Annotated in this window: 111 protein-coding genes and 2 pseudogenes (2 of these 113 only partly in view); 74 read left to right on the top strand and 39 right to left on the bottom strand. The window is 55.8% G+C overall.

Features of this window, described 5'->3' with window-relative positions:
• A protein-coding gene (gene mtnA, locus ACUTQ5_RS00295) for an S-methyl-5-thioribose-1-phosphate isomerase (RefSeq protein WP_445649616.1) crosses the window boundary here: on the bottom strand, positions 1 to 46 show its 5' end (the start). Its footprint begins 983 nt before the window's first position; 46 of the gene's 1,029 nt are visible here — the first part of the coding sequence; it begins with the start codon at positions 44 to 46; its stop codon lies off the left edge, out of view.
• Positions 47 to 189: 143 nt separating this feature from the next.
• Between mtnA and mtnK the strand changes: the two genes are divergently transcribed.
• A complete protein-coding gene (mtnK, locus tag ACUTQ5_RS00300; RefSeq protein WP_445649617.1) occupies positions 190 to 1,389 on the top strand; it encodes an S-methyl-5-thioribose kinase in 1,200 nt (399 codons plus the stop codon).
• An 85-nt stretch (positions 1,390 to 1,474) separates the two neighbouring features.
• Here the strand turns inward: mtnK and ACUTQ5_RS00305 are convergent, their stop codons facing one another.
• On the bottom strand, positions 1,475 to 1,627 hold the full coding sequence (locus ACUTQ5_RS00305) for a Hok/Gef family protein (protein WP_012005392.1): 153 nt from the start codon (positions 1,625 to 1,627) through the stop codon (positions 1,475 to 1,477).
• Positions 1,628 to 1,910: 283 nt separating this feature from the next.
• The gene (gene fadE, locus ACUTQ5_RS00310) at positions 1,911 to 4,367 is read right to left on the bottom strand and encodes an acyl-CoA dehydrogenase FadE (protein WP_445649618.1); all 2,457 of its coding nucleotides are present in this window, start codon (positions 4,365 to 4,367) and stop codon (positions 1,911 to 1,913) included.
• Between the two features lie 245 nt (positions 4,368 to 4,612).
• Here fadE and lpcA point away from each other — a divergent pair, with 245 nt between their 5' ends.
• Positions 4,613 to 5,194, top strand: coding sequence for a D-sedoheptulose 7-phosphate isomerase (gene lpcA, locus ACUTQ5_RS00315; protein ID WP_004949058.1), 582 nt, complete (start codon positions 4,613 to 4,615; stop codon positions 5,192 to 5,194).
• Positions 5,195 to 5,260: 66 nt separating this feature from the next.
• Entirely contained in the window at positions 5,261 to 6,067 is an 807-nt protein-coding gene (locus ACUTQ5_RS00320; RefSeq protein ID WP_445649619.1) for a class II glutamine amidotransferase, read from the top strand.
• Here the strand turns inward: ACUTQ5_RS00320 and dpaA are convergent.
• Positions 5,999 to 6,769: a peptidoglycan meso-diaminopimelic acid protein amidase gene (gene dpaA / locus ACUTQ5_RS00325; protein WP_445649620.1), complete on the bottom strand. Its 771-nt coding sequence runs from the start codon at positions 6,767 to 6,769 to the stop codon at positions 5,999 to 6,001. The two genes, ACUTQ5_RS00320 and dpaA, sit on opposite strands and share 69 nt — an antisense overlap.
• 484 nt (positions 6,770 to 7,253) lie before the next feature.
• Between dpaA and ACUTQ5_RS00330 the strand changes: the two genes are divergently transcribed.
• From ACUTQ5_RS00330 to nqrM, 8 genes are read left to right on the top strand one after another with little or no spacing between them, the layout of a single operon-like run.
• Positions 7,254 to 8,603, top strand: a complete 1,350-nt coding sequence (locus ACUTQ5_RS00330; RefSeq protein WP_445649621.1) for a Na(+)-translocating NADH-quinone reductase subunit A — start codon at positions 7,254 to 7,256, stop codon at positions 8,601 to 8,603.
• A gap of 3 nt (positions 8,604 to 8,606) precedes the next feature.
• Positions 8,607 to 9,848, top strand: coding sequence for an NADH:ubiquinone reductase (Na(+)-transporting) subunit B (locus ACUTQ5_RS00335; RefSeq protein WP_445649622.1), 1,242 nt, complete (start codon positions 8,607 to 8,609; stop codon positions 9,846 to 9,848).
• Positions 9,838 to 10,632 carry a Na(+)-translocating NADH-quinone reductase subunit C gene (locus ACUTQ5_RS00340; RefSeq protein WP_445649623.1) on the top strand — a complete coding sequence of 265 codons (795 nt, stop codon included), beginning with the start codon at positions 9,838 to 9,840 and terminating at the stop codon, positions 10,630 to 10,632. Before ACUTQ5_RS00335 ends, ACUTQ5_RS00340 begins: the two co-directional genes overlap by 11 nt.
• A complete protein-coding gene (locus ACUTQ5_RS00345; RefSeq protein ID WP_020825369.1) occupies positions 10,625 to 11,254 on the top strand; it encodes an NADH:ubiquinone reductase (Na(+)-transporting) subunit D in 630 nt (209 codons plus the stop codon). Before ACUTQ5_RS00340 ends, ACUTQ5_RS00345 begins: the two co-directional genes overlap by 8 nt.
• Positions 11,255 to 11,260: 6 nt before the next feature.
• On the top strand, positions 11,261 to 11,857 hold the full coding sequence (nqrE, locus tag ACUTQ5_RS00350; protein WP_445649624.1) for an NADH:ubiquinone reductase (Na(+)-transporting) subunit E: 597 nt from the start codon (positions 11,261 to 11,263) through the stop codon (positions 11,855 to 11,857).
• Between the two features lie 15 nt (positions 11,858 to 11,872).
• Entirely contained in the window at positions 11,873 to 13,096 is a 1,224-nt protein-coding gene (nqrF, locus tag ACUTQ5_RS00355; RefSeq protein WP_445649625.1) for an NADH:ubiquinone reductase (Na(+)-transporting) subunit F, read from the top strand.
• Positions 13,097 to 14,125, top strand: a complete 1,029-nt coding sequence (locus ACUTQ5_RS00360) for an FAD:protein FMN transferase (protein WP_445649626.1) — start codon at positions 13,097 to 13,099, stop codon at positions 14,123 to 14,125.
• Between the two features lie 10 nt (positions 14,126 to 14,135).
• Positions 14,136 to 14,363: a (Na+)-NQR maturation NqrM gene (gene nqrM / locus ACUTQ5_RS00365; protein WP_174353412.1), complete on the top strand. Its 228-nt coding sequence runs from the start codon at positions 14,136 to 14,138 to the stop codon at positions 14,361 to 14,363.
• Positions 14,364 to 14,560: 197 nt separating this feature from the next.
• Here the strand turns inward: nqrM and ACUTQ5_RS00370 are convergent, their stop codons facing one another.
• On the bottom strand, positions 14,561 to 15,445 hold the full coding sequence (locus ACUTQ5_RS00370; RefSeq protein ID WP_445649627.1) for a glycerophosphodiester phosphodiesterase family protein: 885 nt from the start codon (positions 15,443 to 15,445) through the stop codon (positions 14,561 to 14,563).
• A gap of 196 nt (positions 15,446 to 15,641) precedes the next feature.
• Here ACUTQ5_RS00370 and dinB point away from each other — a divergent pair, with 196 nt between their 5' ends.
• A complete protein-coding gene (dinB, locus tag ACUTQ5_RS00375) occupies positions 15,642 to 16,703 on the top strand; it encodes a DNA polymerase IV (protein ID WP_445649628.1) in 1,062 nt (353 codons plus the stop codon).
• A 200-nt stretch (positions 16,704 to 16,903) separates the two neighbouring features.
• Here dinB and pepD read toward each other — a convergent pair whose 3' ends face one another.
• Positions 16,904 to 18,364, bottom strand: a complete 1,461-nt coding sequence (gene pepD, locus ACUTQ5_RS00380) for a beta-Ala-His dipeptidase (RefSeq protein WP_445649629.1) — start codon at positions 18,362 to 18,364, stop codon at positions 16,904 to 16,906.
• Between the two features lie 324 nt (positions 18,365 to 18,688).
• Here pepD and gpt point away from each other — a divergent pair, with 324 nt between their 5' ends.
• The 6 genes from gpt to ACUTQ5_RS00410 all read left to right on the top strand — a co-directional run bounded on the left by gpt (position 18,689) and on the right by ACUTQ5_RS00410 (position 24,555).
• On the top strand, positions 18,689 to 19,147 hold the full coding sequence (gpt, locus tag ACUTQ5_RS00385; protein WP_037423424.1) for a xanthine phosphoribosyltransferase: 459 nt from the start codon (positions 18,689 to 18,691) through the stop codon (positions 19,145 to 19,147).
• Between the two features lie 178 nt (positions 19,148 to 19,325).
• Complete coding sequence (frsA, locus tag ACUTQ5_RS00390) at positions 19,326 to 20,573, top strand: esterase FrsA (RefSeq protein WP_445649630.1); 1,248 nt, start codon at positions 19,326 to 19,328, stop codon at positions 20,571 to 20,573.
• Between the two features lie 59 nt (positions 20,574 to 20,632).
• Positions 20,633 to 21,034: a sigma factor-binding protein Crl gene (crl, locus tag ACUTQ5_RS00395; protein ID WP_445649631.1), complete on the top strand. Its 402-nt coding sequence runs from the start codon at positions 20,633 to 20,635 to the stop codon at positions 21,032 to 21,034.
• A gap of 115 nt (positions 21,035 to 21,149) precedes the next feature.
• Positions 21,150 to 22,253 carry a glutamate 5-kinase gene (gene proB / locus ACUTQ5_RS00400; protein ID WP_445649632.1) on the top strand — a complete coding sequence of 368 codons (1,104 nt, stop codon included), beginning with the start codon at positions 21,150 to 21,152 and terminating at the stop codon, positions 22,251 to 22,253.
• 9 nt (positions 22,254 to 22,262) lie between these two features.
• Complete coding sequence (proA, locus tag ACUTQ5_RS00405; RefSeq protein WP_445649633.1) at positions 22,263 to 23,516, top strand: glutamate-5-semialdehyde dehydrogenase; 1,254 nt, start codon at positions 22,263 to 22,265, stop codon at positions 23,514 to 23,516.
• 397 nt (positions 23,517 to 23,913) lie between these two features.
• Complete coding sequence (locus tag ACUTQ5_RS00410; RefSeq protein WP_445649634.1) at positions 23,914 to 24,555, top strand: DsbA family protein; 642 nt, start codon at positions 23,914 to 23,916, stop codon at positions 24,553 to 24,555.
• 3 nt (positions 24,556 to 24,558) lie between these two features.
• On the opposite strand, the gene ACUTQ5_RS00415 is transcribed toward ACUTQ5_RS00410, so the two are convergent.
• Complete coding sequence (locus ACUTQ5_RS00415; protein ID WP_445649635.1) at positions 24,559 to 24,717, bottom strand: hypothetical protein; 159 nt, start codon at positions 24,715 to 24,717, stop codon at positions 24,559 to 24,561.
• Positions 24,718 to 25,043: 326 nt separating this feature from the next.
• Between ACUTQ5_RS00415 and feaR the strand changes: the two genes are divergently transcribed.
• A complete protein-coding gene (feaR, locus tag ACUTQ5_RS00420; protein WP_445649636.1) occupies positions 25,044 to 25,952 on the top strand; it encodes a transcriptional regulator FeaR in 909 nt (302 codons plus the stop codon).
• Positions 25,953 to 25,986: 34 nt separating this feature from the next.
• On the opposite strand, the gene ACUTQ5_RS00425 is transcribed toward feaR, so the two are convergent.
• The 3 genes from ACUTQ5_RS00425 to tehB form a co-directional block, all read right to left on the bottom strand.
• Positions 25,987 to 27,486, bottom strand: a complete 1,500-nt coding sequence (locus tag ACUTQ5_RS00425) for an aldehyde dehydrogenase family protein (RefSeq protein ID WP_445649637.1) — start codon at positions 27,484 to 27,486, stop codon at positions 25,987 to 25,989.
• Between the two features lie 144 nt (positions 27,487 to 27,630).
• The gene (gene leuE / locus ACUTQ5_RS00430; protein WP_261432306.1) at positions 27,631 to 28,269 is read right to left on the bottom strand and encodes a leucine efflux protein LeuE; all 639 of its coding nucleotides are present in this window, start codon (positions 28,267 to 28,269) and stop codon (positions 27,631 to 27,633) included.
• A gap of 153 nt (positions 28,270 to 28,422) precedes the next feature.
• Positions 28,423 to 29,283 carry an SAM-dependent methyltransferase TehB gene (gene tehB / locus ACUTQ5_RS00435; protein ID WP_445649638.1) on the bottom strand — a complete coding sequence of 287 codons (861 nt, stop codon included), beginning with the start codon at positions 29,281 to 29,283 and terminating at the stop codon, positions 28,423 to 28,425.
• A 220-nt stretch (positions 29,284 to 29,503) separates the two neighbouring features.
• On the opposite strand from tehB, the gene ACUTQ5_RS00440 reads away from it, so the two are divergent.
• The gene (locus ACUTQ5_RS00440; protein WP_445649639.1) at positions 29,504 to 30,607 is read left to right on the top strand and encodes a DUF1615 domain-containing protein; all 1,104 of its coding nucleotides are present in this window, start codon (positions 29,504 to 29,506) and stop codon (positions 30,605 to 30,607) included.
• A 164-nt stretch (positions 30,608 to 30,771) separates the two neighbouring features.
• Here ACUTQ5_RS00440 and ACUTQ5_RS00445 read toward each other — a convergent pair whose 3' ends face one another.
• Entirely contained in the window at positions 30,772 to 32,448 is a 1,677-nt protein-coding gene (locus ACUTQ5_RS00445) for an alpha-keto acid decarboxylase family protein (protein WP_445649640.1), read from the bottom strand.
• A gap of 801 nt (positions 32,449 to 33,249) precedes the next feature.
• Between ACUTQ5_RS00445 and pagP the strand changes: the two genes are divergently transcribed.
• The 3 genes from pagP to ACUTQ5_RS00460 all read left to right on the top strand — a co-directional run bounded on the left by pagP (position 33,250) and on the right by ACUTQ5_RS00460 (position 34,885).
• Positions 33,250 to 33,843: a lipid IV(A) palmitoyltransferase PagP gene (pagP, locus tag ACUTQ5_RS00450; RefSeq protein ID WP_445649641.1), complete on the top strand. Its 594-nt coding sequence runs from the start codon at positions 33,250 to 33,252 to the stop codon at positions 33,841 to 33,843.
• 235 nt (positions 33,844 to 34,078) lie between these two features.
• Positions 34,079 to 34,564: a DUF2501 domain-containing protein gene (locus ACUTQ5_RS00455; protein ID WP_445649642.1), complete on the top strand. Its 486-nt coding sequence runs from the start codon at positions 34,079 to 34,081 to the stop codon at positions 34,562 to 34,564.
• Positions 34,565 to 34,621: 57 nt separating this feature from the next.
• A complete protein-coding gene (locus ACUTQ5_RS00460; RefSeq protein ID WP_445649643.1) occupies positions 34,622 to 34,885 on the top strand; it encodes a putative hemolysin in 264 nt (87 codons plus the stop codon).
• Between the two features lie 9 nt (positions 34,886 to 34,894).
• Here ACUTQ5_RS00460 and ACUTQ5_RS00465 read toward each other — a convergent pair whose 3' ends face one another.
• A complete protein-coding gene (locus tag ACUTQ5_RS00465; protein ID WP_445649644.1) occupies positions 34,895 to 35,512 on the bottom strand; it encodes a hypothetical protein in 618 nt (205 codons plus the stop codon).
• A 105-nt stretch (positions 35,513 to 35,617) separates the two neighbouring features.
• Positions 35,618 to 36,307: a transporter gene (locus ACUTQ5_RS00470; RefSeq protein WP_445649645.1), complete on the bottom strand. Its 690-nt coding sequence runs from the start codon at positions 36,305 to 36,307 to the stop codon at positions 35,618 to 35,620.
• Between the two features lie 140 nt (positions 36,308 to 36,447).
• Here ACUTQ5_RS00470 and ACUTQ5_RS00475 point away from each other — a divergent pair, with 140 nt between their 5' ends.
• Together ACUTQ5_RS00475 and ACUTQ5_RS00480 are read left to right on the top strand one after the other, a co-directional pair.
• Positions 36,448 to 37,230 carry a DeoR/GlpR family DNA-binding transcription regulator gene (locus ACUTQ5_RS00475; protein WP_445649646.1) on the top strand — a complete coding sequence of 261 codons (783 nt, stop codon included), beginning with the start codon at positions 36,448 to 36,450 and terminating at the stop codon, positions 37,228 to 37,230.
• A gap of 1 nt (position 37,231) precedes the next feature.
• Positions 37,232 to 37,615 (top strand): VOC family protein, encoded by a 384-nt coding sequence (locus ACUTQ5_RS00480; RefSeq protein WP_445649647.1) that lies wholly within the window; start codon positions 37,232 to 37,234, stop codon positions 37,613 to 37,615.
• Here ACUTQ5_RS00480 and ACUTQ5_RS00485 read toward each other — a convergent pair whose 3' ends face one another.
• Positions 37,616 to 38,524 carry a LysR family transcriptional regulator gene (locus ACUTQ5_RS00485; protein WP_445649648.1) on the bottom strand — a complete coding sequence of 303 codons (909 nt, stop codon included), beginning with the start codon at positions 38,522 to 38,524 and terminating at the stop codon, positions 37,616 to 37,618. It abuts the gene before it with no gap.
• Between the two features lie 126 nt (positions 38,525 to 38,650).
• Here ACUTQ5_RS00485 and ACUTQ5_RS00490 point away from each other — a divergent pair, with 126 nt between their 5' ends.
• The 5 genes from ACUTQ5_RS00490 (at position 38,651) to ACUTQ5_RS00510 (ending at position 41,668) form a co-directional block, all read left to right on the top strand.
• Positions 38,651 to 39,532 carry a pirin family protein gene (locus ACUTQ5_RS00490; RefSeq protein WP_445649649.1) on the top strand — a complete coding sequence of 294 codons (882 nt, stop codon included), beginning with the start codon at positions 38,651 to 38,653 and terminating at the stop codon, positions 39,530 to 39,532.
• Between the two features lie 139 nt (positions 39,533 to 39,671).
• Entirely contained in the window at positions 39,672 to 40,298 is a 627-nt protein-coding gene (gene ycaC, locus ACUTQ5_RS00495; RefSeq protein WP_445649650.1) for an isochorismate family cysteine hydrolase YcaC, read from the top strand.
• 174 nt (positions 40,299 to 40,472) lie between these two features.
• The gene (locus ACUTQ5_RS00500; RefSeq protein ID WP_445649651.1) at positions 40,473 to 40,802 is read left to right on the top strand and encodes a hypothetical protein; all 330 of its coding nucleotides are present in this window, start codon (positions 40,473 to 40,475) and stop codon (positions 40,800 to 40,802) included.
• Between the two features lie 63 nt (positions 40,803 to 40,865).
• Positions 40,866 to 41,309: a thiol-disulfide oxidoreductase DCC family protein gene (locus tag ACUTQ5_RS00505; RefSeq protein WP_445649652.1), complete on the top strand. Its 444-nt coding sequence runs from the start codon at positions 40,866 to 40,868 to the stop codon at positions 41,307 to 41,309.
• A gap of 95 nt (positions 41,310 to 41,404) precedes the next feature.
• Complete coding sequence (locus ACUTQ5_RS00510; RefSeq protein ID WP_445649653.1) at positions 41,405 to 41,668, top strand: ABC transporter ATP-binding protein; 264 nt, start codon at positions 41,405 to 41,407, stop codon at positions 41,666 to 41,668.
• Here ACUTQ5_RS00510 and ACUTQ5_RS00515 read toward each other — a convergent pair.
• The 3 genes from ACUTQ5_RS00515 to ACUTQ5_RS00525 form a co-directional block, all read right to left on the bottom strand.
• On the bottom strand, positions 41,656 to 42,207 hold the full coding sequence (locus tag ACUTQ5_RS00515) for a GNAT family N-acetyltransferase (protein ID WP_445649654.1): 552 nt from the start codon (positions 42,205 to 42,207) through the stop codon (positions 41,656 to 41,658). The genes ACUTQ5_RS00510 and ACUTQ5_RS00515 overlap by 13 nt on opposite strands.
• A gap of 100 nt (positions 42,208 to 42,307) precedes the next feature.
• Complete coding sequence (locus tag ACUTQ5_RS00520; protein ID WP_445649655.1) at positions 42,308 to 43,063, bottom strand: DUF2076 domain-containing protein; 756 nt, start codon at positions 43,061 to 43,063, stop codon at positions 42,308 to 42,310.
• 126 nt (positions 43,064 to 43,189) lie between these two features.
• Positions 43,190 to 43,975, bottom strand: coding sequence for a helix-turn-helix transcriptional regulator (locus tag ACUTQ5_RS00525; protein ID WP_445649656.1), 786 nt, complete (start codon positions 43,973 to 43,975; stop codon positions 43,190 to 43,192).
• A gap of 117 nt (positions 43,976 to 44,092) precedes the next feature.
• Between ACUTQ5_RS00525 and ACUTQ5_RS00530 the strand changes: the two genes are divergently transcribed.
• Positions 44,093 to 44,863, top strand: a complete 771-nt coding sequence (locus ACUTQ5_RS00530; protein WP_445649657.1) for a class I SAM-dependent methyltransferase — start codon at positions 44,093 to 44,095, stop codon at positions 44,861 to 44,863.
• A gap of 98 nt (positions 44,864 to 44,961) precedes the next feature.
• On the opposite strand, the gene aqpZ is transcribed toward ACUTQ5_RS00530, so the two are convergent.
• On the bottom strand, positions 44,962 to 45,657 hold the full coding sequence (aqpZ, locus tag ACUTQ5_RS00535; protein WP_445649658.1) for an aquaporin Z: 696 nt from the start codon (positions 45,655 to 45,657) through the stop codon (positions 44,962 to 44,964).
• A gap of 448 nt (positions 45,658 to 46,105) precedes the next feature.
• On the opposite strand from aqpZ, the gene ACUTQ5_RS00540 reads away from it, so the two are divergent.
• Positions 46,106 to 47,470, top strand: a complete 1,365-nt coding sequence (locus tag ACUTQ5_RS00540; protein WP_445649659.1) for an esterase-like activity of phytase family protein — start codon at positions 46,106 to 46,108, stop codon at positions 47,468 to 47,470.
• A 36-nt stretch (positions 47,471 to 47,506) separates the two neighbouring features.
• On the opposite strand, the pseudogene ACUTQ5_RS00545 reads toward ACUTQ5_RS00540, so the two are convergent.
• Positions 47,507 to 47,924, bottom strand: a pseudogene (locus ACUTQ5_RS00545) (low temperature requirement protein A).
• A 309-nt stretch (positions 47,925 to 48,233) separates the two neighbouring features.
• Between ACUTQ5_RS00545 and ACUTQ5_RS00550 the strand changes: the two are divergent.
• Together ACUTQ5_RS00550 and ACUTQ5_RS00555 are read left to right on the top strand one after the other, a co-directional pair.
• Positions 48,234 to 48,518, top strand: coding sequence for a DUF1471 domain-containing protein (locus ACUTQ5_RS00550; RefSeq protein WP_445649660.1), 285 nt, complete (start codon positions 48,234 to 48,236; stop codon positions 48,516 to 48,518).
• A 244-nt stretch (positions 48,519 to 48,762) separates the two neighbouring features.
• Positions 48,763 to 49,320: a class I SAM-dependent methyltransferase gene (locus tag ACUTQ5_RS00555; RefSeq protein WP_445649661.1), complete on the top strand. Its 558-nt coding sequence runs from the start codon at positions 48,763 to 48,765 to the stop codon at positions 49,318 to 49,320.
• Here the strand turns inward: ACUTQ5_RS00555 and ACUTQ5_RS00560 are convergent, their stop codons facing one another.
• Entirely contained in the window at positions 49,321 to 49,782 is a 462-nt protein-coding gene (locus ACUTQ5_RS00560) for a GNAT family N-acetyltransferase (RefSeq protein WP_135315335.1), read from the bottom strand.
• Positions 49,783 to 49,998: 216 nt separating this feature from the next.
• On the opposite strand from ACUTQ5_RS00560, the gene ACUTQ5_RS00565 reads away from it, so the two are divergent.
• From ACUTQ5_RS00565 to aroL, 4 genes are all read left to right on the top strand, one after another.
• A complete protein-coding gene (locus tag ACUTQ5_RS00565) occupies positions 49,999 to 51,114 on the top strand; it encodes an ABC transporter substrate-binding protein (protein ID WP_445649662.1) in 1,116 nt (371 codons plus the stop codon).
• On the top strand, positions 51,107 to 53,230 hold the full coding sequence (locus tag ACUTQ5_RS00570) for a TonB-dependent siderophore receptor (RefSeq protein WP_445649663.1): 2,124 nt from the start codon (positions 51,107 to 51,109) through the stop codon (positions 53,228 to 53,230). The genes ACUTQ5_RS00565 and ACUTQ5_RS00570 overlap by 8 nt, the downstream gene beginning before the upstream one ends.
• An 89-nt stretch (positions 53,231 to 53,319) precedes the next feature.
• Positions 53,320 to 53,838: a GNAT family N-acetyltransferase gene (locus tag ACUTQ5_RS00575; protein WP_445649664.1), complete on the top strand. Its 519-nt coding sequence runs from the start codon at positions 53,320 to 53,322 to the stop codon at positions 53,836 to 53,838.
• 115 nt (positions 53,839 to 53,953) lie between these two features.
• Positions 53,954 to 54,478 (top strand): shikimate kinase AroL, encoded by a 525-nt coding sequence (gene aroL, locus ACUTQ5_RS00580; RefSeq protein WP_445649665.1) that lies wholly within the window; start codon positions 53,954 to 53,956, stop codon positions 54,476 to 54,478.
• A 30-nt stretch (positions 54,479 to 54,508) separates the two neighbouring features.
• On the opposite strand, the gene ACUTQ5_RS00585 is transcribed toward aroL, so the two are convergent.
• Positions 54,509 to 55,282 carry a helix-turn-helix domain-containing protein gene (locus tag ACUTQ5_RS00585; protein WP_445649666.1) on the bottom strand — a complete coding sequence of 258 codons (774 nt, stop codon included), beginning with the start codon at positions 55,280 to 55,282 and terminating at the stop codon, positions 54,509 to 54,511.
• Between the two features lie 102 nt (positions 55,283 to 55,384).
• Here ACUTQ5_RS00585 and ACUTQ5_RS00590 point away from each other — a divergent pair, with 102 nt between their 5' ends.
• The 7 genes from ACUTQ5_RS00590 (at position 55,385) to ppnP (ending at position 61,019) form a co-directional block, all read left to right on the top strand.
• The gene (locus ACUTQ5_RS00590; RefSeq protein WP_445650234.1) at positions 55,385 to 55,789 is read left to right on the top strand and encodes a nuclear transport factor 2 family protein; all 405 of its coding nucleotides are present in this window, start codon (positions 55,385 to 55,387) and stop codon (positions 55,787 to 55,789) included.
• 46 nt (positions 55,790 to 55,835) lie between these two features.
• Positions 55,836 to 56,036: a YaiA family protein gene (locus tag ACUTQ5_RS00595; protein ID WP_026142228.1), complete on the top strand. Its 201-nt coding sequence runs from the start codon at positions 55,836 to 55,838 to the stop codon at positions 56,034 to 56,036.
• Between the two features lie 303 nt (positions 56,037 to 56,339).
• Entirely contained in the window at positions 56,340 to 57,113 is a 774-nt protein-coding gene (locus ACUTQ5_RS00600) for an IclR family transcriptional regulator (RefSeq protein WP_445649667.1), read from the top strand.
• Between the two features lie 195 nt (positions 57,114 to 57,308).
• Entirely contained in the window at positions 57,309 to 58,874 is a 1,566-nt protein-coding gene (locus ACUTQ5_RS00605) for an OPT/YSL family transporter (protein ID WP_445649668.1), read from the top strand.
• A gap of 32 nt (positions 58,875 to 58,906) precedes the next feature.
• Positions 58,907 to 59,836: a DUF1177 domain-containing protein gene (locus ACUTQ5_RS00610; protein ID WP_445649669.1), complete on the top strand. Its 930-nt coding sequence runs from the start codon at positions 58,907 to 58,909 to the stop codon at positions 59,834 to 59,836.
• 4 nt (positions 59,837 to 59,840) lie between these two features.
• A complete protein-coding gene (locus ACUTQ5_RS00615; RefSeq protein ID WP_445649670.1) occupies positions 59,841 to 60,518 on the top strand; it encodes an AroM family protein in 678 nt (225 codons plus the stop codon).
• A gap of 210 nt (positions 60,519 to 60,728) precedes the next feature.
• Complete coding sequence (gene ppnP / locus ACUTQ5_RS00620) at positions 60,729 to 61,019, top strand: pyrimidine/purine nucleoside phosphorylase (protein ID WP_037426875.1); 291 nt, start codon at positions 60,729 to 60,731, stop codon at positions 61,017 to 61,019.
• A 183-nt stretch (positions 61,020 to 61,202) separates the two neighbouring features.
• On the opposite strand, the gene rdgC is transcribed toward ppnP, so the two are convergent.
• Entirely contained in the window at positions 61,203 to 62,114 is a 912-nt protein-coding gene (rdgC, locus tag ACUTQ5_RS00625; RefSeq protein ID WP_445649671.1) for a recombination-associated protein RdgC, read from the bottom strand.
• An 88-nt stretch (positions 62,115 to 62,202) separates the two neighbouring features.
• A complete protein-coding gene (locus ACUTQ5_RS00630) occupies positions 62,203 to 64,815 on the bottom strand; it encodes an ATP-binding protein (RefSeq protein ID WP_445649672.1) in 2,613 nt (870 codons plus the stop codon).
• Between the two features lie 141 nt (positions 64,816 to 64,956).
• Between ACUTQ5_RS00630 and ACUTQ5_RS00635 the strand changes: the two genes are divergently transcribed.
• The 6 genes from ACUTQ5_RS00635 (at position 64,957) to ACUTQ5_RS00660 (ending at position 71,174) form a co-directional block, all read left to right on the top strand.
• Positions 64,957 to 66,477, top strand: coding sequence for a sugar ABC transporter ATP-binding protein (locus ACUTQ5_RS00635; protein ID WP_445649673.1), 1,521 nt, complete (start codon positions 64,957 to 64,959; stop codon positions 66,475 to 66,477).
• Between the two features lie 28 nt (positions 66,478 to 66,505).
• A complete protein-coding gene (locus tag ACUTQ5_RS00640; RefSeq protein ID WP_174353344.1) occupies positions 66,506 to 67,495 on the top strand; it encodes an ABC transporter permease subunit in 990 nt (329 codons plus the stop codon).
• A gap of 100 nt (positions 67,496 to 67,595) precedes the next feature.
• Positions 67,596 to 68,540 (top strand): ABC transporter substrate-binding protein, encoded by a 945-nt coding sequence (locus tag ACUTQ5_RS00645; protein WP_135315348.1) that lies wholly within the window; start codon positions 67,596 to 67,598, stop codon positions 68,538 to 68,540.
• Positions 68,541 to 68,602: 62 nt separating this feature from the next.
• Complete coding sequence (locus tag ACUTQ5_RS00650) at positions 68,603 to 69,289, top strand: D-lyxose/D-mannose isomerase (RefSeq protein WP_445649674.1); 687 nt, start codon at positions 68,603 to 68,605, stop codon at positions 69,287 to 69,289.
• Positions 69,290 to 69,300: 11 nt separating this feature from the next.
• Entirely contained in the window at positions 69,301 to 70,161 is an 861-nt protein-coding gene (locus ACUTQ5_RS00655) for a ketose 1,6-bisphosphate aldolase (protein ID WP_012005474.1), read from the top strand.
• Positions 70,158 to 71,174 (top strand): carbohydrate kinase family protein, encoded by a 1,017-nt coding sequence (locus tag ACUTQ5_RS00660; protein ID WP_445649675.1) that lies wholly within the window; start codon positions 70,158 to 70,160, stop codon positions 71,172 to 71,174. Before ACUTQ5_RS00655 ends, ACUTQ5_RS00660 begins: the two co-directional genes overlap by 4 nt.
• Here ACUTQ5_RS00660 and ACUTQ5_RS00665 read toward each other — a convergent pair.
• Positions 71,149 to 71,889, bottom strand: coding sequence for a response regulator (locus ACUTQ5_RS00665; RefSeq protein WP_445649676.1), 741 nt, complete (start codon positions 71,887 to 71,889; stop codon positions 71,149 to 71,151). The genes ACUTQ5_RS00660 and ACUTQ5_RS00665 overlap by 26 nt on opposite strands.
• A gap of 202 nt (positions 71,890 to 72,091) precedes the next feature.
• Between ACUTQ5_RS00665 and mak the strand changes: the two genes are divergently transcribed.
• The 3 genes from mak (at position 72,092) to ACUTQ5_RS00680 (ending at position 73,719) form a co-directional block, all read left to right on the top strand.
• The gene (gene mak, locus ACUTQ5_RS00670; RefSeq protein WP_445649677.1) at positions 72,092 to 73,000 is read left to right on the top strand and encodes a fructokinase; all 909 of its coding nucleotides are present in this window, start codon (positions 72,092 to 72,094) and stop codon (positions 72,998 to 73,000) included.
• Positions 73,001 to 73,102: 102 nt separating this feature from the next.
• On the top strand, positions 73,103 to 73,336 hold the full coding sequence (locus tag ACUTQ5_RS00675) for a type II toxin-antitoxin system Phd/YefM family antitoxin (RefSeq protein ID WP_099062320.1): 234 nt from the start codon (positions 73,103 to 73,105) through the stop codon (positions 73,334 to 73,336).
• The gene (locus tag ACUTQ5_RS00680; RefSeq protein ID WP_409327016.1) at positions 73,333 to 73,719 is read left to right on the top strand and encodes a type II toxin-antitoxin system VapC family toxin; all 387 of its coding nucleotides are present in this window, start codon (positions 73,333 to 73,335) and stop codon (positions 73,717 to 73,719) included. Before ACUTQ5_RS00675 ends, ACUTQ5_RS00680 begins: the two co-directional genes overlap by 4 nt.
• A gap of 79 nt (positions 73,720 to 73,798) precedes the next feature.
• Here the strand turns inward: ACUTQ5_RS00680 and sbcC are convergent, their stop codons facing one another.
• Both sbcC and sbcD read right to left on the bottom strand, forming a co-directional pair.
• The gene (sbcC, locus tag ACUTQ5_RS00685; RefSeq protein WP_445649678.1) at positions 73,799 to 77,050 is read right to left on the bottom strand and encodes an exonuclease subunit SbcC; all 3,252 of its coding nucleotides are present in this window, start codon (positions 77,048 to 77,050) and stop codon (positions 73,799 to 73,801) included.
• A complete protein-coding gene (gene sbcD, locus ACUTQ5_RS00690; protein ID WP_445649679.1) occupies positions 77,047 to 78,279 on the bottom strand; it encodes an exonuclease subunit SbcD in 1,233 nt (410 codons plus the stop codon). The genes sbcC and sbcD overlap by 4 nt, the downstream gene beginning before the upstream one ends.
• A 201-nt stretch (positions 78,280 to 78,480) precedes the next feature.
• Here sbcD and phoB point away from each other — a divergent pair, with 201 nt between their 5' ends.
• The 6 genes and pseudogenes from phoB to proY all read left to right on the top strand — a co-directional run bounded on the left by phoB (position 78,481) and on the right by proY (position 85,200).
• A complete protein-coding gene (phoB, locus tag ACUTQ5_RS00695; protein WP_012005482.1) occupies positions 78,481 to 79,170 on the top strand; it encodes a phosphate response regulator transcription factor PhoB in 690 nt (229 codons plus the stop codon).
• 24 nt (positions 79,171 to 79,194) lie between these two features.
• Complete coding sequence (gene phoR, locus ACUTQ5_RS00700; protein WP_445649680.1) at positions 79,195 to 80,511, top strand: phosphate regulon sensor histidine kinase PhoR; 1,317 nt, start codon at positions 79,195 to 79,197, stop codon at positions 80,509 to 80,511.
• A gap of 16 nt (positions 80,512 to 80,527) precedes the next feature.
• Entirely contained in the window at positions 80,528 to 81,466 is a 939-nt protein-coding gene (locus tag ACUTQ5_RS00705) for a PstS family phosphate ABC transporter substrate-binding protein (protein WP_445649681.1), read from the top strand.
• A 301-nt stretch (positions 81,467 to 81,767) separates the two neighbouring features.
• A pseudogene (locus tag ACUTQ5_RS00710) lies at positions 81,768 to 81,956 on the top strand (5-methyltetrahydropteroyltriglutamate--homocysteine S-methyltransferase); the annotation flags it as partial.
• Between the two features lie 446 nt (positions 81,957 to 82,402).
• Positions 82,403 to 83,722: a branched-chain amino acid transport system II carrier protein gene (gene brnQ / locus ACUTQ5_RS00715; protein ID WP_445649682.1), complete on the top strand. Its 1,320-nt coding sequence runs from the start codon at positions 82,403 to 82,405 to the stop codon at positions 83,720 to 83,722.
• A gap of 71 nt (positions 83,723 to 83,793) precedes the next feature.
• Entirely contained in the window at positions 83,794 to 85,200 is a 1,407-nt protein-coding gene (gene proY, locus ACUTQ5_RS00720; protein WP_445649683.1) for a proline-specific permease ProY, read from the top strand.
• A gap of 33 nt (positions 85,201 to 85,233) precedes the next feature.
• On the opposite strand, the gene ACUTQ5_RS00725 is transcribed toward proY, so the two are convergent.
• Positions 85,234 to 85,497, bottom strand: a complete 264-nt coding sequence (locus tag ACUTQ5_RS00725) for a hypothetical protein (RefSeq protein ID WP_445649684.1) — start codon at positions 85,495 to 85,497, stop codon at positions 85,234 to 85,236.
• Positions 85,498 to 85,646: 149 nt separating this feature from the next.
• Entirely contained in the window at positions 85,647 to 86,894 is a 1,248-nt protein-coding gene (locus ACUTQ5_RS00730) for a mechanosensitive ion channel family protein (protein ID WP_445649685.1), read from the bottom strand.
• A gap of 248 nt (positions 86,895 to 87,142) precedes the next feature.
• Between ACUTQ5_RS00730 and malZ the strand changes: the two genes are divergently transcribed.
• A complete protein-coding gene (malZ, locus tag ACUTQ5_RS00735; RefSeq protein ID WP_445649686.1) occupies positions 87,143 to 88,966 on the top strand; it encodes a maltodextrin glucosidase in 1,824 nt (607 codons plus the stop codon).
• A gap of 65 nt (positions 88,967 to 89,031) precedes the next feature.
• Here the strand turns inward: malZ and ggt are convergent, their stop codons facing one another.
• From ggt to ACUTQ5_RS00750, 3 genes are all read right to left on the bottom strand, one after another.
• Positions 89,032 to 90,795, bottom strand: a complete 1,764-nt coding sequence (gene ggt / locus ACUTQ5_RS00740) for a gamma-glutamyltransferase (RefSeq protein ID WP_445649687.1) — start codon at positions 90,793 to 90,795, stop codon at positions 89,032 to 89,034.
• A 223-nt stretch (positions 90,796 to 91,018) separates the two neighbouring features.
• The gene (locus ACUTQ5_RS00745; RefSeq protein WP_020825459.1) at positions 91,019 to 91,621 is read right to left on the bottom strand and encodes a peroxiredoxin C; all 603 of its coding nucleotides are present in this window, start codon (positions 91,619 to 91,621) and stop codon (positions 91,019 to 91,021) included.
• A 229-nt stretch (positions 91,622 to 91,850) separates the two neighbouring features.
• Positions 91,851 to 92,432, bottom strand: a complete 582-nt coding sequence (locus tag ACUTQ5_RS00750) for an ACP phosphodiesterase (protein ID WP_445649688.1) — start codon at positions 92,430 to 92,432, stop codon at positions 91,851 to 91,853.
• 120 nt (positions 92,433 to 92,552) lie between these two features.
• On the opposite strand from ACUTQ5_RS00750, the gene queA reads away from it, so the two are divergent.
• From queA to secF, 5 genes are all read left to right on the top strand, one after another.
• Positions 92,553 to 93,623 carry a tRNA preQ1(34) S-adenosylmethionine ribosyltransferase-isomerase QueA gene (gene queA / locus ACUTQ5_RS00755; RefSeq protein WP_445649689.1) on the top strand — a complete coding sequence of 357 codons (1,071 nt, stop codon included), beginning with the start codon at positions 92,553 to 92,555 and terminating at the stop codon, positions 93,621 to 93,623.
• Positions 93,624 to 93,696: 73 nt separating this feature from the next.
• Positions 93,697 to 94,821, top strand: coding sequence for a tRNA guanosine(34) transglycosylase Tgt (tgt, locus tag ACUTQ5_RS00760; protein ID WP_012005502.1), 1,125 nt, complete (start codon positions 93,697 to 93,699; stop codon positions 94,819 to 94,821).
• Positions 94,822 to 94,854: 33 nt separating this feature from the next.
• The gene (yajC, locus tag ACUTQ5_RS00765) at positions 94,855 to 95,187 is read left to right on the top strand and encodes a preprotein translocase subunit YajC (protein ID WP_012005503.1); all 333 of its coding nucleotides are present in this window, start codon (positions 94,855 to 94,857) and stop codon (positions 95,185 to 95,187) included.
• Between the two features lie 25 nt (positions 95,188 to 95,212).
• On the top strand, positions 95,213 to 97,060 hold the full coding sequence (secD, locus tag ACUTQ5_RS00770; protein WP_445649690.1) for a protein translocase subunit SecD: 1,848 nt from the start codon (positions 95,213 to 95,215) through the stop codon (positions 97,058 to 97,060).
• Between the two features lie 10 nt (positions 97,061 to 97,070).
• Positions 97,071 to 98,039: a protein translocase subunit SecF gene (secF, locus tag ACUTQ5_RS00775; RefSeq protein WP_445649691.1), complete on the top strand. Its 969-nt coding sequence runs from the start codon at positions 97,071 to 97,073 to the stop codon at positions 98,037 to 98,039.
• A 65-nt stretch (positions 98,040 to 98,104) separates the two neighbouring features.
• Here the strand turns inward: secF and ACUTQ5_RS00780 are convergent, their stop codons facing one another.
• On the bottom strand, positions 98,105 to 98,665 hold the full coding sequence (locus ACUTQ5_RS00780) for a DUF3251 domain-containing protein (protein ID WP_445649692.1): 561 nt from the start codon (positions 98,663 to 98,665) through the stop codon (positions 98,105 to 98,107).
• A 187-nt stretch (positions 98,666 to 98,852) separates the two neighbouring features.
• On the opposite strand from ACUTQ5_RS00780, the gene nrdR reads away from it, so the two are divergent.
• The 6 genes from nrdR (at position 98,853) to pgpA (ending at position 102,981) form a co-directional block, all read left to right on the top strand.
• On the top strand, positions 98,853 to 99,302 hold the full coding sequence (nrdR, locus tag ACUTQ5_RS00785) for a transcriptional regulator NrdR (protein WP_004949256.1): 450 nt from the start codon (positions 98,853 to 98,855) through the stop codon (positions 99,300 to 99,302).
• Between the two features lie 10 nt (positions 99,303 to 99,312).
• A complete protein-coding gene (gene ribD / locus ACUTQ5_RS00790; RefSeq protein ID WP_445649693.1) occupies positions 99,313 to 100,422 on the top strand; it encodes a bifunctional diaminohydroxyphosphoribosylaminopyrimidine deaminase/5-amino-6-(5-phosphoribosylamino)uracil reductase RibD in 1,110 nt (369 codons plus the stop codon).
• A 119-nt stretch (positions 100,423 to 100,541) separates the two neighbouring features.
• Positions 100,542 to 101,012, top strand: a complete 471-nt coding sequence (ribH, locus tag ACUTQ5_RS00795) for a 6,7-dimethyl-8-ribityllumazine synthase (protein WP_037424293.1) — start codon at positions 100,542 to 100,544, stop codon at positions 101,010 to 101,012.
• 20 nt (positions 101,013 to 101,032) lie between these two features.
• Positions 101,033 to 101,449 carry a transcription antitermination factor NusB gene (gene nusB / locus ACUTQ5_RS00800; protein ID WP_012005514.1) on the top strand — a complete coding sequence of 139 codons (417 nt, stop codon included), beginning with the start codon at positions 101,033 to 101,035 and terminating at the stop codon, positions 101,447 to 101,449.
• Positions 101,450 to 101,501: 52 nt separating this feature from the next.
• The gene (gene thiL, locus ACUTQ5_RS00805) at positions 101,502 to 102,485 is read left to right on the top strand and encodes a thiamine-phosphate kinase (protein ID WP_445649694.1); all 984 of its coding nucleotides are present in this window, start codon (positions 101,502 to 101,504) and stop codon (positions 102,483 to 102,485) included.
• Position 102,486: 1 nt separating this feature from the next.
• Positions 102,487 to 102,981, top strand: a complete 495-nt coding sequence (gene pgpA, locus ACUTQ5_RS00810) for a phosphatidylglycerophosphatase A (protein WP_085115444.1) — start codon at positions 102,487 to 102,489, stop codon at positions 102,979 to 102,981.
• Positions 102,982 to 103,024: 43 nt separating this feature from the next.
• Here pgpA and ACUTQ5_RS00815 read toward each other — a convergent pair whose 3' ends face one another.
• The 4 genes from ACUTQ5_RS00815 to xseB form a co-directional block, all read right to left on the bottom strand.
• Complete coding sequence (locus ACUTQ5_RS00815; protein ID WP_445649695.1) at positions 103,025 to 103,999, bottom strand: aldo/keto reductase; 975 nt, start codon at positions 103,997 to 103,999, stop codon at positions 103,025 to 103,027.
• A 107-nt stretch (positions 104,000 to 104,106) separates the two neighbouring features.
• The gene (gene dxs / locus ACUTQ5_RS00820; protein ID WP_445649696.1) at positions 104,107 to 105,972 is read right to left on the bottom strand and encodes a 1-deoxy-D-xylulose-5-phosphate synthase; all 1,866 of its coding nucleotides are present in this window, start codon (positions 105,970 to 105,972) and stop codon (positions 104,107 to 104,109) included.
• A gap of 158 nt (positions 105,973 to 106,130) precedes the next feature.
• Complete coding sequence (gene ispA, locus ACUTQ5_RS00825) at positions 106,131 to 107,051, bottom strand: (2E,6E)-farnesyl diphosphate synthase (RefSeq protein WP_445649697.1); 921 nt, start codon at positions 107,049 to 107,051, stop codon at positions 106,131 to 106,133.
• Positions 107,052 to 107,056: 5 nt separating this feature from the next.
• Positions 107,057 to 107,320 carry an exodeoxyribonuclease VII small subunit gene (gene xseB, locus ACUTQ5_RS00830; protein ID WP_445649698.1) on the bottom strand — a complete coding sequence of 88 codons (264 nt, stop codon included), beginning with the start codon at positions 107,318 to 107,320 and terminating at the stop codon, positions 107,057 to 107,059.
• A 232-nt stretch (positions 107,321 to 107,552) separates the two neighbouring features.
• Between xseB and thiI the strand changes: the two genes are divergently transcribed.
• Positions 107,553 to 109,001 carry a tRNA uracil 4-sulfurtransferase ThiI gene (gene thiI, locus ACUTQ5_RS00835; protein WP_135315379.1) on the top strand — a complete coding sequence of 483 codons (1,449 nt, stop codon included), beginning with the start codon at positions 107,553 to 107,555 and terminating at the stop codon, positions 108,999 to 109,001.
• 34 nt (positions 109,002 to 109,035) lie between these two features.
• Here thiI and yajL read toward each other — a convergent pair whose 3' ends face one another.
• A complete protein-coding gene (yajL, locus tag ACUTQ5_RS00840) occupies positions 109,036 to 109,626 on the bottom strand; it encodes a protein deglycase YajL (protein WP_445649699.1) in 591 nt (196 codons plus the stop codon).
• Positions 109,589 to 110,500: a 2-dehydropantoate 2-reductase gene (panE, locus tag ACUTQ5_RS00845; protein WP_445649700.1), complete on the bottom strand. Its 912-nt coding sequence runs from the start codon at positions 110,498 to 110,500 to the stop codon at positions 109,589 to 109,591. The genes yajL and panE overlap by 38 nt, the downstream gene beginning before the upstream one ends.
• A 182-nt stretch (positions 110,501 to 110,682) precedes the next feature.
• Here panE and ACUTQ5_RS00850 point away from each other — a divergent pair, with 182 nt between their 5' ends.
• A complete protein-coding gene (locus tag ACUTQ5_RS00850; RefSeq protein WP_012005524.1) occupies positions 110,683 to 111,174 on the top strand; it encodes a YajQ family cyclic di-GMP-binding protein in 492 nt (163 codons plus the stop codon).
• Positions 111,175 to 111,387: 213 nt separating this feature from the next.
• Here ACUTQ5_RS00850 and ACUTQ5_RS00855 read toward each other — a convergent pair whose 3' ends face one another.
• Positions 111,388 to 112,274, bottom strand: partial view of an MFS transporter gene (locus tag ACUTQ5_RS00855; protein ID WP_445649701.1) — the 3' portion only. Its footprint extends 478 nt past the window's final position; only the last 887 of its 1,365 coding nucleotides appear in the window; its start codon lies beyond the right edge, outside the window — the gene reads right to left on this strand; the stop codon is at positions 111,388 to 111,390.

A 112,274-nucleotide genomic window follows, 5' to 3' on the forward strand; every position in this document is an offset into this window, starting at 1 on the left:
GTCGGTTGTCACTCAAGGTCAAACTGGTGGTGTTAAGCGCTTGCATCGGCGGTTAATTCCTTGTTGCGTAGTTATTGCATCTGGAAAGCTATTCTGCCAACATGACTTCCGGATGTATAGACGTCCAAATGCTTTTACGTCTAAAAATTATAATCGCTAGGTCAGTGAGAAAGATTAAAGGGGTTGGGGATGTCACATTATCGTACGTTTACTGCTGCTGATGCCGTTGAGTATGCCCGTCAATATGGGAAGTTGGCCGAGCCACAGGTGCTGGTAAGCGCTGACGAGATTGGTGACGGCAATTTGAATCTGGTGTTCAAGATCCGCGATCATGACGGCGTTAGTCGGGTGATCGTAAAGCAGGCGCTGCCGTATGTACGTTGCGTGGGCGAATCCTGGCCGCTAACGCTTGATCGGGCGCGTATTGAAGCGGAAACCCTGTTGATTCACGGCGGTTTTTGCCCAAGGCATACGGTAAAGGTCCTCCATCACGATGCCGAATTGGCGGTGATGGTGCAGGAAGATCTTTCTGATCACCACATCTGGCGCAGCGAATTGGTCAAGGGTCACTATTACCCGCTGGCTGCTGGGCAACTGGCAGAATATTTGGCGCAAACCCTGTTTCATACCTCCGATTTTTATCAGACGGCCCAGCAGAAAAAAGCGGAGGTCAGCCGCTTTAGCAACCCAGAGCTGTGCCAGATCACCGAAGATCTGTTCTTTACCGATCCCTATATCGACCATGAGCGCAATCAGTTCGAACCAGTGTTATTACCGCAGGTGCTTGAGCTGCGTAACGATGCAGCGCTGAAACTGGCGGTCGCCGGGCTGAAGCATCGCTTCCTGAGCAAGGCGGAAGCGCTGTTGCATGGGGACATTCATAGCGGTTCGGTTTTTGTTACAGATGGCAAGTTGAAGGCGATCGACGCCGAGTTCGGCTTCTATGGCCCGATCGGTTTTGACGTCGGCACCGCGCTGGGTAATTTGTTATTGAACTACTGCGGTCTACCGGGCCTGTTAGGGCCGCGCGACGCGGCTGCCGGGCGTGAGCAACGTCTGCAGGATGTGCGCGAACTGTGGTTGATTTTCGCCGATCGCTTCCTGGCATTATGCCACCAACAGACCCGCGAAGCGGCACTGGCGGTGCCGGGTTATGCCGAACAATTCCTGCAGCAGGTGTGGGCGGATACGGTAGGTTACTGTGGCAGCGAACTGATTCGCCGTACTATTGGTCTGGCACACGTGGCCGATCTGGACAGCATCAGTGACGCCGAAATGCGTGCCGAATGTCAGCGCCACGCATTGAGCCTCGGCCGAGCGCTGATCGTCAACGCTCCGCAGATCGAACATATCGATGCACTGCTGGCGCGTATTCGCCAAAACGGCTAGCAGCCTGACGGATACGGCGAGGAAGGGTGCTCATGGATCTGTCGTAACAACCAACAGGCGGGGCGAACCCCGCCGTTGGGTTGCCTTATCCTTCGGTTTCGTAAGCCAAAATGGCGGCAACCTCCGTGTCTCCCAGTGTGATGCGCAGTTCACATAGCGAACCGCGGGTGATCCACATCAGCGCTATCAGCGTTATGCAGATAATCATCAGCCTCAGAACGACCCGTTCTTGCTGTATTTTTGACCTCCTTATCCTTGCCTTGCGGCGGGGAAGAGGCTAACCTGACGTTGCTAAGCGTTCAGAGTGGCCTCGGGTTGATAATATCGACTCGGGGCCTTTCTCTTTCTATCCGTTACCAAGACTCCGGACAGAAAGATCCAGAGCACCCACCGGCAGTCTATCCGATAATCCCCAGGGTTAAATTAGCCGTTCTTATAAGGTTGCGGAGCGCTACGCAATTTTAAGCAGAAATAGAAAAGGGGCGATGATTATCGCCCCTCGGTAAGTCAGTTTATTGCAGTTACGCGGCTTCGGTGTGTTTCAGGCGTTTATCCTGCTTGAGCGACTTTTCCGGCTTACTGGCCGCCAGCGCATCCGGCTCGAAGTCATCCACGTTGATGGAACGCAGACGGCTTTCTTCGGCTTTCACCAGGATCTTCGCCTCATCGGCGTTGATCTTGCCTTCTTCCAGCGCACGTTGTGCCAGACGATCCAGTCGGGTGAATGGCAGGTTCTTGCCGGCCGCCTTGCACAGACGGTCGTGAATCGGTTCGGCGGCGATTACGTCAGCCAGTGCGGCTTCCAGCAGGCCAACCGGGTTATGCTCGCTGGGTGTCAGATACTGGCCACGGCCCAGACGGCTACGGGTAGCAGACGGCTGTTGGAGGATCTTGGCCAATTGGTGATCCAGACGGTCAGACGGTGCGGTATGGACACGGCCTAACGGGAAGACGACCAGGCGCATCACTCCGGCGATAAAGCGGTTCGGGAAGTTGCGCAGCAGGTCATCGAGCGCCTGTTCGGCCTGATGCAGGCTGTCCTGTACGGTCCAATGTACCAGCGGCAAATCTTCTTTCTGACGGCCTTCATCTTCAAAACGTTTCAGTGCCGCGGAAGCCAGGTACATTTGGCTGAGAATATCCCCCAGACGGGCGGAGATACGCTCACGGCGCTTGAGGCTACCACCCAGTACGCCCATGGAAACGTCTGACAACAGCGCCAGGTTAGCGCTCAGGCGGTTCAACTGCTGGTAGTAACGACGAGTCGCGTCTTTGGTTGGTGTGCTGCTGGTGCGACCGTTAGTCAGGCCCAGCCAGAAACTGCGCACCTTGTTGCTGCCCACGTGGCCCAGATGGCCGAACAGCAATTTGTCGTAGGCGTTCAGGTCGTTCTTCTGTGCTGCAGCCATTTCGTCCAGCACGTAAGGATGGCAGCGGATAGCTCCCTGACCGAAGATCATCATGGTACGAGTCAGGATATTGGCGCCTTCTACTGTGATGGCGATAGGCGCGCCCTGATAGGCACGGGCCAGGAAGTTGGATTTACCCAGCATGATGCCTTTACCGCCGGCGATATCCATTGCATCAATGATTGCCTGTTGGCCGCGATGGGTACAGTGGTATTTCACGATGGCCGACAGTACAGCCGGTTTCTCGCCCAGCATCAGGCCGCTGGTGATAAGCGTAGCTGCAGCGTCCATCACATAGGTGTTACCGGCGATACGCGCCAGTGGCTCTTCGATACCTTCCATCTTGCCGATCGACAGCTTGAACTGGCGGCGGATATGGGCGTATGCCCCAATCCCCAGCGCCATGGACTTCACGCTACCGGTCGAGTTGGAAGGCAGGGTGATGCCACGACCCACCGACAGACACTCAACCAACATACGCCAGCCCTGACCGGCCATTTTTGGCCCGCCGATGATGTAATCAATAGGCACGAACACGTCATTGCCGCGAGTCGGGCCGTTTTGGAACGGCACGTTCAGCGGGAAGTGGCGGTTACCGATTTCAACACCCGGCGTGCTGGTTGGGATCAGCGCACAGGTGATGCCCGGCGATTCGTTATCGCCAAGCAGGTGATTCGGGTCATACAATTTGAACGCCAGGCCCAGCACGGTCGCAACCGGCGCCAGCGTGATATAGCGTTTGTTCCAGGTCAGGCGCATGCCCAGTACCTGTTCGCCTTGCCACTCGCCCATGCAGACGGTGCCGACGTCCGGAATGGCTCCGGCATCGGAACCGGCTTCCGGGCTGGTCAGGGCGAAACAAGGGATCTCGTCGCCGCGCGCCAGGCCTGGCAGGTAATGGTTTTTCTGTTCGTCAGTACCGTAATGCTGCAGAAGTTCGCCCGGGCCAAGGGAGTTTGGCACGCCGACGGTGATGGCCAGAATGCCGGAGACGCCGGACAGTTTTTGCAGCACGCGCGCCTGAGCATAAGGAGAAAAGTCCAGGCCGCCGTATTCTTTCTTGATGATCATCGCGAAGAAGCGATGTTCTTTCAGGTACGCCCACAGTTCCGGGGGCAAATCGGCCAGCTCGTGGGTGATTTGGAAGTCGTTGGCCATGCGGCAGGCTTCTTCCACCGGGCCGTCGATGAACGCCTGTTCTTCGGCGCTCAACTGCGGTTTCGGGTAGTTATGCAGCTTGTTCCAGTCCGGTGTACCGCGGAACAGATCGCCTTCCCACCAGGTGGTCCCGGCTTCGATCGCTTCCTTTTCGGTGGTGGACATTGGCGGCATTACCTTGCGGAATGCGCGTAGTGCCGGGGCAGACAACATTGAACGGCGTAATGACGTGACGTTTAACGGCAGCAGGATAATCGCCAGCGGCAGCAGCACCCAGAAGCTCCACAGGCCGATAGCACCCATGGCGGCGGTGTATGCCAGAAGAATAAGGCTACTGAGGGTGAGGTTCACTCGGTGATAAAACACCACACCAATGAGTGCCAGCAAAACAACAATACTAAGAACCATCATAAGAAGCTCCAAAGTGGCAAGAGGTCTGACCTGTTGTGTGTATGTAATAGGTTTTAGTACAACCCCATATTTTTATCAATGCATTTACAGTTTAATTACAACTTAAGTCACAAACTGACCGCATCAATCATCAAAAACCTCATCGCTGCCTCAACCGGGCTGCTGTTTGACTGACAATGCTTCTCGGTTTTTCCCCGATCCGTTACACTGCGGGGCGGAAGATTGACGATAACAAGAGGTTCCTCATGTACCACGACCTTATTCGCAGTGAACTGAACGAAGCGGCCGATACCCTGGCGAAATTTATCAATGACGATGCCAATATTGACGCGATCCAACGCGCAGCCGTGCTGCTGGCTGATTCCTTTAAAGCCGGCGGGAAAGTCATCTCTTGCGGTAACGGTGGTTCCCACTGTGACGCGATGCACTTTGCCGAAGAGCTGACTGGCCGCTACCGTGAAAACCGTCCGGGTTATCCGGCGATTGCCATTTCCGACGTTAGCCACCTGTCTTGCGTCAGCAACGACTTTGGTTACGAGTATGTGTTTTCACGCTATGTGGAAGCGGTAGGTCGTGAAGGCGATGTATTGCTCGGCATTTCCACCTCGGGTAATTCCGGCAACATTATTAAAGCCATCGAAGCGGCGCGCGCCAAAGGGATGAAAGTGATTACTCTGACCGGCAAAGACGGCGGCAAAATGGCCGGTTCTGCCGATGTGGAAATCCGCGTACCGCACTTCGGTTACGCCGACCGCATTCAGGAAATTCATATCAAAGCGATCCACATCTTGATTCAGCTGATTGAAAAAGAGATGGTTAAGGCTTAATGGCTTTAGGGGGCGTTAAGCCCCCGCTAATCATGTATAGCGCGAGTGGTTAAGGAGTGGCAATCGATGTGTGAACTGCTCGGGATGAGCGCAAACGTACCGACCGATATTTGCTTTAGCTTTACCGGGCTGGTTCAGCGCGGTGGCCGTACCGGGCCACATAAAGATGGTTGGGGCATTACCTTCTACGAAGGGAACGGTTGCCGCACGTTTAAGGATCCCCAGCCGAGTTTTGACTCGCCGATTGCCCGTCTGGTGCAGGAATACCCGATCAAATCCTGTGCGGTGGTTTCGCATATCCGCCAGGCCAATCGCGGTGAAGTGGCGCTGGAAAATACCCATCCCTTCACCCGTGAATTGTGGGGCCGTAACTGGACCTACGCGCACAATGGCCAGTTGAAAGGCTACCGTCAGTTGGAAACCGGCACTTTCCGTCCGGTTGGGCAGACTGACAGCGAATACGCTTTCTGCTGGTTGCTGCATCAACTTTCCCTGAAATACCCGCGCACCCCGAGCCGTTGGCCTGCGGTTTTCCGGTATATCGCTTTGCTGGCGGATCAACTGCGTCAGAAGGGGGTATTCAATATGTTGCTGTCGGATGGGCGCTTCGTGATGGCTTATTGCTCGACCAACCTGTACTGGATCACGCGTCGCGCGCCGTTTGGCAAAGCCACGCTGCTCGATCAGGACGTAGAGATTGATTTTCAGCAGCAGACCACACCTAACGATGTGGTCACGGTAATGGCTACCCAGCCGCTGACGGCGAACGAAACCTGGCACAAGATTGCGCCAGGTGAATTCGCACTATTTCACTTCGGTGAGCGGCTTGGTCTGAGCGAAGGGATTGGTACTGACAACGGGAGCCGTGGTTGACGCGTACTGCGTCATCTGGCTGCTGCTCAGCACGGGTTGACCCAACACGTACTGGCCATTGGCTACGCTGACCATCGGCGGCTGGTGGTTTTTGACGAAGTAGTCATAGCCCGGCTTCAACTGGCGCCAGAAGGCGATATAGCTGGAGGAGCTGTGGCGTTTCAGGTTCTTGTCGGTCATGCGGAACGGATAGATGCTGATATCAATCCGACTCTGGCCGTGAGCAAACGCGGCTTCGACGTAGCGATAAATCTCATCCATATAGGCGTTGGTCATTGCATAACACCCAATAGATTTACATTCACCGTGGATCATCAGATAAGCACCGGAATAACCCTGTGATTTATCGTAATCATTCGGGAAGCCGATATTGATGGCACGATAATACTTGCTGTCGGGTTTCAGATGGCGCGCGTCGACGCTATAAAAGCCTTCTGGACTCTTAAAGTCACCTTCACGGCGTTTCGGGCCGAGGCCGCCGGAAAAATTACAGATTTGGAAAGAGTTCACTAGACGGAATTCGTTGCCCATTTTGGCATACAATTCCAGCGTGCGTTCCTCTTTGAAGATCTGAATATAAACCGGTGAACCCACTAATTGCTGCTTAACTACCGGAAGCTCGGGAACCTGCTCGCTGGCGCTGCAGGCCGTGATCATCGGCATAGAAAAAAGCATCGCAAACAACAACGCGATTTTGCTCATTATTATTCCTGCTTATATTTATCTGCTGGCTCAATGCACTTGGCCAACATGCCACTGATTATTGTTTTACGCTCTTAAAACACCGTCAGATTACCAGTGTGTTCTTTTTTAGCAATATGTGTTGTGTATAAAAAAACTACTAACCTCGATAAAAGTGAATCGACAGGCAGATTTTAACGATTAGTGGGGCGAAACAGCCGAAATTTAATTGTGTTTGCTTGACTCAGGTCACTGCCTGACGCAGAAAAATGTTGTGGAAAATGTTAATATTCCACCTCGAATTAGCGCGCAAAAAATGGACGCGGGAGTTAATCAACGGAATGTACACTACCCCATTTTGTCAGTGCGAAATATTTCACGTTGAGCGTGATGCCGTTGCGCTCAACCCAGAGGCTACCGAAGCGGCCTCATCATCCAGGCATCGTCAGCACCAGCCTCTGGGGCCGGTAAGACGTGTGAAACTAACCAACATCGTATAAATCCTATGATTAAAATCAGAAAAGGGTTAGATCTGCCAATTGCCGGAGCCCCGGCTCAGGCGATTCAGGACGGCCCAATCATTCAGCATGTCGCCCTGCTTGGGGAAGATTACGTCGGAATGCGCCCGTCTATGCTGGTGCAGGAAGGCGAGAACGTTAAGAAAGGCCAGGTGCTGTTCGAAGATAAAAAGACCCCCGGGGTTTTCTTCACCGCTCCTGCCAGCGGCCGCATTCTTTCGATCAACCGCGGTGAACGGCGAGTCTTGCAGTCGGTGGTCATCGCCGTTGAAAACGGCGGCGATGAACAACTTGAGTTTGCTCATTATCCGGTTGCCGAACTGGCCATGCTGCCGCGGGAACAGGTCGAAAGCGAATTACTCGCCAGTGGCCTGTGGACTGCGCTGCGTACCCGCCCATTCAGCAAAACGCCGGCACCGGGCACCACTCCACGTGCCATCTTCGTTACCGCGATGGACAGCCAGCCTCTGGCTGCCGATCCGCAGGTGATCATCGCCGAGCAGTTGGCGGCGTTCAACGCCGGGCTGGCGGTATTGGCCCGCATGACCGACGGCAAGGTGCACGTTTGCCACGCCGCTGGCGTGAACCTGGGCAAACAGCCCGATGCCCAGGTGGTCTATAACGAATTTGCCGGCCCACATCCAGCAGGCCTGGTAGGCACTCATATTCATTTCCTCGAGCCGGTCAGTTTGAAAAAAACCGTCTGGCATATCGGCTATCAGGATGTGATCGCCATCGGCACCTTGTTTACCACCGGCAAGCTCGATACCCGCCGGGTGGTGGCACTGGCCGGGCCGCAGGTGGAACAGCCGGTATTGCTGCGCACCCGCTTGGGCGCCAGTATCGACGAACTGACCGCCGGGCGTCTGAAAGCCGGTGAGAACCGGGTGATTTCCGGTTCGGTGCTGAGCGGCACCCACGTTGACGGGCCGAACGCTTACCTCGGCCGTTTCCATTCGCTGGTTTCCGTACTGCAGGAAGGGCGCGATAAAGAGTTATTTGGTTGGATCGTGCCATCACCGAATAAATTTACCATCACCCGCACCACGCTGGGCCACTTCCTGAAGAACAAACTGTTTGCCTTCTCGACCACCACCAACGGCGGTGAGCGTGCAATGGTGCCGATTGGCAACTACGAGCGGGTGATGCCGCTGGATATCCTGCCGACCCTGCTGCTGCGCGATCTGCTGGCGGGTGACAGCGATAGCGCACAGGCGTTGGGCTGTCTGGAACTGGATGAGGAAGATCTGGCGCTGTGCACCTTCGTTTGCCCCGGCAAGTATGAATACGCTCCGGTGCTGCGCGATGTGCTGACCAAGATTGAGCAGGAAGGATAACCGATGGGCCTGAAGAACTTTTTTGAAAAAATCGAGCATCACTTCACACCGGGCGGCAAGCTGGAAAAGTGGTACCCGCTGTATGAAGCGACGAGCGCGGTGTTCTATACCCCTGGTTCGGTGACGCGCGGGGCTTCGCACGTACGTGATGCCATCGATCTGAAACGGATGATGATCCTGGTGTGGCTGGCGGTATTCCCGGCGATGTTCTGGGGGATGTACAACGTCGGCCAACAGGCCATTCCGGCATTGCACCACCTTTACAGTGGCGATCAACTGCAGCAGGTGCTGGCGGGGGATTGGCACTATCGGTTGGCGCAATGGTTGGGGGCCTCACTGGCGGCGGACGCGGGCTGGATCAGCAAAATGGTGCTGGGCGCCTGCTATTTCCTGCCGATTTACGCCGTGGTGTTCCTGGTCGGTGGTTTCTGGGAAGTGTTGTTCGCCGTCATTCGCAAGCATGAGGTTAACGAAGGCTTCTTCGTTACCTCAATCCTGTTTGCACTGATTGTGCCACCAACGCTGCCGCTGTGGCAGACCGCGTTGGGTATCACCTTTGGCGTAGTGGTGGCGAAAGAGATATTCGGTGGTACCGGACGCAACTTCCTCAACCCGGCTTTGGCGGGGCGAGCGTTCCTGTTCTTTGCTTATCCGGCACAGATTTCCGGTGACCTGGTGTGGACCTCCGCCGACGGTTTCTCCGGTGCGACGCCGCTGGCACAGTGGAGCGCGGGCGGGGCACATAGCCTGAGCAACGTGGCTACCGGCCATTCCATCAGTTGGATGGATGCGTTTCTCGGCAATATTCCCGGCTCGGTAGGTGAAGTCTCCACGCTGATGATCCTGCTCGGTGGGGCGATAATCCTGTTTGGCCGCGTAGCTTCCTGGCGCATTGTCGCCGGGGTGATGCTCGGCATGATGGCGACCGCCTTCCTGTTCAACAGTATCGGTTCAACCACCAACCCGCTGTTTGCCATGCCCTGGTACTGGCACCTGGTGTTGGGCGGTTTCGCCTTCGGTATGATCTTTATGGCTACCGATCCGGTTTCCGCCTCGTTCACCAACAAGGGGAAGTGGTGGTACGGCATTCTGATTGGCGTGATGTGCGTGCTGATCCGGGTGGTCAACCCGGCCTATCCGGAAGGCATGATGCTGGCGATCCTGTTCGCCAACCTGTTCGCGCCGCTGTTCGATTACCTGGTGGTGCAGGCCAACATCAAGCGGAGAAAAGCCCGTGGCGAATGAATCTAAAAACGACAGTATCGGTAAAACACTGCTGGTGGTACTGCTGCTGTGCCTGGTGTGTTCTGTGGTGGTGGCGGGTTCCGCCGTCGGCCTGAAGTCCAAACAGCAGGAACAGAAGCTGCTCGACAAACAGCGCAATATTCTCGACGTGGCCGGTTTGCTGCAGCCGAAAATGGAAGGCGAGCAGGTCAAGGCGCTGTTCACCCAACGTATCGAACCGCACCTGCTGGACTTGAACAGCGGTGAGTTTGTCACCGGCAAGGCGACGGCGTTTGATCTGGCTGCGGCGCTGCGTGATGACGCCAAAAGCGTAGCGCTACCGGCGGCTGACGATCCTGCCGGCATCAAGCGCCGCAGCAACCAGGCGGAAATCTACCTTGTGCGGGACGACAGCGGTGCGGTCAACAAAATCGTACTGCCGGTCTACGGTACCGGCCTGTGGTCGATGATGTACGCCTTTGTGGCGCTGGATAGCGACGGCAATACGGTGAAGGGCATCACTTACTACCAGCAGGGGGAAACTCCGGGGCTGGGCGGTGAGGTCGAAAATGCCAGCTGGCGCCAGCAGTGGATCGGTAAAAAGCTGTTTGATGACAGCGGCAAACCGGCGATCCGCGTGGTGAAAGGCGGGGCACGTCAGGGGGATGAACATGGGGTGGATGGCTTGTCCGGAGCCACGCTGACCTCCAACGGCGTGCAGCATACTTTTGACTTCTGGTTGGGCGAGCACGGCTTTGGCCCGTTCCTGCAAAAAGTTCGTGAAGGAGCGCTGAAAAATGGCTGATTCCAAAGAGATTAAACGGGTCCTTTTAGGACCGCTGTTCGACAACAACCCGATTGCTTTGCAGGTGCTGGGTGTCTGTTCCGCGCTGGCGGTGACCACCAAGCTGGAAACGGCGGTGGTGATGACCATCGCGGTGACGCTGGTTACTGCGTTCTCCAGCTTCTTTATTTCGCTGATCCGTCACCATATCCCGAACAGCGTGCGCATCATTGTGCAGATGGCGATTATCGCCTCGTTGGTGATTGTGGTCGATCAGTTGCTGCGCGCCTATGCGTTCGAGATCTCCAAGCAACTGTCGGTGTTTGTCGGCCTGATCATCACCAACTGTATCGTGATGGGGCGCGCCGAGGCGTACGCCATGAAGTCACCGCCGATCGAGAGCTTTATGGACGGTATCGGTAACGGCTTGGGCTACGGGGTGATCTTGGTGTTGGTCGGTTTCCTGCGTGAGCTGTTCGGTTCCGGCAAGCTGTTTGGCATTCCGGTATTGGAAACGGTGCAGAACGGCGGCTGGTATCAACCGAACGGCCTGTTCCTGCTGGCACCGAGCGCGTTCTTTATCATCGGCCTGCTGATTTGGGCGCTACGCACCCTGAAACCAGCGCAGATCGAAAAGGAGTAATGGCCGATGGAACATTATATCAGCCTGTTTGTACGCGCGGTGTTCGTTGAGAACATGGCGTTGGCGTTCTTCCTGGGGATGTGTACCTTCCTGGCGGTATCGAAGAAAGTATCGACTGCCTTTGGTTTGGGCATCGCGGTGACCTTGGTACTCGGGATCTCCGTGCCGGTGAACAACCTTGTCTACAACCTGGTCCTGCGCGACGGTGCGCTGGTGGAAGGCGTTGATCTGAGCTTCCTCAACTTCATTACCTTTATCGGCGTAATTGCGGCGCTGGTGCAGATTCTGGAGATGATCCTCGATCGCTTCTTCCCGTCGCTGTACAACGCACTCGGCATTTTCCTGCCGCTGATCACCGTGAACTGCGCCATCTTTGGCGGCGTCTCCTTCATGGTGCAACGTGACTACAACTTTGCCGAATCGGTGGTGTACGGCTTCGGCTCCGGCACCGGCTGGATGTTGGCGATTGTCGCAATGGCGGGGATCCGGGAAAAACTCAAGTATGCCAATGTCCCCGCAGGGTTGCGTGGCCTGGGCATTACCTTTATCACCACCGGGCTGATGGCGTTGGGCTTTATGTCCTTCTCCGGTGTTCAGTTGTAAAGGCGGGAAGAATTTATGGAAATTATTTTAGGTGTCGCGATGTTTACCGGCATCGTTATGGTGCTGGTGTTGCTTATCCTGTTTGCCAAATCCAAGCTGGTGAACACCGGTGACATTGCGGTGGAAGTAAACGGCGATTTGGACAAGAGCTTTACCGCTCCGGCGGGTGACAAGCTGCTGAATATGCTGTCCAGCCAGGGGATCTTCGTTTCGTCCGCCTGCGGCGGCGGTGGTTCTTGCGGCCAATGCCGGGTGGTGATCAAAGAGGGCGGTGGCGATATTCTGCCGACCGAACTGTCACACATCAACAAACGTGAAGCGAAAGAGGGCTGCCGCCTGGCTTGCCAGGTTAACGTGAAGCAGAACCTGAAAATCGAGCTGCCGGAAGAGATCTTTGGTGTGAAGAAGTGGGAATGCGAGGTTATCTCCAATGATAACAAAGCCACTTTTATCAAAGAGCTCAAGTTGAAAATCCCTGACGGGGAAGACGTGCCGTTCCGCGCCGGTGGTTTTATCCAGATCGAAGCGCCGGTACACGACATCAGCTATGCCGATTTTGACGTGCCGGACGAATACCGTGGTGACTGGGACAAGTTCAACCTGTTCCGTTACCGCTCGGTAGTGGATGAAACCACGGTGCGCGCCTACTCGATGGCCAACTATCCGGACGAAAAGGGCATTATTATGCTCAACGTGCGTATTGCCACGCCGCCGCCGCGCGATCCTGACGTGCCGCCGGGCATCATGTCCTCTTATATCTGGTCGTTAAAAGCCGGTGACAAGGTGACGATCTCCGGGCCGTTCGGCGAGTTCTTTGCCAAGGATACCGACGCGGAAATGATCTTCATCGGCGGCGGTGCCGGTATGGCACCGATGCGTTCGCACATCTTTGACCAGCTCAACCGCCTGAAGTCGAAGCGTAAAATCACCTTCTGGTACGGTGCGCGTTCACTGCGTGAAATGTTCTATGAGGACGATTTCAATCGGTTGCAGGAAGAGAACGAGAACTTCACCTGGCATGTAGCGCTCTCCGATCCGCAGCCTGAGGATAACTGGACGGGTTACACCGGCTTTATCCATAATGTTCTGTTAGAGAACTATCTGCGGAACCACCCGGCGCCGGAAGACTGCGAGTTTTACATGTGTGGTCCACCAATGATGAACGCTGCGGTGATCAAGATGCTGAAAGACCTGGGTGTCGAAGACGAAAATATCATGCTTGATGACTTTGGTGGCTAAATGCGCGCATGGGCAATGAAGGGGTTAATGACGACGGTGGCGCTCAGCGCCACCCTGTTATTGACCGGCTGCGGGCCGGAGCAGGTCAATCTCGATGGCAAAACCATGGGGACTTCTTATTCTGTCCGTTACGTCACCGGTGACGACACGCCGACTGCCGCCAAAATTCAGGCGGAGATCGACAAACGGCTGGAATTGGTGAATGACCAGATGTCCACCTACCGGCCAGGCTCTGAACTGAGCCGCTTCAACGCCAGCCGCGTGATAGATAAACCCTTCCCGGTATCGGCAGCGACCACCGAGGTGGTGCTGGAAGCACTGCGCATTAACCGCGTCACCGACGGCGCGCTGGACGTGACCGTCGGGCCGCTGGTTAATCTGTGGGGCTTCGGCCCGGAAGGGCGACTGGGCAAGGTGCCGAGCGCTGCCGAACTGGAGCGCCGCCGCGCCTGGACCGGTATCGACAAGCTGTCGGTGCAGGGCAACGCATTGGTAAAGAGCATCCCTGAGCTGTATGTCGATCTCTCTTCGATTGCCAAGGGCTACGGGGTGGATGTGATTGCCCAGTATCTGCAATCGCAGCAGATTAAGAACTACATGGTGGATATTGGCGGCGAAGTCCGTACTCGCGGCCACAATGGTGAGAAAAAACCGTGGCGTATCGCCATTGAACGGCCGACGGCCGGCATGGAGCAGAAGGCGCAACTGGTGATCCAGCCGGGCGAGATGTCGATCGCCACTTCGGGGGATTATCGCAACTACTTCGAACAGGGCGGCGTGCGTTATTCGCATACCATAGATCCGGTTACCGGCAAGCCGATCCATCACCATCTGGTATCGGTGACGGTGCTGAGCCCGACCTGTATGGCTGCCGACGGTCTGTCGACCGGGTTGAACGTATTGGGGCCGGAGCGTGGCATGGCGTTGGCGAACCTGATGGGGATCCCGGTGTTTATGATTGTGAAAACTGCCAAAGGTTTTGAAGAGCGCTACTCCGAGGCGTTCAAACCCTATTTGAACAAGAGCTAGTGAGGTCGCTATGTTGACAGTATTTGTCGCCAGCTTCGTGCTGTTTCTGCTGATTGTCGGCGGGATGTCGCTGGGTTACGTGTTCAAGCGTAAAAGCCTGCAGGGCAGCTGCGGCGGCATTACGGCGTTGGGGATGGATAAAGTCTGTGACTGTCCTGAACCCTGCGATGCGCGGAAAAAGCGTCTGGAAAAAGAGGCGTTGCGCCAGAAACAGTTGGAAAAACACCGGATCATCTGAATAACAGGGGCGCATGCAGCGCCCCTTAGGTTGCTGACAAAGCAGGAAAAAGCGTGGTTTTTCCTGCTTTGTGGTGAGCAGCCGAAAATCAATAAATTGATTTTCCTGATTTTTATTTATCGGCCTCTACTCGCTCTGGGCAGGAATGAGGTTTGTCATCAGTCTGAGGGGCGCATGCAGCGCCCCTTTTTTATCGGTTATTTTGCCTTAACAAAGCTCTTTGCTTCGGCCGGTGAGTTGACCATCACCCCGTCCACGCCTAACGCCACCGCCTGCTGGTATTCCGCCGGTGAGTTGATGCCGAACAGAATGATGTGCGCTGGCCCTTGTGAGCGGAAGCAGTCGATCGATTCTTTATCCCAGGTCAGAAACGCCTTGGAGCGCCCTTCACCCAGGGTAAATTTCTCCACCACTTCCACTTCACGCTTTAGTTCCAGCCCATACCAGCGCGGTTGCTGATGGCTTGGTTTCAGCTCACACAGGTGCGATAGGCTGATATTCGCCAGCAGGTCGCGGGTTTTATCGCGGGTTTCAAAACGCTTAATTGCCAGTGGCAGCGCTTGCAGATATTTGGTATCGGTGGAGTACACGCGGGTGCGGTTCAGGCTGTTGGTTTTTTCCAGCGTTGCCAGCAGGGCTTTGCCGAACTGGGCCGGGTCTGCGTCTGGGGATTTGATATCCAGATAGAAGTTAACCTTGGGGAAGGCATTGAGGATCTCATCCAAACGAGGAATGCCAATGCCTTTCCCCCGGAACGGGTAGGTTTCACCTTTGGTGAATGACCAACCGGCATCAACTTTCGCCAGTTGTGCAGCGGTAAAAGCGGAGACCAGCCCCTGCTGATTGGTTAGCGCTTTCAGATCGGAAGGGCGGTAAAGCACGATCACACCGTCTTTGGATTCCTGCAGAGTGATCCAGATGGCGTCAGCGCCATTTTTCAGCGCGGTTTCAATCGCGACGCGGGTATTTTCAGGAGCGTCGGCAGTACCACCACGGTGAGCGATAATGGCGGGAGCTGCGGTAGCGGCAAGGGATATCAGGGATAGGGCTGAAGCTAACAAATAGACCGATAATGATTTCATGTAGGGCACCATCCTGTGCGTAGAGTTATTGTTATCAGTAACAGCGGTGGTTAATTTGCCATAGCGTACTATTGAAAAATTACGCTTTTTTAACAAATCGAAGATAATTGGGTGAAAGCCTGTTTTCACCGAGTCGAGCCGGGGCTTGAGCTTTCCATTTTTGACTGTATACTTATACAGTACTATTGGAGGCGCGATGCGTAAAATCATTCATGTCGATATGGACTGCTTCTTCGCAGCGGTAGAAATGCGCGACGATCCCAGCCTGCGCGATATTCCGTTGGCGATCGGCGGCAGTGCCGACCGGCGTGGGGTGATCAGCACCGCCAACTATCCTGCACGTCGCTATGGCGTACACAGTGCGATGTCGACGGCGATGGCACTCAAGCTTTGCCCGCACCTTAAGCTGTTGCCCGGCCGTATGGCGGCGTATAAGGAAGCTTCGCAGCATATCCGCGAAATATTCGCCCGTTACACCCCATTGATTGAACCACTGTCGCTGGATGAAGCCTATCTGGACGTGACGGACTGCAGCCAGTGCAACGGCTCGGCGACGTTGATCGCCGAGCAAATCCGCCAGACTATCTCCGACGAACTCAACCTCACCGCTTCTGCCGGTATCGCGCCGATCAAGTTCCTCGCCAAAATTGCCTCAGAGCTGAATAAACCGAACGGACAATACGTCATCACCCCGGCACAGGTGCCAGGTTTTTTACAGCAGTTACCGCTGAGTAAAATCCCCGGCGTGGGCAAAGTGACCGCCAAACGGCTGGAGGAAGTGGGGCTGATCACCTGCGCCGATGTACAGCAGTATGACCTGGCGGCGCTGTTAAAGCGCTTCGGCAAATTTGGCCGGGTACTATGGGAGCGTTGTCAGGGGATCGATCTGCGTGAAGTTTCGCCAGAGCGGTTGCGTAAATCGGTGGGGGTGGAGCGCACGCTGGCGGAAGATATCCATAACTGGGAAGACTGCGAAGCGCTGATCGTCGACAAACTCTATCCCGAGCTGGAACTGCGGTTGCGTAAGGTGAAACCGGATCTGCACATCGCCCGGCAAGGGGTAAAACTGAAGTTTCAGGATTTCCAGCAAACGACGCAGGAACACGTTTGGCCGGTACTGAATAAAGACGATTTGATCAACGTGGCGCGGCAGGTATGGCGTGAGCGGCGTGAAGGTCGCGGGGTGCGACTGGTCGGGTTGCACGTGACGTTACTGGATCCGCAACTGGAGCGGCAACTGTTGCTACCCTGGGAATAACAAAGGCGCAAATATTTGTGCCTCAGACTGATGACAAACCTCATTCCTGCCCAGAGCGAGTCGAGGCCGATAAATAAAAATCAGGAAAATCAATTTATTGATTTTCGGCTGTTCACCACAAAGCAGGAAAAACCACGCTTTTTCCTGCTTTGTCAGCAACCCAAGGCGCAAATATTTGCGCCTTGGGTTTATCTGGAATATTACGCGCGTTCCGGGATCGCTTTCAGCAGCGCCGTCAGCAGTTTCCAGTACAGGCCCACGCTTTCGATATGCACCTGTTCATCCGGCGAGTGTGGCCCGGTGATGGTTGGCCCAATCGATACCATATCCATGTTCGGGTACGGCTTTTTGAACAGACCGCATTCCAGACCGGCGTGGATCACCATGATGTTCGGCGTCTTGTTGAACAGATCCTGATAAATCTCGCGCACCAGATGCATCACCGGTGAGTCCGCGTCTGGCTGCCAGCCTGGGTAGCCGCCTTTTGGTGACACTTTGGCGTTGGCCAACTGTCCCAGAGCGGTCAGCATGCCGACCACGTAGTCTTTACCGCTGTCGATCAGCGAACGGATCAGACAGATGATTTCTGCTTCGCTGTCGCTGGTGGTGACCACGCCCACGTTCAGTGAGGTTTCCACTACGCCTTTCACCGCGTCGCTCATGCGGATCACACCGTTTGGCGTGCCATTGAGCAGCGCCACAAAACGTTGTTGGCTGTCGGCAGTCATCGCCTGAGAGGTGCTGGAGACAGGCTCCAACAGCACGGTGATGTTCTTCTCTTTGGCCGCCAGCTCATTTTGCAGGGTGGCCAGGAACACCTGACTCAGCGTTTTCAGCGCATCGGCTTTCTCGGCCGGCACGGCAACCACTGCAGAGGCTTCACGCGGAATAGCATTGCGCAGCGTACCGCCGTTCAGGTCCAGCAGGCGCAGGTTCAGCTCGGCGCTATGGTCGAACAGGAAGCGTGCCAGCAGTTTGTTGGCGTTGCCCAACCCGACGTGGATATCCGCGCCAGAGTGGCCGCCTTTCAGGCCTTTGATGGTCAGCTTCAGGGTCTGATAACCGGCAGGCACGGCTTCGCGCTGCAGTGGCAGGGTGGTGATGAAGTCAATCCCCCCGGCGCAACCCATGTAGATCTCACCTTCCTCTTCTGAGTCGGTGTTGATCAGGATATCCGCTTGCAGCCAGTTAGCCTGCAGACCAAATGCACCGTCCATACCGGCTTCTTCGGTCATGGTCAGCAGCACTTCCAGCGGGCCGTGTTCGACGCTGTCGTCGGCCAGCACAGCCAGTGCGGAGGCCATACCGATACCGTTGTCGGCACCCAGCGTGGTGCCACGCGCCTTGATCCACTCACCGTCGATGTACGGCTGAATCGGATCCTTGGTGAAGTCGTGCACGGTGTCGTTATTTTTCTGCGGCACCATGTCCAGGTGTGCTTGCAGGGCAACCGGCTTGCGGTTTTCCATCCCCTTGGTCGCGGGCTTGCGCAGCAGGATGTTGCCTACATGGTCACGCTCGGCGTGCAGGTGTTTCTCTTTGGCCCACTCGAGGATGTGCTGTGCCAGCGCTTCTTCATGATAAGAAGGATGCGGAATAGAGCAGATTTTGGCAAAAATATCCCACAGCGGCTGTGGCGAAAGTTGAGACAATTCAGACACTATAAGTCTCCTGTAACAGCATTCTCGGCAGTGCGGGAATGCCGCTCGGTTTGGGTTAGGGGCATCTGTGCGGTTTTGGCACGATCTCCAGAGAATATCACTTTATTCCGGGCGGTGCCCGTACCGTATTGCGCTGTTCAAGCGCTTGATCACACTCGTTTGGTTGGTTATTGCTCATTTATTTAGCATCAATCACCATATGAAATACTTATGAAATTCCAGGTACAACTGGTATTTGATGCGGTCAGTCTTTATAATCTCGCGCAACCTTTTTTCCCCTGATTACTGAGTAAGCCGCACCACTGCTGGCTGGGACACCATTCTATGAGCGAAAAATACGTTGTTACCTGGGACATGCTGCAAATGCAAGCTCGCAAACTGGCTCACCGCCTGCTGCCGGTTGAGCAATGGACTGGCATTATTGCCGTAAGCCGCGGCGGTCTGGTACCGGCTGCCTTATTGGCGCGTGAGCTGGGTATTCGCCATGTGGATACCGTCTGCATTTCCAGCTATGATCATGACAACCAACGCGAAATGAAAGTGCTCAAGCGCGCCGAAGGCGACGGTGAAGGCTTTATCGTTATCGACGATCTGGTGGATACCGGCGGCACCGCGAAAGCGATCCGTGAAATGTACCCGAAAGCGCATTTCGTCACTATTTTCGCCAAACCGGCAGGTCGCCCGCTGGTAGACGATTATGTAGTTGATATCCCACAGGATACCTGGATCGAACAGCCATGGGATATGGCGGTGACCTTCGTGCCACCGATCGGCGGTCGTTAAGTTTGCCACGCTGATTGATTAAAACGCCCGGCTGAGCCGGGCGTTTGCATTTCTGATTTCCGTCCCACAGATACACCTTCAAGTATGACGGGTTTATCGCGACAGAGTTAGGTACACTACCTCCAGTTGATTAGGCTGTTTGCGGCCTATTGCCAGATTTACGGAGGCTGTTGTTACCATGGCACAAGCCAACCTTTCTGAAACCCTGTTCAAACCCTCATTTAAACATCCTGAGACCTCAACTCTGGTACTGCGCGCGCGCAGTAAAGTCAGTGCCGATCTGCATTCCACGTTGGAGGGTAATACCGTCAGCAATTGGTACCGCATGCTCAACCCGCTGTTGTGGGCCTGGCGCGGTGTCGATCCGATAGAAATCAACGAAGTGCTGGCACGCATTGCCGTCGCTGATGTGGAACACACCAACGACAAATGGCTGGATACCGTGGTCGGTTACCGCAACGGCAACTGGATCTACGAATGGGTACACCAGGGCATGCTTTGGCAGCAGCGTGCCCTGGAACAGCAGGATCCGCTGATCGGTGGTCAGCATTGGCTCAATGCTGCCAACTTTTACAGCATTGCCGGCTACCCGCATCTGAAGGGCGATGAACTGGCCGAGCAGGCGGAGGCGTTGTCCAACCGGGCTTACGAAGAGGGCGCGTTGTTACTGCCGTACCAGTTGAAAGAACTGGAGTTTCGCATTGAAGGTGGCAGCAGCATTTCCGGCTTCCTGCATCTGCCGGAGAAGGGCGAAGCGCCGTTCCCGACGGTGTTGATGTGCGGCAGCCTGGATACCCTGCAGACCGACTATCACCGCCTGTTCCGCGATTATCTGGCACCGCAGGGCATCGCCATGCTGACTATTGATATGCCTTCCATCGGTTCTTCTTACAAGTGGAAGTTGACGCAGGATTCCAGCTTCCTGCATCAGCAGGTGCTGACCCAGTTAACCACAGTGCCCTGGATTGACCATCAGCGCGTCACCGCGTTTGGTTTCCGCTTTGGCGCCAATGTGGCGGTGCGTCTGGCCTATCTGGAGCCACAGCGGCTGCGTGGGGTGGCCTGTCTGGGACCGGTGGTGCATCGCCTGCTGTGCGACAGCAGCACCCAGAAGCACGTACCGGACATGTATATGGACGTGCTGGCCAGTCGGATGGGCATGGCCAACGCTTCGGATCATGTGTTGAAGGTCGAGTTGAACAGCTATTCGCTGAAAACCCAGGGGTTGTTGGGCCGTCGTTGCCCGACGCCGATGCTGGCCGGTTACTGGGAGCAGGATCCGCTCAGCCCGAAAGAAGAGTCGCAACTGATTGTTTCATCCTCGATGGACGGCAAACTGATCGCCATACCGCGCAAGCCAGTGTACAGCAGTTTCCACAAGGCGCTGCTGCAAATGTCCCATTGGATGAAAGATAAAATGCGTTAATTAGTTGCTAAATTTTAACAATTTGTTAAAAAGAGTGGTCTACATTGAGGAGCTTAAGAATGACGTTACCGAGTGGTCACCCTAAAAGCCGACTAATGAAACGTTTCGCCAGCTTGGGGCCGTATCTGCGAGAAGGGCAATGTGAGAACGACCGTTTTTTCTTTGATTGTTTAGCCGTCTGCGTCAATGTTAAGCCTTCTCCAGAACTGCGTGAGTTCTGGGGCTGGTGGATCGAACTGCATGCCGAAGATACGCGTTTCACCTACGCCTATCAGTTTGGCCTGTTTGATAAGAAAGGGCAGTGGACGCCGGAAAAGATTAAAGATACTGAAGTGAAAACCAAGCTGGAAACCACCCTGCGTGATTTCCATCGTCGTCTGGGCGAACTGCTGGCCACCATGGAACTGACGCTTGAACCCGCCGCTGATTTCAAAGAAAAACTGATTAAACTTTCCGCCTGACCCCGTTTGACCGCAAGTATTCTGCTGATTTCGCGTTGTGCCTGTTGGCATAACGCGTCTCTCCTGTTACAAAGTCCCTAGTATCATTCTTCTCATCTTATACGGCAGAAACACTATGAACGGCAGCCAGACACTGGTTGTGAAATTGGGCACCAGCGTGTTGACCGGCGGATCGCTGCGTCTTAACCGTGCCCATATTGTCGAACTGGTTCGCCAGTGCGCACAACAGCATGCAGCGGGTCACCGCATCGTTATCGTTACCTCCGGCGCGATTGCCGCCGGGCGCGAACATTTGGGTTACCCCGAACTCCCCGCCACCATCGCCTCCAAGCAGTTGCTGGCGGCGGTCGGGCAGAGCCGGTTGATCCAACTGTGGGAGCAACTGTTCTCCATTTATGGCATCCACGTCGGGCAGATGTTACTGACGCGTGCCGATCTGGAAGACCGCGAACGCTTCCTCAATGCGCGTGACACCATGACGGCGTTGCTGGACAACCGTATCGTGCCGGTGATCAATGAGAACGACGCGGTTGCGACCGCAGAAATCAAGGTTGGCGACAACGACAACCTGTCGGCATTGGCGGCGATCCTGGCCGGGGCCGATAAACTGTTGTTGCTGACCGATCAGCAGGGGCTGTACACCGCCGACCCACGTAACAACCCGCAGGCAGAACTGATCCGTGAAGTGCACGGCATCGACGACGCACTGCGCGCCATCGCCGGCGACAGCGTTTCCGGCCTGGGCACCGGCGGCATGGGCACCAAGCTGCAAGCCGCCGACGTGGCCTGCCGTGCCGGTATCGACGTGATCATCGCCGCCGGCAGCAAACCGGGCGTGGTGGCTGACGTGATTGAAGACAAACCGGTGGGCACCCGTTTCCACGCGCTGGAAACCCCGCTGGAAAACCGTAAACGCTGGATCTTCGGCGCACCCCCGGCCGGTGAGATCACCGTCGACGACGGTGCGGTGGACGCCATTATGGCGCGCGGCAGTTCACTGCTGCCGAAGGGCATTCGCGAAGTCAAAGGCGATTTCTCCCGTGGTGAAGTGATCCGCATCCGCAACCTGACGGGGCGCGATCTGGCGCACGGCGTTAGCCGTTATAACAGCGACGCGATGCGCATGATTGCCGGTCACCACTCGCAGGAAATCAGCGAAATTCTCGGTTATGAATACGGCCCGGTGGCAGTTCACCGCGACGATATGATTGTCAGCTAAGGAGTGAGCATGCTGGAGCAGATGGGGAAGGCCGCCAAGCAGGCCTCCTGGCAACTGGCGGTGCTGAGCACGGCGAAGAAAAACCAGGTTCTGTCGGTGATTGCCGACAGACTGGAAGCCGAAAGCGAAGTGATTTTACAGGCTAACGAACAGGACATGGAACAGGCACGCGCCAGCGGGATGACCGAAGCGCTGCTCGATCGCCTGTTGCTGACCCCGGCACGCCTGGCGGCGATAGCCAACGACGTGCGCCAGGTTTGCCGCCTGAATGACCCAGTCGGCCATGTATTGGACGGCAGCCTGCTGGACAGCGGGCTGAAGCTGGAACGCCGCCGGGTACCGCTCGGGGTAATTGGCGTGATTTATGAAGCACGGCCCAATGTCACCATCGACGTCGCCAGCCTGTGCCTGAAAACCGGCAACGCGGTGATCCTGCGCGGCGGCAAAGAAACCCACCACACCAATCAGGCGACGGTGAAGGTGATCCAGCAGGCGCTGGAACAGTGCGGCCTGCCGGCTGCGGCGGTACAGGCGATTGAAAGCCCGGATCGCGCATTGGTGAATGAACTGCTGCGGATGGATCGCTACGTCGACATGCTGATCCCACGCGGTGGCGCTGGCCTGCACAAGCTGTGCCGCGAACAATCTACCATCCCGGTGATCACCGGCGGTATCGGCGTTTGCCATACCTACGTGGATGACAGCGTTGATTTCGACAAAGCGCTGACGGTAATCGAGAACGCCAAAATCCAACGGCCAAGCGCCTGTAACTCGCTGGAGACGCTACTGGTGAACCGCAACATCGCCGCAGAGTTCTTACCTGCCTTGAGCACGCGAATGGCGGCGGTGGGAGTGACCCTGCACGTGGCAGAGAACGCCATGCCGCTGTTGCAAGACGGCCCGGCAACGGTGGTGGCGGTTGCAGCGGAAGATTACGATGACGAATGGCTGTCGTTGGATCTGAACGTGGCGCTGGTGGATGATATCGATCAGGCCATCGACCATATTCGCACCCACGGCACCAGCCACTCCGACGCGATCCTCACCCGTTCACTGAGCAGCGCCGAGCACTTCGTGCGCGCGGTGGACTCTAGCGCTGTGTACGTCAACGCCAGCACCCGCTTCACCGACGGCGGCCAGTTCGGCCTGGGCGCAGAAGTGGCCGTCAGCACCCAAAAACTGCACGCCCGCGGCCCGATGGGCCTGGACGCGCTGACCACCTACAAGTGGATCGGTTACGGTGATGATTTGGTTCGTAGCTAAGTTTTAGTTCGGGGCAGTAAAAATACAGGGGCGCAGTTCATTCGACTGTGCCCTTTTTGTATTTGGGGGATTGTAGCGTTTCACGGTGGTCGCTGGAACTTTGCCGATGCCAATCTGCAGTTGCATACCATCCATCATCTGGGAGCCGGCAATTTTATTCGCAGTGGCGACACCCTGCGGGCAAAGACGCTGTAAATACTGGTGCCGCTAAGCACCGTTCAACGCCTTTTTTTAAGCATAGAACCTGAGTCAGAGATCGCCACCGGATGCCTGGTCCACGCCTTTGATATGGGTCAATTCCACATAAGCATAAGGTAATAAAACCTGGCCTTGAACCGATAATTTGATTATAAACACCGGCGTTAGGGACAATGTTCTCATCTGAATTGGAGTATTTATGTTGGCTAAAATCAATCGGCTGCTTGCCGGTGCATTATTGGTGTTACTGCTTCCTGCCGTCGCTGGCGCAGCAGATTACCGTGCGGGCGAGCAATTCACCCGCCTGGATAAACCAGTCGCTTCCGCCCCTGCGGTGGTGGAGTTTTTCTCCTTTTATTGCGGCCCTTGCTATCAGTTTGCCGAGACTTACCATGTGGGCAGCACCGTCAGCCAGGCCTTGCCGGAGGGCACTAAACTGATCAAATACCACGTTGGCCTGATGGGTAAGCTGGGGAATGAGCTGACCGAAGCCTGGTCGGTGGCGATGGTGATGGGCATTGAGGACAAAATCGAAGGTATGCTATTCGACGAGTTGCAAAAGAAGCGTGCCATCAACAATGAACAGGATATTCAGCGGGTGTTTGCCGCTGCCGGTGTTGATGCCGCCAGCTATGAAAATGCGCGTCACAGCCTGCTGGTGAAGGGCATGATCGCCAAACAGAATGAAGCGGTCAAAGCGCTGGACGTGCGCGCCACGCCATCGTTTTATGTTTCCGGCAAGTACAAGATCGACAATGCCGGAATGGCGAGCCAAAGCGTGGACGGCTACGCCAAAGAGTACGCAGCCGTGGTCCGCTATTTATTGGATACCCAGCCCTAAGCGCTATTTTGCGGCAGGCAAATCCAGCGCGTGACGCAGTTCTTCACGCGCTGGCAGGTATTGCTGCTGGAAATCTTCTTGGTGTGAGAGCTGCTGGCTGATCACGCTGCCGGAGATTCGGCCCATCTCAATATCTGACGGGGCGTGAATACCGGCGACCACGCGGTTATCGCCGTATTGCCAGGCGCGCCATGATCTCGGCGCGCTTTTCCGGCACCATAGTGAACAAACACAGTGCCAGCGCAGATTTTTGTAATAATTTTATTAGTCATACCCATGGTGTGAAGGTGGCTGTCATCAAACCGAGCTCTATATTTGGCGAGTGTTGTGATGGTTACATGACGGAAAAGTGTCGATTTAATGACGCTGCCGATATTGCGAACGCAATCTGTGATCCCAGCGCCAGATCCCGGTTTCGGCATTGCTTGTATGTTATCGGGTTGTTATGTTGATTTTCTGTTCATCGCTGATGTTGGAAGGGGAAAAGCATGGCAATTTCCGCGCAGGTCAGGGAGGCCAGCTTCGAGGAGTGGTTGGCGAAAATCAATTCCGCCTGCGGCCGGTTTTGCGCCAGGACATTGGGGCCTGGTTTTAGCGGTGCTATGCAGGAGTTTCGCTCCCACGCGCTGCGCCTGAGCGTGGTGGATGCCGCCCAGACCCGGCTGTATCGTACCCAGCAGGAGATTGCCCGCAGCGACGGCTCGCACTTTTTCACGGTGTTTCAGCTACGTGGCAGCTCATTGATGGAGCAGGGCGATCGGCAGGCGGTGTTGTCTGCCGGTGACGTCACGCTAATCGACGCTTCGCGTACCAGCAGCTTTACCTTTCAACAAGACTCCCGCCAAATTTCATTGCTGATGCCGCGCAGCTATCTTGAGCAGTCTGCGTCAGATGTACAGTGCGTGCGGCGGCTTGATGCGCAAAGCAGCGTGGTGCGCCTTAGTCGGCAACTGGTGCTGGGGTGTATGCAGGACTCACAGATGAGCGCTCCAGAGAGTGAGGCGATCCTGAACGCGGTTGCGACGCTGTTGCGTCCGGCGCTGGTCGATCGCGTAGTGGGGGAAGAGAGCCCTCCGCGCAGCTTCAGCCGTACGCTGGCGTTTATCGATACGCATATTCAGTCGCCGCAGTTACGGCCGGAGTGGATCGCCGATGAGCTTGGCGTTTCGGTGCGCAGTCTGTATCGGATGTTTGCTCGTCAGGGGCTGGTGGTGGCGCAATATATCAAGCACCGCCGTCTGGATTTGTGCGCGCAGGCATTACGCAGCTCGCCGGAGCGACAGAAACTGGCCACTATCGGCTATGACTGGGGTTTTGCCGATCACAGCCACTTTTCCACCGCTTTCAAAAGCCGTTTTGGCGTTTCGCCGAGCGAATATCGCAAGCAATATCAGTAGCGCCGCAGGCGACGCTACTGATGATCCGGGTACTTTAGTATCTGATGCACACCGATTTGGATTCGGTATAGGCATCCAGCCAGTCCGGGCCAAAGTCACGGCCGCTGCCCGATTGTTTGAAGCCGCCAAAAGGCATGTTGGCATCGATCAACGTATGGGTATTGACCCACACTGTACCGGCCTGAATGCGTGGGGTATAAGCCATCGCCGCCTGCAGGCTGGTGGTCCATAGGCTGGCGGTCAGGCCGTAATCGGTGTCGTTGGCTTTGCTCAGCGCTTCTTCGGCGTCCGCCACCCGGATCAAATTGACCACCGGGCCAAACACTTCTTCGCGTGCCAGATTCAACTTATCATCCGGGTTTATCACCAGCGTCGGCGGAATATAGAACCCTTGCGAGTCCGGCCCGGCTGCGCCGCTGATCAGCTCCGCATGCTTGGATCTGGCGTCGTCCAGATAGGCTGCGACTTTATTACGGTGATCGCTGGAGACCAGCGGGTTGATCTGCGCGTTGGCATCCATGCCCGGCCCGACGGTCAGAGACTTCACCGCCTGCTCGAACCCGGCGACCAGGCTGTCGTAGACTGGTGCTTCAATATAAATCCGCGAACTGGCAGCGCACACCTGGCCCTGATTGAGGAAGCTGCCCGCCATCAGGCCTTCGATCACCTGTGGTAGATCGGCATCTTTCAGCACGATGGCCGGGTTCTTGCCGCCCAGTTCCAGCGTGACGCGGGTCAGGCGATCTGCCGCCGCCCGCGCGATGCCTTTACCCACCGGTGTGGAGCCGGTAAAGCTCACTTTGGCGATCAACGGGTGTTCGGTCAGTGCCTTGCCACAGCCGGTGCCTTTGCCGGTCACCACGTTAAATACGCCCGGCGGAATACCGGCTTCGGTGGCCAGTTCGGCCATGCGCAGCAGGGTGAGCGGGGTGGTTTCAGAGGGTTTGATGACGATAGAGCAACCCGCCGCCAACGCCGGCATCACCTTCCACATGCCGATCATCAGCGGGAAGTTCCATGGCACGATACCGGCTACCACGCCAATCGGCTCTTTACGGGTATACACCTGATATTTGGCACCCGGTGGCATCGGGATCGACACGTCCAGCGTCTGGCCGGTGATTTTGGTGGTCAGCCCGGCGGTGTAGCGCATCCAGTTCAGCGTGCAGCCGACCTCGAACATGCGGGCAATATTGATCGACTTACCCTGTTCCAGCGTTTCCAACTGGGCCAGCTCTTCGGTGTGTTGTTCAAGCAGGTCGGCATAGCGCAATAGAATGCGCTCGCGCTCGGCGGGTAAACGCTGGGCCCAGACTCCGGAGGTGAAAGCCTGATGGGCGGATTGCACAGCGCGCGCGACGTCCTGTGCATTGGCGTCGGCGGTGGAGGAGATTTGTTTTCCGTCAGCGGGGTTAAATACCGCCAACCGGTGTTCGGCACTGGACTCGCACCATTGGCCGTCGATATACAGCCCATGATGACGATCGAGAAAACGCGAAACGCTGTCCATCACTGCTAGGGTATTGTCAGGCATACGCCCTCCTGTCAGACAAAAAAGGTCGCTATCGTTAACCTTAAAAGCTTACAGCAGGTGGAGAAGCACGACTTTTGTCTGCCTGACAATCGGTTTGTCCTGCGTGACATAACGGCTGAGCGAGCCAGCCGTTAATCGACAGGATCAGGAGCTGAGGGTCGCCAGGCGGGTGGCGAAGCCGAGGAACAGCAGGCCAATCAGGCCATTGCCCAGTTTTGCCAGGCCTTTCTTGTGGTTAAAGAAGTGCGCCAGCATCGCGCCGGAAAAGATCAGCGTGGTCATATAGATAAAGCTGACCGATTCGAGGATCAATGCCAGAATGGTGAACGACAGGCCGGTGTGGGCATAGTTGAAGTCGATAAACTGCACGAAGAACGACACATAAAACAGGATCGCTTTCGGATTGGTCAGGCTGAGCGTCAGCGATTTGCGCAGAATGCTGTGGCTGCCTTCAATCTGTTGATGCTGCTCGGCATTTTTCTGAATAAAGGTGGCGTAAAGAATTTTGGCACCCAGGAACAGCAGGTAGATCGCGCCGAGAAAACGCACCAGGGTAAACAGAAACGGCGTGGTACGGATCAGCGAAGCCACGCCGATATAGGCGCAGAAAATCAAGATTGCATCACCGATAAACACGCCCAGCGCGGCGGTATAGCCGGCCCGCACACCGCGTGTTACGCCGGTTTTCAACACATACAACGTATTCGGGCCCGGCAGGATGATGATAAAAACCACCCCGGCCAGATAGGTCCAAAGATTCAGGACGCCAAAACTTTCTAACACAATAACCTCTCCATGCGCGGAACTGACAGCCAATAACACTGGCTACACCCGTAGCCGGGCGCGATCCTAACGCCGCAGGGGCGGGTTGGCAACGTAATAAACTTCATGTTGATTGCCATCTTTTGTCATCAGTCGCGCGCAGCCAGACAGGGGTTATGGCTTACGTGCCAGCAGCGTGGCGAAACGCAGTGAAATGCGATTACCGGCGGCATCGGTTTTGTGTAGTTGGCCAACGTCCTCGTTGTACTTAAGCACTTCCCAGCCGGCGTAGTAGTCTTTCAACTCACCCGGTTTAAAAGTGAATGGGAAGGGCAGGCTGCAAGGGTAATCCGGGGTATCCATCGCTGCGACGATCAGGTTGTAACCGCCGTTGACGGTGCTGTCCTGCATGTCTTTCACCAGTCGTGGGATCTGCGCCGGGTTGAGGAACATCAACACCACGGTAGAAAGGATAAAGTCGTATTCGCCGCCGAAGCTGTGGGTATTGAGATCCTGCACGCTGGCGCGAATGTGCGAAAGGCCTTCGCTGTCGATAATGTTGTTGAGGTTATCGATCGACGGGCCGTGTTTGTCCCATGCCGTGACGTCAAAGCCTTTCAGGTTGAGATAAAGCGAGTTACGTCCGCCGCCGCAGCCCAGATCCAGCGTTCTGCCGGGCGCGATCTGCTGGACGGCCTCAATCACTTCGGAGTGGGTACGCGTCAGTTGGTATTTCTTGTGATAGTAATCTTCCGGCGAGCAATAGAAAGCCAGTTGGCAGGTCATATCATCGGAGAATGAAACGATGCGGTGCCATTGCTGCGGCTCGATAAACGGCGGTTGGTTTTCGGGGCTGAACTGCCAGGTTTCGCTGGCCTCGCCCTGTTCGTTCATCAGTGCGAAGGTTAATGTTCCGCTCAGTAGCTTGAGCTTGGCCCAGGTACCGCTTTGGGTGTTGTGCTTTTGCTGGAAACTCTCTGGTAGTGTAGTGCTGTTCCACTCCGGCAGGGTTTTATAACAAAGCAGTTCGTTCATCAATCACTCCTTGGTTCTGCGTTGCCGCATGTGGCGGGCGAACAGAATTATTTTATATGTTGCATGTAAAATACATTTTTATCGGTGATTTGAACATGTCTGAGATCATCAAAGCAGATGTTCCTAGTGGCCGTACGAGAGGATTGGCATATTTAAACTGGATCACGGCCCCAGCCTGGGCTAACGTCAGTGCAGTTTATGCTGAAAGATCAGGGAAAAGATGCTAATTCGCCATTTTATCAAGCCATTGAGCCTGGGTGCACTGTTGGTGCTGGCCGGTTGTAGCACCAAAACCACGACCACTACGCCGGTGCAACGTCCGGCAGACGTCAAAGCCCAACTGGTGCGGTTAATGCCGGCCAACACCGCAGACCGCCAGGGGTGGGCCACCGATATCACCGCTGCCTTTGCCGCGCAGGGCATTGAACCCAGCGACCAGAACCTGTGTTCGGTGCTGGCTGTCACCGAGCAGGAGTCGACCTTCCAGGCTAACCCGCCGGTGCCGGGGCTGCCAAAAATCGCCTGGAAAGAGATCGACCGCCGCGCCGACCAGCTGCATATTCCCAACTTCCTGGTGCATACCGCCCTGATGATCAAATCACCGAGCGGCAAGAGCTACCGCGAGCGGCTCGATAAGGTGCGCACCGAAAAAGACCTGAGCGATATCTTTGATGACATGATTAATTCGGTGCCGATGGGGCAAAGGTTGTTTGGCAGCCTGAATCCGGTGCATACCGCCGGGCCGATGCAGGTGAGTATTGCCTTTGCCGAAGCCCATGCCAAAGGCTACCCGTACCCGATTGACGGCACCATCCGCCGCGAAGTGTTCAGCCGCCGTGGCGGTATGTATTTCGGTATCGCTCACCTGTTGGGCTACCCGGCCAACTACAGCCAGCCGATTTATCGCTTTGCCGACTTCAATGCTGGTTGGTACGCCAGCCGCAACGCGGCCTTCCAGAGCGCAGTCAGCCGGGCGACGGGTATTCCGCTGGCGCTGGACGGCGATTTGATTAACTACGGTACCGACAAGCCGGGCACCACCGAGCTGGCGGTGCGTACCCTCGGTAAACGGTTGGATATGAGTAACTCGTCGATTCGTCGGGCGTTGGAAAAGGGGGATTTGCCGGAGTTTGCCGACACCGACCTGTATGAGCGAGTCTATGCCCTGGCGGAGATATCCACCGGCAAGAAACTGCCACGGGAAATGCTGCCGGGCATTCAACTGGAAAGCCCGAAAATTACCCGTAAGTTGACCACCGCCTGGTTTGCCAAGCGGGTGGATGAGCGGCGCCAGCGTTGCATGACGCGCGCTTCGGCGGGTTAAACCTGTGGGGTGCTGATAAACGCAGGATGCCTTTGCCACCCGTGGCGCATGCGTTACGTCTGGGGGCAAGGCGGCACCACCCACTACTGCAAGCCTTGCAGCAGCAGGTGGTGCAGATTTTGGGAAAATCCGCCGTTCCCTGAGCAACGGCGGATCCGGACAGGTTAAGCGCGACGCGGGTTGGTCAGGCCAAAGTTAAAGTTATTGCAGCGGCTGCAGAACTCCTTCATCACCGGCGGTGTGTCCATCATCGGCACCTTTATTTCGATAAAGATCAATTGATCCTGTCGTGAGGCGTGCTCCAGCGCCAACTCCAGCTGTTGAGTGGTTTCTACCGCCACGCAATACGGTGTCGCCTGGGTGTTGAGCACCGCAGGCAGTTTGGCGTAGTCCCACGGCCCAATATCGTTGTACGACGAATTTTCGCCGAGAATGTAACGCTCAATAGTGTAACCGTCGTTATTAATCAGGAAGATAATCGGCTTTTGCTCGTAACGCAGCAGGGTTGAAACTTCCTGTGCGGTAAGCTGGAACGAGCCATCGCCAATAAACAGCAGGTGCCGACGTTCCGGTGCGGCCATCATGGTACCCAGCAGCGCCGGCAGGGTATAACCGATCGACCCCCAAATTGGCTGATTGACCACCTGGACGCCGTCAGGCATCCGCATGCCGCCAATCGCCGCGCCCGAGGTGCCGTTTTCTACCACCAGCACGTCATCGGCCCGAATAAAGCGTTGCAGGCGCTGCCATAAATAAGCTTGATCGATTGGGGTTTCGCTCGGTGTTGCCAGCCGATGGCGCGCTTCGGGTAGCGGGGCCGGGTGATGATCTGCCACGCCTTCACCCAATGCCAGCAGCGCCTGTAGCAGGTCTGCCGTCGCCACTGCCGGATAAGAAGTCTCGCCCAGCTTCACTGAAAACGGCTGAATATCGATTTGCGCGTCGGACAGGATGCGATGCGAGAAATAGCCGGTGGTAGAGTCCACCAGCCGTACGCCGAAGCTCAGCACGCAGTCGGCGTGTGCCATGTGTTCATAGAGTTCGGGGCGTGACAGATTACCGCTGTAGCCGCCCATCCAGCCCGGCGTGGTTTCCGGAATAATGCATTTGGCCGTCGGCATGTTGGTGAGCGGGATGGCGAATTTATGCGCCACGTCGATCACTAATTGCTGTAGCTGAAAGCGATCCACCATTTGGTCGACCAGAATAATCGGTTTTTTCGCCTGTTTGATTCGCGCCAGCAACGCCATTGCTGCCAGTTGCACATTATATTTGTCGCTGGCGGGCAATTGCGGTGGTGCCACAGCCTGAGTAATTTCAATTTCTACATCACAAATATCGGAAGGCAATTGCAAATAAACCGGTTTCTTTTCCGTCCAGGCGCGGGAAATAACGCGGGGGATTTCCACCGCCGCATTTTCCGGCGTAATTAATGCCTGGGCGACGGTGAATTGTTTAAAGCAGTTCATTACGTTATCAAAGTTGCCGTCCGCCAGCGTGTGGTGCAGCAGCAGGTGGTTTTTCATGGCATGCAGCGGCGGGGTGCCGGACAGACAGACCACCGGGGCCGATTCGGCGTAGGCGCCGGCAATGCCGGACAGTGCGGCCAGGTCACCGACGCCATAGGTAGTGATCAGTGCTCCGGCACCTTTTAGCCTTGCATAGCCGTCGGCCGCATACGAAGCATTGAGTTCATTACAATTGCCGATGAACTCCAGCTTGTCATCCTGTTCAATCAGTTCCAGCAGCGCCAGATTATAGTCGCCGGGTACGCCATAAATACGATCGATGTTGAGGGTGCGGAGCTGTTGCAGGATAAAAGCCCCGATAGTGATTTTCATGTATTTCTCCGGATTTCTTATCTTTCTTTTATCAGGCAGAGAACGGCAAAATTAATTGCCGGCGATGTTGTGTGGCTAATCATGAAATAAAGCTGGGCCCTGTAGGCTGGGCTGCGCTGGTTAGCTTTAACAATTATTTAAACTATCGGCTTGTTCAAGTTACGGCGGTTGTATCGGGGGCCAGTGGCTTGTATTCGGGGGTTTACGCTGTGCTGATGCTGCATGAATTGTGTGGATACTGCCGAGGGTATTTTTCATTGAATGTAACGGATATGTAAAATCTGGCTTGTGCAGCCAGATCATGGGGCACGGGTTACGCACCCGGTACTTTTGCCTGCTGATTAAATTACTCTCTGCCATACGCCTGTTATTGGTGGCTTGGGCTTCAATTGCAGCGATGTAACTGCATATTTACAGCGGCTCTGTGCGGCAGAGGCCTTAGTTTGGCAGGATCGCCGATAAAACGGCTTTTCAGTAGCGATTAAAAACGTGACCGCCGTTACATTTGTTTGCCGGAAGGGGGTAAACATTTCGCTACATCCAGAATAGAAAAGAAGTTTTACCCCAGGCCGCATAATTGCCAACACTTGCTGCCGTGGCGGTGCGATTGCGGAGTTTTCTGACAGACGCCGCCCTGGGGGAAGGGTAGCCTGAGCGCCCCAAATCGGCTCTCTCCCCTGATGGCGGCTAAACTTAACCAAGTGACAACAGGGAGCAGAAACAAGCTGGAAGAATAAGATACAGCTTGATCTTGGCGGGGTGATCGGTAAGAATCCCCGGCCTTATTTTTTACAGGAATCTATGATGTTTCTTAAACGGACAATTTTGGCTTGCACACTGGCGTTGCTATTTTCTGCACTACCTTCTTACGCTGAGGTTGGTGCAGAAAATAGCAACGCTATGCAGGTTGAAAAGCCGAGTCTGTGGCAGCGTTTCACCAGTAACGTGGCGGAAACCTGGAACAACTCTCCGAATAAAGATATCTATGTGCCAGCAATTACTTGGCATAACCGTCTGACTTACAGCCAGGAAAAAATCGACTCGTACAACGAGCGGCCGTGGGGCGGTGGCTATGGTATCTCGCGTTACGACAGTGACGGCGACTGGCATGGCCTCTATATGATGGTATTCAAGGATTCGTTCAATAAGTGGGAGCCGATCGGCGGTTACGCTTATGAGAAGATCTGGCGGCCGCTGGAGGACAAGGATTTCCGCCTTGGTCTGGGCTTTACCGCCAGCATCACCGCGCGTGATAACTGGAATTACATTCCTATTCCGGCACCGTTGCCGTTGGCCTCTATCGGCTACAAACAACTGACCTTCCAGGCCACCTATATTCCCGGTACCTACAATAACGGTAACGTGTTTTTTGGCTGGTTCCGTTGGCAGTTCTAATCACCGGCGGGTCGTTCGATTCGCCCCCCTGTTGCTGATTATTTAGCCAAAAATTTCCTGAATTCTGAAAAAATCGTGGCGTGGTCAGTTAAAAGGAACTTGTCGCCGGTTGTGGCGTCCGAACAATTGACCCAGCGCATTGCGCTTATTGCACCGGATAGACCTGCCTGATTTCCCTCGTCGCACAGGGCAATGGAAGCAGGCAGGAATGGCGAGATAACAGGAGTTTTACCCCATGAACACCAAACAACGTTTACTGTTGGCACTGACATTGACCACCGCTATGACCTGTGGCGCGGCTCAGGCAGCCGGACTGATGGATTCTCTCAGCAGTGCAGCCGGTGAACTGAGCAAGTCAGGCGGCAGCACTGGCGGCACTTCACTGTCCTCACTAACCAGCCTGTTGAACGGCGGTGACAAAGCGCTGAGTTCCAAAAGCATGACCAATGCCGCCGGCATCCTGCAGTACTGTGTGAAAAACAACGTTCTGTCAGGTAACAGCACTGAAGCGATACAGGACAAGTTGTTGAGCAAGCTGGGTATCAGCAGCCCTGAGAACGCCAAGAGCCAGGACTACCAGCAAGGGCTGGGCGGTCTGCTGCAAACCGGCGAAGGCAAGAGCCTGGATCTGAACAGCCTGGGTACCTCGCAAATTACCGAAAAAGTGAAGCAAAAGGCCTGCGATCTGGTGTTGAAGCAGGGCGCGTCATTCATTTCCTGATAATGTAAACGGCGGTTGCTTATGCACCGCCGTTTTTAATTTGTATAAGCTGAAAACATGAAAAAAATTCTGATGATCTCGCTGTTCGCAGGGATGGCGATGCTACAGGGTTGCACCATGAAATCCAACGATGCGCCACCCCCACCCAAGATGAAATCAATCGGCATGGCTAATCCGGCAGACGTTTATTGCACCGAGATTGGCGGCAAATTGAATGCCAAACAAAATGCCAACGGCCAGTATTCCACCTGTACCCTGCCTGATGGCCAGGAAATTGAAAGCTGGGAACTGTTCCGTCGTGACCACCCGGTGAAGAAATAAGCGCTCTGGTTAAAACTCACGATCGCTGATCGGCTGTAGCTGCACGCTGCCGTCCGTTTGCGGGGTTAGCGGCAGCCGCCAATTCTGCTGGCTGCTGAGGGTGAAAGGCCGGGAGCGGAAGTTACAGCCGCTTTTGATATTTCTGACCTTCAGGACATATTCGCCGGCCGGATTGGTTTTGAGATTGAAACTGCCGGCCGCGGGAATAAACACTTCTGCCAGCTGTTGCGGCTGGCCGGGCGTTTCCAGTTTAACCAATACCGGAAAATCGTTGTTTTGATTGTCCAGCGTCAGTTGCTGCAGGTGTCCGTTGGCCTGGTGTTCTGCCTGGTGCAGGAAACCGGCCGAGGTTGGCCAGGGTTGTCCTGCATTGTCATGCAGGGGGCCACCGCACTGTTCGCGTGCCTCGCGCAGCGGCATTTCACGCTGGATAGCCCGGTTGTAATCAGTGGGGATGACCGAGACAAACTCATCGTCATTTTGATGAGCACGCAGATAGCGCTTGGCGCTGAACACCCCAACGGCGATCAGCATAAAGAAGATAAAAATCGTCAGGCGACTCCTGAAAATCCCCCCAAACAGCCTGCCCGGCAATTGAAACAGCCACTTCACCACTTTTGACAGCATTTTTTTCCCTTAGCGCCCAAGCCGTTACGTTCTGCGGTAACGTTGCTTGCCTCAGTATAGCCAAAGCATTCAGGCTGAGGGGATCGTCTGTTGAAATACCTGCGTTTAACCGATCCCTTCTTCCAACAGCAACAGCAGTAAAAAACCGGCAAAAAACATCGCGGTAGCCAGCGGCGTATCTTTGCCTCCTTCATGCGCCTCAACCAGCAGTTCCTCCGTGACCAGATACAGCAGGGCAATCAGGCCAAAGGCCAGAAACGCCGTGAGCCAGAAGGCGCCCAGCGTGGCAATCGGCGCACCCAGCATGCCGCCGAGCGGCAGCAACAGGGCCAGACCGATCACCGCCAGCATGGCTCTTATCCGTCTGCCAAGAAAATCACGCAAATCGCCGACGATCGACAACCCGAGAAACAGCACTTCCAGCGTCAGTGCCAGGGTCAACAGCAGACCCGCTTTGGCACCGGCGGCAAAGGCGATACCCAGCACCAGTCCATCGATAAAAATGTCCACGCCGACGGCGGCGACAAAACCTGCCGGCCCCTGCGCACGTTCTCCCAGACGCCTGACCAACAGCATCAGCAACACGCCGACGATCCCACCAAGCAGTACCGGCCAAGGCGATTGCTGTTTGAGGTCGGGCAGAATTTCGGTGGCGGCGGCGGCAAACACAATACCGGCGGTAAAGTGGTGAATGATGCGCATAGTGGCAGCGCCAGGGCGGCGATAGAGTGCAACGGCGGCACCGATCGCGGTGGCGGCGGCGGGGAACAGCGTATAAAGCACGGCGGAGGTCATCAATATTCCTTTATCTGAGACGTAACACTTCAGTCAAAGTCTAGTCCAGGGCTGTCCATTTGCGATAAGGGATAAATGGGTTGTACGTTTATAAACGTTTATGTACATTCATGATCACTTATTCGCCTCTGAGAGACAGAATGTCCAAACTGCTCCCCAACCAGCGTCATGAAGCGATCCTGACCCTGCTACAGCAACAGGGGCAGGTGCTGGCGGCTGAAATGGCCGTGCGCCTGAACACCACCGAAGCCACCATTCGGCGCGATCTGCGCCAGTTGGCGGCTCAGAACCTGTGTAAGCGAATTTATGGCGGCGCACTGGCACCGACACCGGCAACCGGGCCGATTAGTACACGACTGCATTTGAGCGTTGATGAGAAACAGGCGCTGGCACTGGCTGCACTGACGCTGATCAAGCAGGGTCAGGTGATTTTCCTCGATGCCGGCAGCACCCACCTTTATCTGGCCGATCTGTTGCCCTCTGACCAACGGCTGACAGTGGTGACCAATTCGCTGAGTATCGCCGCCAAAATGCTGGCAAGGCCGGGGATCCGCACTATTTTAATTGGTGGTGAGCTGGATGCCGACATCGGTGGTTGCGTGGACGCCAAAGCGGTGCAGGAAATTGACGGCTTTCATTTCGATATCGCTTTTACCGGTATCTGCGCCTATGAGCCAGGCAGCGGTTTTTCGGCGCTGAATTATCAGGATGCTCAGTTCAAGAAACGCCTGCTGACGCGTTGCGGAAATGTGGTGGTGCTCTGTACCGGTGACAAATTGAATACCTATGCCCCTTACAGCTTCCTTCATGCCAGCCGCGTTGATTATTTGGTGACACCTCCCGGCAAGCACACACAGCTCGAACAGCAGGTGACCCACAGCGGTGGCAAGGTGTTGTACAGCGATTCATCAATTGGAGACTGAAATGAAAATAGCCCATGTTGCCCTGTGGACCCGTGATATTGATGCGCAGGTGGCGTTCTGGCAGCGTTACTTCAACGGCGTGGCCGGAGAATTATATGTCAGCAACAACCGTCCGGGTTTTGTTTCCCGTTTTGTCAGCCTGGCCAGCGGCCCAATGCTGGAGATCATGAGTTTGCCGGAGTTGCTGCCGGCGGAGCAGGCCAATGAACGAGTCGGCTGGGCGCATATTGCGCTGTCGCTAGTCGATCAGGGCCTGGTCGATCAACTGGCGCAGCGCGCGCAGCAGGAGGGGATCCTGCAAGCGCCGCCGCGCTGGACTGGCGATGGTTTTTACGAAGCGATCATCTGCGATCCGGACGGTAACGCCATAGAAATCACCGGTTGATCACTCTTCTTCGATAGTCGCGAACCGTTGCGCCAGATAGTCAAGCAGCAGCCGCACCGCCGGCAATAGCCCACGGCGTGACGGGTAAACCGCATGCACCACGCCGCCCTGTGGCTGCCAGCCGGGTAACAGTTGCACCAGCTCGCCACGCAACATGTCGTCGCGCATCATCATCGACGGCAATTGTACAATACCGGCACCGGCAATCGCCGCGGTACGCAACATCAGCATATCGTCGGTGACCAGCCGTGGCCGGTGTTCCCATTCCACTTTCACGCCGTCCGGCCCGGTCAACTGCCACAGATGCTGTGCACGCGCAGGTCCGAGATCGAGCGTGGGGTACTTATGCAGATCCTCCGGTCGTTGCACTGGGCCGAGGGTGCGTACCAATGCCGGGCTGGCGGCGATACACCAGGTGCGCTGCGCCAAGATCTTCAGTACCAGATCGCTGTCTTCCAGCGGCGGTGGCCGCACGCGGATCGCCAGATCCAGCCCTTCACCCACCACATCTACCCGGCGGTTGGTGGCGTCCAGGTGTACCGTGACTTGCGGGTAATCGGCCATAAAGGCCGCCACCATGCTGCCGACCTGAGTATGCAGGATCGCCACCGGGCAGGACATGCGCACCGTGCCGCAGGGTTCGGCGCGGGTTTGTTCGATTGCCTGTTGTGCCGCATCGGCTTCCACCAGCATCGCCTTGCAGTGTGCGTAGTAATTCAGCCCCACGTCGGTGACGGAAAAACGCCGCGTCGAGCGTTGGATAAGGCGCACGCCCAGACGTTCTTCCAACAGTGCCACGCGGCGGCTCAGTTTGGACTTGGGAATACCCAGCGCCCGACTGGCGGGGGCGAATCCCTGATGGTCGACCACGCTGGCGAAATAAAACAGATCGTTCAAATCAGTGAACATCGCCTGTCCTTATCGTTCCATATATAGAACGCTGAGTGTACATCTTGCCTACTACTGCAGCAAATGGCGTTGGATTAAACTTCTGGCATCAACCTAAGGTCGTGAGACCTGAAACAGGAGCCCAAGATGAAAAAGATCCTCGGTATTTACAACAGCCCTGAAGCCCATTGGGTCGGCAACGGCTTCCTGGTGAATTCGCTGTTCTCCTATAACGATCTGGGGGCGGAAATGAGCCCGTTCCTGCTGTTGGATCATGCGGCGCCAACCAAGTTTCGTTCTGCTTCCGGCACCCGTGGCGTTGGCCAGCACCCTCATCGTGGGTTTGAAACGGTGACCATCGTCTATCAGGGGGAAGTCGAGCATCGCGATTCCACCGGCAGCGGCGGGGTGATTGGCCCCGGCGACGTGCAGTGGATGACAGCCGCTTCGGGTATTTTGCATGAAGAGTTCCATTCACGGGATTTCTCGCGCAACGGCGGCACCATGGAAATGGTGCAGTTGTGGGTAAACCTGCCGGCCAAGGACAAAATGGCTGAGCCAGGTTACCAGACGCTGCTGAATGCGGATATCCCGGTGGTCTCACTGGCGGACGGCGCAGGGCAGGTTCGGGTGATTGCCGGTAGCTTCGGCGACGCAGCAGGCCCGGCACGCACTTTCAGCCCGCTCAATGTCTGGGACATGAAGCTAAACGCCGGTCACACCACCACGCTGACGGTGAAAGAAGGCCATACGCTGGCGCTGGTGATGCTGCACGGTGCCATTCATGTTAACGGCGAGGAAGTGGTGCGTGAAACCCAAATGGTCAGGTTTGACCGTGCGGGGGATTCAATCACTATCGAAGCCAATAATGACGTCAGCTTGCTGGTACTGAGCGGCGAGCCCATCGACGAACCAATCGTCGGCTACGGCCCGTTTGTGATGAACAGCGATGCGGAAATTCAGCAGGCTTTCCATGACTTCAACGGTGGCAAGTTTGGCAGCATGGTGGCAAAGCACGAAGCCGTCTAAGCTCAATCCACACCTCAGAACCGGATCTGGAAGCACAGTTCCGGATCCGGTTCTATACTTTAAGGCAATCTCTGCGCTCTGGCCTTATCGGCCAAGGGCAACTTTAGCCGCAATAATCAAAACCCCACAGGAGTAAACCATGACTGCAAATTATAAGCGCCTCGATAAGGATCAGGCCGCCGTATTGCTGGTGGATCATCAAGCAGGACTGCTTTCACTGGTACGAGATATCGATCCCGATCGTTTTAAAAACAACGTACTGGCATTGGGTGATTTAGCGAAGTATTTCAATCTGCCGACCATCCTGACCACCAGTTTTGAAGATGGCCCCAATGGCCCGCTGATGCCGGAGCTAAAAGCGCAATTCCCCGATGCGCCCTTTATCCCTCGTCCCGGACAGATCAATGCCTGGGACAACGATGACTTCGTCAAGGCAGTGAAAGCCACCGGTCGTAAGCAATTGATTATCGCCGGTGTAGTTACCGAAGTGTGCGTGGCCTTCCCGGCACTATCTGCTCTCAGTGAGGGTTTTGAGGTGTTTGTGGTCACCGATGCCTCCGGCACCTTTAATGAGTTGACCCGTCAATCGTCCTGGAGCCGTATGGAAGCGGAAGGCGCGCAGTTGATGACTTGGTTCGGGGTTGCCTGTGAACTGCACCGCGATTGGCGCAACGACGTCGAAGGGCTGGGTACCCTATTTGCGAACCATATCCCCGACTACCGCAACCTGATGACCAGTTACAATACGCTGACCAACGGCAAGTAATGTAATACAGGAAGCACACCTCGATTATTCTTTACATAATCCTTAATTTTTCATCACGTTAGAGGTGGTATGTAAGCAAAGATCATCTGAGGTGAAAAGGTCGCGAAAAGCGACTTTCTCATGGGCCGGGGGCGGAGTAGGTTAAATCCAACCCCGGCAAATGAGATCAATAACATGAAAAATACCGTCAAAGTACTGGCACTGCCTTTTCTGGCTGGCTTGACGCTGTTCAGCGTCAGTGCGCTTTCTGCTCCGGCTGATAAAAACGCCCCTCCACCGACTGAGCAAGGCTTTCGCTTGCAGCCGTTCCCTGGTGGGCCTATGCCCAAACCGGGTTTCTGCCACAGGGGGGAGCTATTCTGCGCGACTTCCGCTAGTGATAATCCGACTGAAACCATCAATAAGCTAACCTCGGTGATCCCGGCCAGTAGTGCCAAACATTATGAGGTGCGTATCTCCGTGGTAGCCTTGCCGGATAACCCACCGGTTCCGCCTGCGCCTTAAACGAGCCTGCTGGTACTGAGGGGGAATGCGCGTTAGTCTGGTGGCAACCCCTCAGGAGGCAGGATGAATCGGCCAGGACTCCCCCCTTATCTACAGCCCGGTGATCGGGCATTGTTATTCGATGGTGAATGTAATCTGTGCCACGGGCTGGTGCGATTTTTGATCCGTGCCGATCGGCAGGGCAAGATCCTGCTGGCCACGGTGCAATCCGAGGAAGGGCAGGCCATTCTGCGCTGGCTGGCGTTACCCACCGATCGTTTTGACTCCATTGTTTATCTGGAGCAGGGCCAGCATTGGCTGCGCTCGGCGGCCTTCTTTCAGGCACTGCAACAGTTTGGCAGGCCATTTCGCCTGCTGGCGCTGGCTCGCTTTCTGCCGTCACGGCTGGCGGAGGCGTTTTACAATGCGGTGGCGCGTAACCGCTATCGGCTGTTTGGCCGCAACGACGGAACTGCCTTGCCTGGGCTGGAGTTGCCGGAGCGCTATCTGCATCATCGTGGTGAATAAACCCGCTGAGCTTTACTCTTCTTTACCCTTTAATCGATTGAAATATCAGCATTCCGGCCCTATATAATGGAACGGTCAGCCAATAGGGAGAGAGTATGGGAATCAGTGAAGAAGAGCACATCCGCCGTTTAAGTCAGGAAAAGAATACGATGGGGAATACGGCGAAATGGGTAGCGATTGTCTCTGCCATTTACTTTACCCTGATGGTGTTTTACGGCCATCCGATCGGCGTACTGACCATGTCCGGGCTGATTTTTATCGTCTCCACCACCACCTGGCTGAAGAAACGCCAGAAGGTGAAGTCCTACCGCCGGAAACTGGCGAAAATTAACGATGAACCCCCGTCTCAGCAGCTCTGATAGGCGCTGCGCGTGATGCTGTATACCAGGCTTGGCCTATCGCCGGGTACGTCATCGAGGGTATCCACCAGACGCAAACCTGCTTTTTCCAGGACGCGGCGCGAGGCCAGATTCTTTTCACGAACAATCGCGGAAATTTCTGCCAGCCGCAGCTGTTCGAAACCATATTTCAGCGAGGCTTGCGCCAGTTCCGTAGCTAATCCACGGCCCCAAACCTGCGTATCAAAACGATAGCCCAGGTTCACCGTACGTTGGGCCCCCAGAGGCCGCCAGGAAATCCCGCCAAATCCAATAATCCACTCCGGCCGTTCATGCAGCGCAATCGCCCAGGAACCATAGCCGTGCTGCCGCCAGTTTTCGATCCTTTCTGACAGCGCCTGTTGTGCCAAGTGTTCACTGGCGACAGGTCCGGCGGGATTAAAGCGTTGAGTTTCCGGATCGCCAAAAATAGCGTAAAAGCGGGCAACATCGTCGGCCACCGGCGGACGCATCAGCATACGGGCGCTAACAAAAGGGCGGGTAGAGGGAATTTGTGGCATGGCTTCTCGTCACTTGCAGTTAATGGCAAGGGTTAACTGTAGACCAGGATGCGGGGAACAAGAAATAGTAAACCCCTCCCCGGGCGGAGAGGGGGCAGCATCAGATAAACGAATCGTCGTCGCCGTAGTCGTCATCAGAGAAGTCGGTATTATCGTCGTTTTGATAATCCGCGTTCTGGAAGCCATTGTCCTGATTGAGGAAGCGACTATCGCCACCGTTGAAGGTGTCGAGGTTGTTAGAGGCGTCGAAATTGCTCATCGCACTGTCATCCACCGGCGTTGCCGGGGGCTCATCGATAATGTTCACAATCTCTTGCGGTTGCGAATGACGGAACATGCCGGTCAGCATATCGGCCAATACCACCCCGCCTGCCACACCGGCTGCGGTTTGCAATGCCCCACCAAGGAACCCACCGGCACGTGAAGGTGCCGCCTGTGGTGGCTGGCTGTAAGCCGGTTGTTGCTGCTGTTGTGGAGCATAACCCGGTTGCGGCTGATTGTTCCAGGCCGCGTTATTCTGTTGTTGCGCCTGGAACTGCTCGCGCGGGCTTGGCGTGTTACGGTTACCGCCGCCGAACAGCCCGGCCAGAAAACCACCGCTGCTTGGCTGGCTGGCGTTATTTTGCTGCTGTTGGGCAAGTTGGCCTTCCAGATCTTTCACTCGCTGATCCAACTGTTTGAGCGCCGCTTCCTGAATGATCATCGCCTGCGCCATGTAATAGGGTGCGGAAGGCTGTTCACGGATGTGCTGGTTGATTTGCTGCTCTGCCTGGAGATCCCTTTGGCCCGTCTTGGTCTCGGCTTCTTTCAAGCGGCCAAACAGACCATCGATAAGACGTTGTTCTTCGGATTGCATAGGATTACCTCAAGGAGATGAATAACGTTACTGGATGAAGAATATCATCGGTGGCCACCACCCTAGCGCGTTTATATGAACCAATAAACAAATGGCAGGTAAACCTGTTTATGAATTTGTTACCAGTTACGGCAGAGGGATCAGCATCACCAGCTTCAACCCGCTATTTTCCGCCGGGTTAAACGTCAGTTGCCGATAGCGCAGCTGCCCCTGTTGCAAATGGGTAAACACACGCTCGCCTCCTTCTCTTGCCAGCACGTCCTGTTGTTTCCACCAGTGGTTAAAGGCCTCACTGTTGTGCGTCATGTTGCGTACGAAAGCGCGCATTTCTTCGGTGTTCTGATGGTGACTGGTTTCGGCCCGAAATTCGGCGACCACGCGTCGTGCACGGTTGTCCCAGTCGCTGACCAGGGTTTTGGCCAACGGGTGGAAAAACATAAAGTGCAGCAGATTGGGGGTAGCGGCCTGGCCCAGCCAACCGCTGAACAGGCTTTCCGCCTGCGGGTTCCAGGCAACGACTTTCCAGGTGATATCCAGCAGGTAGCAGGGCACCGTTACCTGGTGAACGCTTTGCAACACGGCGCTGTTTGCCGTTTCCTGATGATGCTCTTGTTCTGGATCGGCCACTCGCGCCAGGGTAAACAGGTAGTGACGTTCGGCTGCCCCCAGGCGTAGCGCTTTGGCAATGCGTGCCAGCGTATGGGGGGATATGGAAACTTCGCGCCCCTGTTCGATCCAGGTATACCAGGTGGCGCTGATACCGCTGATTTGGGCCAGCTCTTCACGGCGCAGGCCGCTGGTGCGACGGCGTGGGGCGCAGGGTAAACCCAGCATTTCCGGTGTGATGCGTTCCCGGTGTGCGCGCAGGAAGGCACCGAGGGCTTTAGGGCCGGATAAGGCTTCTGATTGCATAGACTGGTACCTCCTTATACTAGGATAACTGCTTATATTGTACCCGTATAATAAGCTGATTATAGTCATTAAAAGCCATCCGGCACAGGCGAAAGCCATACAATAAAGGGAGCAACTATGAGCATCGGCAATAGCCATAAAAGTGCGGTCGACCGTCAGTTTGGCGAGCAGGCCAGCGCCTATCTGACCAGTGCAGTGCATGCACAGGGAAAGGATTTACAGCGGCTGGCACGATTGTTGGAACCCGATACCAACGCCAAATTACTGGATCTGGGGTGTGGCGCGGGTCATGCCAGCTTTGCCGCGGCAGCCAAAGTGGCGCAGGTGGTGGCCTATGATTTATCGGCGCAGATGCTGGCAGTGGTAAGCCAGGCGGCGGCAGATAAAGGCTTCAACAACATTCAGGTGCAGCAGGGCGTGGCAGAATCGTTGCCGTTTGACGATGCCAGCTTTGATGTGGTGATCAGCCGTTACTCGGCGCACCACTGGCATGACGTGGGGCAGGCGCTGCGCGAAGTTCGGCGGGTATTGAAACCGGGTGGCAGGGCCATCTTTATGGATGTGGTTGCACCGGGGCATCCGCTGTTGGATATCTATCTGCAAACCGTAGAAGTACTGCGCGATACTTCACATGTGCGCAATTACACACCAGGTGAATGGCTGAGTCTGCTGACAGAGTCTGGATTGTTGGTTCGGGAGGTGACGTCGGATCGGCTTTATCTGGAGTTCAGCAGTTGGGTGGAGCGCATGCGTACACCAGAGCATTTCGTCACTGCGATTCGCGCGTTGCAACAGGGACTTTCTGAAGATGTGTTGCAGCATTTTGCCATCAAGCCGGACGGTTCATTCACCAGCGATATTATGATGTTTGAAGTTATCAGAGGTTAAATAATTCAGGGCAGCCGATATACCCTTCATTTTCCCGATAGCAATCGGAAATTCATGGGATATAGCGGCTGCCCTGACAGACTATTACCGGGCAGACATTATTTCTTGTCTTCCAGCAGGCAGCGATAAATCAGACCGCCAATAGCCCCACCTACTAATGGCACCAGCCAGAATACCCAAAGCTGTTGCAAAGCCCAGGTTCCCTGGAATATTGCCACGCCGGTACTGCGCGCTGGGTTAACGGAAGTATTGGTTACCGGAATACTGATCAGGTGAATCAGGGTTAACGTTAAACCAATGGCCAACGGAGCAAAGCCGGCAGGCGCACGTTTATCTGTTACACCATGAATCACGATCAGGAAGAATGCGGTCAGTACCAATTCAATAACGATAGCGGACTGCAGAGAATAGCCGCCCGGTGAGTGTTCACCGTAACCGTTGGAGGCAAAGCCGCCGCCGGTAGCGTCAAAACCTGCCTTGCCGCTGGCGATCAAATACAACACCGCTGCTGCAGCAATACCACCAATAACCTGAGCAATCACATAGGGGATCACGTCTTTAGCGGCGAAACGGCCACCGGCAAACAATCCCACGGTAATCGCCGGGTTAAAGTGCCCGCCGGAAATATGACCAACGGCATAAGCCATGGTGACCACGGTCAAACCAAAAGCGAGCGCGACACCAAGAAAACCAATACCCAGCTGTGGAAATGCTGCTGCTAATACTGCGCTACCACAACCACCGAACACCAACCAAAATGTGCCAAAAAATTCGGCAAAAAGTCGCTTTGACATAGACTCCATCCTACGGAAAATACTAACGGGCGTTAGCACTAAAAACTATAGAACACCTTTTTCAATTAATGCAGGTTTCTATCGGGATTATTCTTAATGCAGTTTGAGTAACGACAGGTATTAAATCCCCGCCAATTAACTTTGTCTATGCGAAAATGCCTATATTTTGAGGGTCAGAGCGCGTTTGCTGATTTTTTTATCGCTGTTATAAGAATTTACCCTAAGCTTAAGTGGTATAGGTATTTATGGCTAAAAATAGCTACGATTAAATTCGATTTATCATATGATTTTTCCATTGGGTTTATCAGAGTTAATTGTTAATTCCTATTTGATATATTTAATTTTTACGATAATTCATGGTATTAGGTCTGTCTGTCATCAAATCGTCATGCAGAACAAATACCTTAGCAAGCTGCCAACTTCACACCCTTAACTCTGAGCCATAACCATGAAAATAAAATCGGTTTCGCTGTTAATCAGTTCGTTGTTTCCTCTGTTCTCCTATGCTGCCACTGACGTTGAGGCAGCGCGCTATGTGGTCAGCTTTCCCGGTGGCGAACATGTGAGCTATCAAGGCGCATTCGCCAGGAATTTCCCACAGGGGTTGCCTGTAGGTATTGGTTCGGGCCTGGTATTCAATGGTCGTGAAGGCCAGGAACTGCTGTTGACCACCCTGACCGATCGTGGCCCTAACGCTGATGCACCAGCGGTTGGGGAACAGGAAGCAAAAATTTTCGCCAACCCGGAGTTCGTTCCGTTGTTGATGGATATCCGTGTCGGCGGCGGCAAAGCGGTTGCCGGCAATGCACGCCCGCTGCATGACCAGCAAGGGCCGATCAGCGGGTTGCCGCTGCCAGCGGGTCTGATTGGTTCCACCAACGAAGTGGCACTGAGCGATACGCTGAAAACCTTGCAGGGCGATCGGCGTGGGCTGGATACCGAAGGTATCACTGCGGACGGCAAGGGCGGTTACTGGCTGTGTGACGAATACGGCCCGTTCCTGATCCATATCGACAGCCAGGGCAAAATCCTCGCCAAATACGGCCCAACGCCGGAGCAGGGCGAGCAGGCGGTGGCGGGCGGGTTACCGAATATCATCAAGTGGCGTCAGCCGAATCGCGGTTTTGAAGGTATCACCCGGATGCCGGACGGACGGATTTTAGCGGCGGTACAGAGCACGCTCGACGTTGAGGGTAAAAGCAAGAACAAGGCGCAGTTCACCCGTCTGGTCAGTTTTGATCCCGCCAGCGCTAAAACGACGATGTACGGTTACCCGATCGATATCGACAGCTATAAAAAAGCCAAAGACGCCAAGGTCGGCGACATTGTGGCGGTCGATAACCAGCACATCCTGTTGGTTGAGCAGGGCAGTGATAAAGACAAGCAGATGATCAACAAGATCTACCTGGTTGATCTCAGCCAGGCAACTGACCTGACGGCTTTTGACGGCAAGGGCAAGGCGCTGGAATTTGACGATGCGAAAGATCTCGCTAAACGCGGCGTGAAGCTGGCACAGAAGCGCGAAGTGGTGGATCTGCGCAAATTGGGCTGGCAGCAGGAGAAAGTGGAAGGTTTGTCGTTGATTGACGATCGCACCTTAGCCGTCATCAACGATAATGATTTTGGCCTGCAGGCCAAGTTGGTGGACGCGCAGCCGAAGGCCAAGAAAATCGGCGATTATCAGTTGGATCAACAGGGCAAGCTGAGCCTGGATGGCAAAACCGTCTCGACCCGTATCGAATTGCAGCCGCTGGAAAAACCGGAGTCGCTCAGCGAACTCTGGGTATTGACGTTGCCGCAATCGCTGAAGTAAACACCAGGACAGGGGGCATGCCCCCTGTTTCCTTCCTTATATGATAGCGTCGCGGCTAGCCTGCGATGCTCTGCCACGCGAGATGCTTACCCATACCGCTACTGCCACCATAATCAACGTGGTCAGGTCATTCACCATCAATAAATCGGTGAGATAGGCAATCGGTGCCAGTGCCGTCCAGGACTCCATTTCGCTGAGGGTGGAGCCGGTGATCAGAATGGTGTCTCCCAGCGCGACGATCACAAACAGTTGGCAGCGTTCTGCCAGGTGATGGCCTTCAATCGTCCATTCGCTGCTGCGGTCGGAGCGGCCAAGCACCGGTCAGCGTCAGGTGATGCAGCAGATAATGGGAAAGTTGGGTAACGGCAAAAACGTAGATCAGAGCGAACAGCAGTTCCGAAAACGAAACCGAGGCACCATGGCCATCGCGTACACGTAGCAAGGTTTGTGACATAGAGAGCCCTTCCAAAATGATAACCTTCAGCAATAGCGTAGTTCAGCCGCCCGGATATGGATGATAAATCTTAAAAACGAGATTTTTATCTTTCTGTGACCAAACTGATTTTTCATTGTCATCTGTCGGGGGTATTGTTGGTCTCTCCTCTAGGAAAAATCTTCGACAAGACATATCCTCACTCGCCTTCTCCTTATTTTCGTCACAATGATTGATGTTCTTTACATTGCATTACGTCCATTTTCATTGCCTGGCCGATAATTAACTCCACTGATACGACAAAATAAACAAAAACACCTGGAGTTAATCATGAAACTATTAACTGGCATCGCAGCAGTTCTGTTGGCAGCCGCTTCGTTCTCTTCATTTGCAGCGCCGCTATCATCGGTAAAACAGGTCAGTACCGAGCAAACCAGTGGCCTGCAGAGCCTTGGCGTGGTATCGGTTTCCGGCGTCAGAGGTTCACCGTCTGATGCGGTTCACGCGCTTAAAGAAAAAGCTCAGGCGGATGGCGCCAGCCATCTGCGTATTATTGGGCTGGACACCCCGGGGGATTCCAGTAACTGGCGTGGTAATGCGGAAATCTACCGGTAATTATCAGGCAGTAAATTAAAATCGGTCACTTAAATAAGTGGCCGATAAAATAAACGGTTGTGGATAATAATCTGACCGGCAAGGCCGTTATTGGCTTACCCGATGATCATTATCGCAGCCGTTTTTTTTTGCCGGTTGTCAGTTGCATTTTATTACAACTGTGTCGGTGGTTTTAAGACTCATGTTAATGAATGCTTAAGGAATTGAGTTCAGATTGGTGGCTACTCAACCTAAGGAGGCCCCAATGTTAAATGCGACCCGGCTGCAACTGAAGAACCACTTTTCCTATCTCCAGCAGTTTATGGCTTCGCCACGCACCATTGGCACTTTGGCACCTTCTTCCCCCTGGCTGTGCCAGGCGATGCTCAATCAGATTGAATGGACAGGGGCACTGTCGATCGCGGAATTGGGTGCGGCGGATGGCGTCTTGACCAAGCGCATATTGGGACGCATGCGGGCCGATGCTTCGCTGGAGGCTTTTGAAATTCAATCAAACTTTGTCCATCAATTGCGGAAAATTGATGATCGTCGCCTGCAGGTGATGGATCGTTCGGCAGAACTGATGGCTCGCGATTACGACGTGGTGTTCTCCTGCCTGCCGCTACTGTCAATTCCGCTTAAAATCAGCATTCGTATTTTGCAGCAGGCGCAGCAATGCTTGCGTGTAAACAACGGGACATTGGTGTTGTTTCAGTACAGCCACCTGTCAGAAAAATTACTGTCCCGCTATTTCCATTGGAAGCGACTGCGGGTGGTGCGTAACTTCCCGCCGGCGTTGGTGTATATCTGCACGCCACGTTAACTAAAGCCTTTTTTCCATCACCACCACCTGGCCATCATATTGCTGCCGGCGTTCGATGGTTTGCCAGCCCCAGCCGGTATACAGCGACTCTGATTTGTCGGTAATCAGGTGCAATACGGGGTGGTTGCGCTGGCGTGCCAGTTGGACGATGGCGGCCTCCAGGCGCTGCGCAATGCCCTGACGGCGATGGTCAGGGTGAACAAACACCCCGGCCAGCCAGGGGGAAAGGTCCATCCGGTGATGATCGTCGCTCGGCCACAGGCTGGCCATGCCCAGCGGGCGTTCGTCCTCAATCATCAATAAGGTGGTGTAGTCTTCACTCGGTTGTGCACATTGGGCAAAGCGTTGACGCGTGCGTTCCAGAGTACCGCCGCGCTGCGAACCCCATTGGCCAAAGGCCCATGCGGCACAAACGTCGCTGAACTGTGGGCACTCGGTCAGTGGAATAATCTGTTGAGTCATCTCTGCACTTCCTTTTATTTGCCACTCTGGTTCAGCCGTCATCGGATTATCGACCGCTTTTTTAACTTAATAAAACCGTATTTATAGCGGTTTTGCACGCATCAGTGACGAAACTGCGTCATTCAGTGGATTTGACCCGCTCTTTGTCTGTTATGATTGAAAGTGCTAATGAGAGTGATTATCATGCGCGCATATTTTAGCTAATCCGGCTCACTGATGCGCAATTCCCTCATTTTTCTGCTGCTTTCCCTGCTGCTTGGCTTCTTTGGCGTTCAGGCAAAAATGGTCACTGACATTACGGGTCGTCAGGTTGAGGTGCCAGATAATCCGCAGCGTATCGTGCTGGGCGAGAGCCGCATGTTGTATACCCTGGCGCTGCTCGAGCCGGGAAACCCCACCCAACGTATCGTTGGGTGGCCGGAAGATATGGCGCGTTTCGATGCGCAAAGCTGGCAACTCTACACGCAGAAATTTCCGCAGATTAAAGCGATCCCCTCGATAAGCAAGGGTAATTTCCGCCAGGTAAATATTGAAAACCTGATCCGCTTGAAGCCGGACTTAGTGATCCTCGCGCGCTATGCGCGGGAAGAAGGTGACAGTGATTTATTGCTGAGTGCGTTGAGCAAGGCCGGAATTGCGGTGATCTACGTCGATTTACGGGTTGATCTGCTGCACAACACCGTGCCTAGCGTCCGCCTGTTGGGCGAAGTGCTTAACCGTCAGCAGCGCGCAGAGCAGTTCATTAACTTCTACCAACAGCATATGGCGGTGATCCAGCAGCGGCTGGCCGGTTATCAGGGACCTAAACCCAAGGTGATGTTGCACTTGCACCTCGGGCGGCGCGAAACCTGCTGCACCACGGCGGCACATGGCAACCTCGGTGATTTACTGGCCTTTGCCGGCGGCGATAATATTGCCAACGCCAGCATCAAAGGCGTCTACGGTGAGCTGAACCCGGAAACCATTCTGACCGCCAACCCCGACATCTATATCGCCACCGGCATGGCCGGGCCGCAGGGCAAGCATTTTTCCGATCTGCGCCTTGGGCCCCTGGTCACCCAGCAGGAGGCTGATGAGAGCTTTAGTCGGGTGATGCAAAAGCAGCCCATGCTCGCCAATCTGAAAGCAATAAAAAATCATCAGGCCTGGAGCCTCTGGCACAACTTTTATCTCAGCCCTTACCACGTGGTGGCGGTTGAGATGTTCGCCAAAACCTTCTATCCGGATCTGTTTGCAGACATCAACCCGCAGCAGACCTTTAAGCAGTTATATCAACAATTTTTGCCGTTACCTTTTTCAGGGACTTATTGGAGTCAGTTAAATAATGAATAACACCCAACGTGGCTGGTGGTGTGCGCTGCCTTTGGCGGCCTGTGCATCGGCACCGGCGATCGCTGCCGACAAAACCGCAGACAAGGGTGAAACCCTGGTGGTGGTCGGGCAAAAACAGACCGGCGGTGTGCAAAGCTATCAGCCGCTGACCAGTGTGACCGGCACCCGCACCGAAACCAGCCTGTTGAACGTGCCGCAGGCTATTGACGTGGTGCCGCAGCAGGTGATTAGCGATCAGGCGGTCAGCAGCCTGGATGAGGCGCTGTATAACGTCAGCGGCATCACCCAGGCGAATACGTTGGGGGGAACCCAGGACGCCGTGATGAAGCGTGGCTTTGGCGATAACCGCGACGGCTCAATTTTACGCGACGGCGTGCGCTCAGTGCAGGCGCGCAACTTTACCCCAACCACCGAACGGGTTGAGGTGCTGAAAGGCCCGGCCTCGATGTTATACGGTATGGGGGAACCGGGCGGGATGATCAATATGATCACCAAAAAGCCGCAGTTGCAGCAGCACACCCATGTGGAAGGCTGGGGCAGCAGCTTCAAGGGCGGTGGCGGCCAGTTGGACGTTACCGGGCCGCTGGGGACTTCAGGTTTTGCCTATCGGATGATTGTCGACCACGACGAGACCGACTACTGGCGCAACTTTGGCCGCAACCGTCAGACGGTGATCGCACCGTCGCTGATGTGGTATGGCGAGAGCACCACGGTGCGCGTTGCCTACGAGCATATGGAGTATTTGGTGCCCTTCGATCGGGGTACCATCATTGATTCACGTACCGGCAAACCGGTGAATACGCCGCGCGATCGTCGTTTCGACGAAAGCTATAACGCCACGCGTGGCGATCAGGACAGCGTTACCCTGCAGGTTGATCAAGTGTTGAACGAGAGTTGGAAAAGCTCGCTGACCTACGCTTACAGCCGCAACAGCTACAGCGATAACCAGGCACGTGCGCTGGCTCTGGATCCTGAAACTGGCGTACTGACGCGCCAGGCCGACTCCACCGCCCATGCCGTCAGCCATGCCAACGCGGTACAGCTGACGCTTAACGGTGATGTCGACTGGGGCAGCATCAACCACCAGATGTTGTTCGGCTTTGATTTTGAAGATAATCGCACCTACCGCGGCGATATGATCCGCGGCAAGAAGAACAGCGATTTCAATATCTACAATCCTGTTTATGGCCAGATGCCTACCTCGAACGCCGTCAGCGCCAAAGACAGCGATCAGCGTGAAAACCTCACCAGCTACGGCTGGTTTATGCAGGACTCCGTACAGCTGACCGATAAATGGCTGGTGATGGGCGGGCTGCGTTACGATGCCTTTGACGTGTTTGCCGGCAAAGGGCGACCGTTTGTGACCAATACCGACAGCTCTGACGGCAAACTGGTGCCCCGCACCGGGGTGGTCTACAAGCTGACGCCGTATGTGTCGCTGTACAGCAGCTATACCGAGTCTTTCAAACCGAACTCTTCTATCGCCAGCCAGATTGGTTCGCTACCGCCGGAACAGGGCAAGGCCTGGGAAGTGGGCAGCAAGGTTGAATTACCCAACGGTGTCACCGGTACCCTGGCCTTGTTCGATATCACCAAACGCAACGTGATGGTCAGCGAACTTGTGAATGGCGAAACCGTGACCCGCACCGCCGGGCGCGTGCGCTCGCAGGGTGTGGAGCTGGATGTCGCGGGCAATATTACCGACTCGCTGAGCCTGATCGGTTCTTATGCCTATACCGATGCGCGGGTGGTGGATGATCCTGACAACAAGGGCAAGGAAATGACCAACGTGGCTCGCCACACGGCTTCACTGTTCCTGACGCAGGATTTGGGTTCCCCAGGGCTATACAGCGGAGACAACGTGCGCATGGGGGCCGGTGCACGTTATGTGGGCCGCCGCCCTGGCGATGCTGCCAACAGTTTTAATCTCGATAACTACACCGTCGTCGATGCCTTCGCCGCTTACACCATGCCGGTCAATGGCTATCGGGTGAAATGGCAGTTGAACGTGAAGAATCTGTTCGACAAAACCTATTACCCTTCCAGCGGCGGTAATTTGCGTGTGGCGGTGGGGGAACCACGTGAAGTGGTGCTGCGTGCCAGCGTCGACTTCTAATTTGGCGGGCCGATAAACCAGTTCGGCGGCGGGTATCTGCCGTCGGATAAATCTGGTTAAATAGCCGGCCTGTTGTTAAGGAGAATCCGATGAGCCTGAAGATCCGTTTGGCGCAACTGCAGGATATTGCTCAACTGATCGCCGTCGAACGGTCGGCTGCGCAGTTATTTCATCAACAACCGGCTTGGGCTTTTATTGCCGAAGGCCCGGTGATGGATGCACGGCAGCATACTGATTTTATTCAGCAGCGGCAGGAATGGCTGGCGGAAAGCACCGTAGGTGAGGTGGTCGGGTTTATCGCGGTGACGGCGCAACAGCAGGATTGGCATATCGCCGAACTTTCGGTTGCCGCCAACTGGCAACGTCAGGGCATTGGACGTCGGTTGATTGCCGAGGTCGCAGCACAAGCCAGGTTGAAGGGCGCGCAGCGCCTGACGCTGACCACCTTTATCGAGGTGCCCTGGAATGCTCCCTATTACCAACGGCTGGGGTTCCGGCCAATAGCCCCTGAGCGGCTCAGTGCATCATTGAGCTCTCGGTTGGCGCAAGAGGTGGCGGACGGCTTCACCGTCGGCAGTCGCTGTGCCATGGAATTTACACTATCGTAAATATTGAAATACAAGATGATGGCGGTATGATGCAGCAACCACGCCATCGCAGGATCAGCACGCCGGGTTTTGGCGAGCAAATGCACTCAAGTCACCGTATAAGGGACAACCCGTAATGACACAAACCATTTTCATGGTAGGCGCGCGCGGAGCCGGTAAAACCACGGTGGGCAGCGCACTGGCGCTGGCGCTGGGCTATCAATTCATCGATACCGATCTGTTTATGCAGCAGACCACGCAGATGAGCGTGGCGGAAATGGTCGAACAAGAAGGTTGGCTGGGATTTCGTCGCCGTGAAAGCATTGCTCTGCAAACGGTCACTCAACCGTCAACTGTAGTTGCCACTGGCGGTGGTGCGATCCTGGCGGAAGAGAACCGCCGCTATATGCGTCAGCACGGCAAGGTCATTTACCTGCGTTCACCCGCTGAAGTATTGGCACAGCGGCTGGAAGAGTACCCGCAAGACACACAGCGCCCTACGCTGACCGGCCGTCCGATTGCCGAAGAAATGCTGGAGGTGCTGGCCGCGCGTGAAGCGCTGTATCAGGAGGCCGCGCACTACGTGATGGACGGCACCGATGGTCCGCAACAGGTGGTGGAGCAGATCTTCGCCGCCCTGCAACTGGAAACGGTAAAATAAGACCTCAGTGAGTTTTCTCTTGGGGCACCGTCAATTGCGCTTGACGGCGGCCTCGTTTTTCTCTCGAAAATGAGTTTCGCGCTGAACAAAATACAATCCCGGTGTAGTGCCAAAACGCTGGCGGAAAGCGGCAATGTAGGCGCTGACATTGTCATAACCGCAGTCGCCGGCAATCTGATTGACGGCTTCACCGCGAGATAGCGGCTCCAGCGAACGGATCACCCGGGCTTGCTGACGCCAGCGGGCGAACGTCATGCCGGTTTCGTTGATAAAACGCCGGCTCAGGGTGCGTATGCTCAACCCTGCCCAGGCGGCCCACTCACTCTGTGTTCGGTTATCAGCTGGTTCGTTCAGCAGCGCACGCGCAATTTTCAACAACCGTGCATCCTGCGGTAGCGGCAGTTGCAGCGGTGTATTTTCCTGCATGCGTACCTCATCCCGTAATACCTGTAATAGCCGCCGTTGTTGCGCGTTCAGCCTTTGGCCTGCGAATTGTGCAAGGCGTTCCACCAACGCTTGAATCAACCCAGAGGCGGTGCTGAGGTGTGGTTGTTCCGGTAGCCCGCTACAGTAAGGTTCCGGCAGATACAAACTCCAGCCTGCAACGTTACCGCACGCCAGCGCCTGATGAGCGCAATGGGGTGGCAGCCAGCCGATACTGCCGGCGGTCATTGCCCATTGTTGCTCCTGAGTTTCCAGCGCGATCATGCCGTGGGTTAATAAATAAAGCTGTCCGCTGGTGTGTTGATGCCAGGGTGTTAAGTGTTTTTTCTCATGCCAAAGTCGTGCGCTTTGCAGGATCATCAGGATTGGCCGTTTTGCGGTATATAAAGTCCATGTGCGGTTATTATGCCATTCCCTGTCTGATTTATGCTCTGCTCATCATTCAATTTTTGGAGAAAAATGATGAGCCTGAAAACCCCAACTGCCATTGTGCTCGAGGCCCTGCAGCGGGTCGTCGCGGCACCACAACACCAGCCGCTGCTGATTGCTGAGTTTTTCAGTGAAGATTACCTCCAGCAGGTAGACGGCAACATGCTGGATTATGCCCATTTTATGCAGCATATGGCGTTACTGAAACAACTCACCCGCAGCATGATGCTGGAGATCGTCGCTGTGGCCGGGCAGGGGGATTCGGTACTGACCCACCATCTGGTTCGGGTGGAAAAACGTGACGGAGGCCGTAGCCTGGTTAAGGTGTTGGCCCATTTCACCGTGCGTGACGGCAAGATCTGCGCCTGCGATGAGCTGACGCAACTGCTGGAAGGCGAACACGGCGATCGCGATCTGGGGTCGCGCGTGTCGGTATAAATACCGCTGCTATACTTAACCCTGTGGAATCAAACGGGAGATCAGCATGCGTGAAAATAACCGACCTGGCTATCCGAGAACCGCCCGAGTGGTCGCCGTTGACCGGGGCGATCCAAGCTTGCATATGCACCGTTTTGAGGTGCGTACCGATGACATTGAGCCGAATACGCTACTCAGTGAGCATCCTACCGAGCAGGAAGCGCTCGATGCCAAGCATCGTTACGAAGATCCGGCGCTGGAAGATTAAATTGTATCCCTCTGAAACCGGCGTCAGGCCGGTTTCTTTATTTATTCCGCTTACTGCTTTAATTACCTCACGCGATAACGATAAATTAGCATGACATGCTGATTTATACCCCCGTGGTCGAATAACCAAGTGGTAATAGGCTTATTTTATCCGCGTTCGCCTTTGCATTTAATTTAGCAAAGCATCATCCGCTGCTATTAATGGTCGGGATAAAAAATAAACTGCTTGACGATAAGTTGTACGAGTTTTAGTTTCTAATTATCAAACATGAACTGAGTTCCATATAGTGGAACAAGGCGTGCGATGACAACTCTGGAAAATGCTGCTGCGGTATTAAAGTTATTTTCACAACAGCGAATGATGCACGGCCAGGCTGGTATTTCATTCAATGATGTAGTGAGTCAATTGGCGCTGCCAAAAAGCACCGCCTCGCGTCTGTTACAGACCATGGAAAATGAGGGCATGCTGGAGCGCGATCCTGACAGCAAGCTGTATAAAATCGGTCGTTTGCTGTTATCGGTCTCCAGTCACTATTTATCGACGCCGTTGGTCGACAGCGTGGCGGCCAGTATGGTGCAGCTCAGCCAACAGACTAACTGCACGGGTTATGTTTCGGTGCTGGAGGCGCAGGAAATTATGGTGATGCGCATGTTCCCCGGTCGCCATTTCCTCCAGGTGGTGACGCCGGCGGGCAGTCGCTTACCGGTGGCGGAAACCTCGGTAGGCCGGGCGATACTGGCGCGTGACAGTGATGAGCAGGTGATAGCGCTTTTTGCCGCAGGCTACCGTGCGGCTTCACCCAACGCTCCGCAAACGCTGGAAGCCTTGTTGAGTAAGCTGGCACAGATTCGCCAGCAGGGCTGGTCTCTGGCACGTAACGAGACGCTGCAGGGCATCAGTTCGCTGGCGACATCGGTGACCAACAAACACCGCAATGAGACGGTCGGTCTGTGCTTGTCTTTTCCTACGCAGGTGGAAGAACAGCCATTTTCACCCGGTGTGCTGGAAGCATTAATGACAGTATCCCGGCAATTGGCGGATAAACTTGGTGATGATTATTGGCAAAAGATCAAATAACACACCGCAACAATCTGCCAGTAACTGATAATTAAAGAAAACCAACACCAGGGAATTTCTTAATTATCTATCTTGGGTTTATGGGCAATAAATACTTAACGGCACTCACAGTTCCAATATTCGGAACTGTGAGTGCTGCCTCATGCCGAAATTAACGTTGCCAGACGCCAGGGAAGATTCAGAGAAATTAAAACTATGAAACCAAATAGCAGCATAAATCCTTTGAAAGATATCGGTGCTCTGCTGGTGATGGTGCTGCTGTCCATCGTCGGCGCGATTATCGGCGTGCAGCTGATCACCACGCTGGGCGTGACGCCCAACACGTCGATTATTGGCGCGTTGCTCGCCATGTTGTTGGCACGCATTCCACTGCAAATGTTCCAGCGCTACCGTTCGGTACATACGCAAAACCTGGCGCAAACGGTGATCTCTTCCGCCACCTTTGGCGCTGCCAACTCGCTGCTGATGCCAATTGCCGTGCCTTATGTGATGGGACAACCGCAGCTGATCCTGCCGATGTTTTGCGGGGTGGCGGCCGCGATGTTGCTCGACGCCTACCTGCTGTATCGCATGTTCGACACCAAAATCTTTCCTGCGGCCAATGCCTGGCCACCGGGCGTCGCGGCGGCGGAAGCCATTAAGGCCGGTGACCGGGGCGGTAAACAAGCCTGGCTGCTGGTGGTAGGGGTAGCGGTCGGTGTCGCCGGTTCGATGCTTAAAATCCCGATGGCGGCGTTCGGCACCGCGTTTATCGGCAATATCTGGGCATTGGGCATGTTTGGTGTCGGCCTGTTGTTGCGAGCCTACGCTGAACCCATGGCAGGCTTTGATATCAATGCACATTTCATTCCTCATGGAGTGATGGTGGGGGCTGGGCTGGTGGCGTTGATCCAGGTGGTTCAGGTGATCCGCAGCAAGCGTGCGGATACCGGGGGTTATAGCCAGGCCGACAGCGAAGTGCGCAAAGCGCTGGGATTAGGCGCAGTGGGATATATCGTCATTGCCGCACTGCTGGCGTTGGCCGGTGGGCTGTACAGCGAGATGTCGCTGGGCATGCTGGTGCTGTTTGTGATTTACGCCGCGTTTGCTGCCTTTGTGCATGAACTGATCGTCGGCATCGCCGCGATGCACTCCGGCTGGTTCCCGGCCTTTGCGGTGGCGCTGATTACGTTGATTATCGGCATCCTGATTGGTTTCCCACCGCTGGCGCTGTGCGTGCTGACCGGGTTTACCGCGGCTACTGGCCCGGCGTTTGCCGATATGGGCTTTGATCTGAAAGCCGGTTTCATTCTGCGCGGCTACGGCAAAGATCTGCAACAGGAGCTGTTGGGACGCCGCATTCAGTTATTTGCCGCGCTGATCGCCTTTGTCATCGCTATCCCGGTGGCGTACTTCGCTTATACCAGCTACTTCCTGCAGGATCTGATCCCGCCGGTGGCACGAGTGTACGCCAAAACCATCGAGGCGGGGGCTCAGCCGGGCATTGCCTATAGCCTGCTTTTCTGGGCGGTCCCCGGTGCCGTCGTGCAGTTGATTGGCGGACCCAAGCGTCAGCTCGGCGTGCTGTTGGCCACCGGTCTGTTGATCAACAACGCGTTGGCAGGTTGGGCGGTGATCGTCGGTATCGCACTGCGCATCCTGATTATTCGCCGTTGGGGTGACAAGGGGCGCACGCCGATGGAGATCATGGCGGCCGGTTTTATCGCCGGTGACGCGCTGTACAGCTTTTTCAATTCCATTTTTTCCAGCAAAGGGAAATAACCCATCCGGTTAAATTGTGAGGTCAGCCGATTATGAGTTTGCAACAAACGCTGCAGGCTTTTGAATTAATTGATAATGCTTATGTGAACGGTCAGCAGGTGGTCGATTTGTTCACGTCCTATCCCGGCATTCGCGCCAGCACGCTGCGTGCTAGTGGGCCGAAGGGGGCGACCGACTTCGTGCGCATTGAGATCCCCGGCAGCAATGGTAAAAGTCAGGGTGGGAATGCACCGACTTTGGGTATTATCGGCCGCTTGGGCGGTATTGGTGCGCGACCAACGCGTATTGGCCTGGTGTCCGACGGTGACGGGGCGATAGCCGCAATTGCCAGTGCGCTGAAGCTGGCGGAAATGCAGCGCAAGGGCGATGTGTTGGCGGGCGATGTGATCATCACCACCCACATTTGTCCTGATGCGCCAACCCGTCCGCACGACCCGGTCGACTTTATGGATTCACCGATCGACGACGTGACGATGAACGATAATGAAGTGGTGCCAGAGGCCGAGGCGATTTTGTCCATCGATACCACCAAGGGCAACCGCATCATCAACCACAAAGGCTATGCGTTGTCACCGACGGTGAAAGAAGGTTACATCCTGCGGGTGGCGGAAGATCTGCTGCGGATTATGGAGATGACCAGCGGCCGCCCGGCAGTGACCTTCCCGATCACCACCCAGGACATTACGCCGTACGGCAATGGGGTACACCATTTGAACAGTATTCTGCAGCCCTCCACCGCAACGTCTGCGCCGGTGGTCGGTGTGGCAATCTGCACCGAGTCAGTAGTACCGGGTTGCGGTACCGGCGCCAGCCATGAAGTGGATATTGCACTAACCGTCAAGTTTGCGGTGGAAGTGGCGAAAGAGTTTGGGCGCGGTACCTGTCATTTTTATCAGGCCGATGAATACGCGCAGTTGCTGGCGCTGTACGGCAGCCTGAGTCACCTGCAAAAAAGGAAATAACCGCATGAATGCCTCATTTGCCACGCTGACTATCGGTCAGGCACCGCGCAGCGACATTATGCCGTTGCTGTCTGCCTATCTGCCTGCGGAGCAGGTGAGGCATGTCGGGCTGCTGGACGGGCTGAATGCCAGCCAGATTGATGAGCGTTATACACCGCAGGCCGGAGAGAAGGTGTTGGTTTCACGCCTGCAGGACGGCACACAGGTGAGATTAGCGGCCTCGCGGGTCGAGCTGGGGTTGCAGCAGAAAATCAATGCGCTGGAAGCGGAGGGCTGTGAGGTGATCCTGCTGTTGTGCACTGGGGAGTTTGGCCAGTTGCATGCACAACAGGCGCTGTTATTGGAGCCGGACCGCATTATTCCACCGCTGATTTCTGCCATTGTCAGCCAACATCGGGTCGGCATTGTGGTGCCGGTGGCGGAGCAAATCAGCCAGCAGGCAAGCAAGTGGCAGTTGCTGGCGACGCCACCCTGTTTTGCCGTCGCCAGCCCTTATTTGGCGGATGACGCGGTGCTGGAGTTGGCCGCATGTGAGTTACAGCGGCAGGGGGCGCAGGTGGTGGTACTCGATTGCATTGGTTATCACCGGCAGCATCGTGATTTCCTGCAGGCACGGCTTGAAATACCGGTGCTGTTGTCCAATGCGCTAGTGGCCAAGCTGGCCGCTGAGCTAATTGATTGATTAAAAAGCCAATAAAATCTCATGTGGCGGTCTGTCGGGGGCGGCGTTGCGTTCTTTTGGGCGTGGACCCAGAACGGCAGGCTGAAGGTCAACCGCTCGGCAGCGTTTTACTCTGCGCCACGATCGCATTTCGCGAGAAAAACCAGTGACAGATCAACCGCAATCCCCCAATATGGATTTCCCATAAAGTTGATTACGCGGGTGACAGTTATGCTGAAAGTGAACGAGTATTTTGCTGGAAAAGTGAAGTCTATCGGTTTTGATAGTAGCAGCATCGGTCTTACCAGCGTCGGTGTTATGGAAGAGGGTGAATACACCTTCAGCACTGCCCAGCCGGAAGAAATGACCGTGATTACCGGAGCGTTGAAAGTGTTGCTGCCGGGCTCGCCGGACTGGCAGGTGTTTACGCCAGGGGAGAAATTCTTCGTACCGGCCCACAGTGAGTTCAACCTGCAAGTGGCCGACGCGACCGCCTATCTGTGCCGTTATTTAAGTAAGTAATCATACCCTTCTTACTTGAAGCTGCAGCGTTGTTGGCCGCGTGCGCTCACCCCAGTCACTTACTTGAGTAAGCTCCTGGGGATTCTCACACTTGCCGCCTAGCTGCAACTCCAATTAATTTGGGTATGTTGTTTGTTTTGCAAAAGCTGCGCATGTAGAGCAAAGGCGCAGCAATTTTCAGGTTTAGCGCTGAGTTTCGCCACCCAGAGCTTCGATGGTGTTCTTGATTAACGCCGCCAGCTCGCTGGTCATCAGGATAAAGTCGGCGTCAAAACGCTGGGCGAAGTCGTCACGATCGATATCGTCGTTCTGCTCGCGCAGCGTATCGGCGAACTTCAAACGCTTCAGCGAGCCGTCGTCTGCCAGCACCAATTGAATGCGCTCCTGCCAGTCCACAGCCAGCTTGGTCACCAGCTTGCCGGCTTCGATATGTACCGCAATCTCATCGCTGATCAGGTTCTGTTTCTTGCAACGGATCACGCCGCCGTCTTCCAGAATCGCTTTCAGCTCCGCTTCGTCCTGAATGATAAAGCCGGCAGGCAGTTCGCCGGAACGCACCCACTCGGTCAGCGTCAGTTCGATCGGGCTTTCCATGGTCAAGGGCACTACCGGCAGTGAACCCAGACTTTTGCGCAGCAGCGCCAGAGTGTCTTCCGCGCGTTTGGCGCTGGCGGCATCAACCATAATCAGGTCGTTAACCGTGTCGATCCACATAAAAGTCTGATTAAAGCGGCTGAAGGCGCGTGGCAACAGGCTGTGCAGCACTTCGTCTTTTAGCGCGTCTTTCTCGGTTTTCTTCAGCTTGCGGTGCTGTTCACCCTCCAGGCGTTCAATCTTGGCCTGCAACTCTTGTTTGATGACCGGCGACGGCAGGATCTTTTCTTCCTTGCGCGCGCAAATAACGATCTGGCCGTTAACCGCGTGTGTCAGTGACTCGCTGTGGGAACCCATTGGAGAAACCCAGCCGGTTTTCGCCATGTCCTGGCTGCCGCACGGGGTGAAAGCAAAAGCGCTGAGTTGTTTTTCCATTTCATCCGCGTTTAACGCCACTTCGCGGCTCAAACGGTAAACCATCAAATTCTTAAACCACAGCATAATGTTATCCCTGGCTGGGCGTGCATCTGGCACGCTTATTCATCAAAAGCAGGGCGGCATAATAACGAATCAGGGGCGAAAAATCGCCTCATTCCCTCCGAATTGCGTCAGCGGCCGCGTTTGAGCGGCGTGCCCGTTGCAGTGCCAACGCCAGTTGCCGCTGGCTGAAAGGCTTGCGCAGCAGTTCCACATTGGGCAGCGTGTCTTCGTGGTGGCGACGTATATCCTGGCCGCTGATCAGCAGCGCGGTAAGGCGCGGATTAATCTCTCGGGCCAGCCCAATCACCTGCACGCCGTCCAGTTCGCCCGGCAGCATTAGGTCACTTATCAGCACCCCAATATCTGGCGTCAGGCGCAGTAGTGCCAATGCCTCATTGCTGTCTGCGCAGTCCAGCGTCAGGTAGCCGAGCTGGTGCAGGTGTTCGCACAGCGTATGACGCACGTCGTTTTCATCTTCCAGCACCAACACCAGGCTGTCGGTGCCGTCGCTTTCTTCGAGTTGTGGGGGCTCTGCTTGTGCGATTGCCTGTGCCGGGGCGCGCGGCAACTGCAGACGCACCAGAGTGCCTTCGCCCGGTGCGGTTTCAATCTGCACCCGGCCGCCTGACTGGCGAACAAAGCCGTAGACCATCGACAGCCCCAACCCGCTGCCGCTGCCCACCGCCTTGGTGGTGAAGAAAGGTTCGAACACCTGCGCTTTCACTTCCTCCGACATGCCGCAGCCGGTGTCGATTACCTCCAGCGCCACCATGTCCTGTTTTTTGCCACCGCTGCGCACCACGCGTTGGTTGTAGATGCGGATCCTAACCACGCCGCTGCGGCCTTCCATGGCATCCCGGGCGTTGACCACCAGATTGATCAGCGCGTTTTCCAACTGATTGGCATCGACCCACGCCGGCCAGCCGGGCCGCTGAGTCTCAATGCTTAGCGACAACGTCGTGGGCAGTGAATGACGCAGCAACTCCTGCAAGTTTTCTACCAGCGTCTGTAGCGTGATGGCCTGCGGATGCAACGCCTGTTTACGCGAAAATGCCAGCAACCGCTGGGTAAGCTGTGCACCGCGTTCGGCGGCCTTCAGCGCCCGGGCAATGCGCTGTTCGGTTTGGGCGTCCTGGGTCTGTTGGGTAGTCAGTTCCAGGCTGCCGATAATCACCGCCAGCAGGTTGTTAAAATCATGCGCCAGGCCGCCGGTGAGTTGACCGACCGCCTTCATTTTCTGGCTGTGCAGCAGAGCTTCTTCCAGCGCCTTACGCTCTGTGCGCTCCAGCACCACGTTAACTACGCCGCGATTGGGCACCGGGCTGAAGCGCAGTTCGACGGTGCGGCCGTCGCTCAGGCGCAGTTCCTGCGGCTGCGGCAGTTCACTGGACAGGTTGGCCAGCACCGCTTCCCAGCGCTGACCCACCGGGGGCGTCACGTGTTGCAGTAATTCGCGGTAGTGTTGGCCACGGTGCAACTGGTGTTCATTTAGCCCCAGCAGCAGCGGATATTGCGGGTTCCATACCACCAGTTGACCGTCGTTATCAAACAGTGCAAAGCCGTCGCGCATCGCCAGAAAGGTGGTTTCCAGTTGAGTGCTTTTCTCTTTCAACAGGCGAGAGGTTTGTTCCAGCGAGGCGGTGTTGCGCGCAAAGACGTTGAATGCCCGCGCCAACTCGCCCAGTTCGTCACGGCGTTGCAATGCCGGTACGCTGACCTCACGCTCACCCCGTGCCAATCGCGTCATGGCACCGGCGATTGCCGTCAGGTTCGATCCGAGATTGCGGTAGATATACCACCCGGCGAAACCGGTAATCACCAGTGCCAGCAGGGCGAACAGGCCGATAAACCAGCTGATGGAGCTGAGTTCACGATGGGTCTGATGGGTGCGCAGTTCCGATTCGTCCGCCACCTTCTGCACGTAGAGATTAATGTCGTCATTGAGCATCGCCACCAAGGCTTTGATATGGTAGGTGTAATAGGCCAGTGCCAGATCGCTTTGCTCCAGCTCCAGCGTTTCGGGCAGCAGGCGTTGCTCGCTGTCGCGAAACTGGCGTATTTTCTCGTCGAGCAGTGCATCCGGGCTATGTTGTGGCCAGTAGGCCATCACGCTGTCGAGTTGCTGGGCGGCGGCCTTGGGCGTCGGGGTTTGAATAGCGATTGCCAGCAGCCGGTCGATCTGGCTCAGCAGCGGCTGCGAGGGCGGGCTCAGATTATTACGCTGATTGAGACTGGCGATATGCCGCAGCGTGCTCTGCGCCTGATACAGCCCACTGAGCAGGATATTGCGTTGCAGATGCCGGGCGTGACCGAGATCCAGCATGCGGGTCACGCTGGTTTCCAACGCGTTGCTGCGGCTAATGATGCGTTGAACCAGCTCCGGCTCGCTATGTGCCAGCGGAGCGGCCGCCAGTCGGCCCAGAGAGGCCTGCAGCGCCAACTGGGTTTGCTTGAGCCGGGCTGACTCGCTCTGATATTCCAGAGCGCCTACCACCTGCGATAGCCGAATGGCAGCGGTCGCCACATTCGAGGTATCCCGGCTCAGCGCCATGCTGCCGTTCATCTCATTTAGTGTTTGCGCCTGAACTTGTTCCTGCAGCTTGCCCGCATGGTTAAAACCGACGATCGCCACACCGCTGACCATCAGCGTCACCGCCACCACCAACAGGTTGAACATCAGCAGGCGCCCACGTGCACCGGCAAGGAAAGGCAGTCTGCGCATTGGATCCCCCGTAACTGATTGTCCGCATTATAAATCCCCGTCCCATTAACAATATGACAAAGATGAACGGCCGCTGACATTTTGCATTTATTTATGCGTGGTTTACTGCACTCAGTCCGAACCGCAACCCGAGGTATGACGATGAGCGCGACCCCGATCCTGGAAATGCACAACATCGCCAAGAGTTTTGGTCAGTTTTACGCGCTGAAGGGCGTCAACCTGACGGTTTATAGCGGCGAGATCCACGCGCTGATGGGTGAAAACGGCGCGGGTAAAAGCACCTTAATGAAAATATTGGCCGGCGCTTATATCGCCAGCAGCGGGGAAATTTTTATCGATGGGCAGCCGTTTGCCATTAAAGGGCCAAAAGATGCCCTGGCGGCGGGTATCACGCTGATTTACCAGGAAATGAATCTGGCACCGAATCTGACGGTGGCGGAGAACATTTTTCTGGGCAGCGAGATCCAGCGCGGCGGCTTGGTGAAACGCCAGCAGATGTTGCTGGAAGCCCAGAAGGTCATCGATCGTTTGGGCGCGCAGTTCAGCGCCGGCGATCGGGTGATGAAATTAACCATCGCCGAACAGCAGCAGGTGGAAATCGCCCGGGCGCTGCACCGCAATAGCCGCATTCTGGTGATGGACGAACCGACGGCGGCGCTTTCTTCGCGTGAGACGCATCGGCTGTTTGAGTTAATCAAGCGTCTGCGTGATGAGGGGATGGCGATAATTTACATCAGCCACCGCATGGCGGAAGTCTACGAGCTGTCGGATCGCGTTAGCGTGCTGCGCGACGGCCAGTACGTCGGCAGCCTGATGCGCGACAAACTGTCTGCCGGCGAATTGGTGCGCATGATGGTGGGTCGCCCACTGAGCGATTTGTTCAACAAGGAACAGGGTATTGCGGTGGGGGAGCCGCGCCTGACGCTGCATGGCCTGACCGATGGCAAGAAAGTAAAACCGGTCAGCCTGCAGGTGCGTGCTGGAGAGATCGTCGGCCTCGCCGGGCTGGTGGGTGCCGGCCGTTCCGAACTGGCGCAGCTGATTTTCGGCGTGCGCAAGTCCAGCGGCGGTACGGTAGAAATTGACGGTAAGCCAGTCAATATCCATTCACCGCGTGATGCCATTGCGCTGGGCATTGGTTTTCTCACCGAAAACCGCAAAGAGCAGGGCCTGTTTCTCGATCTGGCAGCGCATGAAAATATCGTTATGGCGACGCTGGAGCGCGACGGACGTTATGGCCTGCTTAATCGGCGCAAGGCGCAGCGCATTTCCAGCGACGCCATCGGCCTGCTGAACATCCGCGTGCCGCACGCTCAGGTGCGGGCCGGTGGGCTGTCCGGCGGCAACCAACAGAAGCTGCTGATTTCACGTTGGGTGGCGATCGGCCCACGCATTCTGATCCTCGATGAGCCGACACGCGGCGTTGACGTCGGCGCCAAAAGCGAAATTTACCGCATTATGAGCCAGATGGCGCAGCAGGGAGTGGCGATCCTGATGATCTCCAGTGAACTGCCCGAGGTGGTTGGCATGAGTGACCGGGTTTATGTGATGCACGAAGGCAGTATTGCCGGGGAACTGAGCGGCGGAGAGATCAGCCAGGAGAGCATCATGACGCTGGCCACCGGCGTCGAACCCGTCCTGGAGGCGGCTAGCCATGAATAATTCTATCCCTACGCTCAAGGAGCCTGTCATGACTTCGAACCCGCTGCCACCCGCCGCAAAAAATCCCACGCTGAAACGGGCGTTATTGGGCGATATGATGCAAACCGTCGGCATCTTGCCGATATTGATCCTGATCGTCGCCGTTTTCGGTTTTGTCGCACCCAATTTCTTTACCGACGCCAACCTGCTGAATATTGCCCGGCAGGCGTCGATTAATATTGTGCTGGCGGCGGGGATGACATTCATCATCCTGACCGGCGGTATCGATCTTTCTGTCGGCTCGATGCTGGGCACCACGGCGGTGGTGGCGATGGCGGTTTCACTGATGCCGGGCCTGTCCGGGCTGTCGATCCCGCTGGCGCTGCTGGCCGGTTTGGGCATGGGGCTGTTTAACGGTTTTCTGGTGGCCTACGCCGGTTTGCCACCCTTTATTGTCACGCTGGGTACCTATACCGCACTGCGCGGCGCGGCTTATCTGTTGGCCGACGGTACGACTATCATCAATTCCGATATCAGTTTCGAATGGATCGGCAATTCGTATCTGGGGCCGATCCCCTGGCTGGTGATTATCGCTTTTGCCGTAATTGCACTGTGCTGGTTCATTCTGCGCCGCACTACGCTGGGAGTTCATATTTACGCCGTGGGCGGCAACATGCAGGCGGCACGCCTGACCGGAATCAAAGTTGGCGCGGTGCTGCTGTTCGTCTATGGCATGAGCGGTTTGCTGTCAGGGCTGGGGGGAATAATGAGTGCCTCACGGTTGTACAGCGCCAACGGCAACCTCGGCATGGGCTATGAGCTGGATGCGATTGCTGCTGTGATCCTCGGCGGCACCAGCTTTGTCGGCGGCATTGGCACCATTACCGGCACGCTGGTGGGGGCATTGATTATCGCCACCCTGAACAACGGCATGACCCTGATGGGCGTTTCTTATTTCTGGCAGTTGGTGATCAAAGGGGCGGTGATCATCATAGCTGTGCTTATCGACAAGTACCGCACCCGCAATTACCAGCACTAACTTACTCGTCGTCTTTCAAGCTGCGGCGTGAGTGATAAAGAAAGGTTGGTGCCCACCGGGGCAGGTTTTTCGTAGATCGGAAAATAATGAGGAAAACACTATGCGTTTCAAGCCATTGATTACCGCTTTGCTGGTTACTGCCGCGCTCGGCAGTGCCTCGTTGGTGCAGGCAAAAGAGTTAAAATCGATTGGGGTGACGGTGGGCGATTTGGCCAACCCGTTCTTTGTCCAGATCACCAAGGGTGCAGAAATGAAGGCGCGCGAGTTGGCCGGAGATAAGGTCAACGTGACGCTGGTGTCGAGCGGTTACGATCTCGGCCAGCAGGTGGCGCAGATCGACAACTTTATCGCTGCCAAGGTCGATATGATCATCCTGAACGCCGCAGATTCCAAGGGGATCGGCCCGGCGGTAAAACGCGCCAAGGATGCCGGTATCGTGGTGGTGGCGGTTGACGTGGCGGCCGAAGGCGCCGATGCCACCATCACCTCGGATAACACCCAGGCCGGTGCCATGGCCTGTAAATACATCAGCGATCGCCTGAAAGAGAAGGGCAACGTGGTAATCATCAACGGGCCACCGGTGTCCGCCGTGCAAAACCGGGTCGAAGGCTGCATGACCGAACTGAAGAAACACCCGGAGATCAAGCTGCTGTCCTATAACCAAAACGCCAAGGGCAGCCGTGAAGGTGGGCTGGAGGTCATGACTGCGCTGTTGGCGGCTAATCCGAAGATCGACGGCGTATTTGCAATTAACGATCCTACGGCGATCGGCGCCGATCTGGCTGCCAAACAGGCACAGCGCAGCGAGTTCTTTATCGTTGGCGTGGATGGATCGCCGGATGGGGAAGAGGCGCTCAAGCGTGGCGGAAAATCGCTGTTTGTCGCGACGCCGGCACAGGATCCTCAGGTTATGGCGGCCAAGGCGGTCGAGATCGGTTACGACATTCTGCAGGGTAAACCTGCGCCAACCGCTCCGGTGTTGATCCCGGTAACCATGATCGATAAAAACAATATCGGCAGCTACAAAGGCTGGACGGTGAAATAACCTGCTATCGGTGGGGCCTGCCAGACTGGGCCCCTCATTTCCTTACCGTTTCCGGAGGCACCATGAACCGTTCCGCCGTGAACCAAATCCTGCAGCAAACCCAGCACTTTTTTGCCCGTTTCGACGTCCAGCTTCCGCCCTTCGCCCATTTTAGCCCCTCGGCCTGGCAGCAGCTCGATCGTCAGTCGTGGCAGGAGGTGTTTGACCTGAAACTGGGTTGGGATGTCACGGCCTTCGGCGATGATGACTTCGCCCGCAAGGGGCTAACGCTATTTACCCTGCACAACGGTTCACCCGGCGGTAAACCCTATGCCAAAAGCTATGCGGAGAAAATCATGCATTGCCGCGAAGCTCAGGTGACGCCGATGCATTTCCACTGGCGCAAGCGGGAAGACATTATCAATCGTGGCGGAGGCAACCTGATTGTTGAACTGCACAACGCAGACCCTCGGGAAGGGCTGGCCGAGACTCGCGTTACCGTGACGCTGGATGGCTGCCGACAGACCCACGCCGCCGGTTCGCGTTTGCGCCTGGCGCCGGGAGAAAGCATCTGCCTCACGCCGGGTATCTATCACAGTTTCTGGGGCGAAGAGGGCTTCGGAGACGTTTTGGTAGGGGAAGTCTCGACGGTAAACGATGACGACAACGACAACCGTTTCCTGCAGCGGCTCAGCCGCTATAGCCAGATTGAAGAGGACCAGCCACCACAGTGGTTGCTGTGTCACGAATACTTGCGCTTTATCGCTTAAGGAGAACCAGAATGGCATTGATTTCATTGGCGCAGGGCTTGGCGCAGGCTCGTCAGCACGGCTATGCGCTGGGCGCATTCAACGTGCTCGACAGCCACTTTCTACGTGCGTTGTTCGCTGCGGCGCAGGCGGCGCGATCGCCGTTTATTATCAATATTGCAGAAGTGCACTTTAAGTACGTCTCGCTGGAATCCCTGGTGGCGGCGATTAAAAGCGAAGTGGCGCAGCACGATATCCCGGTGGTGTTGAATCTGGATCATGGTCTGCATTTCGAGGCGGTGGTGCAGGCGCTGCGGCTGGGATTCAGTTCCGTGATGTTCGACGGCTCCGGCTTGAGCTACGAAGAAAACGTGCGTCAGACGCAGGAAGTGGTACGCATGTGCCACGCGGTCGGCGTATCGGTTGAGGCTGAACTGGGCGCGGTCGGCGGTGACGAAGGCGGCGCGCTGTACGGCGAGGCCGACAGCAATAAATTTACCGACCCGCAGCGGGCGCGCGAATTTGTCGAATTGACCGGCATTGATGCGTTGGCGGTGGCGATTGGCAATGCGCACGGCAAATATAAAGGCGAGCCGAAGCTCGATTTTGAACGGCTGGCGGCTATCCAGCAGCAGGCGGGGATCCCGCTGGTGTTGCACGGCGGTTCCGGCATTAGCGATGCCGATTTCAAACGCGCGATCGGGCTGGGCATTCACAAAATCAATTTCTATACCGGCATGTCGCAGGCGGCACTGGGGGCGGTGGAGCAGCGAATAACGCAGCGCCACGCGATTTACGATGAATTTGCCGAAGTGCTGCTGGCGGTAGAGCAGTCGATCAGCGAAGTGGTGCAACAGCAAATGCATATTTTCGGCAGCGCCGGGCGGTTGTGATGATCCGGCGTGGCATTGTTTCGGCCGGTAACATGCTGGTGGATCATGTGCATCAAATTGCGCACTGGCCGCAGCCGGGCTGGCTGGTAGAGATTGAACATAGCCAGCGTGCTACCGGCGGCGCACCGCTCAATGTACTGCTGACGCTGGCACGCATGGAGACCGGATTACCGCTGGCGGCGCTCGGGTTGATCGGCTGCGACGCCGACGGTGACTATATCCTGCAGATGCTCGCGCAGCACCGGGTCGACAGTGGCCTGGTCAGACGTAGCGAAACGGCGATGACCGCCATGTCGCAGGTGATGACCGAGCCGGGCGGCCAACGGACGTTCTTTCACGCGCCGGGGGCCAACCGGCAGTTGGATCTGGCCGATTTTAACGCACTGCACACTGAGCATAAAATTTTCCATCTGGGTTATCTGCTGTTGCTCGACAGTCTGGATAGCCCGGACGAAGAGTTTGGCACCCGCAGCGCCCGGTTGCTAGCGCAAATGCAGCAGCGTGGTTATCAGACTTCATTGGATTTAGTGTCGCGTCAGGGCGATCCGCGCTATCGGCCGCTGGTACTACCAACGCTGCGCTGGCTGGATTATCTGGTGATCAACGAGCTGGAGGCCGGTGAATTTACCGGGCTGGCATTGCGTGCGGCCAGTGGCGCGGTGCAGCCACAGTTGATGGCCCAGGCCGCAGAACAGCTATTGCTGGCCGGTGTGCGGTGGCGAGTGGTGATCCACTGCCCGGAAGGGGCATACGGACTGGAGCAAGGCGGGGAAGGGCGCTGGCAGCCGTCGTGGTGCGTCAGTGAAACCGAAATCGTCGGCAGCGTCGGTGCCGGGGATGCCTTCTGTGCCGGGGTGTTGTACGCCAGTCATGAAAGCTGGCCTTTGGCAGAGACGCTGCAATTGGCGCATGCCTGTGCGCGGTTCAATTTACTGTGCGCCAACGCGATCGATGGCGCACGCCCCTTGTCGGAACTGCAGGATTATATCAGGCGGCAGCCACCGGTTGGCTGACGTCGGCGGCGAAAACATAGCCCAGCCCACGAATGGTGCGGATCAACTCGGGCTGATGGGGGTTGATCTCGATCTTGCGTCGCAGCCGCATGATCAACACGTCGATAGTGCGATCGAACACCTCCAGCGTTTCGCTGTGGGTCAGTTCAAGCAGGCGATCGCGGGTCAGTACTTTGCGCGCATGCTGTACCAGCGCCAGCAGCAGGCCGTATTCGCCCTGGGTCAGATCGACCGGTTGTCGCTGTGGGTTGTGCAAGGTGCAGCGGACAGTATCCAGGCACCAGCCGTTGAACTGCCAGCCTTCGGGTTTGTGCTGACTGGCGGTGGCCGGTTCCAGCGCCAGCGCACCGGTACGGCGTAGCACCGCCTTGGCGCGGGCGACCACCACGCGTGGATTAAAGGGTTTGGCAATGTAGTCGTCGGCCCCCATCTCCAGACCGACCACCACGTCGGACTCGGAGCCCAGGCCGGTCAGCATCACCACCGGCAGATCCGGGCGCAGACGGTGGATCTGCTGCAACACCAGTAGGCCATTGGTGTCCGGCAGGATCAGATCAAGCAGCACCAGAGCAATATCCGGCTGCTGGTTGAGTAACGTTAACGCCTCGCTGCCCCGGTGGCAGGCATGCACGGTAAACACGTGCTCATTGAGGACGTCGCAGAGCAGGTCACAAATGGCAGGGTCGTCGTCGACGATCAATACGGCAGGTTTCATCGCTGCTCTCCGGATTTTAGGATGCGGAAAATGTTATCAACAAGTTAACTGCAGTGTACCCGATGACTAATTAATAAGCGGTAGCCGGTGTGAGTCTGATGCGGAAATTGCCATCACCGTCACACTCGGCGCTGATTGAGTGATCCCGGCAACTGAATATATTAGGCTGTGGCAACGTTGTTGTGCATTGAGGAGAAAAATCGTGCGCATTGGTATCGACCTGGGTGGCACTAAAATTGAAGTGATCGCGTTGGCCAATGATGGGCAGGAACTGTTCCGCCATCGCATCGCTACGCCGCGTCATGACTATCAGCAAACGCTGGATGCGATTACCGGTCTGGTGAAATTGGCAGAAGAAAATACCGGCCAGCAAGGCTCGGTCGGCGTCGGCATTCCCGGCACGCTGTCGCCCTATACCGGGCTGGTCAAAAACGCCAACTCGGTGTGGCTCAACGGCCAACCGATGGATAAAGACCTGTCAGCGATGCTGGCGCGCGAAGTGCGTATTGCCAACGATGCCAACTGCCTGGCAGTGTCGGAAGCCACCGATGGTGCTGCGGCCGGCAAGCAAACCGTGTTTGCGGTGATTATCGGTACCGGTTGTGGCGCCGGGGTGGCGATCAACGGCCAGGCGCACTCGGGCGGCAACGGCATCTCTGGCGAGTGGGGGCATAACCCGCTACCGTGGCTGGATGATGACGAGTTGCGTTTTCGGGCAGAGGTTCCCTGTTACTGCGGTAAGCAGGGGTGCATTGAAACCTTTATCTCCGGTACCGGCTTTGCTATCGACTATGCTCGCCTGAGCGGTAATCCGCTAAAAGGTCATGAAATCATGACGTTGGTAGCACAAGGCGATGCCCTGGCAGAGCAGGTCATCAGTCGTTACGAGCTGCGGCTGGCAAAATCACTGGCGCATGTGATCAATATTTTTGATCCGGACGTCGTAGTGCTGGGCGGAGGAATGAGCAATGTGGATCGTCTGTATCAGCACGTACCGCAGTTGGTGAAATCCTGGGTATTCGGTGGCGAATGCGAAACCCCGATCCGCAAGGCGGTCCACGGTGACTCCAGCGGCGTGCGCGGCGCGGCCTGGCTGTGGCCACAGCTGTAACTGTTACAAAAAAGCGCGGGCCTGCTCGCGCTTTAATCAATTCCCTGTACAAAATCTGGACTTCCCTCTATGCTTTAGCTAACTTAGCTAAGGAGATCGCGTATGCCTATTCAGGCCAATATGCACGAAGCAAAATCCAACCTGAGCCAACTGGCGGATAAAGCCGCACAGGGAGAGACCGTGATTATAGCGAAAGCAGGGAAGCCGTATGTTCAGCTTATGGCCATCAAGGGGCAAACCCGCAAGCCGGGTGCTGCCAAGGGAAAATTCACCGTACCGGACAATTTTAATGATGGCGATGCAGACATCACTGCGCTGTTTGAGGGCGACGAGTGAAACGTTTGCTGCTGGATACTCATGCGTTGTTGTGGTGGCTGATAGATGACTCCAGCCTGGGGATTAACGCCAGAAGGCAGATCGCCGATCCCGGCAATGTGGTGTATGTCAGCGCAGCCAGCATTTGGGAGATTTCGATTAAGCGGGCACTGGGTAAGCTAATACTGCCGGAAGACATCTTTGAGGTGATTGAGGCCGAAGATTTTCTGCCTTTACCGATGGCGGCCTTCCACGGTCAGCAGGCGGGCCAGTTGCCGCCGCATCATCAGGATCCTTTTGATCGCATGTTGATCGCCCAGGCGCAGGCCGAAGGGTTGACGTTAATTTCCGCCGATGCCGCTTTCCCGCAGTACGGCATCCGGGTGTTTGACGCCCGGCGCTAAAGCGGGTTAATCCTCGGGTTCACTACGCACCGGCTCTTTTTCGCCGGTGCTGCACCCCTGTTTCTCTGTTAGTGTCGTGTTATTCCAGCCTGAACTGCGGCTCCAGCCGGCTGATGCCGAGCCCGTTGACCTTTTTCACCTTAATTTGTACCGGGATCCGCTCTTTCATGGCCTCAACGTGGCTGATCACGCCAATGGTTTTCCCGGAGGCGTTCAGGCTGTCGAGCGCGTCCAATGCGGTATCCAGAGTTTCCGCATCCAGCGTGCCAAAGCCTTCGTCGAGGAACAGCGAGTCGATACTGGTCTTGTGGCTGACCAGATCGGACAGCGCCAGTGCCAGCGCCAGGCTCACCAGGAAGCTTTCACCGCCGGACAGGGTGCGGGTGTCGCGCAGCGCGTCCGCCTGCCAGGTATCTACCACCTGTAGCTCCAGCGCATCGCTGGTTTTACGTTGCAACAAATAGCGTCCGTGCAGCCGTCCCAGTTGGTTGTTTGCCAGATACACCAGATGATCGAGCGTCAGACCCTGGGCAAACTTACGGAATTTATCCCCTTCTTTGGAGCCGATAAGCTGATTGAGATAGCTCCAGTCGTCGTACTGGCTCTGGCTCTGGCTGATTTGCTCAAACAGCGACTGCTGATTGATGCGGCGGGCAGCATCGCTTTCCAACTGATTGCGTACTTCGCCCTGGCGTAGCTGCAAGGTTTTTAATTGCTGTGCCAGCGCTGCCAGACTCTGGCTCAGGATCTGGGGATCGGTCTGGTTCTCATCCAGCTCTTTAGGACGCTGTTGCAGATGCTGCTTCAGACTTTCTATGGTCTGTGTCAACAGGGCGCTGGCCTCTACCTGACGCTGTTGCAACTGCTCTTTGCGCTGCTGCAGTTGTCGGCGCTGGTCGTCATCCAATAATGCGGCAATGAAGGCGGTTTCATCGCTGAATTCACTGACGGCCAGCGTTTGCAGCCACTCTTGTTCCGCTTGCTGCAACCGCTCGGTCTGTTGCAGCAGTTGCTGCTGTAGCCCGACAAGCTGGCCGCTCAGCCGGTCGCGTTGTTCCTGGGCTTTTTGCCATTGTTCGGCCGCTTGCTGGCTGGCCAGCTCACAGGCCGTCTGGCGGGCGCGCAACTGTTCGCGCACCTGAGTAATTTGCTGTTCACCAAACAGTGCCTGCCGCTGCGCACGTTGCTCGCCCAGGGCTTGTTCACCTTCCTGCCACTGTTGCTGCAGGCGTTGCTGTTGCAACTGGGCCTCTGCGTGGCTTTTCTCCAGCAGGATGTAACGCTCGTCCAGCCGCGCTTTCTCTTGTTGCGCCTGCTGCTGTTGTGTTTGCAGTGCGGCTAATTGGTCTTTGGCCTGCTGCACGGCATGCGATGCCTGTTCGTGTTGCAGCAGGGCGGCCTGACTCTGACGTTCTTCGCTGTCGCAGGCGTTCAGCCACTGGCTCAGGCGGTCGGCGTCTTGCAGGCTAAAGTCAAATGCCAGCGGCGTGGTGAGGGTTTGCCACTGCTGAAGGTGGGTGGCCAACTGTTGCTCGTCTTGCGTGATGAGTTGCTGTTGACGCTGTTGCTGTTCTTTCAGGCTTTCGCAACGGGTGCGCAGTTCGGTGCCCTGCGTATACAAAGCCTCGGTTGTGGCGCGCATCTGGGCCAGGCGCAATGCGGTTTCAGAAGGTTTTACCGCCTGATACTGTTCAATGGCCGGGTGGCTGCAGGAGCCGCACAGCGGGCAGGGTTCACCGGTTTGCAGGCGGGCGCGTTCTGCTTCCAGGCTAACAATGCGCTGTTCCAGCTCGAGGGCTTTTTCCACGTCTGTCTGGTGGGCTTTTTGCTGCTTATACTGCAGCCGCGTCTCTTCGAGCTGTTTTTCATGTTCGCCAAGCTGTGTCTGACGGGCGGCGGAGTCTTTACGCTGCTGATCCAGACGTTCGCTGACCTGGCTAAACAGGGACGATAGGGTAAATAACTGCTGGCGTACCGGGCGCAGCTCGGCCAGTTCGGTCTGACGCTGGCGCAGTGCCGCCAGGGGCGACTGGGCTTCCAGCGTATTTTGTTGTTGCTGCTGCGCCGACAGCGCGGTGGTGAGACCGTTAAGTTTTTCCTGATGCTGGCCCGCTTGTGCGGTCAACCGGGTTCGCTGAACTTCGAGCTGCTCAAGCGCTGTTTTTTGCTGGGCATACTGTTGTGCGGCGCTATCGCATGCCTGTTGCAGTTCGGCCTGCGTTTTCTGTAACTGGGCAATCTGGTTATCGAGCGGGACGACTTGCTCGTCGATCAACCGCTGTTGCGTCTGCTGGTGTTCAACATGTGCCTGCAACTGGGCACGGGCTTGCTCCACCGCCTGTTGCAACGGCGCCATCTGGGCTAGCTGTTGCTCCTGCTGCTGCGTTAATTGGCTTATCTGCTGTTGCAGCGCCTGTTGGTCGTTGCGGCAGCGGTTACGTTCGTTAAACAATGGCCGCAGTTTTTCTGCCGGCTCGCTGCGCGCCAGTTGCTGCAGTTGCGGTTCCGCCGCCGCCTGTTCCTGCTGCGCCGCGTTCAGTTTGCGTTGGTATTCCTGTTGTTTTTGCTGAGTTTGTTGCCACTGCTGTAACCAGTTCAGCGCCTGCTGCTGCAGGCGGGCCTGTTCGCCAAGGGCATTCTCCTGCGTCCCCAGCTCAACCAACTGGCTCTCCAATTGTTGACGCTGTTCGTCATTGAGCAGTTCAATGCCGCTGGCGCGTTGATGCAGCGCATCCAAATCGGCCTTGGCCTGCTTATGCTGTTCGAAAACCCGTTCGGAAAGCTGGCCGTAGATCTCGGTGCCGGTCAGCTCTTCCAGCAGTTCGGCACGGTCATTGGCATCGGCATTGAGGAAGGCGGCGAACTGCCCCTGGGATAACATCATCGATTTGGTGAAGCGGCCGAAGTCTAACCCGGTGATTGCGGCGGTCATATCCAGCTTGTCGCGTACCTTGTCCGCCAGGATTTTTCCGTCTTCACGCAGCGCCAGCTCCACTTTCGGTGCCTGCAGGTTACCGTCTGGGGCATTTTTGGCACGGCGCTGGCTCCAGAAGGCGCGGTAGCCGACCCCTTTGACTTCAAATTCGACCTCAGCCAGCGATTCGGCGGTGTGGCGCGTCATCAGCTCGTTCTGACTCGGCGTGACGTTTAGCCGCGGCGTCTGGTGATACAGCGCCAGGCAGATAGCATCCAGCAGGGTGGTTTTTCCTGCGCCGGTGGGTCCGGTGATGGCGAATAACCCATTGCTGGCAAAGGGTTCGGCAGTAAAGTCGATTTTCCATTCGCCCTGCAGGGAATTGAGGTTTTTTAACCTCAGGCTGAGGATTTTCATTGGCTCGGCTCCTGGTCGTTGTGCCGCACGGACTCGACCACCTGCTGGAACATTTGGCTCATTCGTTGCCGACGTTGTTCGGCCATTTCAGGCTCCTGCGCCAGCCGCCGCTCGAACACCTCGTTGACGCTCAGTTCGTTGAGCGTTTCCTTGTCCTGCTGTTCAATGGCCTGACGTCGCTGTTCTTTGCTGCGGCGCAACAGCACCACTTCTACCGGCAGTTGATCGGCCAGTAACTGGATGCGGCGCTGAATGTCGCTAAGGTAGTCCTGTGTTGCCACTTCAATGTCCAGCCACACCGGGAATTCGCCTTGATAATCGGCGAACTGCTGCAATTGTTGCTCGATCTGTGCCAAATCACCTTTGATAAGCTGCATCGGTTGGAAGCTGGGGATCTCCAGCGCAGTGATCTGTTGCAGAGCGTCCGCGCTGAAATCCACCATAAATACGCTTTTGGCTTTGCCCAATTCGTCAAAACTGAGAGGGATCGGCGAGCCGCTGTAGCGAATATGCTCGGATTTAGCGACGTTCTGCGCGCGGTGAATATGACCCAGTGCGATGTAGTCAGCCGGCGGAAAGGCCTGCGCGGGGAAGGCGTCCAGCGTGCCAATGTAGATATCGCGTACCGAATCGGAGGTGGTGACGCCCACGGTGGTCAGATGGCCGGTGGCAATAATCGGCAGTGGCAAGCCCAGTGAATCACGACGTGTACAGGCCGCCTGATACAGCTTTTGATAATGGTCGGCGATAGCCTCTTGCAGCGCCTGCTGTTTTTGCACTCCGGACTCGCCGGCGCGGCTGGAGAGCAGATCGCGTGGGCGCAGGAAAGGGATGGCACACAGCACCGCACCCGGCTGACCGTCGCGCTGATTCAACACCAGAATTTGTTGTTCGGTTTCGCTCTGCGCGTTGGCAATCACGGTGGTATTCAGGCAGGAAAGCAATTCACGCGACTCATTCAAGGTTGCCACGGAGTCGTGGTTGCCGCCCAGCACCACCAACTGGCAACCGGTGCGCTGCAGTTCCACCACGAAACGGTTATACAGCTCGCGGGCATAACTTGGCGGCGAACCAGTATCGAACAGGTCCCCGGCGACGATCAGCGCATCCACCTGCTGTTGCTCGATTTGCTCAATCAGCCAGCGCAGAAAAGCCTGATGTTCGGCGGCGCGGCTTTTGGTGAAAAAAAACTGGCCAAGATGCCAGTCAGAGGTGTGGATCAGGCGCATGACACTCCCGGGGCGATAGGGTAATGGCGGGGATTATAAAGGGAATATGATGTTTCTGCGTGATTAGAAATAATCGCTATGCTTACTGCCTGTAACAGGCAGGTTTTTTCAAGGCTATTTATTTCATAAATCTGTCACAAAACTGACGCATAATGGCGCCCGCAATCAACTGTGATCGCTAACACATTGGCAGGATTGACGATGGCAAGACGCATACTGGTGGTGGAAGACGAAGCGCCGATCCGTGAGATGGTGTGCTTTGTGTTGGAACAGAATGGTTACCAACCGTTGGAAGCTGAGGATTATGACAGCGCAGTGACGCGCCTGTCTGAGCCGTTCCCTGATTTAGTGTTGCTCGACTGGATGTTACCCGGAGGTTCCGGCATTCAGTTTATTAAACATATGAAGCGTGAAGCTATGACCCGCGATATTCCGGTGATGATGCTGACCGCTCGCGGTGAAGAAGAAGACCGTGTCCGTGGCCTGGAAGTTGGGGCGGATGATTACATCACTAAACCTTTCTCGCCGAAGGAGCTGGTGGCGCGCATCAAGGCGGTAATGCGCCGCATTTCACCGATGGCGGTGGAAGAAGTGATTGAAATGCAAGGGCTGAGCCTGGATCCTTCCTCACACCGGGTGATGGCCAACGAGCAGGCGCTGGATATGGGGCCGACCGAGTTCAAATTGCTGCACTTCTTTATGACTCATCCAGAGCGTGTTTATAGCCGCGAACAGTTGCTTAATCACGTCTGGGGCACTAACGTTTATGTGGAAGACCGCACCGTTGACGTGCATATCCGTCGGCTCCGTAAGGCGTTAGAGACCAGTGGTCATGACAAAATGGTTCAAACCGTTCGGGGCACCGGCTACCGATTCTCAACGCGTTATTGATCGCGACGCGCTGGAGAATATGCCGTGCTAGAACGTCTATCCTGGAAGAGGCTGGCCCTGGAGCTGGCCCTTTTCTGCTTGCCTGCCTTACTGCTGGGGCTGATTTTCGGTTATCTGCCTTGGTTGCTACTGGCCGCCGTGCTGGCGGCGCTGGCATGGAATTTCTACAACCAACTCAAACTTTCCCACTGGCTGTGGGTTGACCGCAGCATGACGCCGCCACCCGGGCGCTGGAGCTGGGAACCGCTGTTTTACGGCCTGTATCAGATGCAGCAGCGTAATCGCCGTCGGCGGCGTGAGCTGGCGCTGTTGATCAAACGCTTCCGCAGCGGCGCGGAATCGCTGCCCGATGCGGTAGTGATGACCACCGTCGAAGGCAATATCTTCTGGTGTAACGGTTTGGCGCAGCACCTGCTGGGCTTCCGCTGGCCGGAAGACAATGGTCAGCACATCCTTAACCTGCTGCGTTATCCGGAGTTCAGTCATTATCTGCAACAGCAGGAGTTTTCCCGTCCGTTGACGTTGCAGTTGAACAATGAGCACTACGTCGAATTCCGCGTGATGCCTTATTCCGAAGGGCAATTACTGATGGTAGCGCGTGATGTCACCCAAATGCGCCAGCTGGAAGGCGCGCGACGTAACTTCTTCGCCAACGTCAGCCACGAGCTGCGTACCCCGCTCACGGTGTTGCAGGGCTATCTGGAGATGATGAGCGACGAAGAGTTGGATGGCTCGCTGCGCGGCAAAGCGCTGGGCACCATGCAAGAGCAGACCCGGCGTATGGATGGGCTGGTCAAACAGCTGCTGACGCTATCGCGCATTGAGGCGGCACCTAACGTCGATATGAACGAACGGGTAGATATCCCGCTGATGTTGCGGGTGTTGCAACGCGAAGCGCAGTCGCTGAGCAGCGGCAACCATGAGATTAGCTTCCGGGTGAACGAACAGCTCAAGGTGTTCGGCAACGATGACCAACTGCGCAGCGCGGTATCAAACCTGGTGTACAATGCCGTCAATCACACGCCAAAGGGCACCAATATTGAGGTGAGCTGGCAACAGACGCCAAACGGTGCGCAGTTCCAGGTCAGTGATAATGGGCCGGGCATCGCCGCCGAGCATATTCCGCGCCTGACCGAACGTTTCTATCGTGTCGACAAAGCCCGTTCACGCCAGACTGGCGGCAGTGGGTTGGGGCTGGCGATCGTCAAGCATGCGCTCAGCCACCATGACGCGCGGCTGGAGATCCTCAGTGAGCAGGGCATTGGCACCCGATTCATCTTTACCTTGCCTAACCGGTTGATTGTTCCCGCAGCTTTGTCAGAGAATGCGGTGAAAAATTAACGCGCGAGAGGCTGGTATGATCCGAATGATCCGAGGGCTGTTGCTTTGCCTGGCGCTGCTGGCGAGCCGTGGCGCGTTAGCGCAGCCGGATGGTATGCTGTCCGGCAACCTGTCGAGCGTCGGCTCCGATACGCTGGCGAACCTGATGGCGCTATGGGCACAAGACTTCAGCCAGCATTATCCCAACGTTAATTTGCAGATCCAGGCCGCAGGCTCTTCAACTGCGCCGACCGCTTTGGCTGCGGGGGCCGCGCAATTGGGGCCGATGAGTCGGCCGATGAAGGCGGCGGAAGTGTCGGCATTCGAACACCGCTATGGCTATGCGCCGCTGGCAGTGCCGGTCGCCGTCGATGCGCTGGTGGTGTTGGTCCATCAGGACAACCCGCTACGCGGTCTTAATTTGCAGCAGCTTGACCGAATTTTCTCCGCTACCCTGCGCTGTGGTGAAAACCAGCCGGTGACGCGTTGGGGGGAATTGGGGCTGAAAGGCGATTGGCAGCAGCGTGCGCTGCAACGCTTTGGGCGTAATTCGGCATCCGGCACCTATGGCTATTTCAAACTGCGTGCGCTGTGTGGCGGAGACTTTATGCCACGGGTCAATGAACTGCCCGGTTCTGCCTCGGTGGTGCAGGCGGTGGCCGGTTCGCTGAACAGTATCGGTTACGCCAGCATTGGCTTTCGCGCCAGCGGTGTGCGGCTGTTGCCGCTGGCCGAGTCCGGCGAGAATTATGTTGTCCCCAACGACGTCAACGTGCGCAACGGTAGCTATCCATTGTCGCGCTACCTGTATATTTACATTAACAAAGCGCCCAACCAGCCGTTGGAGCCGCTGACCGCCGCATTTCTCGATCGCGTGCTTTCCGACACCGGGCAAAACCTGGTGAACCATGACGGCTATCTGCCGCTGCCTGCTGCTACTTTGCAGAAAACCCGTCAGGCGTTAGGTCTGCAATAAATTTCCCTCGGGGCGTTGATTTGCCCTCAACATGAATTTCTCATCGCTACCGATGAAAATTCTTCTATTACTGCCCGGCAGTCGCTATGACAGGATACCTTCTATCCATTTAGAAGTCTGGATGTCCATAATGGCCTGGCGTAATAATTCAAACTGTCAATTACTGTGGTAAAGGCCCGATCTTTTACCTGCTTACCGGGAGTCATAATATGTGCGATTGCAACCACGCTTTCACGCTGACGTTGTCGGCAGTCTGTTGCGCCCCGCAGCGCTGAAAACTGCTCGTCAACAGTTTCAACGAGGCGAAATTGACGCTCCTGAACAGGTGAAACAGCGTCTTGAGGAGGCCGCGCAGTTTGTCGACCATAGCCAACTTTGCCTCAGCACCCAGTGCGGTTTTGCCTCGACCGAAGAGGGCAACAGCCTGAGTGAATCACAGCAGTGGAATAAACTGCAAAGCGTGGTGAATATCGTCCGGCAGGTTTGGTAGTAGCGAAAAATTCGTTCAGACCGCGCGAAAACTGGCTGTTTATTGGCGTTTTCGCGCGGTGGTTAACCATAGGATTCACGTTTTGTGAATGCGTTGCTCAAAAATGATACAAATCATGTATTGTATATTTATTGATAGCCACTATGATCGACTGGTGTGGGAAGATTATCTGGTCTATAACTCTGCTTTTTGTCATGCGTCTTGCCTTACAACGCTATAAACGTTTAACTTAGCCCTCGTTGTCGGACTAAACCTCCATTTATAACTCCTAAAACTCTGCCCATCATCATGAGTGGTCACTTTCGAATAAGGACAAAACGCCGGACGTTATGCGTTTTCTGCTCTTATTGGTCTCGCGATGAAATGGCAAGCCGGCAACCGGGTGGTGCATCACGCTACCACCTATTGGGCACTTTTTTTCATTTGAACAGGCAACACGACATCATATGAGTCATCGTTTAACGTCAAAAGATATTATCGCATTGGGTTTTATGACCTTTGCCTTATTCGTCGGCGCCGGGAACATCATTTTCCCGCCGATGGTCGGTTTACAGTCCGGTGAGCACGTCTGGACTGCAGCTATCGGCTTCCTGATCACTGCGGTCGGTCTACCGGTGATGACGGTGATCGCGCTGGCTCGTGTCGGTGGCGGCATTGACGCCCTGAGTACGCCAATTGGACGTCGCGCCGGTCTGCTGCTGGCGACCGTCTGCTATCTGGCCGTCGGCCCGCTATTCGCTACCCCGCGTACCGCGACCGTCTCCTTTGAAGTGGGTATTGCACCGCTGACCGGTGATGGCGCCATGCCGCTGTTTATTTACAGCCTGGTATATTTCGCGCTGGTGATCGGCATCTCTTTGTATCCGGGCCGCTTGCTCGATACCGTCGGCCACGTACTGGCACCGCTGAAAATTGTTGCGCTGGGCGCGCTGGGTATTGCCGCGCTGGCCTGGCCTGCGGGCACGCCAATTCCGGCGACCGAGGTTTATCAGAACGTTCCATTCTCTAGCGGCTTCGTTAACGGCTATCTGACCATGGATACGCTGGGCGCACTGGTCTTCGGCATTGTCATCGTTAACGCCGCGCGTTCCCGTGGTGTGAAGGATGCCAAATTACTGACGCGTTACACCATTCTGGCGGGCCTGATCGCCGGTGTCGGTCTGACGCTGGTTTACCTGAGCCTGTTCAAGCTGGGTTCCGGTAGTGGCGTGCTGGTGCCGGATGCCACTAATGGTGCGGTGATCCTGCATGCCTACGTACAGAATACTTTCGGCGGTCTGGGTAGCTTCTTCCTGGCGGCGCTGATCTTTATCGCCTGTATGGTGACTGCGGTTGGCCTGACCTGCGCCTGTGCTGAGTTCTTTGCCCAATACCTGCCGTTCTCTTACAAGACGCTGGTGTTCATTTTGGGCCTGTTCTCGATGCTGGTTTCCAACCTGGGCCTGAGCCATCTGATCCAGATCTCTATCCCGGTACTGACCGCGATTTATCCGCCATGTATCGTGCTGGTGGTGCTGAGTTTCACTCAGCGCTGGTGGAACAGCGCACCGCGTATCATCGCGCCGGTGATGTTAGTCAGCCTGTTGTTTGGTATCCTTGACGCGGTGAAAGCGTCTACCTTCCAGCATTTCCTGCCGGATTGGACCAATCACCTGCCATTGGCGGTTCAGGGACTGGCATGGTTGCCGCCGTCGCTGCTGATGCTGGTGCTGGTCGCAATTTATGACCGGGTTTGTTCGCGTTCTGAAGTGACCGCGCACTCCTAATTCCCCGGCTAAATTTTGGGCCACGGACTTGTCCGTGGCTTTTTTACGTTTAAAAAACACGGGTTATCTTCATGCAACAACAGTCACCCGCCGCTCCTGCGGCCAATAAGCTGAAACGCGGCCTCAGTACGCGCCACATTCGCTTTATGGCGCTGGGCTCGGCTATCGGCACCGGTCTGTTCTACGGTTCGGCGGACGCCATTAAAATGGCCGGCCCGAGCGTTCTGCTGGCCTACCTGATTGGCGGTATTGTCGCCTTTATCATCATGCGCGCGCTGGGCGAGATGTCGGTCAACAACCCGCAGGCCAGCTCGTTTTCACGTTATGCGCAGGACTATCTTGGCCCGATGGCCGGATATATCACTGGCTGGACTTACTGTTTTGAAATCCTGATCGTTGCGATTGCCGACGTAACGGCGTTCGGTATCTATATGGGGATTTGGTTTCCAGAGGTGCCGCATTGGATTTGGGTGCTGAGCGTGGTGCTGGTGATTGGTGCCATCAACCTGATGAGCGTGAAGGTATTCGGTGAGCTGGAGTTTTGGTTCTCGTTCTTTAAAGTGGCCACCATTATCATCATGATTGCTGCCGGTATCGGTATCATCATCTGGGGGATTGGCAACGGCGGGCAGCCTACCGGTATCCATAACCTGTGGTCTAACGGCGGCTTCTTCAGTAACGGCTTTATTGGCATGATCTTGTCGTTGCAGTTGGTGATGTTTGCCTACGGCGGCATCGAAATTATCGGTATCACCGCCGGTGAAGCCAAAGATCCGAAAAGCTCGATTCCCAAGGCCATCAACTCGGTGCCGTGGCGTATTCTGGTGTTCTACGTCGGTACGCTGTTCGTCATTATGTCGATTTACCCATGGAACCAGGTGGGGACTAATGGCAGCCCGTTCGTGCTGACCTTCCAGCACATGGGCATTACCGTGGCGGCAGGGATCCTTAATTTTGTGGTGATCACCGCGTCGCTGTCAGCGATTAACAGCGATGTGTTTGGCGTTGGCCGCATGCTGCACGGCATGGCTGAACAGGGCCATGCGCCGAAGATATTCAGCAAGGTCTCCAAACGCGGTATTCCGTGGGTTACGGTGGTGGTGATGATGCTGGCGCTGTTGCTGGCGGTGTATCTCAACTACATCATGCCGGAAAACGTGTTCCTGGTGATTGCCTCCCTGGCGACCTTTGCCACCGTGTGGGTGTGGATCATGATCCTGTTCTCGCAGATTGCCTTCCGTCGTAGCCTGAGTAAAGAGCAGGTGAAAAACCTGACCTTCCCGCTGCGCGGCGGCGTATTTACCTCGGTGGTGGCGATCATCTTCCTGGTGTTTATCATCGGTCTGATTGGCTACTTCCCAACCACCCGCGTATCGCTGTATGCCGGTCTGGTCTGGGTAGTGGTGCTCTTGGCGGGGTACTACTTCAAGCTCAACCACCAGAAGAAACTGGCAGCGCTGGTGCAGCAGCAGGACTGAAAATGAAAACACCGGCCATGCGCCGGTGTTTTTTTATCGATTTTCCTCGGGTTCATCGTCGCCGGAGGCGCGAGCCTCAATGCGCGGGCTGCTGTCGCTGAGGCGTTCTTCATTCTCGTCGCCTGCCGCGCGTGCCAGCATCTCGCTGATATCCTGCATGTTACGGCTTAGGGTACTGAGTGCCGGCTGCAAGGTTTGGCTCATACGGCTTTCGTCCAGCGAGGCGTTGTGCAAGCAGCCAATAAACATCAGGGCGGCCAACAAGCTAAACAGCCGGTGGCGTAGTGGTTTCAGCAATCCTCTTTTCCTTCAGCGGGAATCAATCAATGCATTAACGCTGTTTTTATGCTGAAAGAAAAGCGGACTGAGACATCCGTTGCTCCTGGGTTGAGAGTCATTTCAGGCGGAAACAGTTACGTCAGCTTGCGTCAGGAAATCTCTGCCGTTTACCGCATTTGGCTGAGCATGCTGCGCATGTCGTTGCCGGTTGGCGTTTGATGTACCCGCAGGTCGAATTCGTTAATCACCGCCAGAATATGGTCAAAAATATCCGATTGAATACTTTCGTATTCCGCCCAGACTGTGGTGTTGGTGAAGGCATAAATTTCCAACGGCAATCCTTCTGGCAGCGGGGCCAACTGACGCACCATCAGCGTCATATTCTGGTGAATATTTGGGTGGGCGCGCAGGTACGCCACCAGATACGCGCGTAGCGTACCCAGATTGGTCAGGCGTCGTCCGTTGAGTGGGGAACTGAGATCGCCGGCAATCTGCTGGTTATGTTGACTCAACTCCTGTGTTTTATCGTTCAGATAACGTTGCAGCAGCGGATTGCGGTTCAGCCGCTGTTGCTCTTCATCCGACAGGAAATGGACGCTGGTGGTATCGATATTGATACTACGCTTGATGCGGCGTCCGCCGGATTCCGACATGGAACGCCAGTTTTTAAAGGAGTCGGAAATCAGCGCGTAGGTTGGAATGGTGGTGACGGTATTATCCCAGTTACGCACTTTTACCGTGGTCAGGCCGATGTCGGTGACTGCGCCGTCCGCGCCGTACTTCGGCATCTCCAGCCAGTCGCCGATGGTCAGCATATCGTTGGCAGAAAGCTGAATACCGGCCACCAGACCGAGGATCGGATCTTTAAACACCAACATTAGCACGGCGGTCATCGCCCCCAGGCCGCTGAGCAGCAGCAATGGCGACTTGCCCATCAGCAGGGAGACGATCATGATGCCAATCAGAATGGCGGCTATCAGCTTGAGCCCCTGGAAAATACCGCGCAACGGCAACTGGTTTGAAATCGGGCTTTGGCGTAGCATCGCCAACAGCGTATCGAGCAGGGAAAACAACGACAGCAGAGTGAAGCCCATGATCCACACCTGGGCGGCGGTGACGATAACCGCCTGCGTCTGGCCACCGGCGTGTAACCACAGCACCGCCTGCAGATTAATGATCACCCCCTGTAATAACAACGCCATACGCTGAAACAGTTTGTACTGGGTGATTGCCTGCTGCCAGACGCGCTGCGATTGCTGGCCACGGCGCTGGATCGCCTTCAGCACCACGCGGTGCAGCACCAGATGGATTGCCACCGAAATCAGGACGATCAGCCCCAGCACCATCAGCAGAGACATTACCCCACTAAATTCCAGCCCGAACTTCTCCAGCCACAGGGTTATCTGTTGTTGCATTGCCGCTCCTTTAAAAATGTGCAAAAAATATCCGATAGATTCTAAACACGTTAGCCTAATGGCTGCGGGGCGTAATGTGCGTCTTTTTACCCTTTTTTACATAGGGTTGCCGCTGACCGACTATCTCCACCCCCCGACTCCTCCCCGAGTTAACCGGCAAGAGAGGAGGGGGACTGGCACTCAACGTGGCATTGTTCGTGGCATTGAATAACGTCGTCGATTTCGTTTTGTACAGCAGGAGGAAAGTCATGCTTAACGCCTGGCATCAACCGGCCCCACCCTTCGTGGTGAAGAAGGGGCAGCGCTTGGATATCACGCTGTGGTTACAGGGTGATGATTTGCCCGAACGGGTATTTTTACGCGCCGAACCTGATAATGAAGAATGGCTGTTGATCATGAAAACTCAGCAGGTGGAAGGTTTTCACCGCTATCAGGCCAGTTTGACGCTCAATGAAGGTGAGCCAACCCGTCGTTACTGTTTCAAACTGGTTTGGGCCGATCGTCAGCAATGGTTCGGCCCCCAGGGCTGGTCAGTGACACCGCCGGGGCAGTTGACACAGTTTGCGGTCGACGTGCCCGATAGCAGCCCGGCCTGGGTGGCGGATCAGATCTTTTATCAAATTTTCCCCGATCGTTTTGCCAGTAGTGGGGGAGAACACGGCATTCAGAGCGGCAGTTATCGTCATCATGCAGCCGGTTGTGATGTGGTGCGTCAGGATTGGCAACATCCGCTGGAAGACCGGCATGCCGCGTCGACCTTCTATGGTGGTGACCTGGATGGCATCAGCCAAAAGCTGTCTTATTTACACAAGCTGGGGGTGACGGCGCTGTATTTAAACCCGATTTTCACCGCGCCGAGCGTGCATAAATACGATACCGAAGACTATTACCAGGTCGATCCCTACCTCGGTGGTAACGCCGCCCTGCAGCGTTTGCGAGTGAGCACTCACAAGGTTGGGATGAAACTGGTGCTGGACGGGGTGTTTAACCATACCGGGGATTCGCATCCGTGGTTTGACCGCCATCAGCAAGGTGAGAACGGCGCTTGCCATCACCCTGATTCTCCCTATCGCGGCTGGTTTAATTTCTACCCCGATGGTCGGGCGCTCGACTGGAAGGGCAATGCAAGCCTGCCGAAGCTCAATTTCGCCGAGCCGCAGGTGGCCGAGGCGATTTATCGCGGCGACGGTAGCGTGGTGCGTTATTGGCTGCGGCCGCCGTATAGCATTGATGGCTGGCGGCTGGACGTGGTGCATATGCTGGGTGAGAACGGCGGGGCTAACGGTAACTTGCAGCATCTGGCGGGTATTTATCAGGCGGTTAAACAGGAAAATCCGCGGGCTTACGTGCTGGGGGAACATTTTGGCGATGCGCGCCGCTGGCTGCATGCCGGTGTGGAAGATGCCGCGATGAACTATATGGGTTTTGCCCTGCCGGTGCGGGGGTTCCTCGCTGGGCTGGACGTGGCGCACCACCCGGTACAAATGGACGCGGCGGGCTGTGCCCAGTGGATGGATGACTACCGGGCCGGGCTGCCGCATGGTCGTCAGTTGATTCAGTTCAATCAGCTAGACAGCCATGACACTGCACGTTTTCTGACGCTATTACAGGGCAATCAGGCGCGGATGCGCATGGCGGCGGTGTGGCTGATGAGCTGGATCGGCGTGCCCTGCCTGTATTATGGCGATGAGATTGGCCTGGATGGTGCCAACGACCCGTTCTGCCGCAAGCCTTTCCCGTGGGACGAAAACCAGTGGGACCAGAGCCTGTTGGCCCTGTGCCAGCGTATGGCGGCACTGCGTAAACAGAGTCTGGCGCTGCGCCGTGGCGGTTGTCAGGTGTTGTACGCACAAAGTGAGACGTTTGTGTTTGTACGTGTCTATCAACAGGAGCAGGTGCTGGTGGCGTTACAGCGCGGGGGCAGTGGCACAGTGACTTTGCCGCACAGTCCGCTGCTGGCTGCAGGCCAATGGCAACGGTTGGAAGGGGATGGCGAGTTGCATGACGGGCAGAATGCTGTCTCGCTGCAATTAGGCGAGGAATCAGTGACTCTGTGGCGACGAGCCGGTTAGTTCGGTAAAGGGGCCGGAATACCGGCCCCTTACTGGGTTAGTGGGCGTTCACACGCCCAGTCAGATCAATAGCCTACGGCAGAGCCGGCCGGACGACGAACGTCGTTGGCGCCGTACAGGTAGCCTTCACGCACCTTGCCGGAAACCGCGGAGTCATTACCTGAGTTGGCAGGGCTGACGCCGACCGCGCTTGGCAGACCGACCAGGATCAATTCAGCGGCACCCCACGGCGTTTGCTCGACCATCTTGTAACCCATGCCGCTGAGAATTTTCAGCGTATCGGCAGAAACTCCGCGTTGTTCGTAATAAACCTCATCTGGCAACCATTGATGATGGATACGCGGCGCATCGACGGCTTCCTGCGGTGCCATACCGTGGTCGATCACGTTCAGTGCAGTCTGCAGCGTGATAGTGATGATGCGCGATCCGCCCGGCGAGCCGAGAACCATAAAGATTTTATTGTCCTTGGTCACCAGTGTCGGGCTCATCGACGATAGTGGGCGCTTACCGGGGGCAATGCTGTTAGCGGTACCCTGCACCAGGCCATAGAGGTTTTTCTCCCCGACCTTGACGGTGAAGTCATCCATTTCATCGTTGAGGAAGAAGCCGGTGCCCGGTGCGATCACCACCGCGCCAAAGCGGCCGTTAACGGTATAGGTGGTAGAGACGGCGTTGCCATCATGATCGACAATCGAGTAATGGGTGGTTTCCGGCTTCTCGTGGGGTTCCATGCCGGGCTGTACGTTTTCCGACGGTGTAGCTTTGTCAGCGACGATTTTCTTGCGGATTTCTTCGGCATAACTCTTACTGACCAGCCTGTCGATCGGATTCTTGATGAACTCCGGGTCGCCGAGGTAGGTATTACGGTCCACATAGGCGTGGCGCATGGCTTCGGTCATGGTGTGGATGGCCGCCGCCGAGTTAAAGCCCATGCTTTTCAGGTCGTAGCCTTCGACCACGTTAAGGATTTCGCACAGCGTGACGCCACCGGAGCTGGGAGGGGGAGCAGAAACAAATTTATAGCCGCGATAGCTGCAGGTAATCGGCGGGGTTTCGGTAACTTTGTAGTTGGCGAAGTCGGCCGCCGTCAGAATTCCGCCACCCTGTTTGGCTGCTGCCTCGACTGCCTGCGGAATTTTGCCTTTATAGAAGGCATCTGAGCCGTCTTTGGCGATGGCCTCCAACGTATTGGCCAGATCGCTTTGCACCAGGCGATCGCCCGGCTGTAACGGCGTGCCGTCAGGGCGCAGGAAAATCCGCGCGGATTCCGCATCCTGTTTAAAGCGTGCGACGGTGGTATCGAGAATATCGGTATCGGCACGGGTCAGCACAAAGCCCTCACGCGCCAGTTTGATCGCCGGCTCCATCACCTGCTCGCGGCTCAGTTTGCCGTATTTCTTGCGCGCAGTTTCCATGCCCAGCACGGTACCCGGTACCCCTGCGGCCAAATAGCCGTACAGGCTGGCACCTTTCTTCACGTTGCCTGTGGCATCCAGATACATATTGGCGCTGGCCGCTGCCGGCGCGGTTTCGCGGAAGTTGATAAAGGTGTCGGTGCCATCGGCCAGGTGCACCGTCATAAAGCCGCCACCGCCGATGTTACCGCAGCACGGGTTGACCACCGCCTGCGCATAACCCACGGCTACTGCTGCATCGATGGCATTGCCGCCCAGTTTCAGGATATCCACGCCGACCTGCGAGGCCAGATGTTGCGATGTCACTACCATGCCGTTTTTGGCTTCGACCGCCGGATTGGAGGCGGCATACAGGTTGCTGCTGACCAGCAGCGCCGCCAAGGTCAGCGGATTGCTCCATTTTTGTAAAAACATAGTTATTCCCTTCCTTCTTATTGTGTTTGGCTTGCCATGGTTGCTCTGCAAAGAGCGGGCCAGCGTTATTGATACTAACCAGAGTTAATGGATTGTGCGGAAAATAGCCGGGGAAATGTGATCGGAAACAAGTAAATGAAGCACACAATGGGGGCGGTGCGCCCTAAAAAAGGGCAAAAAAAAACCGGCCATGAGGGCCGGTTGATACACTTGCAGGCTGAAATTACAGCTTGGAAGCGTTCTCGGACAGGTATTTAGCCACGCCATCCGGAGATGCGCCCATACCTGCTTTGCCTTTTTCCCACTGAGCCGGGCACACTTCGCCGTGTTGCTCGTGGAATTGCAGCGCGTCAACGGTACGGATCATTTCGTCGATGTTACGGCCGATTGGCAGGTCGTTAACAACCTGAGCACGAACCACGCCGTCTTTGTCGATCAGGAAAGAACCACGCAAGGCAACGCCTGCTTCTGGGTGCTCGATGCCATAAGCTTTCTGAATCTCACGCTTGATGTCAGCAACCATTGCGTATTTCACTTCCCCGATACCGCCATTTTCGACAGGGGTTTTACGCCATGCGTTGTGGACAAATTCTGAGTCGAATGAAACGCCAACCACTTCAACGCCACGCTTCTGGAATTCTTCATAGCGGTGATCGAAAGCGATCAGCTCAGAAGGACATACGAAGGTGAAGTCCATCGGCCAGAAGAACAGTACGGCTGGTTTGCCGTTCAGGTGCTTCTTAAAGTTGAAGTTTTCTACGATTTCGCCATTGCCGAGTACGGCAGCAGCGGTGAAGTCAGGGGCTTGACGAGTTACCAGGACCATAATTACTCCTGTAATAGGTGTTAAGGGGTTGATGTAAAAGCAAGGGCCAGTATAGGGGCCACGACTTGGTGAAGAAAGGGCAAAAGACCAATCAATGAGATAGCTTTCACCTATCAAAGTCGGTTATTAAATTTAGCAGTCTTTAAAAATAACCTTTTCCCATAAAAGGGCAAGACTTAAAACGCAATTTCTTGTAAAGCATAGCATTTTCAAAGGCTTTGGCTTGACCTTACAGCTGCTTGTCTTTGGCCTGCTGCATCATCTGTGGGTAAAACTGCCAGAATTGTGTTTCAAGCTGATGATAGTTGCGCTCCACGTCGGCGAAGGAGCCGGCCAGTGCGGCCAGGCGCGGACGACGGCTGGCCATGCCTGCCAGCACGTTACCGATAAACGGTAGTTCGGCGTAGCGCTCCAGCCAGCGTTCCGGCCATAAATAGCCGTTCAGATTCTGAAAGCGTGGTGGCGTCAGTGGCAAATGCGGCAGGATTTGGCCCTGAGCCTGCTGGGTAAACCCCTGCAGGCTCAGGGAAGGTTCCAGCTGTTGCCAGTGACGTGCCAGGAAGTGATCCCACACTACGTCAAGCGTGATGGGGGCTATGCGTCGATGCTCTTCCGCGAAATAGGCGCGGCAGGCCTTTACCTGCGGCAGGCCGTCGGTCAGCACATCGACGCGACGGTGCATCATAATGCCGGCTACCACGGAGGGATCGTACTCGCCGGCAGGGTTGCCGCGTACGAAGTCAGCCAGCAGATTACCCAGCAACGAGCTTTCCGCCAGTGAGGCTAAATGGAGATGAGCGAGATAATTCATCAGGCAACTATAACGCAACTCATGCAAATCCTCCTTATTTCTTGCCGCTGACCGCCCACAGCTTTAGACTAGGCCGCCTGTTTTTTAATGACCAATCCCATATTGAAGAAGTGAATAGCCATGCGCGTCGCCGATTTTTCGTTTGAACTTCCCGAGTCCTTGATTGCCCACTATCCCCAGCCTGAACGCAGCGGTTGCCGTTTGCTGCAGTTGGATGGGCCTAGCGGGGAGCTTAAGCATGGCGTATTCACCGATCTGCTGGATAACCTGGAAGCTGGCGACCTGCTGGTGTTCAACAATACCCGGGTGATCCCGGCTCGCATGTTTGGCCGCAAGGTCAGCGGCGGCAAGATTGAAGTTCTGGTCGAGCGCGTGCTGGACGACCATCGGGTGCTGGCGCACGTTCGCGCCTCGAAGGCCCCCAAGCCGGGCACCGAACTGCTGCTGGGTGACGACGAAAGCATCGCCGCCACTATGGTAGCGCGCCACGATACGCTGTTCGAACTGCGCTTCAACGACGAGCGGGATGTCTTCACTATCCTTAATGCCGTCGGCCATATGCCGCTGCCGCCGTATATCGATCGTCCGGACGAAGACGCCGACCGTGAGCTTTATCAGACGGTCTACAGCGAGAGACCGGGCGCTGTAGCTGCACCGACCGCCGGGCTGCACTTCGACGAGCCGTTGTTGGCTGCATTGCGCGAGAAGGGTATCGAGATGGCGTTTGTCACCCTGCACGTGGGCGCGGGCACCTTCCAGCCGGTGCGGGTGGAAACCATCGAAGAGCACGTCATGCATGCCGAATACGCAGAAGTGCCGCAGGAGGTGGTTGACGCCGTATTAGCCTGTAAAGCGCGCGGCAAGCGTGTGGTGGCAGTCGGTACCACTTCGGTACGTTCGCTGGAGAGCGCCGCCAACGCCAGCAAAGATGCATTGATTGCGCCGTTCTTCGACGACACCAGCATCTTTATCTTCCCGGGTTACCACTATCAGGTGGTTGACGCACTGGTGACCAATTTCCACCTGCCGGAGTCGACGCTGATTATGCTGGTTTCTGCTTTTGCCGGTTATAAAAACACCATGCATGCCTATCAGCAGGCGGTGGCCGAGCAGTACCGTTTCTTCAGCTACGGCGATGCGATGTTCATCAGTCGTAACCCGCAGGCGGAGCACGAGTCCATCTGCAAATAAATTCCCTGAGTCGCGCAACTGGCGCGGCTCGATGTTAATCACGCCAGACTGTTTCTCTGGCGCTGGAGGCTTTGTGAAGTACGAATTAGACACAACCGATGGCCGCGCTCGCCGTGGCCGCCTGATCTTTGAACGTGGCGTGGTGGAAACCCCAGCCTTTATGCCGGTCGGCACCTACGGCACGGTAAAGGGCATGACGCCGGAAGAAGTGAAAGAGACCGGTGCGCAGATCCTGCTGGGCAACACCTTCCACCTGTGGCTGCGCCCAGGCCAGGAGATCATGAAACTGCATGGTGACTTGCATGATTTCATGCAGTGGCATGGCCCTATCCTCACCGATTCCGGCGGCTTCCAGGTGTTCAGCCTGGGGGCGATGCGCAAGATTAAAGAAGAAGGCGTACATTTCCGTAACCCGATTAACGGCGATAAAGTCTTCCTCAGCCCGGAAAAATCGATGGAAATCCAGTATGACCTGGGTTCCGACATCGTGATGATCTTTGACGAATGTACGCCATACCCGGCAGACTGGGACTACGCCAAGAGCTCGATGGAAATGTCTCTGCGCTGGGCGCAGCGCAGCCGTCAGCGTTTTGACGAACTGAATAACAAGAACGCTTTATTCGGCATTATTCAGGGTGGTGTTTACGAAGATTTACGTGATGTATCAGTAAAAGGGCTGGTGGATATCGGTTTTGATGGTTACGCTGTTGGCGGTTTGGCAGTCGGTGAGCCAAAAGAGGATATGCATCGCATTCTCGAACATGTTTGCCCGCAAATTCCGGAAGATAAGCCACGTTACCTGATGGGCGTTGGCAAACCGGAAGATCTGGTAGAAGGCGTGCGTCGCGGTATCGATATGTTCGACTGCGTGATGCCAACGCGTAATGCCCGTAACGGCCATCTGTTCGTGACTGACGGTGTGGTAAAAATCCGTAATGCCAAGCACAAGGATGATACTTCTCCGCTGGATAAAGACTGTGATTGCTACACGTGTCGCAATTACAGCCGCGCCTACTTGCATCATCTCGATCGTTGCAACGAAATACTGGGTGCCCGATTGAACACCATTCATAACCTGCGTCACTACCAACGCCTGATGGCGGGTTTACGCGAGGCCATTGAACAGGGTAAATTAGAGCTGTTTGTTGCGGATTTCTACGGTCGGATCGGTAAACCGGTTCCACCTTTAAACGCTTGAATTAATAATTGATAACTTAATGAGGGAATTTCAATGAGCTTTTTCATTTCTGACGCCGTCGCATCCGCAGGAGCTCCGTCTCAGGGAAGCCCGTACTCTCTGATCATTATGCTGGTAGTTTTTGGCCTGATTTTCTATTTCATGATCCTGCGTCCACAGCAGAAACGCGCTAAAGAGCACAAGAAACTGATGGACTCGATCGGCAAGGGTGATGAAGTGCTGACCACCGGTGGCCTGATCGGCCGCGTGACCAAAGTGGCTGACACCGGCATCATCGCTATTGCGCTGAACGACACCACGGAAGTGATGATCAAGCGTGACTTCGTGGCGGCCGTTCTGCCGAAAGGTACCATGAAGGCCCTGTAATTTTGTTTTCCCGAAGGGAATTGCCGTGCTAAACCGTTATCCTTTGTGGAAGTATCTGATGCTGATCGTCGTGATCATCGTCGGTCTGCTTTATGCGCTTCCCAACCTCTATGGTGAGGATCCGGCTGTACAGATCACTGGCGCGCGCGGTGTCGCCGCCAGTGAAACTACGCTGGACCAAGTCCGTACCGTATTAGAAAAAGACAAGATCGCGAGCAAGTCGATTGCGCTGGAAAATGGCGCCATCCTGGCTCGCTTTAGCAATCCTGATATTCAGCTGCGCGCCCGTGAAGCCTTGATGGCGGAGCTGGGCGACAAGTTCGTGGTGGCACTGAACCTGGCTCCGGCAACGCCGGCCTGGTTGGCCATGCTGGGCGCAGAACCGATGAAACTCGGTCTGGACCTGCGTGGCGGTGTGCACTTCCTGATGGAAGTGGACATGGACACTGCGCTGAGCAAGCTGCAGGAGCAGACCATGGACACCCTGCGCAGCGAGCTGCGTGAAAAGGGCATTCCTTATGCGTCTATCCGCAAACTGGACAACAACGGCGTGGAAGTACGTTTCCGTGACGATGCTGCCCGCGATCAGGCCATCAGCTACCTTGGCCCGCGTCAACGCGACATGGTGTTCTCTGCCAACGGCATCAATACTCTGAAAGCCAACCTGACAGATGCCCGTCTGAGTGAAGCGCGTGAGTATGCGGTGCAGCAGAACATCACTATCCTGCGTAACCGTGTTAACCAGCTCGGCGTTGCCGAACCGCTGGTACAACGCCAGGGTTCTGACCGTATCGTGGTCGAACTGCCGGGTATTCAGGACACCGCTCGCGCCAAAGAGATCCTGGGGGCTACTGCAACACTGGAATTCCGTCTGGTTAACACCAACGCGGATGCCACTGCGGCAGCCAACGGCCGCGTGCCGGGTGACTCCGAGGTAAAAGACACTCGTGAAGGCCAGCCGGTTGTGCTGTACAAGCGCGTGATCCTGACCGGTGACCACATCACCGACTCCACCTCCAGCACCGACGAATACAACCAGCCGCAGGTTAATATCTCGCTGGACAGTGCCGGCGGTACTGCTATGTCCAACTTCACCAAGGACAATATCGGCAAGCCGATGGCGACCCTGTTTGTGGAATATAAGGACAGCGGCAAGAAAGACGCTAACGGTCGTGCAGTCCTGGTGAAACAGGAAGAAGTGATCAACGTGGCGAACATTCAGTCGCGTCTGGGCAACAGCTTCCGTATTACCGGTATCGGCAACCCGAACGAAGCACGCCAGCTTTCGCTGCTGCTGCGGGCCGGTGCGCTGATTGCGCCTATCCAGATTGTGGAAGAGCGTACAATCGGTCCGACCCTGGGGCAACAGAACATCACCCAAGGTCTGGAAGCCTGCTTGTGGGGCTTGGTGGCATCCATCGTGTTTATGGTGGTTTGGTACCGTAAGTTCGGCATGATCGCCACCACGGCGCTGGTCGCCAACCTGGTGCTGATTGTCGGCGTGATGTCCCTGTTGCCGGGGGCGACGCTGACCATGCCGGGGATTGCCGGTATCGTGCTGACGCTGGCGGTGGCAGTCGACGCCAACGTACTGATTAACGAACGTATCAAGGAAGAGCTGAAGAACGGACGTTCCGTTCAGCAGGCGATCCATGAGGGCTATAAAGGCGCGTTCTCCAGTATCGTTGACGCCAACATCACTACCCTGATCACCGCGATTATTCTGTACGCAGTGGGCACCGGTTCGATCAAAGGCTTTGCGATTACCACCGCAATCGGTGTGGCGACGTCCATGTTCACCGCGATTGTCGGTACCCGTGCCATCGTCAATCTGCTTTACGGCGGCAAACGCATTAACAAGCTGTCTATCTGAGGAGTGCGTTGTGGCACAGGATTATACTGTTGAACAACTCAACTACGGCCGTAAAGTCTATGACTTTATGCGCTGGGATTACGTGGCCTTCGGCATCTCGCTGGTGCTGCTGATCGCGTCAATCGCCATTATGTCGGTGCGTGGTTTTAACTGGGGTCTGGATTTCACCGGCGGTACCGTCATTGAAATCAGCTTGGAACAACCGGCCAACCTCGACCTGATGCGCGATACGCTGGAAAAAGCCGGGTTCCAGGACCCGGTTATTCAGAACTTTGGCAGCAGCCGTGACGTGATGGTGCGTATGCCACCGGCGATCGGCACCGCAGGCCAGGAACTGGGTAACAAAGTGATCGGCGTGATCAACGACTCGGTTGATAAAAACGCCACGGTGAAGAGGATTGAGTTCGTCGGCCCGAGCGTGGGCACCGAACTGGCGCAAAACGGCGGCATGGCGCTGCTGGTCGCGTTGATCTGTATTCTGATTTACGTCGGTTTCCGCTTCGAATGGCGCTTGGCACTGGGAGCGGTTATCGCGTTGGCGCACGACGTGGTCATCACCTTGGGTGTGCTGTCGTTGTTCCATATCGAGATTGACCTGACCATCGTCGCATCCTTGATGTCGGTTATCGGTTACTCGTTGAACGACAGCATCGTGGTTTCCGACCGTATTCGTGAGAACTTCCGCAAGATCCGCCGCGGCACGCCTTACGAAATCATGAACGTGTCGTTGACTCAGACGCTGAGCCGTACCTTGATGACTTCCGGTACCACCTTGATGGTGGTTCTGATGCTGTACATTTTCGGCGGCGCGATGCTGCACGGCTTCTCTCTGGCTATGCTGATTGGTGTGTCTATCGGTACCGTATCCTCTATCTACGTGGCGTCCGCGCTGGCGTTGAAGCTGGGTATGAAACGCGAACACATGCTGCAGCAGAAAGTGGAAAAAGAGGGCGCAGATCAGCCTTCGATTATGCCGTAATTCACGGTATTTTCAGCGAAGTGAAAAGGAGCGCCGGTTGGCGCTCCTTTTTTTTTCCTAGTGGCTCAATGTTGCTGGACCACTGCCGGTTGGGCGGTTGGGACAATGCTGTGCAGCCGCACAAAGCCCAGTTGATCCGGTGTCAGACCGCTGAAGCGCAGCTCAAAACTGTATTCCGTTTTGGGCAGTAGCGAGTCCGTACTGGCAATGGGTTGCGAAAGTGCTTCAGCCGTCAGCGGTTTGCCGGTAGTCGCATCCAGCGGGCCCCATTCCACCATGGCCTTGAATGCCGGCAGGGAGGCCTGCGAAAGCGTGCGAACGTGCAGCATGGCCTGGGTGCCGTTAGCCTCGCTTTTCACGTGGCTGAGTGACACGCTCAACTCACCGAGGCTGCTGTGCAGGCGGGCACCGTTATTGGCCGCCGGCAGCAGATAGACGCCGCTGGTGGAGTTCTGATTCAGCTGGTTTTGCTGTTCCAACGCGGTGGCCTGATTAGTCAGGGTGGTTAATTTCTGATTCAGTTCAACCACCTGATTACGCAATTTGGGTACTTCGCGAGTTTGCGCGCAGCCTGCCAACAGCACCAGTGTGCAGAGCAGGAAAATCTTTGGGTAACGGGTTGTCATAGCGGGGATTTCCTATTCAACTTCTCCTGTTATCAGCTTAGTCCGCCTGTTGGGGAAAGTCATGTTCATTGCCCTTCTGGGGCGTCGTTCAGAGGGGCGGTCCGCAACAAATAGCCGACGGCCTTTGTTGTAATCGCACTTCGGGGTAAACTGTTCTTAACTATAAAAACGTTTATCAGGACGTGTTATGCATTGCCCTTTCTGCGCTGCCGTTGATACCAAAGTCATTGATTCCCGCCTGGTGGGTGATGGTTCGCAGGTGCGCCGTCGCCGCCAATGTTTGGTTTGTAATGAACGTTTCACCACCTTCGAAGTGGCTGAACTGGTGATGCCACGGGTAATCAAAAGCGATGAGGTGCGTGAGCCATTCAACGAAGACAAGCTGCGTCGCGGCATGCTGAAGGCATTGGAAAAACGCCCAGTCAGCTCTGACGACGTGGAAAACGCGATCAACCACATCAAATCCCAGCTGCGCGCCACCGGCGAGCGCGAAGTCCCGACCAAACTGGTTGGTAACCTAGTGATGGACGCGCTGAAAAAGTTGGATAAAGTGGCCTATATTCGCTTTGCCTCTGTTTACCGCAGTTTTGAAGATATCCGCGAATTCGGCGAAGAGATCGCCCGTCTGCAGGACTAAAGGGGCTTTGATGCATAACGACGAATTTTATATGGCTCGCGCCTTTGAGCTGGCGCGACTGGGGCGTTTTACTACTGCCCCGAATCCGAATGTCGGCTGCGTTATCGTGCGCGACGGCGAAATCGTCGGTGAGGGTTACCATCTGCGTGCCGGTGAACCGCATGCGGAAGTCCATGCGCTGCGCATGGCGGGCGAAAAGGCGCGTGGCGCCACCGCTTATGTCACGCTGGAACCCTGTAGTCATCACGGCCGTACGCCGCCCTGTGCCGATGCGCTGGTCGCCGCCGGCGTAGCCCGGGTGGTTGCGGCGATGCAGGATCCCAATCCTGAGGTCGCCGGTCGCGGCCTGTACAAACTGCAGCAGGCGGGATTGGATGTACGCCACGGTTTGATGCTGAGCGATGCCGAAGCGGTGAATCTGGGCTTCCTCAAGCGGATGCGCACCGGCTTTCCTTATGTGCAACTGAAGCTGGGGGCCTCACTCGATGGCCGCACCGCGATGGCTTCCGGTGAAAGCCAATGGATCACCTCACCGCAGGCGCGTCAGGATGTTCAGCGTCTGCGGGCGCAAAGCGCCGCTATTCTCAGCACCAGTGCCACCGTGTTGGCTGACGATCCGTCACTGACGGTGCGCTGGGATGAGCTGGACGCTGAGACGCAAAGCATTTACCCGCGTGAAAACCTGCGTCAACCGCTGCGCATTATTCTGGATAGCCAAAATCGTGTCACTCCACAGCATCGGGTGGTACAACAGCCGGGTCAAACCTGGCTGGCGCGCCTGCAGCAGGATGAGCAAATTTGGCCGCAGGGTGTTGAGCAACTGAACTTCCCGGCGCACGGCGGTGGCATTGATCTGGTGGTAATGATGATGCAACTGGCGAAACGCCAGGTGAATTCCATCTGGGTCGAAGCCGGCGCGCAGCTGGCCGGTGCCTTGTTGCAGGCCGGGCTGGTCGATGAGCTCATTTTGTACATCGCGCCAAAACTGTTGGGTGATAATGGCCGCGGTTTGTGTCATTTGCCGGGCCTTGAACACCTGACCAATGCACCGGAATTTGTCTTTAGCGAAGTGCGGCAAATCGGCCCTGATTTACGGCTGCGACTGAAAGCAAAATACTGATTTTAAAACCTGCGTGCCGGGTCGGCTGTCGTTTTACAAAACCGCCCGCGCAGGCAGATAAAGAATGTGATAGAATCCGCCCCCCTGCGGGGTATTGAACCCATTTTTAAGGAAAGCCCATGAAAGTTATCGAAGGTGTTGTTGCTACTCCAAATGCCCGTGTGGCGATTGCAATTGCACGTTTTAACAATTTCATCAATGACAGCCTGCTGCAAGGTGCTATCGACGCACTCAAGCGCATTGGCCAGGTTGCTGACGACAACATCACCGTTGTCTGGGTCCCGGGCGCTTACGAGTTGCCGCTGACTGCACGCGTGCTGGCTAACACCGGCAAATACGATGCAGTCATCGCACTGGGCACCGTTATCCGTGGGGGCACCGCGCACTTCGAATATGTCGCGGGCGAAGCCAGCTCCGGCCTGGGCAGTGTTTCAATGAACACTGAAATCCCAGTTGCCTTTGGCGTGCTGACGACCGAAAGCATCGAACAGGCTATCGAGCGTGCCGGCACCAAAGCGGGCAACAAGGGCGCTGAAGCGGCTCTGACCGCACTTGAAATGATTAATGTTATCAAAGCTATTAAAGCCTGAATTTAGTTAAGGGGAATTCCGTGAAACCTGCTGCTCGTCGCCGCGCTCGTGAGTGCGCTGTTCAAGCGCTTTACTCTTGGCAGTTGTCTAAAAATGACATTGCCGATGTTGAACACCAGTTCCTGTCGGAGCAAGATGTCAAAGATGTAGACATCGTCTATTTTCGGGAGCTGCTGTCCGGCGTGGCGGTGAATGCAGGTCTGCTGGATAGCCTGATGGCACCTGTCCTGTCGCGTCAGCTCGAAGAGCTGGGCCAGGTAGAAAGAGCCGTTCTGCGTATTGCGCTGTATGAGCTGAAAATGCGTGAGGATGTGCCTTACAAGGTGGCAATCAATGAGGCGATCGAGCTGGCGAAAACCTTCGGCGCTGAAGACAGCCACAAGTTTGTGAATGGCGTGCTGGATAAAGTGGCACCAAGCATTCGCAAGAAAAAATAAAAAATTAAGGCCGGTATCCCCGGCCTTAATTACTTCTATTGGAATATCGACCATGGCATGTGGCGAATTTGACCTCATTGCCCGCTATTTTGACCGGTTTAAGAGTCTGCGCCGGGATGTACAGTTGGGCATTGGAGATGACTGCGCACTTCTGACAGTGGCAGAAAAACAGCTTTTGGCCGTCAGTACCGACACTCTCGTTTCGGACGTTCACTTCCTGGCGGATATCGATCCCGCCGATCTCGGCTACAAAGCACTGGCAGTTAACCTGAGCGACCTGGCAGCCATGGGTGCCGATCCCGCCTGGCTTTCACTGGCGTTAACCCTGCCGGAGGTGAATGAACCCTGGCTGAAGGCGTTCAGCGATAGCCTGTTCGAACAACTTAATTATTACGGTATGCAGTTGATTGGCGGCGATACCACACGCGGCCCGTTAAGCATGACGTTAACCATTCACGGTCTGATCCCGGCCGGGCGGGCATTGACCCGCAACGGTGCGCGTATCGGAGACTGGATTTACACCACAGGTACGCTGGGTGACAGCGCCGCCGGTCTGGCTGTGCTACAGGAACGCTTGCAGGTAACAGACGCCGAGGCACGCAATTACCTGGTTGGCCGTCATCTGCGGCCTCAGCCACGGGTATTGCAGGGGCAGGCACTGCGCGATCTGGCCAGTTCGGCGATTGATCTTTCCGACGGCCTGATTTCTGACCTGAAGCATGTGCTGAAAGCCTCCGAGTGCGGTGCGCGCATCAATCTCGATGAGTTGCCTTTGTCGCAGGCGTTAAGCAGCCATACGGATGCCGATCAAGCATTGCGCTGGGCGTTGACCGGCGGTGAGGATTACGAACTCTGCTTCACCGTGCCGGAAATCAACCGTGGTGCACTGGAGGTGGCGTTAAGCCATCTGGGCGCTGACTATACCTGTATTGGTCAGATTGGCCCGCTTTCCGAAGGCATCAAGTTCTACCGCAGCGATGAAGCGGTGGAACTGCCGTGGCACGGTTTCGACCATTTCAGCGAAGGGCAGGCGTAACATGGATGAAGCTAAGCGCCGCTTGCGGATGAGCAATCCGTGGCACCTGCTGGCCACCGGCTTTGGCAGCGGTTTGTCGCCGGTGATGCCGGGCACCATGGGCTCACTGGCGGCGATCCCATTCTGGCTGCTGTTGATCCAACTGCCATGGCAACTGTATTCGCTGTTGGTGATGTTCAGCATTTGTATTGGCGTCTACCTGTGCCATCAGACCGCCAAAGATATGAAGGTGCACGACCACGGCAGCATCGTTTGGGACGAGTTTGTCGGTATGTGGATTACGTTGATGGCATTGCCGGTCAACGACTGGCAGTGGGTCGCGGCAGGTTTCGTGATTTTCCGTATTTTGGATATCTGGAAGCCATGGCCGATCCGCTGGTTTGATCGTAATGTGCACGGCGGCATGGGGATCATGGTCGACGATATCGTCGCCGGGGTCTTTTCCGCCGGTATCATCTACCTGATTGGCCACCACTGGCCGCTTGGGTTGTTCTGATTTTGAGGGCACAGTTCAATGCTGCGCCCTTGAACCCTCCTGGTTATTCAAATCCTGTCACGTGGTGCGGTACGTAGGCTGTTTCCAGCTCGGCAATCTCCTCCGCCGTTAGCTCGAGATCGACAGCGGCAATGGCGTCTTCCAGATGGTCATGGCGTGAAGCACCGATAATCGGCGCGCTAACGACAGGCTTGCTCAACAGCCACGCCAGTGCGATTTGCGCACGGGGCACACCACGCTCTTCGGCAATACTGGCCACGCGTTCGGCAATGATGGCGTCGATGCCCTCGGTTTCATCGTACAGATTTTTACCGACCTGATCGGATACCAACCGTGCAGTAGTTTCTCCCCAGGGGCGGGTTAAGCGGCCCCGTGCCAACGGGCTCCAAGGCATCACTGTAATGCCTTCGGCAGCGCACAATGGCAACATCTCACGCTCTTCTTCGCGCTGGATCAGGTTGTACTGGTTCTGCATGCTGACGAAGCGTGTCCAGCCGTGCAGATCGGCGGTATACAGCGCCTTGGCAAACTGCCAGGCGTACATCGATGATGCGCCGATATAGCGCGCCTTACCGGCTTTCACCACATCGTGTAACGCTTCGAGCGTTTCTTCCAGCGGCGTTTCATAATCCCAACGATGGATCTGCAACAGATCAACGTAGTCGGTGCCCAGGCGCTTGAGGCTGTCGTCGATAGATTGCATGATTTTGGCGCGCGACAGGCCGCGTTCCAGGTTGCTCAGGGGGAAATAGACTTTGGTAGCGATCACCACCTGGTCGCGGCGGGCATAATCACGCAGTGCCTGGCCGACGATCTCCTCACTGCTGCCGTCGGAGTAGCTGTTGGCGGTGTCAAAGAAGTTGATGCCGGCATCCAGCGCCTGTTTCAGCAGCGGTCGGCTGCTTTCCTCCGGTAACGTCCAGGCATGGTTGCCACGGTTGGGTTCGCCGTAGGTCATGCAGCCCAGACAGATACGTGAGACGTTCAGGTCAGTTTTACCCAGTTTCAAATACTTCATGTTTGCCTCCCGGTGTCAGCACAGAACTTTAACTGTAGCGGATTTCCGGGTGACAGAAATAAAAACGCCCCCGCAAAGCGGAGGCGTCGATCGAGCAGGGGCGAGGATTATTGCGCCAGCCAGACCTCAATTTGCCGCTGTATACCGGTGGCGTCCAGACACAGATCGACTCGGACTTCTTCCTGGCTGCCCTGGGAGACAAAGAAGTCCGGCAGGCCGATATTCAGCACCGGTATCATGCGGCGCTTGGCCATCAGCAACTCGTTCACGCCGCTGCCGGCACCGCCCATAATGGCGTTTTCTTCCAGCGTGACCAGTGCGTCGTGGCTGGCAGCCAGTTCCAGAATCAGCTGTTCGTCCAGTGGCTTCACAAAGCGCATATCCACCAGCGTCGCGTTGAGCGTTTCCGCTACCTGCGCGGCTTCCGGCAGCAATGTGCCGAAATTCAGGATCGCCAGTTTTTCACCTTCACGACGGACAACGCCTTTGCCGATCGGCAGAGAGTTGAGAGGCTCCAGTGGTGCACCGGTACCATTGCCGCGTGGATAACGTACGGCGCTTGGGCCTTCGTTATAGTGATAGCCGGTGTACAGCATTTGACGGCACTCGTTTTCATCACTTGGCGTCATGATCACCATGGTCGGGATGCAACGCATAAATGACAGATCAAAGGCCCCCTGGTGAGTCTGGCCGTCAGCGCCGACAATACCGCCGCGATCGATGGCAAACATTACCGGCAGCTTTTGAATGGCGACGTCATGGATCAACTGATCGTAAGCCCGCTGCAGGAAGGTAGAATAAATTGCTACCACCGGCTTATAGCCGCCAATGGCCAAACCGGCAGCGAAGGTCACCGCATGCTGTTCGGCAATCGCCACGTCAAAATATTGCTGCGGATAGTCGCGGGAGAACTGCACCATGCCCGACCCTTCACGCATGGCCGGGGTGATGGCCATCAGCGAGCTGTCTTTGGCGGCGGTTTCACACAGCCAGTCGCCAAAAACTTTTGAATAGGTCGGCAGGCCGCCGGCGCTTTTCGGCAGAGTACCGCTGGCCGGATCGAATTTTGGCACCGCGTGGAAGCTGATCGGATCTTTTTCCGCCGGGGCGTAACCACGACCTTTTTTGGTCATGATGTGCAGCAGCTGCGGGCCTTTCAGGTCACGCATGTTTTTCAGCGTGGCAACCAGCCCCTGGACGTCGTGGCCGTCGACCGGGCCGATATAGTTAAAGCCCAGCTCTTCGAACAGCGTGCCCGGAACCACCATGCCTTTCAGGTGTTCTTCGGTGCGCTTGACCAGCTCTTTAATCGGCGGCAGGCCGGACAGCACTTTTTTGCCGCCTTCACGCAGGGTGGAGTAGAGCTTGCCGGACAGCAGTTGCGCCAGATGGTTGTTCAGCGCGCCGACGTTTTCCGAAATCGACATTTCGTTATCGTTCAGCACCACCAGCATATCCGGGTCGATGTCACCGGCGTGGTTCATGGCTTCAAACGCCATGCCGGCGGTGATCGCGCCATCGCCGATCACGCAGACCGTACGGCGATTTTTGCCTTCACGTGCAGCGGCGACCGCCATGCCGAGACCGGCACTGATCGAGGTGGAGGAATGACCGACCGACAGTACGTCGTATTCACTTTCTGCCCGCCACGGGAAAGGGTGCAGGCCATTTTTCTGGCGAATGGTGGCGATTTTATCGCGGCGACCGGTCAGAATTTTATGTGGGTAGGCCTGGTGGCCAACGTCCCATACCAGATGATCGAAGGGGGTCTGGTACACATAGTGCAATGCCACCGTCAGTTCAACGGTACCCAGCCCGGAGGCAAAGTGGCCGCTGGAGCGGCTGACGCTGTCCAGCAGGTATTGCCGAAGTTCGTCACACAGCTTCGGTAGGCTCTCTTTTGGCAGCGAACGGAGTTCATCCGGATTTTCCGCTAGCGCCAAGGTCGGGTATTTGGCTATATCAAGACTCATTCGATACTCATATCAGAGGATTTTACCCTTCATCTTTCAAGGTACAGCGGTGTTGACCGCCTTCTCTCACCCCAGTCACTGGAATGACCCAGCTCCAAGGGATTCGCTCAGTTGTCGCCTGGCTGCAACTTGAAATCTATTGGGCATCACGTCACACGTTAATTGTCGCGTTCAATAATGAAGCTGGCTAACGCTCGCAATGGCGCTGTGTTATAAGATTGTGCTGCCAAAGTGTCTAATGCAGCTAAAGCTTCCTGATAGAGATCCCACGCTTTTGCTTTCGCGCTGTCAAGCCCGAGCAAAGCTGGATAGGTGCTCTTTCCGTGTTGCTGGTCCGCGCCCTGGCGTTTACCGATTTTTTCGGTTTCGCCGACCACATCCAAAATATCATCCTGTACCTGGAACGCCAGGCCAATCGCGGCGGCGTAGCGGTCAAGCTGCACCAGCGCGGCACGGCCAGGTTCACCGGCGGCTAACGCCCCAAGGCGAACGGCTGCGCGAATCAAAGCGCCGGTTTTGTGACGATGGATTTGCTCCAGCGCTTCCAGACCAATTTGCCGGTCTTCGGCTTCCAGATCCAACGACTGGCCGCCACACATGCCGGCCACGCCGCTGGCGGTTGCCAGTTCGGAAATCATCGCCAGCCGGTCGCGCAGTGCCACGTCGGGCATCTTGGCATCGGCCAGAATGGAAAATGCCAGCGTCTGCAGGGCATCGCCGGCTAAAATGGCGTTGGCCTCACCAAATTTGATGTGGCAGGTCGGCTGACCGCGACGCAGATCGTCGTCGTCCATCGCCGGCAGATCGTCATGGATCAGTGAATAGGCGTGAATGCATTCTACCGCAGCGGCGGGCGCATCCAAATTATTCAGTGATACGCCAAACATCTGTCCGGTGGTGTACACCAGGAACGGACGCAGGCGTTTACCGCCCAGCAGCGCGCCGTGACGCATTGCCGCCACCATGTTGCCATCATTGAACGGCAGCGGCGCGATAAAATTCAGCAGCGTGCGGTCGGCCCGCTGGCGCAGGGCCTGCAACTGGTCAGAAAAAGCGGTCTGTTGGGCAGTCTCGGACATGATGATTACTCGGCATCCGGTGTGAAAGGCGTCAGCGCCGCATCATCGGCGCTGTCGTTAAGCAAAATCTGTACGCGTTGTTCTGCCTGCTGCAGTTTCTGCTGGCCCTGGCGTGCCAACTGTACGCCGCGTTCGAACTCATTGAGCGCGTCTTCCAGCGGTAACTCACCCGATTCCAGACGCGTGACGATGTTTTCCAACTCGCTGAGGGAGCTTTCAAAGCTGACGCTTTGCTCTTTACTGTCTGATTGTGCAGGTTTTTTTGGCATAATTTTCTTTTTACATCATCATGTGAGCAGTGGCGCCAGAGCCTATCTTAGCGGGTCTTGATTGGCAAATCATGGCGCACATGTGTGGTTTTGTGCACCGAGCCCCACCAGATAGTGGTATACTCAGCGCCGCAAATGCGATTGATAAAACATTCGGCAGCCCCGTTGGTTTTATCAATCGCATATACATTGTAAATCCTTTTCCCTCGTAATTCTGACAATAAAGACCGCCATGAAGTTTATCATTAAATTGTTCCCGGAAATCACCATCAAGAGCCAATCTGTGCGCTTGCGCTTTATCAAGATCCTCTCGACCAGTATTCGTAACGTCCTGAAGCAGTATGATGAAACACTGGCGGTTGTCCGTCACTGGGATCATATCGAAGTTCGCGCCAAAGATGAAAACCAGCGGCCGGTGATTGCCGACGCGCTGACGCGCATTCCCGGTATCCACCACATTCTGGAAGTGGAAGACCGCGACTATACCGATATTCACCACATTTTCGAGCAGACGCTGGAAGCCTACCGCGAGCAACTGGAAGGCAAGACCTTCTGCGTGCGTGTTAAGCGCCGTGGCAAGCAGGACTTTAATTCGCAGGACGTGGAGCGTTACGTCGGTGGTGGTCTGAACCAGCATATTGAAAGCGCGCGGGTTAAGCTGTCGCATCCGCAGGTGACGGTCAATCTGGAAATCGAAGACGACAAGCTGATGCTGGTGAAAGCCCGCCGTGAAGGCATCGGCGGCTACCCGGTCGGCACTCAGGAAGACGTGCTGTCGCTGATTTCCGGTGGTTTCGATTCGGGGGTTTCCAGCTATATGTTGATGCGCCGTGGTTGCCGCGTGCATTATTGCTTCTTCAATCTGGGCGGCGCGGCGCATGAAATTGGTGTGCGCCAGGTGGCTCACTACCTGTGGAACCGCTTTGCCAGTTCGCACAAGGTACGCTTTATCGCTATCGATTTTGAACCTGTGGTTGGCGAGATCTTGGAAAAGGTCGAAGACGGCCAGATGGGCGTAGTGCTCAAGCGCATGATGGTGCGTGCCGCTTCGCAGATTGCCGAACGTTATGGTGTGCAGGCGCTGGTGACCGGTGAAGCGCTGGGACAGGTATCCAGCCAGACGCTGACTAACCTGCGCCTGATCGACAACGCGTCCGATACACTGATCCTGCGTCCGCTGATCTCTCACGACAAAGAGCACATCATCAAAGTGGCGCGTGAGATTGGTACCGAGGACTTCGCCAAGACCATGCCGGAGTATTGCGGTGTGATCTCGAAAAGCCCGACGGTGAAGGCGATTAAAGCCAAGATCGAAGAAGAAGAAGGGCACTTTGACTTCAGCATTCTTGACCGTGTGGTTAGCGAAGCCAAAAACGTGGATATTCGCACCATCGCCGAGCAGACTCAGGAGCAGGTTACCGAAGTCGAAACCGTGGCGGAGTTCGATGCCGACCAGGTGATTCTGGATATTCGTTCTAACGACGAGCAGGAAGACAAACCGCTGAAACTGGATCAGGTTGAGGTGAAACCGCTGCCGTTCTACAAACTCAGCACCCAGTTTGGCGACTTGGATCAGAGTAAAACCTATCTGCTGTACTGTGAGCGTGGCGTAATGAGCCGCCTACAGGCGCTATATTTGCTGGAACAGGGCTTCACCAACGTGAAAGTTTACCGCCCGTAAGTCATTCAGGGGGCGCATCTGCCGCCCCCGTGATTTAATCGCGGAAATCGTACATTCCAGGTATCAATACCAGCTGAGCGGCGATCTCCGCCGCTTTGGCTTTCCCCAGCAACAAATCAATCAACTTTAGCGCAAACTCCATTGACGTTCCCGGCCCCTGGCTGCTGAGTAGGTTAACGCGCGGATCGAACACCACACGTTTTTCTATCCATTTGTCGGCCGGGATCTGTTCTTTCAGCCCCGGGAACCCGGTCATATTGCCGATGGGGAACAAATTGTGGTGTTGCAGCACCAGTGCCGGCGCTGCACAGATGGCAGCGACGATATTGCCCTGCAGGTGCATCTGACGCACTTTCTCCACCAGCAGCGGGCTGTCGCGGAAGCACTCGGCACCTTTCAGGCCACCGGGCAGCACAATGGCGTCGAAAGGCTCGTCCACAATCGACACCAGCGGCGCATCGGCCAGCAGTTTTACCCCGCGTGAACAGACAATAGTCAGGTCGCCATCGCCGGCTACGCTGGCGGTGGTCACTTTAATACCCGCCCGCACCAGCAAATCTATAGTGGTGACGGCTTCGATTTCTTCGCTACCAGGTGCCAGGCAGACCAGCGCCGATACGCTCATATTCATTTTCCTTTCGCTTAATCAATTCAAACAGGCGTGCGTTCTCTGGCAGAGTCACGCCGTAGCTACGCGCGCGGCGCAGCAGGTAACCGGTAATGTAGTCGATTTCGGTGTGTCGCTGGGTGCGGATATCCTGCAGCATCGAAGAGACGTTGTCCGCGGTGCTTTGGATCACCTCCATGACGTACTGCTGCAAGCCCTCGCATGAGGTGTGGTAGCCCTCCATTTCCATCACGCTGGAGACCTCGCGGCAGATCAGCTCGATTTGTTCGGGATAGCGTTGCAGATCGCCATTATGGCAATTATACAGCGCCGTTAGCGGGTTAATCACGCAGTTGACCGCCAGCTTGCGCCAGTTCGCCGAGGCGATATTATTGTGCCAGGCGACGTCAGGCAGGGCCTGGTGCAGCACTTCTGCCAGATGGCTCAGTGATTGCGCCGCCGGTGAGGTCGGGCCGATATGAGTGATGCCGCCGGCGACATGGATAATAGTGCTGCCATCATGGCGCGCCGCATGGGTGGTGGTGCCCTGCAATATCGGTTGGTTGTTCGCCGGCAGTTCGTCCTGGGTGCCCATGCCGTTATGCAGCAGCAGGATGGCGCAGCGTGGGTTCAATTTTGGCAGCAGCGTGCTGACCGCGCTGGAGACCTGCCAGGCTTTCAAGGTGACCAGCAGCAGTTCGCTCTGGGCTAAATGTTCAGGGTTGTTGGTGGGTAAATTACGGTTGAACGAAGCGCCTTCCGGCTCAATCACGTTCACTGCGCAGAAGGGTTGTGGCACCCGTAGCCATCCCTGTACATCGTGACCCTGCCGATAAAGCCGGGAGAGCCACAGTTGTCCGAGCGCGCCGCAACCAAGAATAGTTATTTTCATCCAGACTCCTTGGGGTAACGGGAATATCGCTCAATGACTGTCTTATAATTATAGACTTTTCTGCTGTTCGACGGCTTATCCACCGGTAGCTTCAGCAGATTTTGTCTGAGACGCTAAAGCGGTTATCATGCTCGGCATCGAAATCGCCTATCGCATTAGGCTCTCATTCAGGAGGAAGAAGTATGCCATCTTTCGACATTGTTTCCGAAATTGATATGCAGGAAGTGCGTAACGCCGTCGAGAACGCCACGCGCGATCTGGGCACCCGTTGGGATTTCCGCAACGTGCCGGCCAGCTTTGAGCTGAACGAAAAAGACGAAAGCATTAAAGTCGCCAGCGAGTCTGATTTCCAGGTGCAGCAGTTGCTCGATATTCTGCGTGAAAAGCTCAGTAAACGCAGCATCGAAGGCAGCGCACTCGAGATCCCGGAAGAAATGACTCACAGCGGTAAAACCTATAGTGTGGATGCCAAGCTGAAGCAGGGGATTGAAAGCGCCCAGGCGAAGAAGCTCGTCAAACTGATCAAAGACAGCAAGCTGAAGGTCCAGGTACAAATTCAGGGCGATGAAGTGCGGGTGACCGGCAAATCACGCGACGATCTGCAGGGCGTGATGGCGCTGGTGCGCGGTGCCGATCTCGGACAGCCGTTCCAGTTCAAGAACTTCCGCGATTAAGGTTTTTGCGAAAGTGAAGATCTTGAAGGGTCAGCTTGCTGACCCTTCAGACTGATGACAAACCTCATTCCTGCCCAGAGCGAGTAGAGGTTGATAAATAAAAATCAGGAAAATCAATTTATTGATTTTCGGCTGATCACCACAAAGCAGGAAAAACCACGTTTTTTCCTGCTTTGTCAGCAACCAAAAGGGCCAGCTTGCTGGCCCTTTTGGTTATAGTGAATTCACCAACGCTTCCAATTGGACTCGGTTAGTCTGTTTGGTATCGACCTTCACGTAGGCACTGCGCTCTTCCGGCACCACTATCGCTTCCGCCACGCCCGGTTGGGCTTTCAGGCGGCTTTCCAACGCGGAATCCTTCACGGCCAGTTCCGACAGCGTAATACGTAGGCTGCTGACGTAAGGCGGTTCTTGCATGGTACTGCTGACCAAAAACCAGACAGCCGCCAACACCGCTCCGGCAATAAACACCAGCCCCGCACCCTGCAGGCCATACAGCAAGCCACCCAGGCTGCCGCCGATCGCTACGCCGATAAACTGGCTGGTGGAGTAAACCCCCATCGCCGTCCCTTTATAGCCGGCCGGAGACTCTTTACTGATCAGCGAAGGTAGAATCGCTTCCATGACGTTAAACGCTATAAAGAACAGCTGTACGCCGGCAATGATGCCCCACAGGTGCGCGCCGGACAGCCACAGCAGCACTTCCGCACAGAACAATACCGCTACGCAACCCATAAAGACCTGCTTCATGCGGCGTTTCTTCTCGGCATAAATGATAAATGGCACTACGGCGGCAAAAGAAACCAGCATGGTGACCAGGTAGACAATCCAGTGTTGGCTCGGTGCCAGCCCGGCTTTTTCCATCGCCAGTGGCAGCGCCACGAAGCTGGACATCAGCAGGATATGCAGACACATGATGCCGAAATTGAGCTTCAACAGCCGGGAGTTGCTCAGTACCTTGCTGAAGCTGCCGCGTACGATGCTCGATTCCCGGTTCAGCACGTGGTGGCTGGCCGAAGGGACCACCGTCAGAGTGATCACGATGCCGGCCAATGCCAGCACGGCAATCATCCAGAACAGCGCATGCAGGCCAAAGGCGT

The organism is Serratia sp. NA_112.1 (assembly GCF_052691715.1).

Excerpts from the sequence above, each read along its gene's own strand:
- dpaA (WP_445649620.1), bottom strand. The coding sequence starts at position 6,769 with ATGAGCAAAATCGCGTTGTTGTTTGCGATGCTTTTTTCTATGCCGATG.
- sbcC (WP_445649678.1), bottom strand. The coding sequence starts at position 77,050 with ATGAAAATCCTCAGCCTGAGGTTAAAAAACCTCAATTCCCTGCAGGGC.
- nqrM (WP_174353412.1), top strand. The coding sequence starts at position 14,136 with ATGTTGACAGTATTTGTCGCCAGCTTCGTGCTGTTTCTGCTGATTGTC.
- dinB (WP_445649628.1), top strand. The coding sequence starts at position 15,642 with ATGCGTAAAATCATTCATGTCGATATGGACTGCTTCTTCGCAGCGGTA.
- ACUTQ5_RS00445 (WP_445649640.1), bottom strand. The coding sequence starts at position 32,448 with ATGAAAATCACTATCGGGGCTTTTATCCTGCAACAGCTCCGCACCCTC.
- queA (WP_445649689.1), top strand. The coding sequence starts at position 92,553 with ATGCGCGTCGCCGATTTTTCGTTTGAACTTCCCGAGTCCTTGATTGCC.
- ACUTQ5_RS00615 (WP_445649670.1), top strand. The coding sequence starts at position 59,841 with ATGAATGCCTCATTTGCCACGCTGACTATCGGTCAGGCACCGCGCAGC.
- ACUTQ5_RS00850 (WP_012005524.1), top strand. The coding sequence starts at position 110,683 with ATGCCATCTTTCGACATTGTTTCCGAAATTGATATGCAGGAAGTGCGT.
- ACUTQ5_RS00705 (WP_445649681.1), top strand. The coding sequence starts at position 80,528 with ATGATCCGAATGATCCGAGGGCTGTTGCTTTGCCTGGCGCTGCTGGCG.
- nrdR (WP_004949256.1), top strand. The coding sequence starts at position 98,853 with ATGCATTGCCCTTTCTGCGCTGCCGTTGATACCAAAGTCATTGATTCC.
- feaR (WP_445649636.1), top strand. The coding sequence starts at position 25,044 with ATGGCAATTTCCGCGCAGGTCAGGGAGGCCAGCTTCGAGGAGTGGTTG.
- ACUTQ5_RS00675 (WP_099062320.1), top strand. The coding sequence starts at position 73,103 with ATGCCTATTCAGGCCAATATGCACGAAGCAAAATCCAACCTGAGCCAA.
- nqrE (WP_445649624.1), top strand. The coding sequence starts at position 11,261 with ATGGAACATTATATCAGCCTGTTTGTACGCGCGGTGTTCGTTGAGAAC.
- phoB (WP_012005482.1), top strand. The coding sequence starts at position 78,481 with ATGGCAAGACGCATACTGGTGGTGGAAGACGAAGCGCCGATCCGTGAG.
- proY (WP_445649683.1), top strand. The coding sequence starts at position 83,794 with ATGCAACAACAGTCACCCGCCGCTCCTGCGGCCAATAAGCTGAAACGC.
- ACUTQ5_RS00525 (WP_445649656.1), bottom strand. The coding sequence starts at position 43,975 with ATGCAATCAGAAGCCTTATCCGGCCCTAAAGCCCTCGGTGCCTTCCTG.
- ribH (WP_037424293.1), top strand. The coding sequence starts at position 100,542 with ATGAAAGTTATCGAAGGTGTTGTTGCTACTCCAAATGCCCGTGTGGCG.
- ACUTQ5_RS00630 (WP_445649672.1), bottom strand. The coding sequence starts at position 64,815 with ATGCGCAGACTGCCTTTCCTTGCCGGTGCACGTGGGCGCCTGCTGATG.
- yajC (WP_012005503.1), top strand. The coding sequence starts at position 94,855 with ATGAGCTTTTTCATTTCTGACGCCGTCGCATCCGCAGGAGCTCCGTCT.
- ycaC (WP_445649650.1), top strand. The coding sequence starts at position 39,672 with ATGACTGCAAATTATAAGCGCCTCGATAAGGATCAGGCCGCCGTATTG.
- proB (WP_445649632.1), top strand. The coding sequence starts at position 21,150 with ATGAACGGCAGCCAGACACTGGTTGTGAAATTGGGCACCAGCGTGTTG.
- pgpA (WP_085115444.1), top strand. The coding sequence starts at position 102,487 with ATGGATGAAGCTAAGCGCCGCTTGCGGATGAGCAATCCGTGGCACCTG.
- panE (WP_445649700.1), bottom strand. The coding sequence starts at position 110,500 with ATGAAAATAACTATTCTTGGTTGCGGCGCGCTCGGACAACTGTGGCTC.
- ACUTQ5_RS00500 (WP_445649651.1), top strand. The coding sequence starts at position 40,473 with ATGAAAAATACCGTCAAAGTACTGGCACTGCCTTTTCTGGCTGGCTTG.
- frsA (WP_445649630.1), top strand. The coding sequence starts at position 19,326 with ATGGCACAAGCCAACCTTTCTGAAACCCTGTTCAAACCCTCATTTAAA.
- ACUTQ5_RS00480 (WP_445649647.1), top strand. The coding sequence starts at position 37,232 with ATGAAAATAGCCCATGTTGCCCTGTGGACCCGTGATATTGATGCGCAG.
- ACUTQ5_RS00465 (WP_445649644.1), bottom strand. The coding sequence starts at position 35,512 with ATGCTGTCAAAAGTGGTGAAGTGGCTGTTTCAATTGCCGGGCAGGCTG.
- ACUTQ5_RS00550 (WP_445649660.1), top strand. The coding sequence starts at position 48,234 with ATGAAACTATTAACTGGCATCGCAGCAGTTCTGTTGGCAGCCGCTTCG.
- ACUTQ5_RS00515 (WP_445649654.1), bottom strand. The coding sequence starts at position 42,207 with ATGCCACAAATTCCCTCTACCCGCCCTTTTGTTAGCGCCCGTATGCTG.
- ACUTQ5_RS00360 (WP_445649626.1), top strand. The coding sequence starts at position 13,097 with ATGCGCGCATGGGCAATGAAGGGGTTAATGACGACGGTGGCGCTCAGC.
- dxs (WP_445649696.1), bottom strand. The coding sequence starts at position 105,972 with ATGAGTCTTGATATAGCCAAATACCCGACCTTGGCGCTAGCGGAAAAT.
- ACUTQ5_RS00370 (WP_445649627.1), bottom strand. The coding sequence starts at position 15,445 with ATGAAATCATTATCGGTCTATTTGTTAGCTTCAGCCCTATCCCTGATA.
- ACUTQ5_RS00635 (WP_445649673.1), top strand. The coding sequence starts at position 64,957 with ATGAGCGCGACCCCGATCCTGGAAATGCACAACATCGCCAAGAGTTTT.
- rdgC (WP_445649671.1), bottom strand. The coding sequence starts at position 62,114 with ATGCTGTGGTTTAAGAATTTGATGGTTTACCGTTTGAGCCGCGAAGTG.
- ACUTQ5_RS00750 (WP_445649688.1), bottom strand. The coding sequence starts at position 92,432 with ATGAATTATCTCGCTCATCTCCATTTAGCCTCACTGGCGGAAAGCTCG.
- aqpZ (WP_445649658.1), bottom strand. The coding sequence starts at position 45,657 with ATGTCAAAGCGACTTTTTGCCGAATTTTTTGGCACATTTTGGTTGGTG.
- ACUTQ5_RS00565 (WP_445649662.1), top strand. The coding sequence starts at position 49,999 with ATGCGCAATTCCCTCATTTTTCTGCTGCTTTCCCTGCTGCTTGGCTTC.
- ACUTQ5_RS00570 (WP_445649663.1), top strand. The coding sequence starts at position 51,107 with ATGAATAACACCCAACGTGGCTGGTGGTGTGCGCTGCCTTTGGCGGCC.
- ACUTQ5_RS00605 (WP_445649668.1), top strand. The coding sequence starts at position 57,309 with ATGAAACCAAATAGCAGCATAAATCCTTTGAAAGATATCGGTGCTCTG.
- ACUTQ5_RS00665 (WP_445649676.1), bottom strand. The coding sequence starts at position 71,889 with ATGAAACCTGCCGTATTGATCGTCGACGACGACCCTGCCATTTGTGAC.
- thiL (WP_445649694.1), top strand. The coding sequence starts at position 101,502 with ATGGCATGTGGCGAATTTGACCTCATTGCCCGCTATTTTGACCGGTTT.
- ACUTQ5_RS00585 (WP_445649666.1), bottom strand. The coding sequence starts at position 55,282 with ATGATCCTGCAAAGCGCACGACTTTGGCATGAGAAAAAACACTTAACA.
- mtnK (WP_445649617.1), top strand. The coding sequence starts at position 190 with ATGTCACATTATCGTACGTTTACTGCTGCTGATGCCGTTGAGTATGCC.
- ACUTQ5_RS00475 (WP_445649646.1), top strand. The coding sequence starts at position 36,448 with ATGTCCAAACTGCTCCCCAACCAGCGTCATGAAGCGATCCTGACCCTG.
- lpcA (WP_004949058.1), top strand. The coding sequence starts at position 4,613 with ATGTACCACGACCTTATTCGCAGTGAACTGAACGAAGCGGCCGATACC.
- ACUTQ5_RS00640 (WP_174353344.1), top strand. The coding sequence starts at position 66,506 with ATGACTTCGAACCCGCTGCCACCCGCCGCAAAAAATCCCACGCTGAAA.
- pagP (WP_445649641.1), top strand. The coding sequence starts at position 33,250 with ATGATGTTTCTTAAACGGACAATTTTGGCTTGCACACTGGCGTTGCTA.
- ACUTQ5_RS00510 (WP_445649653.1), top strand. The coding sequence starts at position 41,405 with ATGGGAATCAGTGAAGAAGAGCACATCCGCCGTTTAAGTCAGGAAAAG.
- ACUTQ5_RS00650 (WP_445649674.1), top strand. The coding sequence starts at position 68,603 with ATGAACCGTTCCGCCGTGAACCAAATCCTGCAGCAAACCCAGCACTTT.
- ACUTQ5_RS00490 (WP_445649649.1), top strand. The coding sequence starts at position 38,651 with ATGAAAAAGATCCTCGGTATTTACAACAGCCCTGAAGCCCATTGGGTC.
- fadE (WP_445649618.1), bottom strand. The coding sequence starts at position 4,367 with ATGATGGTTCTTAGTATTGTTGTTTTGCTGGCACTCATTGGTGTGGTG.
- ACUTQ5_RS00335 (WP_445649622.1), top strand. The coding sequence starts at position 8,607 with ATGGGCCTGAAGAACTTTTTTGAAAAAATCGAGCATCACTTCACACCG.
- tehB (WP_445649638.1), bottom strand. The coding sequence starts at position 29,283 with ATGAACGAACTGCTTTGTTATAAAACCCTGCCGGAGTGGAACAGCACT.
- ACUTQ5_RS00460 (WP_445649643.1), top strand. The coding sequence starts at position 34,622 with ATGAAAAAAATTCTGATGATCTCGCTGTTCGCAGGGATGGCGATGCTA.
- ACUTQ5_RS00610 (WP_445649669.1), top strand. The coding sequence starts at position 58,907 with ATGAGTTTGCAACAAACGCTGCAGGCTTTTGAATTAATTGATAATGCT.
- ACUTQ5_RS00730 (WP_445649685.1), bottom strand. The coding sequence starts at position 86,894 with ATGCAACAACAGATAACCCTGTGGCTGGAGAAGTTCGGGCTGGAATTT.
- ribD (WP_445649693.1), top strand. The coding sequence starts at position 99,313 with ATGCATAACGACGAATTTTATATGGCTCGCGCCTTTGAGCTGGCGCGA.
- crl (WP_445649631.1), top strand. The coding sequence starts at position 20,633 with ATGACGTTACCGAGTGGTCACCCTAAAAGCCGACTAATGAAACGTTTC.
- ACUTQ5_RS00555 (WP_445649661.1), top strand. The coding sequence starts at position 48,763 with ATGTTAAATGCGACCCGGCTGCAACTGAAGAACCACTTTTCCTATCTC.
- yajL (WP_445649699.1), bottom strand. The coding sequence starts at position 109,626 with ATGAGCGTATCGGCGCTGGTCTGCCTGGCACCTGGTAGCGAAGAAATC.
- ACUTQ5_RS00645 (WP_135315348.1), top strand. The coding sequence starts at position 67,596 with ATGCGTTTCAAGCCATTGATTACCGCTTTGCTGGTTACTGCCGCGCTC.
- ACUTQ5_RS00590 (WP_445650234.1), top strand. The coding sequence starts at position 55,385 with ATGAGCCTGAAAACCCCAACTGCCATTGTGCTCGAGGCCCTGCAGCGG.
- ACUTQ5_RS00470 (WP_445649645.1), bottom strand. The coding sequence starts at position 36,307 with ATGACCTCCGCCGTGCTTTATACGCTGTTCCCCGCCGCCGCCACCGCG.
- ispA (WP_445649697.1), bottom strand. The coding sequence starts at position 107,051 with ATGTCCGAGACTGCCCAACAGACCGCTTTTTCTGACCAGTTGCAGGCC.
- ACUTQ5_RS00505 (WP_445649652.1), top strand. The coding sequence starts at position 40,866 with ATGAATCGGCCAGGACTCCCCCCTTATCTACAGCCCGGTGATCGGGCA.
- ACUTQ5_RS00345 (WP_020825369.1), top strand. The coding sequence starts at position 10,625 with ATGGCTGATTCCAAAGAGATTAAACGGGTCCTTTTAGGACCGCTGTTC.
- sbcD (WP_445649679.1), bottom strand. The coding sequence starts at position 78,279 with ATGCGCCTGATCCACACCTCTGACTGGCATCTTGGCCAGTTTTTTTTC.
- ACUTQ5_RS00655 (WP_012005474.1), top strand. The coding sequence starts at position 69,301 with ATGGCATTGATTTCATTGGCGCAGGGCTTGGCGCAGGCTCGTCAGCAC.
- ACUTQ5_RS00815 (WP_445649695.1), bottom strand. The coding sequence starts at position 103,999 with ATGAAGTATTTGAAACTGGGTAAAACTGACCTGAACGTCTCACGTATC.
- ACUTQ5_RS00560 (WP_135315335.1), bottom strand. The coding sequence starts at position 49,782 with ATGACTCAACAGATTATTCCACTGACCGAGTGCCCACAGTTCAGCGAC.
- ACUTQ5_RS00595 (WP_026142228.1), top strand. The coding sequence starts at position 55,836 with ATGCGTGAAAATAACCGACCTGGCTATCCGAGAACCGCCCGAGTGGTC.
- nqrF (WP_445649625.1), top strand. The coding sequence starts at position 11,873 with ATGGAAATTATTTTAGGTGTCGCGATGTTTACCGGCATCGTTATGGTG.
- ACUTQ5_RS00600 (WP_445649667.1), top strand. The coding sequence starts at position 56,340 with ATGACAACTCTGGAAAATGCTGCTGCGGTATTAAAGTTATTTTCACAA.
- brnQ (WP_445649682.1), top strand. The coding sequence starts at position 82,403 with ATGAGTCATCGTTTAACGTCAAAAGATATTATCGCATTGGGTTTTATG.
- proA (WP_445649633.1), top strand. The coding sequence starts at position 22,263 with ATGCTGGAGCAGATGGGGAAGGCCGCCAAGCAGGCCTCCTGGCAACTG.
- ACUTQ5_RS00530 (WP_445649657.1), top strand. The coding sequence starts at position 44,093 with ATGAGCATCGGCAATAGCCATAAAAGTGCGGTCGACCGTCAGTTTGGC.
- ACUTQ5_RS00780 (WP_445649692.1), bottom strand. The coding sequence starts at position 98,665 with ATGACAACCCGTTACCCAAAGATTTTCCTGCTCTGCACACTGGTGCTG.
- ACUTQ5_RS00540 (WP_445649659.1), top strand. The coding sequence starts at position 46,106 with ATGAAAATAAAATCGGTTTCGCTGTTAATCAGTTCGTTGTTTCCTCTG.
- ppnP (WP_037426875.1), top strand. The coding sequence starts at position 60,729 with ATGCTGAAAGTGAACGAGTATTTTGCTGGAAAAGTGAAGTCTATCGGT.
- ACUTQ5_RS00330 (WP_445649621.1), top strand. The coding sequence starts at position 7,254 with ATGATTAAAATCAGAAAAGGGTTAGATCTGCCAATTGCCGGAGCCCCG.
- ggt (WP_445649687.1), bottom strand. The coding sequence starts at position 90,795 with ATGTTTTTACAAAAATGGAGCAATCCGCTGACCTTGGCGGCGCTGCTG.
- malZ (WP_445649686.1), top strand. The coding sequence starts at position 87,143 with ATGCTTAACGCCTGGCATCAACCGGCCCCACCCTTCGTGGTGAAGAAG.
- ACUTQ5_RS00485 (WP_445649648.1), bottom strand. The coding sequence starts at position 38,524 with ATGTTCACTGATTTGAACGATCTGTTTTATTTCGCCAGCGTGGTCGAC.
- ACUTQ5_RS00440 (WP_445649639.1), top strand. The coding sequence starts at position 29,504 with ATGCTAATTCGCCATTTTATCAAGCCATTGAGCCTGGGTGCACTGTTG.
- ACUTQ5_RS00575 (WP_445649664.1), top strand. The coding sequence starts at position 53,320 with ATGAGCCTGAAGATCCGTTTGGCGCAACTGCAGGATATTGCTCAACTG.
- xseB (WP_445649698.1), bottom strand. The coding sequence starts at position 107,320 with ATGCCAAAAAAACCTGCACAATCAGACAGTAAAGAGCAAAGCGTCAGC.
- ACUTQ5_RS00520 (WP_445649655.1), bottom strand. The coding sequence starts at position 43,063 with ATGCAATCCGAAGAACAACGTCTTATCGATGGTCTGTTTGGCCGCTTG.
- gpt (WP_037423424.1), top strand. The coding sequence starts at position 18,689 with ATGAGCGAAAAATACGTTGTTACCTGGGACATGCTGCAAATGCAAGCT.
- ACUTQ5_RS00745 (WP_020825459.1), bottom strand. The coding sequence starts at position 91,621 with ATGGTCCTGGTAACTCGTCAAGCCCCTGACTTCACCGCTGCTGCCGTA.
- thiI (WP_135315379.1), top strand. The coding sequence starts at position 107,553 with ATGAAGTTTATCATTAAATTGTTCCCGGAAATCACCATCAAGAGCCAA.
- ACUTQ5_RS00425 (WP_445649637.1), bottom strand. The coding sequence starts at position 27,486 with ATGCCTGACAATACCCTAGCAGTGATGGACAGCGTTTCGCGTTTTCTC.
- aroL (WP_445649665.1), top strand. The coding sequence starts at position 53,954 with ATGACACAAACCATTTTCATGGTAGGCGCGCGCGGAGCCGGTAAAACC.
- ACUTQ5_RS00455 (WP_445649642.1), top strand. The coding sequence starts at position 34,079 with ATGAACACCAAACAACGTTTACTGTTGGCACTGACATTGACCACCGCT.
- ACUTQ5_RS00410 (WP_445649634.1), top strand. The coding sequence starts at position 23,914 with ATGTTGGCTAAAATCAATCGGCTGCTTGCCGGTGCATTATTGGTGTTA.
- ACUTQ5_RS00320 (WP_445649619.1), top strand. The coding sequence starts at position 5,261 with ATGTGTGAACTGCTCGGGATGAGCGCAAACGTACCGACCGATATTTGC.